We start from the raw sequence: 115,343 nt of genomic DNA, 5'->3' as shown, positions 1-115,343 counted from the left end.
AAGCCAGCTCCTGTTCAACGGTCAACATGCAAAACTGACTGTCCGGGTCCTGAAATACGATGCCTACCGTTTGTGCCGTTAGCCCGGGGTCATTCCAATCAGTCGAGTTTCCGTATATTTTTATGTTTCCTGAAACAACGCTCTCAATCGCATGAGGGTATATCCCGTTCAGACAGAGGGCAAGCGAGCTTTTGCCACAGCCTCCCGGGCCAAGCAGCAGCGTGATCTCTCGCTCATGCAGCGACATGGACACCGAGGAGACCGGCTGTGCAGCATTATCGTCAAGCATGAGGGAGAGATCTGTGGTCTCAAGAACCGGCTTCCGATTTTCGGAAAGCATTATGAAGCCTCCGCTTTCGAACGGATCTGCTTCGCCGAAGCGGTTTTGGCAATCGGGAAACTGCGAAGCACGCCCGTTCTCGCAAGCGAGTCTGCGATCCATTTGCCTAGCAGGCCGGCCAGCAGCGCCGAGCTGATCATGCGTGTAACGAACATGGCCAGCAGCAGTCCGGCAGACAGAGCGGCAAAACCCGAATGAATAAAGCCCCAGGCAAAGCTTAAGATAGCGGAACCCATTCCTGCGGCCATCAATACCGGGGTAGAGTAGCTGCGGTAACGCATTGCCGCAAATACAGCCTCGGCGCCAAGCCCTTGGATGAATGCGGATAATATCAGCACAGGCCCTGTTGTATTGCCGATCAGCAGCTCTACGACGCCCGCGACCGTCTCAGACAGGAGCGCCGCGCCCGGGCGCTGAAGAATGTAGGCAGAGATGATAGATACGATAAACCAGATGCCGAAAATGACCTCATATCCCATTGGACCCATAAATCCGACCAGTACATTTCCCACCTGCAAAAACAAAACATATACGACAGCAAAAACGACGGACAGTGAACTAAGAACGATAATATCCCGTAGCTTCCACGTTTTCATAGAACAGCCCCCTCCTCCGCAGCTTTCGGTTCAGGTTTCGGAGATGGGCTGTTGCAGGATAACGTGGCCGTCATGACCAGATGGGACACTTCTTTCGAAGCATCGGTAAAGGCCTGCTCAAGCGTTCTGAAGACCTCCCCGCTGGTGCCGTCCAGACGGCTGGCATAATGAATGCCGCCCGAGAAGGTGCCCAGCGAATCGGCGGTTTTGACCGCCTCTGCAATCATATCCATGTAACCTGGTGTATTAAGAGGATAAAGAGAAAAATGCGCCGAGGTATCAATGCCGGACTTTACGTCGTTTAAACGGATATCATCTTCAGACATGTATACGTCTCCACTAGAATCCCCAGGACAGCCAATCGAAAACGTTCCGCTGAACACGACATGTTCGCCGGTTGCCGCAGCATGGGCAAAGATGGAATGCACGACATCAAAGACGTGGGAAATTCGTCCGCGCAAACAAGTGCTGACATCATCGGTAAGCATCCATACTTTCGAAGTATCGGTTGCCTTCAGCGCGTGCTCAATAATCGAAATAAAATTATTGCTCATCGGATAAATGGAGAATCTGCAGCCCGCAATGCGGCTGGTGCCGCAGGCTACCGGAGACGGAGCCGCAGATGAGGCGGCATTCAAATGGTTATTCATGATTTGTTGTTCCTCCTTTTCTTTTGAAAAACGAAATACTGCCGGCTGGCATACAAAAAAACCGCACCCGAAAGAGTGCAGTTAGTGAGACGCTCCAAGCCGTTTTCAGGACATAAGCCCAAAGAAAAGAAGAAGCAATCCGTTTCACCGCACTTCCCCACGCTAGTATGATCTAGATCGGGTGTAAAGGGTTAACGTCGCCGCTTTTGCCCGCGGTTTTCGTCTCTCAGCCAGTGAAGGCACCCCTAGTGCATCATCCGTATGCAGTTTTTTGTTGGTTCTCATTATACAGATTCGCAAAAATTTGTAAAGAGCCGAATCCGTTTTTTTGAAGTGGGCAACTTCCATCTTAGAAACGCCGAGGACCAGTCGCTTTAAGTGCAGGTCTATGGTGAATGCACCTATAGTGTGATATACTGAAAATCCTTTCTAAGCAGGCTTACGGGGCTCACGACGAAGCATCAGCTTACCAGGGCAGGGACGACTCGGCAGTGTGATTTATAAGAGCAGTCCCCAAAACTTTTAGGAGGTAACTGAAGTTGGAGCAAACTTTTCAAAGTGCCTATCAAGAGGAAGAACAGAGGCTGAATGCGACAATAGCGGAAATTGACAAACAGCTGGAACGTCTGCGCAGGATCGAGGTCTACACGGGACATGACTTTACGGAGCAGGTTCTGGAGGCCGGACGTGAAGAGAAAAGGCAGTCGCTGGCCAAAAGCCTGCCGGCGCCTTATTTCGGACGGCTTGATTTTCAGGGGGATAAGGAAGATAAGCCCAAACCGCTTTATATCGGGAAAATCGGTGTCGATCACGAGGAGGTCGGGGACCAGCCGATGGTCATCGACTGGCGCGCGCCGATTGCCAGCGTATTTTATTCCTTCACCGGGGGTGATGATCCGGCATCGTACGAAGCACCGGAGGGGACGTTCGAAGGCCTGGTGTATTTGAAACGCAACCTGGTCATCCGGAAACAGATTTTGGAACGGGTATCCGATACATTTGATCGAAGCAGTGATCAGCCGGCCGTATCGGATGAATTTCTGGTGTACCGGCTCGGTGAGAACAAAGACAATAAGCTGCGTGATATTGTATCCACCATTCAGGCGGAACAGGATCAGATCATCCGCGCGGCCAAAAATACAGCACTCATCATCCAGGGGGTAGCGGGCAGCGGTAAGACCACCGTGGCACTGCATCGTCTGGCTTATCTTCTGTATCAGTATAAGGAGCAGGTGACGGCTGAGAAGATGATCATTTTCGCACCGAACCACATGTTCCTCGATTATATTTCCGATGTTCTGCCTGAACTCGGTGTCGGTGATATCCAGCAGAGCACTTTTGCGGACTGGGCGCTCAAGCTGCTCGAAATCGAGCTGCCGTTAGCAGATACATCGGAAACGTTGGCTTATTGGTTCGAGTCAGATGAAGGCATGCCGGAAGTAAACGATGAGGTCCCTGGCCGGTTCAAGGGCTCGATCCGATTTATGAACATGATCCGCAGCTGCCTAGAGACGATGGAGGGCGCATCGGTGCCTGAAGCGGATTTTATGCCATGGGAAGGTGCCGTGCTGAAGCGCAGCACGATTCTCCACTGGTTCAACGAGGAATACAAGCCTTATCCGCTGGCGAAGCGCAAAGAACGGGTTATGGCCAGAATTCACCGCTGGGTCGAAATGGAGCTGAAGAAGTCGCCGTCCGCAGCAGCGCTGAAGGAGCGGAAGAAAAAAGCCTCCCAACGCGAAAAATCCTATGCCTCCAAATGGCCGAAATACGAGCCGCTCGTGCTTTATAAGCAGATGTTTAAGGCATTGAAGCTGCAGGCAGGCTGGTCTGAGGAGCTGCTTGCGGATATTCCGGAGGGCGTCATGAAATCCACGCAAAAGGATTTGAAAAAGGATATCATCCGTGAAGAAGATCTGCCAGCGCTTCTGTATATGCATTATCTGCTGAACGATATTACGGGTGAACAGCGTTTTGACCATATTGTCATTGACGAAGCGCAGGATTTCTCGCCGCTGCAGGTCGCTGTGCTGGATCTGTTCGTTAAAGGCCATTCCTTTACGATACTTGGAGATCTCTCGCAGGGGATTCATGCGTACCGGGGCGTTCATAGCTGGGATGAAATGAGCTCGTTGTTTGAGGCGGAGCAGACAGCATATTTTGCTCTTACCCGAAGCTACCGGTCGACCATGGAAATCATCGAATTCGCGAACCGCATTCTGGAAAAGGGTGTGAACAGCGATCTCCTAGCGGTTCCTGTCTTCCGGAGCGGCAATCCGGTCCGCATGATTCCATACGAGGATCACGGGCACAAGCGGCTTGGAGACCTCCACAAAGCGATGCAGAAGCTGTCCTCAGGCGAATACCGTACGGTTGCGATTTTGACCCGGACACTGAAGGATGCGAAGGAGTTGTACGATCAGCTGCTGCCAGATGTGCCGGAACTTCATTTGATTGATGGCGGGAAAAAGGCGTACGAGGGAGGACTTTCGGTCCTGCCGGTATACCTTTCGAAAGGGCTCGAATTCGACGCGGTGATCGTAGAGGGTGCTGATCCGCAGCATTATGGCACGTCGGCCTGGGATGCCAAGCTGATGTACGTCGGTTGCACCCGTGCGCTGCATGAGCTGTGGCTGATGCATGGTGGTCCTTTGCCGGATTATTTGCAGGATATGCATGAAGATATAGCGGTCACTGGCTGGTAAGCCAGGCCGGAACGTAAGAAAGAACTGTCTTGAAAAAGGCAGTTCTTTTTTTGAATCGTAAAAATAATTTTTTATGAACCATTGACAAAAGGAAAAAAAACGGAATATATTGATTTTAGAAAATGAATGAACAGTTCATTCAAAAAAACGGAGGGGTTAATATGATGAATGTTAACAAAGAAACGGCGGTTTTGCCTTGGACGATTAGAAACAAATATGTGCTTATTACAGGGGCAACGAACGGAATAGGGCTTGCTGCGGCACATGTCCTGGCAAAGGATGGAGCAAGACTCGGGCTCATTGCCCGGAACAAAGACAGAGCGTTGGCAGTCGCCGAGGAGATTCGACGGGAAAGCGGTCTCAGCCATGTGCATATTGATATTTTTATCGCCGATATGGGCTCATTACATTCGGTTAAGAGGGCTGCTGAAGAAATTCTTCATAAGTGCCCGCGTATCGATGTGCTGATCAACAACGCCGGTGCTTTTTATGTCCATAGATGCTTAAGTGAAGACCATTTTGAAATGACCTGGGCTGTGAATCATTTGGGTCCCTTTTTGCTTACAACACTTCTGCTTGATCGGTTAAAGGAAAATGGAGAGTCACGGATTATCTTCACTTCTTCCCATGGCCATAAAATGGTGAGAAACGGTATCGATTATGAGGATTTGGATGGCAGCCGTTTATACAGCCCGTTCAGAAAATTCTTAGGAGGTGCCAATGTCCGTTACGGCGAGACCAAGCTGGCGAATCTTTTAAATACGGTGGAGCTTGCCAAAAGACTGCAGGGTACCGGCGTAAGTGTCAATTGCTTTGATCCGGGACTTGTATCAACAAACTTTAACATGAACAATGGCTTCCTCGCGAAGATAACGATGGCCTGCATGAAACCTTTCTCCCGTACACCGGAAAAAGGGGCTGAAACGCTTGTTTGGCTTGCGGAATCCCCTGAGCTGACGGGCCAAAGCGGCAATTATTACAGAGATATGATCTTGGGGATTACCTCCAAAGCTGCCCAGGATCCGGAAAGTGCGGCGCGGCTTTGGGAAATTAGTGAACATCAGATCAACAGCGTCTTTTCCTAATTACCACACTTGAAGCCTTATGACTGCAGCCATACAATGGAACTAGAGAAGTAAGAGGTTAAGATTTATGAGAAGAATGGAGTTGAAATAGGCTTGTCACCATTAACCGATCACCAGCTTGAACGGATTCAAGAGGAACGCAAATTGCAAATTAAGAAAGCGGCACTGAAGGTGTTTGCACTGCAAGGCATTACCGGAACGAAGATGAGTTCCATTGCCGCGGAAGCTGGCATCAGCCAGGGACTATCTTACAGGTATTTTTCATCCAAGGAAGAGCTTTATACCGAACTTGTGCAGGAAGCGCTCGCAGAATCCGAGTCTGCGCTGGACCGGATCCACGAGCTTCCAGGCTCGCCGTCTGAGCAGATCAGAGCATTTACGAGGGTAATGCTTGATCCTGAGAACCGGTTGTACTTTTTGCTGATCCGCCAGGTTCAGGTATCGGATGATGCGCCGGAAACGGCGAAACAGCTCATCAAGCAGCATTCCCCGGAGAAGACGATCGGGCGTATAGTCCCCATTTTCGTCAAAGGCCAAGAGGAGGGCGAATTTTACGAAGGAGACCCGGGAAGTCTGCTGCTGTGCTACTTTTCTGCCATTACAGGTTTAATGCTGCAGGAGAGCCCGTTCGGCGAAGATTTCTGGTTCAGTCAGGTGGACGTCTTCATGAGGATGATCCGAAAAATGTAGGTAAAGAACGTATATACTTGTTCTTTCGCTTGAAGCGAAGCTCCAAATATGAGTTAATAAAGGTGTCGGACGGCCGACAACTTCCTAAAGAAAGGAGCTGATGCAATTTTGATCACAAATTACGAGGTGGTTTCCGCCTAAAGCGGAAGTCGCAAAGTGCAGGGAGGCCGATTTCGGTCTCCCTAATTACCTTTTTAAAATACACGATACATACTTTGAAAGGAGGGAGCGATAAAATGTTCAACGCTAAACAAGCAGGTCGGAACCAACATCCGTTTAAGGAGGACGTTTATCGTGAATTACAGAAATGGGAGGGATGTTCTGCCCCCTAGATTGCTGAAGGAGCTTCAGAAGCATATCGAGGGTGAGCTGATTTACATTCCCAAGAAAAGCAATGAGCGTGTCGGTTGGGGAGTCAACAGCGGCACCAGACAGATGATCGAGCGCAGAAATGAAGAGATTTATAATCTTCACTGCAGCGGTCATTCGGTGGAATATTTGACGAAAACCTATCATTTATCCGTGGAAAGCATCCGGAAAGTGATTTTAAAAAAACGGACGGAGCATGAGGCTGAGGCACGCAGTCAAAAAGTGTCTGCTCAGCGGTAGCCATTTCATTTTTTATGTGCATTTGAATATTCGATTTCCGTTAAAAGTTAACATATAGCCGCCACAAGCCGTTCATAGGAGAACGGCTATTTTTTTTGCGTAAATCCTTTAGGTTTCAACAACAATACGAACGCATGATCCGCACTGCCTGATATGGTATGATAGGAGGACAGCATATATTAAAAAATAGCTCAAGGACGTGAATTCACATGGACTTATTTTCTTTCCAGCAGGAGTCGGAGCCGAGCGGCAGGCTTCTAGCCGACCGGATGCGTCCGACCAGTCTGGATGAATATATCGGGCAGGAACAAATCGTAGGCCCTGGCAAGCTGCTGCGCCGGGCGATTGAAGCGGATCAGGTATCTTCCATTCTATTGTACGGTCCGCCGGGGTGCGGGAAGACGACGCTGGCGCATATCATTTCGCAAAAGACGCAAGCGGACTTTGTCCGTCTGAATGCGGTGGACGCTTCCGTCAAAGACGTGCGCGAAGTGATCGACCGTGCACAGACCAATAAAGCGATGTACGGCACGAAGACGATTCTGTTTCTGGACGAGGTGCACCGTTTCAACAGCTCTCGTCAGGACGCGCTGCTGCCTGCGGTTGAGAAGGGCACGATCATTTTTATCGGGGCGACGACGGAGAACCCGTTCCATTACGTGAACGGGGCCTTGATGAGCCGCTCGACCTTGTTCCAGCTGCAGCCTTTGACAAAGGAGCATTCGCTGGTTGCGATGAAGCGTGCGCTTACAGATAGGGACAAGGGGCTCGGATTCATGCAGCTTAAGGTCGATGAGGAGGCTCTCCAGCATATTGCTACGATGGCGAACGGAGACATCCGTAGGGCGCTAAACGCGCTGGAGCTTGCGGCGATGACGACGCCGCCGGAACATGACGGCACCGTGCATGTTACGCTTGAGGTCGCGGAGGAATCGATCCGCCGTCCAACCGTGCGAGCAGACGAGTCGACGCAGTACGACGTTCTGTCCGCCTTCCATAAGAGCATCCGCGGCTCCAGTGACGCTGCACTTTTCTGGTTTCTCTACGCGGTTGAGAAGCTCGGGATGGACCCGATGGTGTTCATCCGTCGCCTGATCGCCGCGAGCAGCGAGGATATCGGCCTTGCGAACCCGCAGGCGATGGTTCAGGCCGTGAGTGCGCTTGAGGCTTACCGGAATAACGGCTGGCCGGAAGCGAAGCTCAATATTGCACAAGCGATTTTGTTTGCGGTGGAGAGCCCGAAATCCAACGCGGTCTACACGGCGATCTCACGGGCGATGACGGCAATTGACGACATGAAGTCGGCGGAGGTTCCGCTGCATCTGCGGGACACGCATTACAAAGGCGCCGTGAAGCTTGGTCATGAAGGCTACAAATATCCCCACGACTTTCCGGGGCATTACGTTAAACAGGATTATTTGCCGAAGGAGATTTCGCGGCGGGTATTCTACCAGGCAACGGAGCAGGGAAACGAAGCGAAAATCCGGATCAACCAGGAGCGCCGGCGTAATCAGTTCCTTTCCAGGGAAGAGTGATCGTTTTACGGGGAAATATTCAGATTTGAGCAGGATTCCGCAGGTGTCGTAGAGAATGTGTTGCACAGACAAAAAAGCCACTGCCGCAGGTTCACCGGGCAATGGCTTAACGTCTGTGTTATTTTTTTTGCAGGGCAGGCAGCTTGTAAGGAATTTTCTCCACTTTATCAATGGTGCCGCCGCCAAGGCAAACATCATCCTGATAGAACACAACGGCTTGTCCCGGCGTAATAGCCTTTTGCTGCTCGGCAAACTGGACATGGACGGTTCCGTTTTCGAGCCATTCCAGTGTAACCTGCTGATCCGGCTGACGGTAGCGGAACTTGGCGGTGCAGTTGAAAGGTTCTTTGGGCACATCCCCTTCGCCTGCAATCCAGTTCACACCTGTCGCAATCAGTCCTGTGGAATACAGGCTTGGATGCTTGTCTCCCTGTACAACGTACAGGATATTATTTTCCAGATCCTTATCGGCCACGAACCACGGCTCGCCGTTACCGGATCCACCGATGCCGAGACCCTGGCGCTGACCGAGGGTGTAGTACATCAAGCCGTCATGACGGCCTTTAACTTCACCCGTAGCGATATCCACCATATTACCGGACTTCGCGGGCAGATATTGACTGAGGAATTCCCTGAAGTTGCGTTCGCCGATGAAGCAGACACCGGTGCTGTCTTTCTTTTTGGCCGTGTACAAACCTGCGCCTTCCGCGATGCGGCGCACCTCGGGTTTAGGAAGATGGCCGATTGGAAACATCGCTTTCGACAGCTGCTGCTGATTCAGCGCATTTAGGAAGTACGTCTGGTCTTTATTGCTGTCCACACCGCGGAGAAGCTTGAAGACGCCGTCTTCTTCCACAACGCGGGCGTAATGGCCTGTGGCTACATAATCAGCGCCGAGATCGAGCGCTTTATTCAGAAATTCACCAAATTTGATCTCACGGTTGCACATCACGTCAGGATTAGGTGTACGTCCGGACTTATATTCATCCAGGAAATAGGAAAATACTTTATCGAAATATTCCTTTTCGAAGTTGACCGTGTAATAGGGAATATCTATTTGTTCGCAAACACGGCGTACATCCTCCGCATCCTGCTCGGCGGTGCACACCCCAAACTCATCGGTGTCATCCCAGTTTTTCATGAAAATGCCGATGACATCGTAACCCTGCTCCTTCAGCAGAAGTGCGGTAACCGAGGAATCGACGCCGCCGGACATGCCGACGACAACGCGCGTATTTTGATTGTTGTTTAACAAGAGTAATCACCATTTCTATTTGAAATTGTGCCCATGACCGTATTTTAACACAACCTGTCCTTTGACACATCACAAAAGCTTTGTCCGCAGCAGGAGAACATTTTGAAGTTTTGTCACTGTTTATTTACAAAAAGCTTGACGGATATGTTAACATAAGCAAAGGGTTATGATCGGAATACGCAGAAATGCCTGATAGCACAGGTTTGCCTATAGATCCGTACATATATACCCAGGTTTAAACTAATAACAAGGCTCAATATCAAGAACTAATTTTAATACTGAGCCGAAAACGCACATGAATTTTTGAAAGAGGTGCCACCTTTGAAGATATCAACAAAAGGGCGTTATGGCCTGACTATAATGATGGAGCTTGCGGCAAAATACGGCGAGGGCCCGATCTCCTTGAAAAGTATTGCCGAGAAAAACCAGCTTTCCGAGCACTATCTGGAGCAGCTGATTGCACCGCTCAGGAATGCGGGACTGGTCAAAAGTATCCGCGGCGCGTACGGCGGTTACGTTCTTTCCCGCGATGCAGCTGAGATTACGGCAGGAGATGTCATCCGTGTTCTCGAGGGCCCGATCTCTCCGGTTGATTTTACGGAAGAAGACGATCCGGCCAAGCGCAACCTGTGGCTTCGCATCCGTGACGGTATTGCCAATGTGCTGGACTCGACCACGCTGTTTGATTTGATATCCTATCAGGAGCAGGACGCTGCCGATAACTACATGTTCTATATTTAAAAAGGAGATGCAATAATGAATTCCATTTATTTGGATCATGCGGCATCCACACCCGTACATCCAGAAGTTGCTGAGGAAATGATGAGAGTGATGACCGGTCAGTTCGGTAACGCATCCAGCGTGCATGCTTTCGGCCGTTCTGCCAAGAGAACGATGAGCGGCGCCAGAGACCGGATTGCACAGTCTCTTGGATGCTATCCCGACGAACTAGTCTTTACTGCGGGCGGAACAGAAAGCGACAATCTTGCCTTGTTCGGCGCATTGTCCGCGATGGAAGGCGCCGGGAAGCATATCATAACTTCATCGATCGAACATCATGCGGTACTGCATGCCTGCGAAGAGCTGGAAAAGCAGGGATACCACGTAACCTATCTGCCGGTAGATTCTACGGGACGGGTTCACACAGCAGATGTGGAGAATGCACTTACTGAAGATACGGTGCTGATCAGCATCATGTACGCCAATAATGAGGTGGGTTCCATTCAGCCGATTAAGGAGATTGGCGAGCTCGCTAGAAGCCGCGGCATTCTTTTTCATGTGGATGCGGTTCAGGCTTTAGGGGCTATTCCAATTTCCTGCCATGTGTTGCCCGTAGATCTTATGAGCTTTTCCGCCCATAAAATCAATGGTCCTCAGGGAGTGGGCGCGCTTTATGTCCGCCGCGGGGTTCATCTGACACCCAGACTGCACGGAGGACTGCAGGAGAAAAAACGCCGCGCAGGCACGGAAAATATGGCAGGCATCGCCGGCTTCGCCAAAGCTGTTGAGCTTGCGTCAGCTCATCTGGAGGAACGCAGAGATCATGATCTCATGCTCCGGCATACGTTTATCCGCTTGCTCGGAGAGGAACTTGGACCAAAATCGTTTGTCATCAACGGACATCCCTCTGAATTTTTACCTCACATTCTGAATATCAGCTTCTCGGACACAGACACGGAGACGCTCCTGATGAATCTGGATATGGAAGGCATTGCGGCGGCCAGCGGCTCGGCATGCACCTCGGGTTCCCTTGAAGTGTCACATGTACTCCAAGCTATGAAACTTCCACAAAATGTTTTGCGTTCCGCGATTCGTTTTAGCTTTGGATTGGGTAATACTACTGAAGATATGGAATACACCGCCCAAAAAATTGCAACTATTCTTCGTCGTTTACGTAATAGAAGTTAAGGATTCTCTATGTATGGACAAGGAGGGATGAGTGTTCCGTACCATCCTGAGACGAAAGGACTCGGGTGCCTGTGAGGCATCCGTCCCGCTTTAGCCGGGATTTCCTTGGTTTCAATCTAAATAGGGATAGGTGGGATCCTTGCTATGAAGTTTCAAGAATTGATCGGTCTTGATGTTTTTGATATAGAGGAAGGTAAAGAAATCGGAAAAATCTGCGATGTATTGATCAGCGAATGCTGGGAGATCCAAGCTCTTGTACTTGAGAGCACAGGGTTTTTCTCCGGTTCGGCCAAGTCGGTGTCCTGGAAGGATATTATGGCTTACGGTGAAGACGCTGTGATGATTCGTAATCAACAGGCTGTTCGGAAGACGACGGCCGACGACATAAAATTCACTTATCTTCTGGGTAAAAATAAATTAAAGGACTTGAATGTCTTAACAGAGGATGGCGTCCTGCTTGGGAAAGTAACGGACGTTTATTTTGACCAGGAAATGGGAAATACAATATTAGGTCTGGAAATCAGCGACGGCTTCGTCTCGGATTTGATGGAAGGCCGCAAATGGCTGCTGCTTGTAGAGGGCATGTCCATCGGCAAAAATGCGATAATGGTCCCGCCAATGAGCGAAGAGCGCTTGGAGAGAACCATTCATTCTGACAACGGATAGGTGATATATGAATATGAGATGTCCCAACTGCAATTCCAAAGATATCGGTAAAATCGGTTCCCACCAGTTTTATTGCTGGGGCTGCTTTATCGAACTGACGGTCAACGGAGAAAAAATGTCCGTGTACCAGGTAGAGGAAGATGGAACACTCAGTTCGCTGGATGATCTGTTTTTCGAAGAAGTCCCTCAGGATTTCCCGCAGATTCATGCATCCAACTGAAAGTGAACTTATGAACATACGTGTTTGTTAAAAAAGAAGCCCATCACTAGCGCCCGCTTGCGGCGCACGTTAGTGATGGGTTTCTTTTGGCATGCGGGGCTTGTAACTGGATGAGGTTGAAGGTTAATTTTTTCCTTTCGTACATATAATAACGTGTACAGCAAGTCCAAAAGGAGGACAACCGCTTGGAGAAACTGACCGCAAACAAATGGTTTCATTTATTGATTTGGGTCATCCTCGGCCTTATCGCGCTCTATTTCATATGGCTGCTTCGCCCCATGTTTATGAATATATACCACTTTCTCAAAGCCATTCTGGCACCATTTATCGTGGCGATGATCATTTCGTATGTGCTGAATCCCGTCGTCTGCATGCTGGCAGACCGGAAGATGCCGCGAAGTATAGCGGTGCTGCTGATCTATGCCGTGTTTCTGACCTGCCTGGCTGTCATTCTCATCAATATGATTCCAATGCTAGTGGAGCAGATGGAGGAGCTGAATGACCATCTTCCTGAGATGACCATGCATGCCCAGAGTCTGATGACAAGGCTGGATCAGGAGTATCTTCCGGACGGGGTGATGGCCGGCGTGGACCGATGGTTTTTACAATGGGAAGAGAGGCTGGCGACAGGCATTTCCGAATTTATCGACAATATCGGAACGACCATTAATGTGGTTTTGAATTTATTCATCATCCCGTTTCTCATTTTCTATATTCTCAAGGACTTCGACGTTTTCGAGAGAGCTATCGTATCTTATCTACCCCGTTCCCGGAGAAAAGCTACGGTCAGCCTGCTCAGGGAAATTGATTTTGCGCTCGGAAATTACGTGCGGGGACAGTTTCTGGTCTGCGTAATCATTGGTGTTCTGGCCTACATCGGATATATGCTGATCAACATGCCGTACGCGCTCCTGATGGCCAGCATCGTCGCTGTATTCAATATTGTTCCCTACCTCGGGCCATTTCTGGGGGCAGCTCCGGCTGTGGTAATGGCATCGACCATCTCATGGAAATTGGTACTGCTCGTCGTTGCCGTCAACTGGATCTGCCAGCTGCTCGAAAGCAATGTGATTTCGCCGCAGGTGGTGGGCAAAAAGCTCAATCTTCACCCGATGATGATCATTTTTGCGCTCCTCGTTGGCGGAGAGCTCGCAGGCATCGTGGGCCTAATTCTGGCGGTTCCGTTTTTTGCGGTGCTCAAGGTGCTGATTCAGCATATATTTGCTTATTATGTGAAGAGGAAAACCATATAAGCTGCCTCATTGACATTCAATTGCAGCGCCGATATACTTGATTACATATGAGCAAAATGGACAAAACGACGATGAAATAAAGTACGGCAGAAATGCTCCATGTGACAGAGAACGGATTCCTCACGCGTCCCGCGTGTTGGCTGCAAGAATCCGCATGCGTGCGCTGACCGGAAAGCTGATTTCTGAGTGCGGGCAAACCCCGCCGGCTGGCCCCGTTACAGGCTATTACGAGGAGATCGCTCCAGGGTAGCAGCGGCATACACGAAGGTGCTTTGAATGCTGTGGATACGAAGAGCGATAACCAGGGTGGTACCGCGATATGATCGTCCCTGAAATTATTTCAGGGGCGTTTTTATGTTTCTTTCTAAGGATTTACTGAAAGAAAGACCAATTTAAATCTGGAGGCTGTAAATCATGAAAGCAAGTGAAATCCGTTCCAAATGGCTGGAATTTTTCGCAAGTAAAGGACACAAGATCGAACCGAGCGCTCCGCTCGTTCCGCACAACGACCCATCCCTTCTGTGGATTAATGCGGGAATGGCGCCGCTGAAGCCGTATTTCGACGGACGGATCAGCCCTGAGAATCCGCGTCTGACGAACTCGCAGAAATGTATCCGTACCAACGATATCGAGAATGTGGGCAAAACCCGCCGTCACCACACGTTTTTCGAAATGCTCGGCAACTTCTCGATCGGCGATTATTTTAAAGAAGAAGCCATTACATGGGCTTGGGAGTTTCTAACCGGCAAGGAATGGATCGGCTTTGATCCGGAGCGTTTGTCTGTAACGGTGTATCCGGAAGATGAGGAAGCCTTCAAGTTCTGGAATGAAAAAATCGGCCTGCCGGCTGAGCGCATTGTAAAGCTGGAGGACAACTTCTGGGATATCGGCGAAGGCCCTTGCGGACCTTGTACCGAAATTTTCTATGACCGCGGTGAGGCATACGGAGATCTGTCTGATCCTGAAATGTTCCCGGGCGGAGAAAATGAACGTTTCCTCGAAGTATGGAACCTTGTATTCTCGCAGTTCAACCACAATAAGGACGGCTCCTATACGCCGCTTCCGAACAAAAATATTGATACAGGCGCCGGCCTGGAGCGTTTTGCTTCCATTCTGCAGGATGTGGATTCGAACTTCGACACCGATCTGTTCCAGCCGATCATCCAGCAAACGGCCAAGCTAGCAGGCGTTAAATACAACGATAGCGTAGAGAAAGACGTGGCGCTTAAAGTCATTGCCGACCATATTCGTACGGTTGCTTTTGCCGTAGCTGACGGCGTACTGCCTTCCAATGAAGGACGTGGATATGTCATCCGCCGCTTGCTCCGCCGTGCCGTACGTTACGGAAAAGTGCTGGGTCTGGACCGTCCATTCCTGTATACACTGACGGAAACTGTCGGCGACATTATGGGCGTATACTACCCTGAGGTTGTCGAGAAACGCGAGTTTATCGAGAAAGTTATCCGTACCGAGGAAGAACGTTTCCATGAAACGCTCACTGAAGGTCTTGCCATTCTTGAGGATATAAGCAAAAAGGCTCTGGAGAGCAGCAAAATGATCAGCGGTTCCGATGCCTTCAAGCTGTACGATACCTACGGATTTCCGCTTGATTTGACGGAAGACTATGCGATGGAGCATGGACTTACTGTGGACCGTGAAGGCTTCGATGCTTCCATGCAAGAGCAGCGCGACCGCGCGCGTGCAGCCCGTCAAGATAACGGCGGCATGAAGGTACAGGGCGGCGTGCTTTCCGACTATACGGTTAAAAGCGAGTTTGTTGGATATAATGACACCGTAACCGAATCGAAAATTTTGGCTCTTATTGTGGACGATACCATGGTGGACGTTGCCGGTGAAGGGCAATCGTGCCAGGTTATTCTGGATTCGACGCCTTTCTATGCCGAAAGCGGCGGTCAGGTCAGCGACCAGGGTCTTCTGCGCGGCGGAAGCGTCACCGCAAAAGTCGAAGGCCTGTACAAGGCTCCGCATGGCCAGCATGTGCATGTTGTGACGGTGGAAGCCGGTGAACTGAAGGTTGGCGAAACGGTTAAAGCGGAAGTAGATCAAGCCAAGCGCCGTGATATTGTTAAAAACCATACGGCTACGCACCTGCTGCATAAGGCATTAAAAGAAGTGCTCGGCGAGCATGTCAATCAGGCAGGTTCCTTGGTAGAGCCACAACGTCTGCGTTTCGACTTCTCACATTTCGGCAGCATCACACCTGAAGAGCTGGCAGATATTGAGCGCCGCGTCAACGAACAGATCTGGAACGGTATTAACGTGAATATTGAATACAAGCCGATTGATGAAGCCAAGTCGATGGGTGCCATGGCGCTCTTCGGTGAAAAATACGGTGACGTTGTGCGTGTCGTTCAGGTTGGAGAATTCAGCCTTGAGCTTTGCGGCGGCTGTCATGTCAGCAACACATCGGAGATCGGCATCTTCAAACTGGTAAGCGAAAGCGGCATCGGTTCCGGTGTCCGCCGGATCGAAGCGGTAACCGGCCGTTCCGCTTACCAGTATATTGAAGGTCAGCTCGATCTGCTCAAGCAGTCTGCTGAGCTGCTCAAATCCAATCTGAATGACGTGCCGAAGCGCATCGAATCGGTTCATGCTCAAATGAAAGAGCTCAGCCGGGAAAATGAATCGCTGCAAAGCAAGCTGAGCATGATTGAAGCTGGACAGCTGACAGATCAAGTGAAAACGGTTGGCGGCAAAGAACTGCTCGCGGTCCGTGTCAGCGTTGGCAGCATGGATGGACTTCGTACGCTTGCGGATGAGCTGAAGAACAAGCTTCCATCGGCTGTACTGGTACTCGGTGCGGCGATTGAAGATAAAGTCAACTTCGTCGTTTCTGTACCGCAGGAGCTGATCAAGTCCGGTCTGCATGCAGGCAAACTGGTCAAAGAAATCGCTTCGGTCTGCGGCGGAGGCGGCGGCGGCCGTCCGGACATGGCGCAGGCAGGGGCTAAAGACGCAAGCAAACTGGATGAAGCACTGAAGCTTGCCGAAGAGCTCGTATCCAAGGCGTAAAATATAGGTTTTTGAAAGGCTTTTGCAGTTACCCGAAAATAAGGTTTTGCAAAAGCCTTTGATTAAAAATAAAAGCTATGGCATATAATTCGAATAAATTTCGTTTTATTTGTCCTTGGAGTTTACTTACAGCGGGATGAGTATGTTATATTAGAAGAAGATATGAAGCCTAATGAATCAATTCATCAAAGTATGCCTAGGTATGCTTTTGAAGAAGCGAGGTGTCACAAATGGACTCCATGGATAAGACAATGAAGTTTAGTGTTAAGGGCGATGAGAAGGAAGCATCCTCCAAGGATATCCTTCTGACGGTGTATGACGCGCTGGTTGAAAAGGAGTACAATCCCATTAACCAGATCGTAGGTTACCTTCTCTCTGGAGATCCGGCCTACATTCCGCGCCATAGCAATGCCAGAAGCCTGGTAAGAAAAAAAGAGCGTGATGAGTTGATTGAAGAGCTGGTCCGGTTCTACTTAGCCAATCACCGATAGGAGAGCTTTATGAGAATCATGGGGTTGGACTACGGCGACCGCAAAATTGGTGTTGCCGTCAGTGATCTATTCGGATGGACTGCCCAGGGGCTTGAAGTGGTGGAACGCCGGCGTGATGGTTCTGAGATGCAGCGTATCGCGGACCTGGTCCGTGAGAACGAGGTGGAAGAAATCGTCGTCGGATTGCCCAAAAACATGAATGGTAGCATTGGTCCCCGAGGTGAAATCTGCATTGATTTCGCTGACAAGCTTAAGGAAATGCTGGAATTACCCGTCCACCTGTGGGATGAGCGGCTGACAACCGTGTCTGCCGAGCGGACGCTGATTGAGGCTGATGTCAGCCGGAAGAAGCGAAAGCAAGTTGTAGATAAAATGGCTGCAAGCTTGATTTTGCAAAATTATTTAGACTCAAAGACTAAAGGGTGAGGGTGATAACAGATGGCCAACGAGCGTAACTATTTTGAGGAAGAACCGGATATTATTTATATTCCCGATGACGAAGGCAATGAGGAAGAATTCGAAGTCATCATGAAGTTTGAGGTTGATGGATCGGACTCCAAGTACATGATGGTTGTTCCGCTCGAAGCTGGGGACGAGGATACCGACGAGGTGTACGCATTCCGTTATGAAGAAGACGGAGAAGACCTTAAGCTCTACATGATCGAGGATGATGCAGAGTGGGAGATCGTAGAGGAAACCTTCAACACGTTGGTTGCTGAACTTGATGGAGGTAATGACCATGAATGATTTTTCTGCAGACCAGGTTGTATGGACTTCCGTGCTTAAGGAAGCATTCGGCCCGACTGTAGAGCTGGAGGATGAAGACGGTTCCACCGAAGTCTATGATCTGACAGCGGAATTTGAAGTAAGCGGCCAAACCTATGCGGTGCTGCAAAGCCCGGGGGAGCAGAGTGGCGAATACAACATCTTGAAGGTCGTGAAAGCACCGAGCGGAAATCTGGAGCTGGCGACCATCGATGATGACGATGAATGGGAAAGCATTACCGAGCTCTATGACGAATTGACGTTCCCTGACATCGAGGATTAATTTACGGATGTGCAGCTTCCGAAGAGCAGACAAAATTTCAAAATGAATAAACATAAAGAGGGCGGTGCAAACCGCCCTTTTTGGTTGTGAAGGGTTGGATTTTCTTGAAAGCTGGTAAAGTTGTATTTGTGATTCTGGTCATTCTCCTGCTTGGAGCGGGGGGAGGGGCGTTTTACATTTGGAATGGCATGCAGCCAGTAAAGGCCTCTGACCAGGCTGTGAAATTTACGATTCAATCAGGTATGGGAACCTCCAAAATTGCTGATGTACTTGAGAATAGCGGCTTAATTAAAAATGCAACGATTTTCAAAGGGTATCTGAAATGGAAGCATGAAGGTTCGCATTTTCAAGCAGGTGTATATGAGGCTAAGCCGGGAATCACTTACGATGAGCTCATCGCTAAGATGAACAGCGGGGATGTGGTGAAGGAGGCCATGATCCGGATTACGATTCCGGAAGGCTACACGGTGGAGCAAATCGCCAAGAAGGTCAGTGAGGTCACGGGAACCCCGGCAGACGATTTTATCAAGCTGGCGGATCACCCGGGAAATGAAGCAGTGGAAGCCTTTAAAGGCGTTTCAGACATTCCTAACCTGAAGCATGCGTCAGAAGGATATCTGTTCCCGGATACTTATGAATTTAAAAAAGGAACAAATGTCAGTGACATTTATCATAGAATGATGGAGCAAATGCAAAGTAAAATTGACAGTATTCCTGATTTTCAGCAGAAGCTGAAGGATCGGGGTGTCACGCAGCATGAGCTTTTGACCATTGCATCGCTGATTGAACGTGAGGTTGTAGTGGACAAGGAGCGGCCGATCGTGGCAGGGGTTATTTATAACCGTCTGGATAAAAATATGAAGCTTGAGATTGACGCCACGGTACAGTATGCGCTGCCCGAACCGAAGGAAAGGCTGCTGTATAAAGACTTGAAGGTGGAAAGTCCCTATAACACTTATCTGCATGAAGGACTTCCGCCAGGACCCATTTGCAGTCCAAGTCTCGCGTCGATCGAAGCCGCACTTAACCCAGAACCATCAGAATATTTGTATTATGTCACTAAGAAGGACGGCTCTCATGAGCATTTGTTCGCCAAGACGTATCAGGAGCATTTAGAGAACATTAAAAAGAGTAAAAGCACGACGAAATAAAAGAGGTGCCGTATGACGAAACAACATGAGCTTATGGTTACAGCCGGTTCATTGCAGGAATGCTCAGCATACATGGATGCGGGAGCAACCGAGCTGCTGATCGGTGATGCAGTATTTGGACTTAGGCTGCCGGGATATTTTTCAGAACATGAAATCCGCGAAGCGGTACGCTTGGGACAGGCCCACAATGTCAAAGTCGTCATAAATATGACCAACATGATGACCAATGATATGCTCAAATTGCTGCCGGACTATATTCTGTTTTTGAAGGATGCTGGTGTTTATGCGATTGAGTACAGCGATCCTTCTGTTCTTGCAGCGGTCAAAATGTATGCCCCTTCCATTAAACTGCACTGGAACGCAGAAATGATGTCTACCAATTATGCTACAGCCAATTATTGGGGGCGCAAAGGTGCCTCTCGCATCGCGGCAGCTAAGGAGCTCAACATGGATGAGATTCTGGAGCTTAAGGAGCATCTGGATATTGAAGCTCAGGTTCAGGTCCATGGTATGACGAATATGTATCATGCGAAGCGGAGATTGGTAGAGAGCTACATGGTTCATCAGGGACGGCCGATTAAGGAAGGCATTATAGACAAGGAACGCGGATTATTTCTTGTTGAGGCGGACCGTGCTCAGGAAAGATATCCGATTTTTGAAGATCAAAATGGGACGCATATTATGAGTTCAGACGATATTTGTATTCTAGAGGATCTGCATTTGCTGCTGCAGGCGGGCATCGACAGCTTCAAAATCGAAGGATTCATGAAAACTATATCCTACAATACCGCCGTAGTGAAAGCGTATCGTACTGCGATTGATACGTATAAGTCGAACCCAGCCAGCTACCGTTTCCGTGAGGAATGGCTGGATAGGATCCGTGAGCTTCAGGATCCGGAGCGTGAGCTGACGTTCGGATTCTTTTATAAGGAACAAGTCTACTAGGTTATCAATGGAGGTGTCATCATCGTGGAAAAACTGCTTTCTAAGCCAAAATACCAGGGGAAACGGGTCCGTCTTGAAAAGCCGGAGCTGCTGGCACCTGCAGGAAATCTGGAAAAATTGAAATTTGCCGTTCATTATGGAGCGGATGCAGTATACATCGGCGGTCAAAAATATGGGCTGCGTTCGAACGCGGACAATTTTACCTTCGAGGAAATGCGCGAGGGCGTGGAATTCGCGAAAAAGTATGGCGCAAAAGTATTCGTGGCTACGAATATTTACGCGCATAATGAGGATATTGAGGGCATCGAGGAGTATTTGCGCAATCTCTATGAAGCTGGAATCTCAGCCATCATTGCCGCCGACCCGGCTATAATCGAAGTGGCCCAGCGGACGGTTCCGCTGCTGGAAGTGCATCTCAGCACCCAGCAGTCTACGATTAATTGGCAGGCCGTTAAATTCTGGAAGGATGAAGGGCTTCCCCGTGTTGTGCTCGGCAGGGAAGCGAGCCTGGAAGAGATTGCAGAAATCAAAAATAACGTGGAAATTGAAATCGAAGCCTTTATTCACGGTGCGATGTGCTCATCGATTTCGGGCCGCTGCGTGCTGTCCAACCATTTTACAGACCGTGATTCCAACCGGGGAGGCTGCTGTCAGTCCTGCCGCTGGAAATATGATCTTTTTGAAGATGCCAGAGAGCAGGCTGATAATTCTACCGGGGCAGAGCCGCCAGCTGTCTTGCAGCCCGGGATTACACAGCTACCTCTCTTCGAAGAAGACGATCATGCTTTTACCATGGGTTCCAAGGATTTATGTATGCTAGAGAATATACCAGATTTGATCGAGGTAGGCATCGACAGTTTTAAAATCGAGGGACGGATGAAGTCCATTCATTATGTGGCGACGGTTGTTAATGTATACCGGCAGGCCATCGATGCGTATTTTGAGGATCCGGAGCATTATGAGCTCAAGTCCGAATGGCTGGATGAGCTGAATAAAGCGGCTAACCGTCCTCTGAATACCGGATTCTTTTATGACACGCCGGACCATGAGGATCATATCTATGTGCCTGAAGAAAAGGCTGCGCCATATGATTTTGCCGGACTTGTGCTTGAGTACGACGAGGCAGAGCAAACAGCTGTCATTCAGCAGCGCAATTATTTCAAGCTGGGGCAGGAAATCGAGTTTTTCGGCCCGAAAGGCACTTTCTTCAAGCAGACTGTAACTGAAATGTGGGACGAGGAAGGCCAGCCTCTTGAAGCGGCACGTCATCCTTTGCATCGGATCCGCATGAAGGTGGATCAGCCTGTCGCATATTTCGATATGATGAGAAGAAAGCATTAAAACTCCCTATTTGAATATGACATACTTATCATAAGTCGCTGAACTCCCTGAGTTCAGCGACTTTTTTGCAACCGGGACGAATGGATCATACAAATTAGGAAAAAGGTTATAAAAATTTTTCTAAAAAACCAAAGAATAATAAGGGGAAATGTCGAAGAATAAAGTAGGGATTGCTTACATATTACATGAGACAAGAATTTAATGCGGTAGGTGAGGAAATGGGAGAGGTTCAAAAGAAAGAACATAAAGAAGGCAAGAAAAACCGCTTTGGGAAGCTACTTCGGAAAGAGAAGCAGGGGGAAACATCCGTTTCGGGACAAGCTGGCGTCAAAAAAGAGGTATTCAGTATACGCGATGCGGCTTCCCGGCTGAAAAGGCTTAATCCTACAAAATCAGTGGGTGTCAAACTGTTTTTGATCTTTTTTATCGCCATTGTATCCTTTGTATTAATATTAGGCCTATTGTCTTACAACAAGGCGAAGAGCACGATTAAGGATAATGCTGCAATGGCGAACAAGCAAACCATGATTCAGACATCCGAAAAGCTTGATATCATTCTCAATCAGTATGAGGATATGACGATGCAGATCTTCTTTGACCCGGAAACTCAGAAGATGATCGATCAAATGTCCTCCACAGAGATTAGTGGATACGATATGTTTGTTTTAAATGATAAGATCAGTAAAAAGCTGAGCAATCAGATTAACAGCAACAGTAGCATTAAAGCAATCTACCTGATTCCGCCGAATGCGAATCAAAATCCGATCATGGCTGGTGTTGCGAGCACCGACATGAATGCCATCCGGGATCAGGCGTGGTACGAGCGGGCTCAGAAACAGAACAAAGCTTTCTGGGTTCCTACTGAAAAAGGAAAAGACGGTGAGAGCAATTTCAAAATGGTTCGTCCTATGCAAAGCTTGTCTGGCGGCGGAAAAACCTTTGTCATCGTCATTGAACTGAAAACATCACTGATTGAAGATCAGTTGAAGGCTATCAATTTGGGCGAAGGCAGCAAGCTGCAGTTGATTTCTCCTGATAATAAGGTAGTGGGTTCAAGCCAGGCGAATGAGGCAGGAGAAGTATCAGACTTCGCTTTTATGAAGGATCAGAAAGATGATTCTAACAGTCTCTATACGGAAGATAGTGAAAAGCACAACATTTTGGCTGGATATAATACACTTAAAACGACCGGGTGGAGATTAGTAGGTACAATCCCAACAGAACTGCTCGTAAAGGACGCTCAGGGTATTCTAGTGCTGACTCTGAGTCTGGTACTGGTGGTTGTCATTATCGCCATTCTGATCGGCTTCTGGATGGTTCTTATGATTGCCAAACCGTTAAGCCGTCTTAAGGACTTAATGATCGAAGGCTCCAAAGGGAACCTGAAGGTCCGGATGGAAAATAAATCTTCCGATGAAATCGGCGAGCTGGGAAGAAGCTTCAACTTGATGATGGATCAAATAACGAATCTTGTGCAGCAGACGAATACAACGGCTCTAGCGGTTCTCGAAACAGCGAGCGAGCTGACGGACGCTTCCAAGAAGACGGCTCTTTCCGCCAAAGAAATTGCGGTTGCAACCGAGGAAATCGCGAGCGGAGCGAGCAGTCTGGCTACTGAAGCGGAACGGGGCAATGAGCTGACGGATAATATTTCACGTCAAATGCAGCTTGTCGTAACGGCCAATGATGAGATGAGTAGTAGCGCCCATCACGTCGAGGAGTCGAGTGATCGCGGTACCAAGCATTTGAATAATCTGATGGAAAAAACGCATCGAACGGAAGATATGACTCGTTCCCTCATGCACAAAGTGGATAACCTAAAGCAAACAACGATGTCTGTGAACAAAGTGCTTGAGGTACTGCAAAATATTACGAAGCAAACGAATATTTTGTCGCTCAATGCAACGATTGAAGCTGCACGTGCAGGGGCTGCAGGCAAAGGATTTATGGTTGTTGCCGACGAGATCCGCCAGCTGGCTGAACAATCCAGACAGTCCATTGACATGGTAGGCCAGATCACTGAGAAAATTATGCATGAAATGAATGAAACGGTTGAGGCTTTGCAGGAAGCAAACCCGTTATTCCAGGAGCAAATGAATTCGGTGAAGGAAACGAACGATATCTTTGTTTCCGTGCGGGAGCAGATGTCCGATTTCACGCAGCGTTTGGATACCGTAACGCAATCTATTGAAACGTTAAATCATTCCCAGGAGATTTTGTCAGATGCCATGAGCAACGTCAGTGCGGTAGCTGAAGAATCCTCTGCCACTTCCGAGGAAGTCGCTTCACTTAGCAACGAACAACAAAGCATCAGCAGCCAGCTGGTACAGCTGTCCGGTAAACTCGAAAATGTATCCAATGAGCTCAAGGAGACGTTGTCGCGGTTCACAATTTAATACAGCATTGCTTTTTCAAGAAGCAGCTAAAAGGGTTGTCCCGAAGGTGTGTGGCCTTCAGTGGCAACCCTTTTATTTGCAACTGCGTGCCGCTAAGAACCGGGATAAAAGTCTTATGAATAGGACATAATGGAAAAAAACGTCGAACAAGGGAACGGTGTGTATCATGTTTATTCAGAAGAAGCGGATCTTCTATGGACTCGTTCTATTAACAGGGATTCTGGTTGTTCTGATTATAAGATTAGCTTATATCCAGATGGTATTCCGTACTGCGAAGCTGCCGGACAGCATGTATACGCTTCAGGAGATGTCTGTCCTTCAGCGTGAGCGGGGAGTGGTTTTGGATTCCGGCAGGGGGAATATATATGACCGGAAAGGGGTCCCCATCACGGGAGAGACTGTGTCTGCAGCCATTCTGTTTCCAATAGATGGGAAAACCTTGAGTAATGAAGATGGAAGCATTGACAAGGTTGCAAGCGCTCTGGGTACTGATACGGCCAAACTTATCACGATGTGGAACAATCTCAGCGTTCCTATATTGTGGCAGGGGCCTTATAAAAACATACCGTTAGCTCTGAGTCAAAGACAGGCTGAACATATATCTGGGCTTAATTTTAGTGGTATCGAGGTTCTGCCGTATTCGCAGCGGTATGCGAACAAACCAAACGGCATGCAATGGCTTGGTTTCTTGTCCGAACGGCCGGATCAGAAGCATATGCCGCATACTGGCTATGCATTCCGGGAAGGAGCTGCAGGCCTTGAAAAGATGCTGGAGCCGCTTCTTCGGGGTGCGGGGCAGACAACGGCTTATTATTCTGTTGACGGCATGAATCGTGCCATTCCCGGTACGGGTGTTCAATTAAAGTCGCCAAACAATCCTTATTATCCGCTGCGGGTCCGTACGACCATTGACCTCTCTTTGCAGCAAAAGATCGAAGCCCTGACTCAAAAGGCGGGAATGAAGGAGGGGGCAGTTGTGCTGCTCGATGCCAGCAATGCCGACGTCATTGCAATGGTATCCCGGCCATTTTACAATCCGCTGGATATTCATCTGGAGCAGGGAGCCTGGAATAACAGGGCGGTTCAGGCTGCTGCCCCGGGCTCTATTTTCAAAACCGTAGTAGCCGCGGCAGCTTTGGAAGCGGGAGTCACCTCGGCGGATGAAACGTTCTTCTGCTCCGGCCGGTATGGAAAATACGGATTATCCTGCTGGAAGCCTTCAGGACATGGGGCTCTTACGCTAGGGAAAGCATTCGCCGAGTCCTGCAACGTCGTGTTTGCGGAGCTGTCGGAACGTTTGTCCGGAGAAGATCTGGAGGATGCAGCCAGTAAGCTGGGACTTGGACGAACCGTCGGATGGGAAGCCAAGAATATAGCAGGAATGCCTGTGCTGAAGCCGTTTGATCATGAGGAAGCCGGAAAGATATATTCGAGTGATTCCGCTGCGCTTGATGGGGGCACCAGAGCCCAGACCGGCATCGGTCAAAGGGATGTACGTGTCACGCCGCTTCAGGCGGCCAATATGGTAGTCACGCTTTTACATGGGGGACAGGTTCTGGCGCCGCGTATGGTGGAGAGTATTTCTTACGCGAATGGACAGCTTATGAAAAATCTCAAGCCTCATCTTTCACCTTCTTATGCGGGAAGCATCCGGCCTGAAACGGCTCAGCTGATCAGCGGTTGGATGGAGAAGGTGGTTACGGAGGGGACCGCGAAATCGCTGCTGAAATCGAAGTGGAGGCTGGCTGGGAAATCGGGCACCGCACAGGTTACTGTCCAAGGGCGGCAGCGCAACAACCAGTGGTTCATCGGGTACGGTCCTGTTGACCGGCCGAAATACGCTGCTGCCGTCCTGTTCCAGAATATGCCCACCGATGGAAGCAATCAGGCTACGGCCTTATTCGGTGACATGATGAATCTGCTTGCTTCTCAGAAGTCGTAGCTTGCGGAGCTATGGTGGTTTGTTAAAAATGGAAAAATCATATGTATTTTTGAGCATAACTAAATTTTCAAAAAAAATGCCTATTTCGCGGGTGGCTGTGATAAAATAAAAAATAGCGTCTATAATATTTTTCTATGATGCGCTGAATTTTTATGCAGAAATGAGACGGGTTTCCTGGATTAGTAATAACTTTCCACTCTTAGTCCATTCTATAGAGTAACCTGCCTTTCGGCAAGTCAAAGTCAATCAGAAAAGTGAGGATTATGACATGGATAACTTGCTGCTTTGGTTGTTTTATATTTCAACTTTTTATGCGTTTATTCCAGGAATCATTACCCGTATTTTCGGGTTCCGTGTATTTCGGAGGGGCAGCGGCGAACATGAATATGCGCTGACTTTTGATGATGGGCCTGACGCGCAGTATACGCCCCTGCTGCTCGATTTGCTTAAGCGTTATGATGCCAAGGCGACCTTTTTTGTAGTCGGCTCGCATGCCGAGAAGAATCCGGAGCTGGTCAAACGGATGTATGACGAAGGTCATCTAATCGGCATTCATAATTATGTTCACAAAACGAACTGGCTGATGCGGCCGGCAACCGTGACACAGCAGATTTTGAAGACCGATAAGATTATTTATTCCATTACGGGTGAGCGTTCGTCGTATTACCGTCCACCGTGGGGGATCGTCAATCTCTTCGATTTGAAGAAAAAGAGAGGCAGCAAGTTTAAAATTGTGCTCTGGTCAGCCATGTTTGGCGACTGGAAAGAACGAATCGGTGCCGATCGACTGACAGAACGGATGCTGAACAAGCTGCAGCCAGGAGAGGTGCTGTTGCTTCATGATTGCGGCACGACGGCAGGGGCGAATCCCGATGCACCGCAGCAAATGCTGATTGCACTGGAGCGCGTGCTTGAGGAAGCGAAGCGCCGCGGACTGAAGAGTATCCGGATAGACGAGATGATTATGGCCAAAGAGAAAACGATGGAAAAGAAGATTCCCCGCAGCAAGCTTGTGATCGTTAAACTGTGGCTGATCTGGGAGACGATATTCCACAAAGCGTTTCGGCTAAAAACCGTGAATCCCCATGATCCGTTTCTTCATTACCGCCTGCGAAAATACCGCGGGCAGACCATTGAGCTCAAAAACGGAATCATGCTGCAGAAGGGTGATCAAGTTGTAGAACTGCATTTCGATAACGAAAAGCTGTTCTACTTCGGAGTTCGGTCGCGATCATCGGTCCATATTGCAATTCAGATGATTCGTTCTATGGAGAAGGAGCTTCCGCCATTGGCTCATCTCGTGATGGAGGATTCGGGAGCCAGAAATGCCAAAGCGCTTTATGGCGTATCCATGATAAATCGTGGACCACAGCAGTTCGGTTTCCAGGTCATTGACTTGAAGGATGGGCTTGTTTCAAAATCGACACGGCTCTATTTGAAATTTTTATTAAGCGTCATCCATCCGTCCGGACACTCCCGTCTAAAGGAACATTCCCAACAGCTGGTACCGAAAATGATCCTTATGCCTATCGACGTATTAGTTGAGCGGTATGCAGAAAACGGATCGCATCGCCACCGCCAGGAAATGAAACATTCAAGTGAAGATCACCCGGATCATGCCGACGATAGTGATCTAAGCCTGGCCGCTTCTACGCAAGGATTGGAAGGCTCTACCCCGGCAATATAATTTCATACTCTAGTGCAATAAGAACCCTGATGGCTTGAAATGCCGGCAGGGTTCTTTGCTGTCAGCTGCTTTTGCGCGCCTTTTAACCCAATTTATAGAAATAAATACTTGCATTCCCTTTACTAATGGAATAATATAGGCATATAGGAACGTTTGTTCTGATATGGCGAGGAGGGGATCTTCCGATGTTTAAGAAGCTGGAATGTGTATGTATTCATACGAAGGATATCGATAAATCTTTAGCTTTTTATACGACCATGGGACTGAAAGAGAATTGGAGAATTGAGCGGGTTCTGGACAGCGGGTTTGTATGGACGCTGGTCGGATTGATCTTTCCTGAGCTGAACAGCTCCGAACTCGTACTCAGCAACCACCCTCAAAATCAATCCACCGAAATCGAAATTCTAGTTGATGACGTACAGGAAGCATATCATGAATTAAGCAAGCATGAGGAGATCGAGTGGATCGGTTTACCGTTTGAGACCGAGTCCGGGCATGTGGCTATTATGGAGGCCCCGGACGGCAATGTCTTTGTTCTGGTAGGAAAATAAACTTTCGCTGGGATACGACGTTTGGAGTTCATTCATCTACAGATGAGCCGTAGGCTCAGCATGATATAAAAGGGCGTTTGGAACATGCACACATGAAGAAAGGGCAGCAGCTCCGATGTCTACCGGTGCTTACTGCCCTTTTACTGTATTAAGAAATGATTAGATCTTCATAACACCGCCTTGGCTGGCGTTGGTTACAAGCTTGGAATAACGGGCGAGGTACCCGGTTTTCACTTTTGGTTCAAAGCCTTTCCACTGGGAGCGGCGGGAAGCCATTTCTTCGTCGCTGATGTGAAGCTCGATCTTACGGTTGTTCAAATCCAGTTCGATGATGTCTCCATCCTGAGCGAATGCGATTGGTCCGCCTTCTGCAGCTTCCGGAGAGATATGTCCGATGCTGATGCCGCGGGATGCGCCAGAGAAGCGTCCATCGGTGATCAGGCCGACTTTGGCGCCAAGACCCATGCCGACGATCTGGGAAGTAGGAGCGAGCATCTCTGGCATGCCAGGTCCGCCCTTAGGACCTTCATAACGGATAACCACGACCATGCCTTCTTTGACTTTACCGTTTGCGATGCCTTCAAGAGCTTCCTCTTGGGAATCGAAGCAGATAGCAGGGCCTTTATGATATCCGCCTACTGAAGGGTCTACCGCACCAACCTTGATAATCGATCCCTCTGGTGCCAGGTTGCCGTACAATACGGCCAGACCGCCGCGCTCGGAATATGGCTGATCAATCGGGTGGATAACGTTTTTGTCCAAGATTTCGCAGCCTTCCACGTTTTCGGCGATGGTTTTGCCGGTGACGGTCATGCAGTCGCCGAACAGAGCGCCCGGTTTTTTCAGAAGCTCATGCAGCACGGCACTTACACCACCGGCGGTATGAACGTCCTCAATGAAGTAATCGGAAGCTGGTGCCAGCTTCGAGATATGAGGAACTCGGTTTGCAACTTCATTAATCCGTTCCAGCGGATAATCGATGCCTGCCTCTTGGGCAAGCGCCAGGGTATGAAGGACGGTGTTGGTAGAGCCGCCCATGGCCATATCGAGAGCGAAGGCGTTGTCAATCGATTCACGTGTTACGATATCACGCGGTTTGAGGTCCATTTTAACAAGTTCCATCAGCTGGCGTGCCGATTGCTTGACGAATTCCTTGCGTTCTTCAGCCACAGCCAGGATGGTTCCGTTGCCCGGCATAGCGAGTCCGAGTGCTTCCGCCAGACAGTTCATGGAGTTTGCCGTAAACATACCGGAGCAGGATCCGCAGGTTGGACAGCCGTATTGTTCAAGCTCCATCAGGTCCTCATCAGAGATCTTACCAACCTGGTGGGCGCCAACACCTTCGAATACGGAGGTCAGAGAAAGTCTGCGACCTTTGCTGTCTACGCCGGCTTTCATTGGTCCGCCGCTCACGAAGATGGTCGGAATGTTAACGCGCAGTGCGCCCATTAGCATTCCGGGAGTGATTTTGTCACAGTTCGGAATGCAGACCATGCCGTCGAACCAGTGGGCGGATACAACGGTTTCAAGGGAATCCGCAATAATTTCGCGGCTTGGCAGCGAATAACGCATACCGATATGGCCCATTGCGATGCCATCGTCAACGCCGATGGTGTTGAATTCGAACGGAACGCCGCCGGCTTCACGGATGGCTTCCTTGACGATCTTGCCGAATTCCTGCAAATGCACATGTCCTGGAACGATGTCGATGTAGGAGTTGCATACGGCAATAAACGGTTTGCCGAAATCTTCTTCTTTTACGCCGGCTGCACGCAGCAAACTACGGTGTGGTGCACGGTCGAAGCCTTTTTTGATCATGTCTGAACGCATTTTATTAGCTGCCATGATGTCTCTTCCCCCTATTTAATTAAATGTGAAAACCATCTCGCTTCAACGCGGTTACTCAAAGAAGTGCCCGAATAAACGATTTTAAATGAGTCTATCACAAAATGAGAGGATTTTCTAGCAAGGAAATACACAGCAGGGTGCGGGCAGATCCAGGAAAAAGGTGAAAAAAAAGGCATCCCCAATCCGGAAGAGTTGGATCGAAGATGCTTTTTTAAGCCGACGTTATGCTTTAGAACCTTAAAACTTTTCAGCGAAAAAATGTCGAAGCTTTATTTCTATACCGGTTTACCCATAGCGTGAGCCGAATGATCCAGGTTACCGAAGGCTCAATAACAGGATGGGCGTATTTCTTTACAGCAGGCTGGGCCAATGCAACAGCGAGCAGAACTGCGCCCGCAATGAGCAGTAGAGCTGCTGCTGGGTTCTGAATGTAGCTGTACAGCCCCGAAACGACCGCAAAGCGGATGAAAAAGCCATGGAGCAGGAACACATACAGAGTACGGCGTCCCAGATCTGTCATACGACTTTGCTGAAAAGGTACCCAGGCCAGAAAAGAAGCGCCCGCTATGAACTCTAGGCCGTAAAATGCTGCACGGTACAATCCGGCATACCACTCCTGATGTCCAAGCTGCATATAGGTCATGCTTCCATAGAGCCAGCCTTCGGGTATTCCCAGTCCCCACAAGGCGATGATAGCGAAAAGTACGATCGAAGCGACAGCGTCGATGAGTTTTTTTTGTTTGGTGAAAAATTGCACAAAGGCTTCGAACGAAAAATGATAACCGATAACAAAGAATGGTAGAAAGACAAAGGTTCGGCTAATGCTGAGCCAAGCTCCATCCAACCTGAGATAGCCGACTAGAATGCCTAAGACCAGCGAAAGAATGATTTGAGCAGTAGGTGTTAATTTATGCATCCCCAATGTCAGCAGCCGCCATCCTGCATGGCTGGCAAGAAACCAGAGAAGGAGGTATGGTGCAAAAAACGAATGGTGAATGTTCTGAACATGAAACACGGTAACATCCAGAAACGAGTAGAGGCTTTGGAAGATGGTGTACTGCAGTCCGATCTGCAGCAGCGTTTTACGGCCGACTTCGCCGCCGAGTGCGCCCTTGGCGAAATATCCTGTCACGAATACGAACAGGGGCATATGAAAGCTGAAGATCCACAAATAAAGAGCATGGATACCGTCCATTTGATGGATCAAAGGCTCGATTGCGTTTCCTATTAAGACGGTCAGGATCAATATAAACCGTAAGTTTAAAAAGTAGGTTTCCCCCTGCTGGGCTAAAGTCTTTTCCATGAGACTCCCTCCAATATCTTCATCTATAAATTACTACGCATAGAACAACAACATTGTGATTTATATCACAATAGAAAACGCTAACATTCGTTCTAAGTGTGTCAAAGCGATGAAATTGTTTCGTATTGACAACCCTTCCAACTCCGCAGACAATAGGTACAGATTCAAAAACGGAAAGGGGACTATTATGCAGCAGGACACAGCAAATCTAGCACCTGAACTGGTTACCTTCGGCGAGAGCATGGGATTGTTAACTGCACAAGATTCAAGAGGACTCGAATATGCTTCGACTCTGCATAAGTCGTTTGGCGGGGCTGAAAGTAATGTGGCGATAGGCGTCGCCAGATTAGGACATCGCGCCGGCTGGTTTGGAACGCTTGGCAGCGACCCAATCGGTACGATGATATATAAAGCGATTCGCGGCGAGGGCGTTGATGTTTCGCGTGCGGTACTCAGCAGCGAGGCTCCGACGGGACTCATGATTCGCGAAAATACGGCTGGCAAATCATCGGTATATTACTATCGCAAAGCTTCGGCTGCGAGCCGGATGCAGGCAGATCAGCTCGACGAGTCATACATACAGAGCGCAAAAATTCTTCATGTGACAGGTATTACCGCAGCGATTAGCGCATCTGCCCTGGAATGCGCGGAGAGAGCGATGGATATAGCACGCAGCGCCGGAGTCAAGGTCAGTTTTGATCCGAATTTGCGGCTGAAGCTGTGGACACTGGAAGAAGCGCGTGGTGTATTATTACGACTCGCCGAGAAGGCGGATTATTTCCTGCCCGGTTTAGATGAACTGAAGCTGCTTTATGATGTTAAAGAAGATGAATCTGTTTTCGACAAGCTATCCAAGCTGGACGCAGTGTCGATTATTAAGGGCGGACCGGATCTGACCTATGTTCTGGAGAAAGGTACCCTGACCGAAGTTCCTTATTTTAAAGCGGATCAGGTACTCGATACGGTTGGAGCGGGCGACGGCTTTTGCGCGGGCTTCATTGCCGGACTGCTTAAGGGTCATTCGACCGTAGAAGCGGTGCGCCTCGGTAACCTTATGGGCTCCATGGTCATCCAAGCCGTAGGAGATTGGGAAGCACTGCCAACCTGGGAGCAGGTGGATGCAAAGCTCGGGCACAAGGTACATATTGAGAGGTAGTTTAAGTTTGTGAAGTACAGCGTTTGAAACAAAATTACTTACTTTATTGTCCACTTATGTAATTTATAGACATTATAACAAGATTTCCATATAATGAGTGAAAAGGAGCAGGTTATTGTGAAAAAACTCCAGGTCATACAGAAGATTATCGATAACGGTGTGGTGGCTGTTCTGCGCGGAGATTCCGCGGATCAGGTTTTTGCCATGGCTGAAGCGGCTATCGCCGGAGGGATTAAGGTCATTGAGGTCACTTTGACGGTACCGGGTGCGCTGCAGGCGATTGAGAAGCTGAGCCGCATGTACAGCTGGAAAGCGGAAGATCCTGATAAATTTGCTGTCATCGGCGCTGGTACTGTTCTTGAACCACAGACGGCGCGAGCAGCGATCATGTCGGGCGCCGAATTCGTGGTAGGGCCATCGCTTAATCCGGAAACCGTTAAAATATGCAATTTATACCGTATACCTATTATGCCGGGCGTGATGACCATTGCTGAGGTGCAGCATGCCTTGGAGCTTGGCGTCGATATCGTTAAACTGTTCCCGGGCAACTTATATGAACCGGGCATTATCAAGACGATGAAGGGACCTATGCCGCAGGCAAATTTTATGCCGACAGGCGGAGTGTCCCTGGCGAATCTGAAAGACTGGATCCAGGGCGGGGCCGTTGCCGTCGGCATTGGTTCAGACCTAACCAACGAAGCCGTGAAGACGGGCAACATGGACTTGGTGCGTCAGAAGTCGGAGCAGTACATGCAAGCTTACCGCGACGCCAAAAAATAGGATTGTGCAAAAGCCCCAGTAGGGCTGAAAAACGGCGGTTCAGGAGTACCTGAGCGGCTTGCCCGAGGCAGCCTGCCATCCCAACCGGGAGGCGGGCTGATCACGTATCTAAATCTTTTTCAGATATTCAGAAGCACGAATTTACATGATATATTTATGGGAACAACCCAAACCTATGTGGAGGTGATAAATGGTGCAAAAGATTGAAACATTGGCTTCTTGGATTGAGCAGAGTAAAACAATCGTCTTTTTTGGAGGAGCCGGTACCTCTACAGAGAGCGGTATTCCCGATTTCCGCTCTGCCGCAGGCTTGTATCAGACCGAGCAGCATTCTCCTTATCCGCCTGAAATAATGCTCAGCCGCTCCTTTTTCGTGAAAATGCCCGATATATTTTTTGATTTTTACCGCAGCAAAATGCTTCATCCGGATGCCAAGCCAAATGGCTGTCACCGGCTTCTGGCAAAGCTCGAGGAGCAGGGAAAGCTGAAGGCTGTGGTGACGCAAAATATTGATGGATTGCATCAAAAGGCGGGGAGCAAGGAAGTTCTGGAGCTGCACGGCTCCGTTCATCGCAATTACTGTATGGGCTGCAGACGGTTCTTCGGACTTGAGCAGGTGATGGCGAGCAAGCATCTTGTACCACGCTGTCCTCACTGCCAGGGAATCATTAAACCGGATGTCGTTTTGTACGAGGAGGCGCTTGACCAGCAGGTTCTAATCAGCTCAATGGACGTGATCACGAATGCGGATCTGCTGCTTGTCGGCGGGACATCGCTGACGGTGCATCCGGCGGCAGAGCTCGTATCGTATTTTGAAGGAACCCGCTCGGTGCTGCTCAATATGGATCCGACACCTTATGACCAGAGGGCCAGTCTGATTATCAATGACAAGATCGGGGAAGTCATGGATCAGGTGGGCGCGCTTCTGGGACTTTGAGGATTTGAGGCATAGGAAGATAAACGGCACATCATCGTTTTTTGCCAAACGCATCGCGAAAGAGATATGATACTTATTAAGCAATATTACCTTAACATAGAAAGGCGGATTGCAATGGCATATACACCAAGCGAATCACGTTACGCAGAAATGGTATACAACCGCTGCGGCCGGTCAGGCCTCAAGCTTCCGGCTATATCTCTTGGACTTTGGCATAATTTTGGAGGCGTGAATACGTTAGAGAATGCCCGCAGCATGGTCACACGCGCGTTTGACCTGGGGATTACACATTTTGACTTGGCAAACAATTACGGACCGCCGCCCGGCTCTGCTGAGGAAACCTTCGGCAAGATTCTGGAGCAGGATCTGAAGAGCCACCGTGATGAGCTGATCATCTCCTCCAAGGCAGGATATTACATGTGGCCAGGCCCTTACGGCGAGTGGGGATCCCGAAAATATCTGATCTCAAGTCTGGATCAAAGCTTGAAGCGGATGGGGCTGGATTACGTGGATATTTTCTATTCCCACCGTTTTGATCCGAATACCCCGCTCGAAGAGACGATGATGGCACTGGATCACATCGTGCGTTCAGGCAAAGCGCTCTACATTGGTATTTCCAGCTACTCAGCCGAGCAGACGGCAGAAGCCATTTCCATTCTGAAATCATTAGGTACGCCACTGCTGATTCATCAGCCAAGCTATTCCATGCTGAACCGCTGGATCGAAAACGGACTGCAGGATGTGCTGGAAGAGAATGGCGTGGGCAGCATCGCCTTTACGCCTCTTCAGCAAGGACTGCTTACCAATAAATATTTGAACGGGGTTCCGGAGGATTCCCGGGCAGCGAGCTCATCGATGTCCTTGAATGCCAATGACATTACGCCTGAAGCAATTCGTAAAATCCGTGCGCTGAACCAGCTTGCGGCAGCACGAGGTCAAAGCCTGGCGCAGCTAGCTCTGGCTTGGGTACTTCGCGGCGGCAAAGTCACGTCAGCTTTGATTGGCGCGAGCCGCGTGAGTCAGATTGAAGATAACATCGCTGCGCTGAAGAACCTAGAGTTCAGCAATGAGGAACTGGATCGCATTGAAGCGATTCTGAAAACGGAAAACGAGTCATAAATATCCAGATCATCATTTTGTACTAATAAGCCCGCTCGCTCCTTATGGAGTGCAGCGGGCTTATTTTTTGCAAAAGTAGATTTACAGTTCTAATAGAGGCAGTCATGCAGAGAGGACGGCGTAGAAGCAACAAGCGTGCGGTAATGGCTTGGCGATTGGCCGCACAGCCGCTTGAACTGTCGCGAGAAATACAGCGGATCTGTTAATCCGACGGATGCGGCAACCTGTTCAATGGACAACTCGGGACGTTCCCTGAGCAGCTGGCGCGACTTGTCGATTCGCAGCTTGAGCAGGTAGGTAACGGGAGACATGCCGGTTTCTTTTTTGAAAATACGGGACAGGTAAGCGCGGTTGTAACCCAGACTCTCACACATCTGTTCAATCGAAACGGGATGCGCGTATTGGGCGGACATATAATGAATCATTTGTTTGACGGTCCGCTGAACCTGGGATTCGGTTCCCGTCAGGCGGATTTCACTCGTTAGGATCTCCCGGGCCTCGGAAAAGATAAGATAGAGATAACCAAGTGCCGCCATATCCGCACTTTCCTTTTTACTGTAGAAGGCATCCGCGATCCGGTTGATGGAGGAAGGAATTAGGCTGCCGCTGCTCGTGAAGAGAACGGAGTGCCCGCCGGAGAAGCCGGCTGAGTCCACAAGCGCCTGCGCCTCGCTCCCGGAAAAAGCCGTCCACCGGTAGCGCCAGGGCTCGTTTGCATCCGAAGCATAGCTGACAAGCCGACCCGGATGAATCAGAAAGCAGCTCCCTTTTCCAAGCTCATAGGTATGCTCCTCCGAGCGGAACAGACCCTTACCGCTTTCCACGTAGTGAAGCAGATAGTAGTCATATATTTTCGGCCCGACGATATGAAGAGGCTTGGTCTGGCTTTCGCCGGCAAACAGCACATGGAGCGGGCTTTTGTCATGGTACACGGGATTGGAGGCTACACTGTAGCTTTCTTGAACGGCCATAAAAAGGACTCCTTTTAGGTTCAGCTAGATAAATTGAACTAAAGAATAGGTACCCATCTCTTTGATTTAACAGCAATCAAGAAGATGGAGAATTAAACTTTAGTTCAATTTATATAGATAAAGATAAGTAAATGATAATGCCATTATATTCTCCAAAGTCACATAAATCCATATAGAGCAAACATAATTGCATTAACGAAAGGCAGTTCTGTTTTTATAATGATCTTAGAAAGTAACCATAAGGAAAGGATGGTGCATTGCAAATGAAAATAGAATCGCTAAAAAAACTGTTTATCAAAAAGTATGGCGACAGTGAGCACGACCTGAAGGTATTCCTCGCACCGGGACGTGTAAACCTGATCGGGGAGCATATTGACTATAACGGAGGCTATGTTCTCCCTGCAGCCCTGGAATTTGGAACGACACTGCTGGTCCGCCAGCGTGATGATGACAAGATCCGTCTCGCGACGACCAATTTTCCATATGAAAAGGAGTTCAGCCTGAAGGAGATCGGTGAAGAAAAGACAGGCGAATGGGTGGATTACGCGGTTGGCGTGATGGTTGAAAATAAGAAATCCGGATGTCCGGTCACGAAGGGCTACGATCTACTCTATCATGGCGAGATTCCGAATGGTGCAGGTCTCTCGTCATCGGCGTCCATTGAAGTGGTAACAGCTTTTGCACTACAAACGTTGGAAGGCTGCGAAACGGACACCGTGAAAATCGCGCTGCTTGCGCAGCGGGCTGAGAACCAGTATGTTGGCGTGAACTGCGGCATAATGGACCAGTTTGCCGTGGCGAACGGCAAGCAGGATCATGCGATTCTGCTGATGTGTGATACGCTTGAATATTCGCATGTTCCGTTCCGTACAGGAGCATATAAAATCATCATCGGAAATACCAACAAGCGCAGAGGTTTGGTGGATTCGGCTTACAATGAGCGCAGACAGCAGTGCGAAACGGCTTTGGAAATTCTGAAGAAAGAAACTCCTGATCTGAACTATTTGGCGCAGCTGAAGCCGGACCAGTTCGAGAAGCTTGCAAATCATCTTGTGGATGAAACGGTCAGACGGCGCGCGCTGCATGTCGTTGAGGAGAACCAGCGTGTGCTGGATTCCGTCGAAGGTCTGAAAAATAATGACCTGGAGCAGTTCGGCAAGCTGATGAACGAGTCGCATGAATCTCTGCGGTATCTGTACGAGGTTAGCTGCAACGAGCTTGATGTAATGGTTGAGGAAGCACGGCGCATTCCAGGAACGCTTGGAGCGCGTATGACCGGAGCGGGCTTCGGCGGCTGCACGGTATCCCTGGTTCATGAGGACTCCGTAGAGCAGTTCGTGCAGCAGGTAGGCCAAGCTTATGAAGAGCGTACAGGTCTGAAGGCGGAATTCTATGTTTGTGGTACGGGTGACGGCGTAAAAGAACTGAAGGAGGACGAATAAGATGGCCATTCTGGTAACGGGCGGAGCGGGATATATCGGCTCCCATACGGTAGCGGCTCTTCTTGAGCGCGGCGAAGAGGTTGTAGTACTGGATAATCTGCAGACAGGACACCGCGGAGCGCTGCTCGGAGGCAAGCTTTATGAAGGCGATCTGAGAGACAAGGAGCTGCTGGCGAAGCTGTTTAGCGAAAACAGCATTGATGCGGTTATCCATTTTGCTGCCAATTCTCTTGTCGGTGAAAGTATGCAGAAGCCGGTAAAGTATTACGACAATAACGTGTTCGGCACGCTGTGCCTACTAGAAGCGATGGATGCGGCAAACGTCCGCAGGATTGTATTTTCCTCTACGGCGGCAACCTATGGGGAACCGGAACGCGTGCCAATCATAGAGAGCGACCGTACGCAGCCGACCAACGTCTACGGCGAAACCAAGCTGATGATGGAACGGATGATGTCCTGGTTTGATCAGGTCCTTGGCATCAAATATGTGGCACTTCGTTATTTCAACGCGGCCGGCGCCCATGACAGCGGCAAAATCGGTGAGGACCACCGTCCGGAAAGTCACCTGATTCCGCTTGTGCTGCAAACCGCGCTGAAGCAGCGCGAAAGCATTGCGGTATTCGGCGACGATTATCCGACGGAAGACGGCACCTGCGTCCGTGACTATATCCATGTGAGCGATTTGGCTGACGCCCATCTGCGTTCCGTTGATTACCTGCGCAAGGGTGAGAGCAGCAACGTATTCAACCTTGGCATCGGCGAAGGCTTTTCGGTCAACGAAGTGATTGAAACAGCGAAAAAGGTCACAGGTCTGGATATTCCGGTGGTGATGCAGGCACGCCGTGCTGGCGATCCGGCAGTCTTGGTCGCTTCTTCGCAGAAGGCCAGAGAGGTGCTGGGCTGGAATCCTTCCCGTGATAAGCTAGAGGACATCATTCAGAGCGCTTGGAGCTGGCATCAGAGCCATCCGCATGGCTACGGCGAAGAATAAGGGGGAAGTACACTTGGACGCATCTAATGCAGCGAGAACAGCAGAACAGAATGAAGCTCTTCAAGCGATTGAACGCCTGGTTCGATTTGCGCTAGAGCGCAGGCTGATCGAGCCGCTGGACGAAGATTACAGCCGCAACCTGCTGTTGGAGCTTTTCAGCTTCAGCGAGCCTTATCTAGGTGATGAGGAACTGGAGGCGCTTGATGGGCCACAGCCCGCTCTAGACGTGTTGATTGATTATGGCTTCAGCATCGGTCTGATTCCGGAAAATACAGATACCTACCGTGACCTTTTGGATGCGAAGATTATGGGCAATCTGATGGCCCGCCCTTCAGAAGTGATCCGGGAGTTCAACAGTCTGAAAGAAGATCAGGGCATGGAAGCGGCGACAGACCGGTTCTATCAGCTATCCATCGATACCAATTACATCCGCATGGATCGCGTGAACAAAAACGTATATTGGGAGCATGAATCCGAGTACGGCACCATTGAAATGACGATTAATTTATCCAAGCCGGAAAAAAGCCCGAAGGAGATCGCCATGGCGAAGCTGCTGCCGCCTCCGGTCTATCCGAAGTGCCTGCTGTGCCGGGAAAACGTTGGTTATGCCGGTCGGATAAATCATCCCGCTCGCCAGAACCTTCGCGTCATTCCGCTTGCCTTGAACGGTGAGCCGTGGTTTTTCCAATACTCACCTTACGTGTATTACAATGAGCACTGCATTGTGTTCCATCATGACCATGTGCCGATGAAGTTGACGAAAGACAGCTTGCGGCGCCTGCTAGCTTTCGTGGAGCTTTATCCTCATTATTTTATCGGTTCCAATGCCGATCTTCCGATCGTAGGCGGTTCGATTCTGACGCATGACCATTTTCAAGGAGGACGGCATACCTTTCCGATTCAAAATGCGCCGAAGGAAGCGGTATTCAGCCATCCGGACTTTGCTGGTGCAACCGTCAGTATCGTAAAATGGCCGATGTCCGTGCTCCGTTTAACCGGAAAAGATAGCGATGTGCTGCTGGAACTGGCCGATATGATCTACGAATCATGGAAGCAGTACAGCGATCCAACAGCAGATATTGCGGCATTCAGTGAGGAGAACGGGGAAAAGGTGCCGCATAACACGGTAACGCCGATCGTGCACCGGACGCCGGATGGAAGCTACGAGATGGATCTGGTGCTTCGCAACAACCGTACCAGTGAGGAATATCCCGCAGGTATTTTCCACCCGCATGAAGAGATGCATCACATCAAAAAGGAAAATATCGGTCTGATCGAAGTAATGGGGCTTGCCATTTTACCGGGCAGACTGAAAGAAGAGCTGGATCTGACAGCTGAGATTCTTGCAGGGGATAAAGGTCTTTATGACGGCCTGATGCAGCAGGAGGACCATGTTTTGAAGCAGCATAAACCATGGATTGAGCAGCTGGTAGCCAAGCACGGAACGAACCTCAGCAAAGAGGATGCCTGGAAGCTTGTCCAGACTGAAGTGGGAAGCATTTTTGTTGAGATACTCGGTCATGCCGGTGTTTATAAAAGAACCGAAGCGGGTAAAGAAGCCTTCCGGCGTTTCGTCTCGCATATCGGCTGCATCCCTACTCATGAAATGATTTCACGATAAGGCATTTTGTGAGGCTTTATTCAAGCAAACCGCTTATTTCCCTGTATTCGGGGAAGGGCGGTTTGTTTCTTGTTCAGGCAGAGGGTTATAATATATTGGCAACATCATTTTTTGGAAGACGGAGGCGATTTGGAAGTGAATTCTTTTGAATTTTATAACCCAACCAAGCTGATCTTTGGCAAAGGCAAGCTTGATACATTAAAAACTGAAGTACCGAAGTATGGCAAAAACGTTCTGCTGGTGTACGGCGGCGGCAGCATCAAACGCAGCGGCTTGTACGAGAGTGTAAACAGCCTGCTAAAGGAAATCGGCGCTGAGGTGACCGAGTTGAGCGGCGTTGAGCCGAATCCGCGTTTGTCAACGGTACATAAGGGCGTAGACCTGTGCCGCGAAAAGAACATCGATCTTATTCTCGCCGTTGGCGGCGGTAGCGTCATTGACTGCGCGAAGGCGATTTCCGTAGGCGCCAAATACGACGGGGATATGTGGGATTTTGTAGAGCGCAAAGCGGCTCCGAAGGATGCACTCCCACTTGGTACCGTGCTGACGATCGCTGCAACCGGCTCCGAAATGAACGGCGGCTCGGTTATTACGAACGAGAAGACCCAGGAGAAAATGGGCTGGGGAAGTCCACACGCTTACCCTGCGTTTTCCATTTTGGATCCGGTGAATACATTTACCCTGCCTAAAGACCAAACGGTCTATGGTATGGTGGACATGATGTCCCACGTGCTGGAGCATTATTTCCATACCGAAGAGAACACGCCGGTGCAGGACGGTTTCTGCGAAACGATCCTTCGCACCGTTATTGAGACAGCACCGCGCCTCATTAATGACCTGCAGAATTACGAGGACCGCTCGACTATTATGTACTGCGGTACGATGGCGCTGAACGGTATGTTGAACATGGGTTATGCCGGAGATTGGGCTACCCACAATATCGAGCATGCCGTATCGGCCGTATACGATATCCCACATGGCGGTGGCCTCGCGATCCTGTTCCCGAACTGGATGAAATACAATCTGCATACGGATCCCGAACGGTTCAAAAAGCTTGCCGTGAACGTATTCCATATTGATCCGGCTGGCAAATCCGCTGAGCAGGTGGGCGAAGAAGGGATTCAGGCTCTGCGTGACTTCTGGAGCTCTATCGGCGCACCAAGCCGCCTCGCGGACTATGACATCGACGACAGCCAAATCGACGTTATGGCCGAGAAGACCGTCCGCTTCGGACCATTCGGCAATTTCAGAAAGTTGAATAAAGAAGACGTAGTAGAGATTTATAAAATGTCTTTGTAATCCGTGCGAAAAAAGGGCCTTCCGGTTGGAAGGTCCTTTCTTAATGTTTGTCGGTTACGGCATCTCTTCGCTTCCGGGTTCTTTAACTTTAACCACTATACTGTCAAAAAACTTATTATCCACATAAATCATCAATCTCCAGAGTCCTGATTCAGGCAGCTCCATGAGGCTTGGCAGCGTTTGATGCTCTTGACTACCGGAGAGTTCGGTGTCGAGTATGGTGAGGACTTGAGTGGAATTCTTTTTGACAGCTTTGACGACCAGCCGTCCGGACAATTCCTTTGTATCCCATAGGTGCCATAAAAATTTATTACCGCTCCCTGCTGTAAAACCGCTTGAGACAAAACCGCTCCTGCCCCTGTTTCCAGTTAGTGTGGATGAGTCATATTCAAATTGCGGGCTTGGCTGCCAATCGGAATCGGGAACCTCGAAAACCGTATCTCCAATTTTCATCCCATCGATACAAACATCAAACTTCCAGGTCCCCGGAAAAGGAAGCGCAAAATCGGAAGAAACACGGATGAAATCAGCGTAGATCATACTTTGGTCTATGGGGGTTTCCTGAAGCTCGATTATTGTTGTTCCGCTTTGGCGATGGGTAGCTGTAATCTGAATCGTGGAATTTTGCAGCTGCTCATAAGGCTCGTGAATATTCCACCAGCTTCCAGATCGCTTACCGGCATGGTAATCACCTCCAGGATAAGTCTCGAGGAGGATGGCAGACCCCTGCTTGTAAACGGAATGGGGAAGCCAATCCTGCTCCTTGCTGACAGGAATGCCGACCCAACCCGCGAGCTTACTGGCGGCTGGCAGCATTCCATACATAAACAGCAGTACGAAGGCGAGAGCCACGGAGCATGCTGCGGTGAGCAGTATGAATCGGCTTAAGGTGCTGCTCCTTTGTTTTTTTGAAGCAAGCTGATGACGAACCCGCATCTCCATTTCAGGCGTAAACATGTTCCGGCCAAAAGGAGGATGTTTCAATTCCTCATACCATTCCGGTCTAGTGCTCTTCATGGCCGAGATCTCCTTTCATTGCTTTCTCCATTCGTTTTCTTGCCCGGTGTATCCGGGATTTGACTGTTCCCTCGGCAATCCCGAGAAGGCTGGCAATGTCGCTGTATTCGAGCTCGTAATGCGCCTCGAGCACAAGTACCTCACGGTATTTGGCTGGTAGCCGCAGCACATGGCTCCAGATGCTTTCCGTTTGCAGGCGGTCCAAATATTCGCTTTCGGCCGAGCTTGCACCGCCACGATCCTCAATGCGGTCCAGGAGTACAATCTTTCTTACGGCATGAGATCTCAGCCAATTTCGAGCCAGGTTGCGCGTGATGGCTAGCAGCCAGGTTTTCGGAGAGCTTCGCCCCTCGAACCTCCTCCAGTGCTTGAAGGCTTTCAGGAATACTTCCTGCGAAATATCATCAGCCGCTTCTTTGTTCCTCGTAATTAAAAAGGCAAAGTTCCACACATCCTGCGAATAATCCCGCATCAGGTCCTGCAGTGCGTCATAAGGATCATCAGAGATCATCACACCGCCGATGCTTTCCATACGTATCCCCCTCCTATTGAAGTAGACAATCGAACCGCGATAAAGTTCCATTTTATTACCATCAATCCTTACCAAGATCTTATCAAGAAGGAAATATTTGAAACAAGATTGAACCTTAATACGTATATCCTTATATAGACAGTTAGGAACATATTTAGGAGGATGCTACCATGGAAACGATTTTTTGGAGCTGTCTTGCAGGCGGAATCCTATTTGCGGTGGTTAGCGTGATATTAGGAGACCTGGTCAGCCACGCCCTAGACGGGCTGCTCGACTTTTTATCGGTCGATTTTCTAAAGCCGATGGTCATCGCAAGTGCGGTAACGGTGTTTGGCGGAGCGGGCATTTTATTGACCCATTATACGGGGTGGGGCAGCGCTGTAGTAGTACTGCTGTCGGTGGCAATTGCTATAGCGATATCGGCGCTTGTTTATTTATTTTATGTCAAGCCCATGGACAACAGCGAAAATTCCACCGGGTATTCCGTCCGCGAGCTTTCTGGCCGCATTGGCGAGGTCACCATACCGATTCCCGAAACGGGCTTCGGGGAGGTCATGATCAAGCTAGGCGCCGGAAATACGCTTCATATCGCTTCAAGCCTTGAGCGTCGCCAGCTGTCTGCCGGTACACGGGTCGTCGTCGTTGATGTGCTTGACGGGGTGCTGCGTGTCACCAAATTAGATGAGAGAAGAGGAGATGTTGTTTGATGGATTTGCCTGAATACATGCTCATCCCAATCATTGTCGTAGGGGTTATCATTGTTTTGGGTTTGGCTTTCTGGGCCCGCTACAAGACGGTAGGACCGGATGAAGCTATGATCGTGACAGGTTCCTTTTTGGGGAGCAAGAATATTTCAGAGGATGATTCAGGGCGCAAAATCAAAATTGTCCGTGGGGGCGGCGCATTTATTTTGCCGGTCTTTCAGCAGTCAGAGTTCATCTCGCTGCTCTCTCATAAACTGGACGTCTCGACGCCGGAGGTTTACACCGAGCAGGGAGTACCGGTTATAGCGGACGGCGTAGCGATCATCAAGGTCGGAGGGTCGATTGAAGACGTAGCGACAGCAGCGGAACAGTTTATCGGCAAGCCGATCGAGGCGCTGAAGGGGGAAGCCCAGGAGGTGCTTGAGGGCCATCTGCGTGCAATTCTAGGATCCATGACCGTGGAGGAAGTATACCGGAACCGCGATAAGTTCGCGCAGGAGGTACAAGGCGTTGCGGCACGCGACCTGAAAAAAATGGGTCTGCAGATCGTCTCCTTTACGATCAAGGATGTGCGCGATAAACAAGGATATCTGGATGCGCTCGGTAAACCGCGGATTGCAGCGGTGAAACGCGATGCTGAAATTGCGGAAGCCGAAGCGATGCGCGACGCACGGATTCAGAAGGCGAATGCAGAAGAACAGGGTCAGAAAGCGGAGTTGCTGCGCGATACCAATATCGCCGAAGCATCGAAGGAGAAAGAGCTGAAGGTTGCATCCTTTAAGAAGGATCAGGACACAGCGAAGGCGGAAGCCGACCAAGCTTATCATATCCAGGAAGCACGTGCGAAGCAGACGATGGTTGAAGAGCAGATGAAGGTCGAATTGGTCCGCAAGGAACGCGAAATCGATCTGCAGGAAAAAGAAATCATGGTTCGTCAAAAGCAGTACGACGCGGAAGTGAAGAAGAAAGCGGATGCCGACCGTTATGCCGTCGAACAGGCGGCGGAGGCGGACAAAGCGCGTAAAATGCGCGAGGCTGATGCGCTGCAGTATTCCATTGAGACACAGGCGAAAGCCTCTGCGGAGCAGAAACGTCTGGAAGGCCAGGCGATTGCCGATGCGGAGCGAGCTAAAGGTACGGCGGAAGCGGAAGTCATCCGACTGCGCGGTTTGGCGGAAGCCGAAGCGAAGGAAAAGCTCGCGGAAGCATTCCAGAAATTCGGCGAAGCGGCTGTACTCGATATTATCGTCAAGATGCTGCCTGAGCTTGCAGGGAAAATCGCACAGCCGATCTCCTCGATCGACAAGCTTACGGTCGTGGATACAGGGAAAGGCGAAGGCGCAGCCCGCGTCAGCAACTATGTGACCGAACTGATGTCTACCGCACCTGAAATGCTGAAAAATGTGTCTGGCATTGATCTTGAAGGCCTGATCAAGAACCTGACAGGAAAATCCAAGCCTGCTCCGGCCGTTGCCCAGCATGCGCCACATGAGCTGGTTAGTCTAGAAGCGGGAGCCACGCAGGAATAATTTCCGGCATGGAAACTTGAAGCTGATCAATCAATAGAGAAGGCATGGGAGGGGCCAAAAAGGGGTACCCGTCCCATACCTTTCCTCAGAAACTAAAAGGCTTCTCCAATTTCGTTTTATCAAACGTTATATGAAGTAGAAAAGGGCTTGTCCTCCAAGCGTTCGCTTGGAATGAGACAATCCCCAATGAAGCGAAAGGACCTCAAATCCCACTGCCAAGTGGGAATGAGGTCCTTTTTTTCAACATCGCGTTCTCAACTGCAGGCGCAGTTCAGAACCGGCTTGCGCGCGGCCGTCGTTTCATCAAGGCGGGTGACCGGCGTGTCGTAAGGAGCGTTCAGCAGCAGCTCAGGCTGCTCCTCGGCTTCCTTGGCGATTTGAATCATCGTATCGATAAACGCGTCCAGCGTATCTTTGCTTTCAGTTTCGGTTGGCTCGATCATGATGCACTCTTCCACGTTAAGTGGGAAGTAGATAGTTGGCGGATGGTACCCGAAATCAAGCAGCCGCTTGGCCACGTCCAAGGTACGTACGCCGTATTTTTTGAGTGGCGTGCCAGACATAACAAATTCATGCTTGCAGATGCCAGGATACGGTATATCGAAGTAAGGCTCAAGACGTTTCATCATATAGTTGGCGTTCAGCACGGCGCATTCGGACACGCGGCGCAGACCTTCTGGACCGTAGCTGCGCATATACGTGTACGCGCGCACCAGGATACCGAAATTACCGTAGTAGGCTTTCACGCGGCCGATCGATTGCTCGTTTTCGCCTTCAAGGGTAAATGCCCCATCTTCGGTTTTCGAGACGAATGGGCGTGGAAGGAACGGTACAAGCAGGCTTTTCACGCCAACTGGACCGGCTCCTGGACCGCCGCCGCCATGCGGCGTACTCATCGTTTTATGCAGGTTCAGGTGCACCACGTCAAAACCCATGTCTCCCGGACGGGTGATGCCCATAATTGCGTTGGAATTCGCTCCATCGTAATACAGTAGTCCACCGGCTTCATGGACAATTGCCGCAATCTCCTGGATTTGCTCCTCGAACAGGCCAAGCGTGTTCGGGTTGGTCAGCATTAGAGCCGCCGTGTCGCTGCCGACAGCTGCACGAAGCGCATCCAGATCGACAAGTCCTTTGTCCGTGGACGGAATGGTGATGGTTGTCAGGCCGGCAACAGAAGCACTCGCCGGATTGGTACCATGCGAAGAATCCGGCACGATGACCTTGTCGCGCTGCTCGCCGCGGCTTTCGTGGTAGGCGCGGATCATCATCAGACCGGTCCATTCGCCATGGGCACCGGCGGCAGGCTGCAGCGTAATGGCATCCATGCCCGTGAGCCCGGCAAGATCCAGCTGCAGCTGATATAGCAGCTCCAGGGCGCCTTGAATACTTTCTTCAGGCTGGTAAGGATGGATTTTGGAAAATCCCGCATAGCGGGCCACATCTTCGTTAACCTTCGGATTATACTTCATCGTACAGGATCCAAGCGGATAAAATCCGTTGTCCACTCCAAAATTGCGGCGCGAAAGCTCGGTGTAATGACGGATGACGTCAACTTCATATACCTCAGGCAGAGCCGCAGGCTCGCTGCGCAGCATGGAGGTTGGAATTACGGATTCCGGTTCCAGGGCAGGCACGTCGAGTTCCGGCAATGAATAGGCGATGCGGCCGGGATGGCTCAGCTCAAATATCAATGCTTTTTCCTGTATCATAAACAGCCCTCCAGCAAGGATGCGAATTGATCAATCTGTTCTTTGGTTCTACGCTCCGTCACGGCAACCAGCATATGACCTTCAAGCTCAGGATAAGAACGGCTGAGGTCGTAGCCTCCAAGGAAACCTTCCTTCAGAAGCTTTGAGTTCACGTCGGAAACGGATACGCCATCCGGGAGCTTGATCACAAACTCGTTAAAGTATGGGGAGGTGTACGGCATTGTCACACCAGGGATGTCCGCGAGACGGCTTGCGGCATAAAGGCTTTTTTGCAGATTCAACTGGCCGACTTCGATCATGCCCTGTTTGCCCATCACGGACATATATACTGAAGCACAAAGTGCAAGCAGCGCCTGGTTCGAGCAGATATTGGAGGTCGCTTTCTCGCGGCGGATATGCTGCTCACGGGCCTGCAGTGTCAGTACAAAACCGCGTTTGCCGTTGCGGTCGACCGTCTGGCCGACAATCCGGCCTGGCATTCTGCGCATATGATCCTTGGACACGGCGAAGAATCCGCATGTCGGACCACCGAGGGAAGAGGCGATGCCAAGCGGCTGGGCGTCTCCGACTACGATGTCGGCGCCAAGCTTGCCAGGAGCTTCCAGAAGTCCAAGCGATATAGGATTGGTGCTTACGATCATGAGGCCTTTGTGGCCATGCACCAGTTCACCGATGGAAGCGAGATCTTCAATCGAGCCAAAAAAGTTCGGATTTTGCACCAACACGGCGGCGGTATCGTCGGAGACGGCTTTTGCAAGCTCCTCCATGTCCGTTACACCATTTTTGGTGCTGATCTCGACAATTTTAAGTCCTAGTCCATGCGCGTAGGTGTGAAGCACCTGTCTGGATTCCGGATGAACCGCGGTGGAAATCACAAGTTTATTGCGCTTGGTAGCGGCACTTGCCAGAGAACCGGCTTCAGCGAGGGCTGTGGCGCCGTCATACATACTGGCGTTGGCAACAGCCATACCTGTAAGCTCGCAAATGTAGGACTGGAATTCGAAAATGGCCTGCAGCTCGCCTTGGCTTACTTCAGGCTGGTATGGTGTATAAGCTGTGTAAAATTCCGATCTTGATACCACATGATTGATCACGGACGGTATATGGTGGTCATACAGGCCTGCACCGAGAAAACTCGGGTATTGGTCGGCATTGGCGTTTTTGGCGGCAAGCGCGGACAAATGACTTGTGAGGGCGTATTCGTCCAGAGCTTTGGAGACAGGCAGCTCACCCTTAAAACGGATTTCGTCTGGAATATCCTTAAACAGCTCCTCGATGGAGTTCAGTCCGACGGTGTTCAGCATATCCTGCTGATCCTGCTCGGTCATGGGCAGATAACGGTGCTTCACTGGGAGTCAGCTCCTTTTCGGGCTCGTTTGTAGAATGGTACACTTACAACTTCGGCTTTCAGACGTTTGCCGCGCACATCCACCTCAACCTGCATACCGATGGCGGCATGGCTGCTGTCAATCAAGGCAAGCCCGAGGTTACGCTTAAGTGTTGGGGATTGGGTACCGGTGGTGATTTCACCAATTTGCGTGTCGCCGGCATACACCGGATAATGCGAACGCGGGATGCCGCGGTCGATCATTTCCACGCCGACTAATTTTCGCGGAATACCGCTATTTTTCTGCTGCTGCAAAGCTTCTTTGCCGATAAAATCATCCGCCTGGTTCAGCTTCACGAAAAAGCCGATGCCGCCTTCCAGCGGGGAAATATCCTTGGACAGCTCTTGTCCATAGAGCGGCAGTTTGGCTTCGAAACGTAGTGTGTCACGGGCGCCGAGACCAGCAGGAAGAAGGCCGTGCGCGTCACCGTGCTCAAGCAATCCCTTCCATACGGCGGGAGCATCTGCTGCTGGCAGGTAAATTTCAAAGCCGTCTTCACCAGTGTAACCGGTGCGCGAGATTAGAACGGATGCGCCGAACAAAGATACATTTTGCAGGAAGTGAAACGCTCCGAGCTTGCTCAGATCAGCATCAACGAGGGGAGCGAGAATCTCCTCCGCTTTGGGCCCCTGCAGCGCCAGGAGAGCCATTTCGTCAGATTCGTTGGTCATCTGTACGCCATCCTGCAAATGCTGCTGCAGCCATTCCCAGTCCTTGTCGATGTTCGAAGCGTTGACGACCAGCATATAGGACTGCTCTTCGAGCTTGTAAACTAGCAGATCGTCCACCACGCCGCCGTCTGGATAACACATAGCACTGTACTGCGCCTGCCCAGGGACGAGAGTGGTTACATCGTTTACGGTCACATGCTGGATAAAGCTTTCGGCATTCGGGCCGCTCACCATAAATTCGCCCATATGGGACACATCGAACAGACCGGCCGCTTCGCGGACAGCCTCATGCTCTTTATGGATACCGCTGAACTGAACGGGAAGATCCCAACCGCCAAAATCGATGCAGCGCACGCCTGGAATTTCGGCATACAAAGGGTAAAGCGGGGTTCGTTTAAGCTCGGACACGTTAGTCACCTTCTCTTATATTATTTTCTTCACACAAAAAGGACAGGCAGAAGAACAAGCATACCGTTTTTACGGCATACTGATCTTCATGCTCTGTCCTTGGTACCTGAGAGTTACCTTGCTGATTACCGGGCCAATAAGGGTTAAAAAACGTTCACACCGCTTAGCACCGGTCAACAAATTTCCCCTTGGGTGATTCTTTCGCTTAAGAATTCTCTCCAGAGATGCGTCCGATAATGGTCCTTTTGCCTGAGAGATTCACCCCTTTGGAAGGGCTTACTCCTTCGGCGTCACTAAGAATCAGTAATCTCTCCCATTATCTTCATCCGCTATTGAATTGTCTTACTATCATTAATACTCAAAGGCCTAGAGAATGTCAATAAGATTATCATCAAGGCGTCTTGTTCCGTGGCAAGGAGGAATCTCACATAATGATGTGGATTCGCAACCTTTTTAGTGTACTGATTTTGATTTGGACTCGTTACAATATTTGTAAGGGTATTAATTTCAAGATTTATTTTTTTCCTAGGAGGGGGTCAGGTATGGAAAGAGTGGTCGGCGTCGATATTGGTTGTACGAAAATGTATCTCTACGCGCAGGTGAATGGGGAGCATGTGGAAAAAAAGGTGCCTACCGGGCTCGATTGCCCGCGGGAACAGCTGAAACATGACATCGATGCTTTTATTAAAAGCCTGCCGTTTGTGCCGGAAGGTATAGGCATGGCCGTGCCCGGTCTCGTTGAAGGTGATTATCGGGTGAAGTATTCGGATATCGGCTCGCTGAGCGGTATTACGACCGATTATTTTGGTGGCGGCAGATTTCCGGTTCGGTTCATCAATGATGTGAAGTCCGCAGCGGTTGCTGAAACCGTCAATTATAAGGACAAGGACACCATTGCGGTCATCATGGCCGGCTCGGGCATCGCTCTTGGCGTATATTCGAAGGGACGCATGATTACAGGTGCGCACGGGTTTGCCGGAGAATTGGGCTACTGCATGATGCAAACTGATAATGGGCCCAAAACGCTCGATAGTTTGACAGGCGGGATCGGTATTCTGAGGCAGGCAGGCTGCGGCATTGAGGAATTCCTGGAGCGGATCGCTGAGAACGACCCGGATACGGTGAAGCTGCTGGCACAAGCAGGAGAGCATTTCGGGCTGGCTTTGACGAACGTGATTCACCTGTTCAATCCGGACGTAATTGTGATCGGGGGCAGTACCGCCACTTATCCGGGTTATATGGAGCATGCGCTGGAGACGGCCCGAAAACATACCCTTCCAGATATGTTCAACCAATGCCTGATCGCCCCGGCAAAAGACAAAGAGCGCATCGTATCCCTCGGAGCCATCGAATACATACGTAGCGGCATGCAATTGTAGGTGTGAATTTGCATTTCTTGAACTGATTAATGTACACAACAGAGACAGAGCATGAAGATCCATACGTCTTAAGGACGGTATGTTTGATCTTCTGCCTGTCTCTTTTTGTGCCCAAATCCAGCGCTAAAAAACAGGAGTGTTAACGGGTTCAAGCTACGACATAATCTATCGCAAAAACAAGATCAGAAAAATGATTAAGATCTATTGACAATCAATAAAATATGGTTTATTTTTATAATGAGTGAGTAACTCACTCATTATAAAACATTATTTAAGAAAGTGGGGATATGAAGTGAGTAATAATAACATTTTGATGGATATAATGCTTCGGGGACGCAATAGACGTAAAAACGCCAGAATACTGGAAATGAACTCGACAAATGGAATAGTTGAATCAGATTTTGTCAGCATCGGCGGCATAGACCAATGGATCACGATCCGGGGGGAAGATAGAAACAACCCTATTCTGTTGTTCATTCAATGGTGGCCCAGGCTCGACGTATTCCATCTTCAATCCGTTACTACGATCTTGGGAGAAGTACTTCACGATTGCACAATGGGATCAGCGCGGAGCGGGCAAAACCTTCCACAGAAACGGTAAAGATGGCAGCGGATCAATTACCTTCGGCAGACTCGCACAGGACGGAATCGAGGTGGCCGAATATCTGTGCAGTAAGCTTAACCAGCCCAAGCTAATCCTCATTGGCAGCTCTGTAGGTAGTCTAACCGGCCTTTTAATGGCTTCGCTGCACCCAGAGCTTTTTTATGCTTATGTGGGCACAGACCAGAACGCCCCGGACCCGGAACATATATATTACCAATCGAGGCTGGATGCTTTCAGATCCATTGGTAGCAAGAAGGGGATTCAATTAATGGAGAAGATGGGACCAGACGTGTCAAAATGGAGCATGGACGATTTTAAGCAAAATAATCAGCTGGTCGTCAAAGCCATAAGAGGGGTACCCAATATGATCATGGATTTAATACTGCCTTCCATGATCGCATCGCCAGATCACAAGTTAAGCGATATATTTGATATTTTCAAAGGAATGGATTTCTCCCTCGAGCATTTGTACGATGAGTTGATTCATTTCGACTATAGCAGGTTCAACAACCGCTTTGAGCTTCCCTTCTTTATATTCCATGGAGAATCGGATATTATTACACCAACCGCTGTGGCTAAAATGTACTACGAGGTAATAGAAGCTCCGTATAAGGAATTTGTGACAATAAGGCATGCCGGACATCTTGCTTGCTTCGGCAGACCGGATCAGTTTCTGGATGAATTAATCCATCGGGTACGCCCGCTTGCAACGGTGAAGCGATAAACAACAGAAATGCTTACAAACTGACTGAATTGGCATGGTACAATGAGGAAAACATTTTTGGACAGATTGGAGATCGAGATCATTGTCGCCTTTAAATAAAAAACAGCTGGATCAAATCAAGGATGAACGAAGAGCTCAGATTAAGGAAGCAGGACTTCAGCTTTTTGCTCGGCATGGCTTTGGGGGTACGAAAACGAGCATGATTGCCGCGGAAGCCGGTGTCAGTGAAGGGCTTATTTACCGTTACTTTAAATCCAAAGATGAACTTTTTATAAGCATCGTACAGGAATTGATGGAAGAAGGGAAAAGGGAAACAGAGGAAGTTCCTCGACTACCCGGTTCACCGTATGAGCAAATCAAATCCTTGACTGAAAATATGCTGAGTGAAAACAAGTATGCTTTTATGCTGATTCTTCAAGCTGCGCGCAAGCCGGAAGAAATTCCGGAGGAAGCGGCAAAGATTTTTGAGTCCTACTCTGCTGAGGTCATGATTGAACCACTGGTTCCAGTATTTATCAAAGGGCAGGAGTCCGGGGAATTTATTGCAGGAGATCCACACCAGCTGCTGAATTGGTATATGTACGTCATTAACAGCCTTATCTTGGACGAAGTAGGCGAGAAGGAGTACGGAGCACCCAGCGTCGAATTACTTATGCGAATGTTGAAGAGTTGAGCCTGAAAAAGAGGATGCCGGACAATCTCTCGAAACGGATTTTTTGTTATATTGACACCGCTGCTGCGTCTGCTTTATTCTTAAGGGGATTAGGATTGTAAATGGTTCCAAAATATAAATAATAACCTAAATATATAGCGGATGAAGGCGAACGGGAGAGACTGCCCTGAAAAGGGCGGCACCGAAGGAGCAAGCTGCAGGTACGCACATGCAGGCGGCTAATCTCTCAGGTACAAGGAACCGTCGCCGGACGCAGCTCTGGAGAGAGCGTCAGCCACCCAAGGGGAACGCGGAAATGACCGATTTTCGCTCAAACTCTCAGGTACAAGGGACAGAGAAAAAAGGTGCTGCATACCTTTTTTGCTGTCTTTTTATTTTGGAAATAATAAGTTATATGTTTACAGCAGAGCCAGGTGGTTTTGCTGTTGTTATGCCGTATTTTGACATTTGTACAATTTCCTGACGTGAATATCTATACAGGAGCGTGGAAGTCCTTGAGATTCAAAAATGTATTTTCCATCATCGGTCCGTCCATGGTAGGACCCTCCAGTTCCCACACCGCCGGAGCCGTACGCATTGGCAGAGTTGCGCGCCAGCTGCTTGGCTGCCAGCCAGAGAAGGCGCAAATGACATTGTTCGGATCTTTTGCCGAGACGTATTGGGGCCATGGTACGGATTTGGCATTAACGGCCGGATTGCTTAATTTCGATACGGATGATGAAAGGATTCCTGAAGCGGATATTGAAGCCGAGAAGGTCGGTATGGTTATGGAATGGATCCAGGGAAAGGGCAATGGCCCGCATCCGAACTCTGTGAAAATCATGCTAACGGCGGGGGAACGCAAGGCTGAGATCGTTGCGGCCTCCATCGGAGGGGGGACGATTGCCGTCTATTCCCTGAACGGCTTTGATGTGCAGATTACAGGGGAGTATCCGACAATCGCAGTGACCCATTCCGACAGCCAGGGCGTACTCGCAAATATGACTTCCCTGCTCAGCTGCGAAGGCATTAATATCGGCTACATGGACGTGGACCGCAAAGGACGGAGCGAGGCGGCGATGACGGTATTTGAATTGGATACGGCTCCGACGGGGAGCCTGATCGAAGAGATGCTAAGATTGCCGCATATTTTGGAAGTAACGATGATTGATTTGACCCAAAGGAGCTAGTTGACCTATGAGATTTGAAACGCTGGAACAGCTGGCAGACATCTGTCTGAAAGAGAACAAAACGATTGCCCAAGTGATGCTAGAGGATCAGGCCAAGGAAACGGGCGTCCCTGTGGATGAGGTATTTCGGCAGATGGCGGAATACTACCAGGTCATGAAGGAAGCCGTCCAGAAGGGGCTGACCGGCAACACCAAATCCCGCAGCGGGCTAACAGGGGGAGACGCGAAGAAAGTGGCGGATTACATGCAGCACAGTGAAGCGTCGCTCGGCGGACCGTCTGCCAAGGCGATGGCTTATGCGCTCGCCGTCTCCGAAGTGAACGCCTCTATGGGCAGAATCATTGCCACGCCGACGGCAGGTTCCTGCGGGATTATCCCCGGTGTGTTCGTAAGCAGCCAGGAACGCTTCGGCTGGGAAGATGACAAGCTGGTTAACGGTTTGTTTACCGCAGGCGCGATTGGTTATGTCATAGCCAACAACGCCTCGATCTCCGGGGCGGAGGGCGGCTGCCAGGCCGAAGTCGGATCAGCGATTGGCATGGCAGCCGGCGCTATGGTAGAACTAAGGGGTGGTTCGCCGCAGCAGGCGGTTCACGCTGTCGGCCTTGCCCTGAAAAACTGCCTGGGCCTAATCTGCGATCCGGTCGCCGGGCTGGTGGAAATCCCCTGCATCGTGCGAAACGGTTTAGGGGCTGTCACCGCACTGGCTGCGGCCGATATGGCTCTTGCCGGCGTAGGGAGCGTTATTCCAGCCGACGAGGTTATCGGCGTCATGCTGGAGGTAGGCAGCGCCATGCCCACCAAGCACCGCGAAACTGGCAAAGGCGGCCTGGCAGCGACGCCTACCGGACGCAAGCTGACCAAAGAATTGGTGGAGCAGCGCCGCAGAAAGGCCAAAGAAGCCAAACAGCCTTAGTCAGACACCAATTGATGGCTCATCCAAGGTAAAGCTGGATTATTACATTAATCGAAGGAGAGTTGAAACCAAATGAGCAATGTGAAAGAAAACCGTTGGTACAGCAAGGATCATGAATGGGTTGAAAAGGTAAGCGGCAATGTAGTGCGTATCGGCATCAGCGATTTTGCACAGCATCAGCTGGGCGATATCGTGTTTGTGGAACTGCCGGATGAAGGCACCGAAGTCAAGGCCGAGGAAAGCATCGGCACGATTGAATCCGTCAAAACGGTATCGGACCTGTTCAGCCCTGTTGGTGGTGAGATCACGAAAATCAACTCGCAGCTCAGTGATGAGCCAGAACTCGTAAACAGCGAGCCGTATGAAGGCGGATGGATGGCAGAAATCGAGGTTCAAGGTGATCTAGAGGAGCAGCTGTCGGCACTGCTGAGCGCCGAGCAGTATTCGAAGTTTTTGGAAGAGTAGCATTGCGCGAAGAAAAGACGTGCTAAGATGACGATCGTCATCTGGCACGTCTTTTTTTTTCCGGATAGGCCTTTTGCTCTTCAGCAAGCGATAATTTGGGCGGATACAACGCATATAAACCCTTACAAATGGCAATAAAGACACATAGGATGTGTAGAAAGGGATTTTGCATACATCGAATGTCAATTATGTGGTGGTGTATAAATCATGAATGAATTAACAGATTATTATGACGGCAGAGATTTGGGCTGCAATTATTCAAGAACGGAAAGTATTTTTAAGCTGTGGGCTCCGGATGCGGTGAAGGTGACGCTGGCTCTATATCAGGATGCTGGGAGCTATGACGAGAACGGAGAGGTTACCGTTCATACAGATGGCTTTGAAATTGGCATGAAGAAGTGGAAAGACGGCGTCTGGTTTCTGCGCTTCTTCGGTGATCTCGCCGGTCGATACTATATGTACAAGATCGAAGGGAAGGATGGGAACATCCGTTACGCGGCAGACCCATATTCACACGCAGTCAGTGCCAATGGGTCCAGGTCGGCGATTGTCGATATGAAGGCCTGGAATCCGCCTGGATGGGAGGATGAGAAGCGGCCGCCTCTGGAAGGGCTGGAGGATGTCGTGCTGTATGAGCTGCATGTACGCGATTTTTCGGCAGACCCGGAATCAGGTTTTAAGTATAAAGGCAAATTCAAAGCATTTACGGAAACAGGGCTGCGGGATTCGGAAGAGAACAAGATCGGCATCGATCACCTTCAGGAGCTGGGCGTGACACATGTACACCTGCTGCCGTTGTTTGATTTTAAAACGGTGAATGAACTTCAGGTGGATAATCCGGATTGGACCGGGTTGAAATACAACTGGGGCTACGATCCGCATCATTTCAATGTACCTGAGGGGGCTTATGCGACTGATCCGCAATTGCCGGGTGTTCGGATCCTCGAGTTCAAGGAAATGGTGATGGCGCTGCATCAAAAAGGGATACGGGTCATCATGGACGTCGTATATAACCATACATTCAGTGTGGATGCCGGGCCGTTTGAAGCGGTTGTGCCGGGCTATTATTACCGCAGGGACGCAGATGGAAAGCTCTCGAACGGTTCCGGTGTAGGCAATGAGCTGGACACGGAGCGTCCCATGGTCCGGAAGTATATTCTGGATTCAGTGCGCTATTGGGCCGAGGAATATCATATCGACGGGTTTCGTTTCGACTTGATGGGACTCATCGACACAGACACTGTGGCACAAATTGCTGAGGAGCTTCACCGTGAAGTCGCCCCATCGCTGCTAATCTACGGAGAGCCATGGACAGGAGGGGAAACGACGCTAAAGAAGCAAACGCTGAAAGGCAGTCAGAGGAGCCTTGGGTTTGCCGTATTTAACGACCATTTCCGTGGCGCCATTAAAGGAGACAGTGATGGTAGCGGGAAAGGCTTTGCAACAGGTCAGCCTGAGCAGGAAGCGGCAATATTGGAAGGCGTAAAGGGAGCCGTGTTCGATTTTGCGGATTCGCCGCTGGAAACGATTAATTACGTAACCGTCCATGATAATCTGAATTTATGGGATAAGGTTCTAACCACGCAGGGACTCCGCAGCGAGGCCGGATTTCAGGAGATTCGGGACGGTAAGCTTACCCACGGAGGCGATCTGCGGGAAGCAGTGGAGCGTTCCGATCCGTACCGCAGCGTGAGCAGCGATCATATTTTACAAAGCGAGACCGTAAAGAGAGCCATTTTGGCCAACGGCATTGTGCTGACCTCCCAGGGGATTCCTATGATCCAGGCCGGTGACGAGATGCTCCGGACCAAATACGGGGATCACAACAGCTACCGCAGCGGTGATATTGTGAATGCAATCCGGTGGGAGAATAAGCGGAAATTCAAGCCAGTCTTCGACTATTACCGCGGCCTGATCGAGCTCCGGAGAAACCACCCTGCATTTCGCATGACCTCGAAGGAACAGGTGGAAAAGCATCTGGAGGTGCTCCACTGCCAGGATAATACGGTGGCATTTATGCTTAAAGATTTTGCCAACGGAGATACCTGGAAAAATATCATCGTCATTTATAATGCCAATTCACATGACATCCGGATGGAGCTTCCTTTCTCCCTCTCAGGCTGGAAAGTGGCAGTGAATGCGGAACATGCCGGGAATAAAGCGTTTGATTTCACGGTGGATGAACATGTGGGCGTTAAGGCTTTGTCCATGATGGTGCTGTACGAAGAGGTAGGTGGCGCGCCGCGACCGGCGAAACGGGTCGAAGTCCAGTACGAGCGGTCTGACGGCAAATACGAGGGCTGGAATTTGTGGGTGTGGGCTACCGGCCTGCGCGAACAGCGCGTGGATTTCGAGAGGGTTGAGTATGGCAAAGCCATAGCTTCTTTTACCGTACCGGCGTATGTGAAAAGGATCGGCTATATTGTCCGCCTGAACGATTGGGAAGCGAAGGACGCGGATCAGGATTGTTTCATTGAACTGGGACACGGTCAAAGCGCCATTACTGTACGTATATGCAGCGGTTCGGACGGCTCTAAAAAGATTAGCTGATAGATCGCCGCTCCATTTTGGAGCGGTTTTTTTGTATGCTGTCGAAAATTGGGCTGACCATCATTTAATGATAGAATTAAAGCATCAAAGTTAACGCAGAAAGGATGTCACGAATGGACGATCTCATCATCCGCATACATAGCGGTCAAATACAAGGAATTAGACAAAACGGTGTCAGAGCCTGGAAGGGGATCCCTTTTGCAGAACCACCCATCGGGGAGCGGCGGTTCCGCAGACCAGCCCCAGTTCAGCCATGGACAGGAATAAGGAAAGCGCATGCTCCCGGTCCACTTGCACCCCAGCCGGTGGATCCTTCAGGGGGAGCTTTTAGGCTAAAGCGTGGTGATATTCCGCAGTCAGAAGATTGTTTGTATGTCAACGTATGGGCACCGGATACTCCACCGGCAAGTCCCTTACCCGTTATGGTGTGGATCCATGGCGGGGCTTTCGTAACAGGTGGGGGTGGCCTGCCGATCTATGACGGCGGGATGCTGGCGGGCCGGGGCGGTCTGATCGTCGTCTCTTTGAGCTACCGGCTTGGGCCGCTAGGCTTTACGCCACTAGGGCATTATTCAGATAACGAGGATGACGGATATGTCAGCAACGCTGGTCTCTTGGATCAAATCGCCGCACTTGAATGGGTTCAAGGCAATATAGCCGCATTCGGGGGAGATCCAAACGAAGTGACGGTATTCGGTGAATCAGCCGGTAGCATGAGCATTGCCGCGCTGATGGCTATGCCGAAAGCGAAAGGCCTGTTCAAACGGGCCATTATGCAGAGCGGTGCATCTCAGGCCATCCCGGAACGGCATGGACGGATATTGACAAAATCTTTGCTTGATGAGCTGGGCGTCCATGAGGACGAGCTGAAAAAGCTGGCAGAGGTGCCGACAGAAGAAATTCTTCGGGCAGGGGACAAGCTGAAGCGGGCCGCCGGCGCGGCAGCGGTGATGTTCTTTCAACCCGTGATTGACGGGAAAGAGCTGCCCGTTTCACCTCTTGAGGCAATCTCACAGGGGGTAGCGGAGGGGATTGAGATCATCATCGGAACCAACCGCGACGAAGGAGCTTTGTTTATCAAGGAGGGCGCACCGTTATTGCCCGCGGAAGCGAATGCCAAAGCGTATATCGCAGTCACAGGGGCGCCGGAGGCTGCATCCTGGATTGAAGCGTATCCGCTAACAGTCGAAGGTCAGCGTCAGGCAATGACCGATCTGTACTTCTGGAGATCTGCTCTGCAATTTGCAGATGTCCAGCGTGAGCATGCACCTGTATGGATGTACCGTTATGATTTCAGCATGATTCCGGATCATCCTTTGCTGGGCAAGGCCTTTCATTCGGCAGAAATTCCGTTTGTGCTCAATAATCTGGACCTGCTTCAAGCTACGGGCCTTCCGGTCGATGCGAGGATGCGGGACATGGCCGAACAGATGCAGGATGCCTGGGTCGCTTTTGCCAAGAGCGGAAATCCGTCCACAGAGAAATTAAACTGGCCGGCATATGAGGAAGACAAGCGGTGGACGATGCTGTTTGCAGAAAAAAGCGGAGCCGTCCAGAATCCAGAAGCTGAGAAACGACGAATGTTGACGGGAGAATAACTAGCCCGTGGTAAGACGACTGGATTATTGATACAATAGCTTATCATACCAAAGTACGATGTCCATTTCGTTTGATAGAGATTTTTGTAAGACAAATGGCATGCCCAAGGAGGCACGGATGAGGAATTCGATTTATGAATTTGTGGAGACAAACGGAGCGCTGCCCTTCGACGTTTCCCTGCACAGCGTCAACTATGTGCCCAGCCATTGGCACAACAGCCTGGAAATCATCTTCGTGCTCCGCGGCACGCTGGAAGTAACCGTGGACAGCCGGCAGCATACCCTGGCGGAAGGCGATCTGTTCGTCATCAACTCAAGCCATGTTCATGAGGTCATCGGACTGGACATGAACATCATTGCGACCTTTCTAATTCCGGATACCTATATTAAAACGAACCTGAAAGGCTTCGACTCCGTATATTTTGACTGCGATTCCCGTTCGGCAGGCAAGGAGCAGAGACAGGGAATCGACCGAATCCGCCAGCTGCTGGCTGAGATGGTCCAGCTTCGGTATAAGCAAGGAGAAGTGTACGAGCTTGAAATGCAAATCCGGATGCTGGGTGTTTTATCGACGCTGGCCCAGCAGTTCCGGACTGAAGCTAAGAGCGAAGCCATGAATGAGAAATACAAAGAGCGGATGATGCGCATCATCACCTATATTGATGGGCATTATGAAGAACCTCTATCGCTTCAGGACATCGCCGACCGCGAATTTTTATCCGTACCGTACCTGTCCAAATTTTTCAGTGACAATATCGGTCTGAACTTTCAGTCCTACCTGACGAGCATCCGGCTGAAAAATGCGGTGGAAGAGCTGCTGAGCTGTGAAGAGGAGCGGATATCCGATCTTGCGCTGAAGCATGGTTTTCCGAATACGAAATCCTTTTACTCGGCATTCAAAAATCGGTATCACATGACGCCGAACGAATACCGGAAGCAGTACCGGCCGGGGATGGGGGAACGGCAGCAGAAACCTTCAGCCACCAATTATCTGGCTTTCAACCAGTCGAGCGCACTGGGGATTATTAGCCAATATTTACAGCGGAGCAAGTCCTACGAGGAACCGCAGGTTCAGGCGCTGGCAACAACGGTGGGAGAACTGAATTTCTCTGCGAGCGGCAGCCTGATCCGGCATACATGGAAAAACGTGATCACCATCGGAAAAGCAAAGGAAGGTCTGCACGCGGATGTACAGAATCATCTCCGGTATGTCCAAAAGCACTGTCCTTTCCGCAGCATCCGGTTTCACGGCATTTTTGATGACGAGATGATGGTGTACCGTGAGGATGACGTAGGGGATCCCCATTATAATTTCCGTTTCGTAGACCAGCTCTTTGATTTCCTGCTGTCTATCGGTCTGAAGCCCTTTGTAGAGCTTGGATTTATGCCGTCCCATCTGGCAGCGAGTCCTGAGGAAAAAGTATTTTACAAGTCCAGCTATGTCAGTGGTCCGAAATCCGCAGAGCGCTGGAGCGAGTTGGTCGGCCGGTTTTTGCGCCACTGCATGCATCGATATGGAACGGCTGAAGTAGAAAGCTGGAAGCTGGAGTTCTGGAATGAACCGGAGTTTGATGTGTTCTGGCCAGGCTCACCGCAGGAGTATATGGAGTTTTATCTGCAAACCTACCGTACGGTCAAACAAGTCTCACAGCGGCTGCAGATTGGGGCGCCTGGGCGGATTATTACGCTTCGTTCCGAAACATTCAACCGTGATTTTTTTGCCTTTTGCTGGGAAAATGACTGTCTGCCGGACTTCATCCCCGTTCACTTTTATCCGCATGAACAGCTGGATGAGATGGTGAATACGGAGGAAATCACCCGGCTGTACAAGCTTGCACCCTATCGGGCGCTGCTGGAGGAGTTTGGCGGCATATCGCCTAATCCCGACTATCTCCAAGAGATGCTGGAGAACGAAAAGTCCATGCTTGCAGAGCTTGGGCTGTCTCATTTTCCGCTCTATCTAACAGAATGGAATTCAACGGCATATCATCGCGAGCTGACGAATGACACACTGTACAAGGCTGCCTATATCGTTAAAAACGTCGTCGAAAACCTGGACCGGATCGAGGGCTTCGGTTATTGGGTGCTCAGCGACAACATCGAGGAGACTCCAGCCTCCGAGCTGTTGTTTCACGGGGGGCTGGGGCTCATCGCTCAGTATGGTATTCCTAAGCCGGCGATGCTGGGGTACGAATTTTTGGCCAAGCTCGGAGACCGTCTGGTGGCCCGCGGAGAGTGTTATGTTGCCACGGAGGGAAGAGGGGGATATCAGCTGCTGAGCTACAATTACTGTCACTTCGATAATCTGTATGCTCTTGGCGATATCTCGTTTATTGACGAGAAAAACAGGTACAACGGATTTAAAGAGGAAAAAACGGTAAAACTCGAGCTGGACCTGCACCATATTCCCAAAGGGCGCTACCGGATGGTCACCTATATGTTGTCCAGGAAGTTTGGCAGCAGCTATGACGAGTGGGTTCGCATGGGGGCGCCGGAATATGTGAACGCAGAGGAGATCGATTATTTAAAAGCTTTTGCAAGACCACGGATGAAGGTTAGCCAGATCGATATTGAAGACAATATCACCTACACTGTCGTACTCGAGCCGCATGCCATTGAGCTGATGGAGCTGATCCCACTGAAATAAGGGGAAATCTGTCACTGAATCCTCTGGGCTATGTCATTTTTTAATGTCTCAGAGATCGGTTATTCAAACGGGTTTCACAAAAATGATTAAAAAATGCAGCTAAACATGATAAGCCGCCGCCTGTCTTGAGAGGGGCGGTTTCTTTTATAATATTACTGTAATCGCTTTCAGATACTTTATTCAACACTAGGACTGTAATGTGCGGTTTGAAGGGAGTTGTACACACATGAATAACAACAATAACAAGACAAACGGAAAACTGGATGATATTGCATACGTTCATAACCAGGGAGGACCCACTCTTGGGTACTCCCGATCTTCTGGTATCCGCATACTAGAGCAGGACGGATATTTCTTTAAGGATCTTGGCAAGAACGGAAAGCTGGATCCTTATGAGGACTGGCGGCTGCCTGCAAAGGAGCGGGCAAAGGACCTTGCTTCCAAAATGACGGTCGAACAGATCGCTGGATTAATGTTGTACAGCAGACATCAAGCTGTGCCCGCTGCAAGCAACGGTTGGTTTGCTGCAACTTATAACGGCAAGACATATGAAGAGAGCGGAGCAGAGCCGTGGGAGCTTACCGATGAGCAAAAGGCGTTTTTGGAACAGGATCATCTGCGCCATATTCTGATCACGACAGTTCAAAGCCCAGAAGTTGCAGCTCATTGGAATAATAAAGTGCAGGCTTTTGCGGAGGGTAACGGGCTCGGCATTCCTGCCAATAACAGCTCGGATCCTCGTCACGGTTCGGACTCCAGTGCAGAATTCAACGTCGGCTCTGGCGGCGTCGTCTCCATGTGGCCGGAATCGCTCGGACTGGCAGCGACCTTCGATCCTGAGGTTACCCGCAAGTTCGGTGAAATCGCTTCGAAGGAATACAGAGCTTTGGGCATAACGACAGCCCTTTCACCGCAGGTGGACATAGCCACCGACCCGCGCTGGTTCCGGTTTAACGGGACCTTTGGCGAAGATCCAAAGCTGTCAACGGATATGGCCCGCGCTTATGTGGACGGATTCCAAAATTCCGAAGGAGAACGTGAGCTTGCGGAAGGTTGGGGACTGGACAGCGTGAACGCCATGGTGAAGCATTGGCCTGGTGGCGGTTCCGGCGAAGGCGGCCGCGACGCCCATTTTGGAAGCGGCAAATATGCCGTATATCCAGGGGGCCGCTTTAACGATCATTTGAAGCCTTTTATTGACGGAGCCTTCAAGCTGGACGGGAAGACGGGCAAAGCTTCGGCTGTTATGCCGTATTACACGATTTCGTTCGGACAGGATCAGGTGAACGGCGAAAATGTTGGCAACTCCTATAATAAATACCTGATCCGAGACCTGTTGCGGGATGAATATGGCTATGACGGCGTTGTCTGCACGGATTGGTTGATCACCGCTGATGAAACGGTCAGCAAAGACTCCTTCCTGTCAGGCAAATCATGGGGTGTTGAGCACCTGAGCGTCGCAGAGCGGCACTATAAGCTGCTGATGGCGGGTGTGGATCAATTTGGCGGCAACAATGAAATCGGACCTGTGCTGGAGGCATACCAAATGGGAGTCTTGGAGCATGGCGAAGCCTTTATGCGCCAGCGTTTTGAGGCATCGGCCGTACGGCTCCTGCTGAATATATTCCGTCTCGGTTTGTTCGAAAACCCTTATCTAATTCCTGAGCAAAGTAAGGAAATTGTAGGATGTCCCGAATTTGCCAAGGCGGGTTATGAAGCTCAATTAAAATCGGTTGTCCTGCTCAAAAATAAAAATAACGTGCTTCCTCTTGCAAAGAAAACCAAGCTGTTCATTCCGAAGCGCTATACACCAGCGGGCAAGGACTGGTTCGGTAACCCGACCCCTGAGAAGCTGGAGTATCCCGTGAGTCTGGATATCGTGTCCAAATACTTTACGTTAACCGAGAATCCGGAAGAGGCGGATGCGGGCCTCGTATTCATTACCAATCCGCAATCGGGCATCGGGTACAGTCAGGAAGATGCCGACCGCGGAGGTAGCGGCTACGTGCCGATCAGTCTGCAGTTTAAACCCTATACGGCTGAACTTGCGCGCACGGTCTCTCTTGCCGGAGATCCGCGTGAAAATGATGTATTGAACCGTTCCTACAAGGGTAAAACCGTAGCGACGCATAATGAAGCGGATCTGGATATGATCCTGAAAACGGCCGAAGCGATGAAGGGCAAGCCGGTTATTGTCAGCATGCTGCTCTCTAATCCGGCGGTGGTGGGTGAATTCGAGCCTTACGTGGACACGATCATTGCCAACTTTGGCATGCAGGATCAGGCCTTGATGGATATGTTGTCAGGCGAAGCCGAGCCCTCCGGACTCCTTCCGATGCAAATGCCTGCCGACATGAACACAGTTGAGCTTCAGCTGGAAGATGTGCCTCTTGACATGGAGTGCTATAAGGATTCGGAAAATCATATGTATGATTTCGCGTATGGCTTAAACTGGCAGGGCGTTATTGAAGATGAACGAACCAAAACTTACCGCCAGTAGAGAGGCACAGATATCTGCCGAATTTGGAGGCAAATCGGGGAATGATGTAGAAAAGGCATCAGAGCCTTCTGCACACGGAATCTAATCATTTACAAGCTTGGACCGGATTTGATAAAGTAAATGGCAGATTCCCTTAGGACAAGTTTACTTACATGAGGATTCTATCTAAGTCCCGACACAGAAAGAAGGCCGAAAAACATGAATCAAACGTTATTGTCCCCATTGGTCAAAACCTTGGATCTGCAGCCTCATCCTGAAGGCGGTTGGTACAAAAGGCTTTGGGAAGCTCCATTCGAAATTCCCAAGGAAGTGCTGGGTCCGAAATACTCCGGTCCGCGTCCGTCAGCGACATCGATTTATTTCTTGCTTCATCCTGGTGAATTTTCCAAGTGGCATCGCGTATTCTCCGATGAATTATGGCTGTGGCACTCAGGAAGCCCGCTGATGCTCGCGCTTGGTGGCGATGCTGAAAATCCGGGTGAGTGCACTGAGATTATTCTAGGAATGGACTTGGAAAATGGTCAGGTTCCTCAAGCCCTCGTTCCAGGCAATATATGGCAGGAAGCGCGTCCACTAGGCGATGAGCCGGTTCTTGTTTCCTGCATTGTATCGCCGGGATTCCATTTTGACGATTTTACGATGATTGATTAAACGGAATTCATAGTATAAGAGATTTGGATATGGAGTGAAAATTATAAGTAAAGAACCTGCTGCGAAGCGTCGCGGCAGGTTCTTTTGCGTAAAATTGAGCCTTATGCGGAATACTTTATCCGAAAAACGTTTGATTTGTCTCCGTAATGGGTAATACATAGATATGCCGTCACTTTCGGCCCAATAGGCAGCAACTATCAAAGGAGGCTATACAAGATGTCATCTCATTCACTTACAGCAGAACGCAGAAGCGACAACAAACATTCAAGCTTGCGCAGCCTTAGAGAAAGCGGTCGTATTCCCGCCGTTGTATACGGGTCTCAAACAGGAAACATTCCAATCAGCGTTGATGCCAAGGAGCTCGCGAAGGTTGCCAGAACGGGACGTACTGAAATGTTCAAACTTAAAGTGGAGGGCTCCCCCGATCTTAATGTCATTATTAAGGATTTTCAGAAAAAAGCCGGGGTATGGAGCCACGTTGACTTTCTGCAGATTTCCGCCAACAAGCCGCTGAGGGTTCGCGTTCCTATTGAATTCCATGGAACCGCCGAAGGAACCAAAGCGGGCGGCGTGCTTCAGCATCAGGAAACACAGCTTGAAGTCGAAGGGCTTCCTGCCAAACTCCCTGCGTCCATCGAAGTAGATGTTTCCCATTTGAACATGGGGGACAAGCTGGTGGCTGCAGACATTAAGCTGCCTGAAGGCGTTACGCTGATCGCTTCACCAGAAGAGCTAATTGCATCCGTCACTGCATCACGCGCGGTGCTAGAGGCGGAAGACGAGGAAACTTCCGAAGAAGGAGCTGCTCCGGAAGCTTCGCCTGAAGAAAAGCAGGAATAAGCGTTTACCGTTAGCCCAGTCGCATCAAAGCCCGGCCAAATGGCCGGGCTATTTGTATTGAACATAGATTGTGAAATATGCTGCGAATGGCATTTACTCCGCGGCGTCCATCCAGCACTTATACAGCTGCTGCAGCTTCTCCTTCAGACGTTCGCTTTTGTCATAGAGCTCTGCAAGCTGGTTTGCATCACAGGCTATCGAAGAGTCTAACATTTGCTCATTAAGGACTAGAAGCTGCTGCTCGGTCTCCTGAATATCTTTTTCCCAGGAAACGGGTACCGCTTTTGGACTTGACGCGTGCTGTTTTCCGGTAGAGGAAGCGGGAACAGGCTCAGTCTTGGCCTCTTTACCTTCCAGCAGTTTTTCTTGGATCAAGCGGGACTGGTATTCGTCAAATCCACCCGGGATCACCTGCAGCTTCCCTTGCTCAAGACTCCAGATGTTATCCGCAAGGCGGTTGATGAAGTAGCGATCATGGGATACCGAAAGGATGGTCCCCGGAAATTCCTCGAGCGCTTCTTCAAGCACCTCTCGTGAGTCAATGTCCAGATGGTTGGTCGGTTCATCGAGAATCAGCAAATTCGGTCTCAGCTCTATCAAAACGGCAAAGCGCAGACGCGTCCATTCCCCACCGGAGAGGCTGGAGACGCTTTTGAACACATCGGGTCCATAGAACAGAAAGCGTGCAAGCTTGCCGCGGGCTTCTCCTTCCTCGATGGCCGCTTGATCACGATAGAACTGCAGCACCGTTTGCCGCGTATTTTCCGGATGCTCCTGCTGCGCCAAATAACCGATCGAGACGCGGGAGCCGAGCACAATGGACCCCTCCGTAACCTCCTCGCTCCCTAAAATCATCTGTAGCAAGGTACTCTTTCCACAGCCGTTCGGCCCAAGGAGCATGACGGTTTCACCGTACCGGAGCAGTCCGTTCACACCGTTGAAGAGACTGCGTTCTCCGAAGGTCTTGCCGACTTGGTCGAAGAACAGAACCTGCTTGCCGGAGCGATCATCCTGCTGCAGCTGCAGATCCATTTTCTTCCGTTCCAGCACGGGGCGCTTTAGTTTGACCATGCGGTCCAGCGCTTTCTGCATGGAGGCTGCGCGGCGGTGGAAGCCCGCATTCGGTGGATTGGCCTCGTTGCCCCATTGAATCAGCTGCTTGATGCTCTCCTGCATTTGTTTGATCTTCTTCTGCTGTTCCTGATAATGAGCAAACTGCAGGAGCAGACGCTCTTCTTTCTCTTTTTGGTAGCCGCTGTAGTTGGTATGGTAAATGAATGCTTCGCCATCCTCGATCTCAATTACTTTCGTAACAAGACGGTCCAGAAAATAGCGGTCATGGGATATGGCTAGCACGGTCCCACCGTATTCAGCAAGAAACTGCTCCAGCCACTGAATAGCTCCCATGTCCAGATGGTTCGTCGGTTCATCCAGCAGCAGGACGTCGGGTTTTTCAAGCAGCAGAACCGCAAGTCCTACTTTCGTTTTCTCTCCGCCGGATAGGGAAGAGAAGGGCCGGGAAAACTGCCGTGTCGGAATGCCAAGGCCACCTGCGACTCGGGCGATGGAAGATTCGACTTCATAACCGTCCGCTCTTTCGAACCTCTCCTGCAGCTTGCCGTATTCCTCCAGCCAGCCCGCGAGAGTATTCGGATCTCCGCTTCCGTCCGGATCTGACATGAGTACTTCCAGGGTGCGCATCCGCTCCTGCCATTCAAGCACGTCGGCAAAAGGCCGCAGAAGCACGTCGTACACCGTTTCTTCTGCGGATGCTTCCGGGATCTGCGCGAGCAAGCCGATCCGGGCGCCTTTTTGGATGGCAATGTTCCCTTGGTCCGGAGCTTCTACTCCTTTGAGCAGATGGAATAGGGTTGTTTTACCGCTGCCGTTGCGGCCGATGAGGGCGGCTTTTTCCCCGTGTCTGATCTCGAAGCTGATATCTGACAGCACCAGTTGGGCACCGTGGTATTTTTGTATGTTTTTGCATTGAATCATCATCATTATTTCCTCCATAGATGCCGGACCTATAGAAAAAAGCCGCGGGGAAATGTCCCCGCGGCTGAACGTTCAACGCTTAAGTTCCGTTGAAGTTAAGGTAGGAGCGGCATTTCACATTTTTTGAGAACAATCGGATATTTAAAAATGGACAGACGAATCCCGTTAAAGCTGCTTTATAAAAAATTCCGGATAATGCCATTGGAAGCTGATCAATCCGGCTGTTCGAAAAATGTTGTGCCACTGCTACCTCACCTCCTGCTTAAAAAAGTTATGTTCATTCTATCCATTTTTCCGTTAGATAGCAAGAGGCACCGGCGGTACTTATATAAAATCCAGCTGTATAATACAATAGCAACAGGATGCCATAGCAGGAGGTATTTATGAAGAAGGTTATGTTTACCGGCGGCGGGTCCGCTGGCCATGTGACTGTGAATATGGCGCTGATGCCGCTATTTTTGAATGAGGGCTGGTCCGTGGAGTATGTTGGTTCCGCGCAGGGGATCGAGAGAGAGTTGGTGGGCTCCCTTGACGAAGTGAACTATTTTCCGATATCGACAGGCAAACTGCGGAGGTACTTGGATATTCAGAACATGAAGGATCCTTTCAAGATTGCCAAGGGGGTGTACCAGGCCTACCGGTTGATCCGAAAACAGAAGCCGCAGGTGTTATTTTCAAAAGGGGGATTCGTTTCCGTACCGGTGGTTATTGGCGCATGGCTGAACAAAGTGCCCGTGATCATTCACGAATCGGATATTACGCCGGGTCTTGCGAACCGGATATCCATTCCGATGGCATCAGCCGTATGCACAACTTTCCCGGAGACGGCCGAACAGATAAGCAAGGATAAAACCCATTATGTAGGAGCCGTCATCCGCCAGGAGCTTAAGCAGGGGAATAGGGATCGGGGCAGGAACTACTGCGGTTTCCATAAAAATAAGCCCGTACTGCTGATCATGGGAGGAAGCCTTGGAGCACGGAAAATCAATGAAGCCGTTAGGGCGGCGCTTCCCGCACTTACAGAGAACTTCCAGATTGTCCATCTTTGTGGAAAAGGCCAGCTGGACCCAAGTATCGGCGTACCCGGTTACAAGCAGTACGAATACATAAACGAAGAGCTGCCGGACGTATTGGCCATGTCGGATATGGTGATTTCACGCGCCGGGTCCAACTCCATCTTCGAGTTTTTGTCGCTGCAGAAACCGATGCTGCTTATTCCGCTAACCAAACAGCAGAGCAGGGGCGATCAGATCCTCAATGCCCGTTCGTTCGAGAAGGCCGGGTACTGTCGGGTTCTTGAGGAGGATGGATTGAATGACGCTTCCCTGGTTTCCGGCGTGATGGAAGTATATAACAAACGTGATGAATTCATTGGCCGTATGAGAAATAATAAGCATTCGGATGCCCTTTCCGCTGTATTTCGCCTCATCAAAGAGACAGCGAAGCACCCCTAAACAGAGAACGCCAGTTCTCTGTTTTTCGCATTTTTCGTTCTTTTTATGGTATATTGAAAAGATGAAAATATGGTTTTTCGGAAAGGATTAATTCAATTATGCTGGCTTTTACCCCAGAGCGAATCAGGACCCTGTGCGGCGTCACAGGCTTTAAACGCGGAGAGACGATGGTGGAGCAGGGACAGGTGATGGTGGTGGAGCGAGATGACGAGGACCGCTGCCAGAGGGCTGTCGTGCAGGACCATGAAGTCTTTTACGTGCATATCGATATTGATGGATCGGACTTCAGCGCGGAATGCGAATGTGCAGCTTACGGTGGATATTATCCGTACTGCAAGCATATCGCGGCTGTGCTGATCTACATGCTGGAGGAGGAAAAAAACGGCGTGGAAGCGGTGGACCGGCGCAGAGGCGAGGTGGTGCCCCTGCCAACGCCCGGAGTTACATCCCGCGATATCCGGCTGACAGGCGGTTTGATCGAGCTGTTCGACAAGGCTGCCGACCAGGGCCGTGTAAGAGCGGGACAGCGGCTTGCCAATGCGCTAAAGGAAACGCTCAGCGTCGAATTCGTATGCAAAATTACAGATGAATTCCAACCGGACCCGAAATTTCGGATTGAAATGAAGGTCGGACTGAAGCGGTTGTATGTCGTGCAGAACATCCGGCAGCTGCTGCTTCATATCGAAGAAGGAAAGCCGCTGCCTTTTACCAAGCTGTTTACTTACGATCCAAGCCTGCATACCTTCCGGGATGAGGACTGGGCGGTCATCGAGCACCTGCTGCGCATAGCAGGCAGTGAGTTTGCTTATGACGAAACAGGGAGATTCTATGCCGGCTTCTCCACTTCAGGAAATCAACGTCTGTTGACCGTACCTCCCCTGGCCTGGGATTCGCTCCTGCCCCGATTGACTGCCGCGGGAGCGCTGCTGGAGAAGGATTTCGGCGAATCGGCTCTTATGGAAGCATCGGAGGACAGGCTGCCTGTCTCGTTTGATATTAGCAGCGGGAGCGGCAACGCTTACGGCTTGGAAATTCGGGGATTGAAAAGGGTCATGGTGATGAATGCCTACGGCTGCGCCGTTTTGGAAGGTAAAATATATCTTCTGCCGGAAGCTGAGCTGTATCTGCTGTCCGAGATGAAGTCGCTGCTGTACCGTCATGATCATATGAAGATCCAGGTGTCTCCGCATCAAATGGATGCGCTGATAGAAAGGGTCGTTCCCGGGCTCCGCAAAATCGGCAGCGTATCGGTGGATTCCGCCATTCGTGATCGGATCGTTCAGCCCAAGCTGTCTGCGAAGCTCTATCTTGACCGGGATGAAACGGCTCTCTATGCCCGGGTTGAATTTGTATACGGAGGCATTGTCATAGATGCCCTTGCCGACGATTGGGAAGCACGCAAGGATAGCGACCTGATCCTGGTCAGAGATACGGAGAAGGAGAAGAAGCTGCTGGATGTACTGAACTTGGGCGATTTTATCCGGCTCGATAAGGAATGGTCCCTATATCTGTCGGAGGAGGACAGCGTATATGACGTGCTGTTCCATCTGCTGCCGCGTCTTGATTCCTGGGTGGAGGTCTACGCTACGGATGGAGTCAAGCAGATGATGCATACGGGGCGCAAAGCACCCAAAATCAAGGCGGATACCGACCAAACGACTAATTGGCTGGAAATCAGCTTTGAGCTGGACGGGATCAGCGATAAGGAAATCCGCAAGATTCTGCTGAGCATCGTTGAGAAAAAGAAATATTACCGGCTGCCCGAAGGCTCATATCTTTCGCTTGAGGGAGATGCTTTTCAGCTGTTCGGCGAGCTGTATGATGAGCTGGGCATGAAAAAGGTAGACGTCACGGGAAGCCGCATGCAGCTTCCGGTATTCAGAGGGCTCCAGCTTAGGGGCCGGGACGGCGGCAGCCTTCAGCTCGGCAGATCTCTGCGCGGTTTACTGGATCATATGCTGCGTCCGGGGCATGGGGAATTTGCGGTTCCAGCCGAGCTTTCCCATGTACTGCGGGATTATCAGAAGGAAGGCTTCCAGTGGCTGAAAACGCTTGGGTCTTACCGCTTTGGTGGCATTCTGGCCGATGATATGGGGCTCGGCAAAACGCTGCAGAGCATCGCTTTTATTCTGTCTGAAGTCCGTGAGCAGACGGTTCGTCAGCCTGTACTGATCGTCGCCCCGGCTTCGCTTGTCTATAACTGGGAAAATGAATTCCATCGGTTTGCTCCATCGCTCAAGGTCCAAGTGGCTCTGGGAGGGAGGAAGGAACGGAGCGATATGCTTCTGCGCATGGCGGAGGCCGAGAACGGGTCTGAAGCAGCAGAGGAAGACAATGTTCCTGATCTTGATGCGGACGTCATTATTACGTCTTATCCTTCGCTGCGCAAGGATATCCGGATCTACAGGGAGATGGCGTTTAGCACCTTAATCTTGGACGAGGCCCAAGCCATTAAGAACTCTTCGACCCAGACCGCACAGGCAGTGCGGGAAATTACGACAGGGCGTAGATTCGCGCTGACTGGAACACCAATCGAAAATTCGGTTGACGAGCTATGGTCGATTTTTGACGCCGTCTTCCCGGGGCTTTTTGACGGGCTGAAAAATTTCCGCGGACTCTCCCGCGATCGCATTGCGCGGATTGTGCAGCCCTTTATCCTGCGCAGGCTGCGCGCGGATGTGCTGGAAGAGCTGCCTGAGCGGATCGAAACCGTGCAGCAGTCCGAGCTAAGCCGGGAACAGAAGAAGCTGTATGCCGCTTATCTCGAGGAATTCAAGGAAGAAACGATCCGTGATCTTGAATTCGAAGGCTTCCAGCGGAGCCGGATGAAAATATTGGCTGGGATCACCCGGCTGCGCCAGTTGTGCTGCCATCCCGCCTTGTTTGTGGACGGCTATGAGGGCGAATCGGGGAAGCTGCAGCAGCTGCTTGAAGTGGCTCAGGATTGCTTGGATAGCGGAAGACGGATTCTGATTTTCTCCCAGTTTACCAGCATGCTGCGCATGATTCGCAGCGAGCTCGGGAAGCTGGGGATTCCGGTCTTTTATCTGGATGGACAGACGCCGGCTAAAGAAAGGGTGGACATCTGTGCGCGCTTTAACGGCGGGGAGCATGACGTATTCCTCATCTCGCTGAAAGCCGGAGGTACGGGGCTTAATCTGACCGGAGCGGACACGGTGATCTTATATGATCTATGGTGGAATCCGGCGGTAGAGGAACAGGCCGCGGGACGTGCCCACCGGATGGGGCAGAAGAATGTCGTTCAGGTCATCCGCCTGGTCACCAAAGGAACCGTTGAGGAGAAGATGCTGGATCTTCAGCAGCGGAAAAAAGATTTGATCCGTGAAGTGATGGAGCCTGGCGAGGAGGTGCAGACCGCACTTACGGAACAGGAAATCCGCGAACTTCTTACACTGTAAAGGAGAATAGGGAATACACTGGAATACGGAATATAACAGAAGGGGGAAAATCCTTGTAAAAACATAGGATTTTTCCTCTTTTTGGCTATTGGCCCATGATTTCTTTATCCTTTTAAGGATTTATGAAGGATTTTCGGAGGGGATGGCGAAATGTAGCTACATAACTCTAGTCTATTTGACCTATGATCTGTGATCAATTCATGGATTTTGATATGAGGAGAAGAGTGATATGGGATATAGATCCAATGATGGCTTGAAATCATACATATGGCCAAGGCTGAGCAGCCATGGCAATGGTGGAGGTTCCATTGAAAGTGATGAAGGACAGCAGTTGTCCGCAGCTCCACCGGTTTTTACGGGGCAGGCTGTCACGGGAGTAGTAGCAGGGTTTACGTTCATGCAGCCTTTTCTTTCGCGGAAAATCCATAGCGATGCTTGCCTGAAACGGCAGGAGCTGATCGCGAAAAAGAACTCGAGACAGAAGCTGCAGGCCGACTGGAGCGATACGGACAAATCGGCCTTTGAGATCGAATGGTACAAGAACCAATTGGAATGGATCGAAACCATTCATCAGATATGCGGAGAGTCGGTTGACTGGGAGCGACTTGCTGCTTCAGCGCCGCCTTTCCGGAGGGGAGAGAGCGGGCCGCATGAAAAGCTGGCTGAAGCAGGCCTCGCGGATTATAAGCCGACCCGGATGCAGAAGCTGCTAAAGCAGGATGCTGCGGTGAAGCAGGAACTTCAGGACCAGATTGCTTTGGCAAGGGAGAAGGACCAGCAGGAATACTTGGAGTGGAAAAGCCTCACGGATTTTGCTATGAACATCCTAGAAGGGAACCGGACAGTATATCTTCGGGTTCTGGAGGAAATTGCGCCTCTTGAGGATCTGCTGGCCTTGGGTAGCGGACTGGAATATACTGTTCTCAGCGCAGAGGCTGTGGAAGTCGAGCTGGATGTAAATTCCGGCGAGATTATTCCACATGAGTCCAGGGCATTAACGGAGGATGGCGTTCTGTCGCGAAGCCGCTTAAGCAAAGAGGAATATCATGAACTTGAGCGGAAATACGTGTGCGGCTCTGTGCTGCGGATTGCCCGTGAACTGTTCGCACTGCTGCCGCTTACGACCGTTCTCATCCATGCCAGAGATACGAAGGCTAACCTGGAAACCGGGCAGGAGGAGTATGTAACGGTATTGTCCATTCGTTTCGAACGGAATGCACTGTCCAAAGTTAATTTGGATCAGGAGGCAGGTCCACAGCTTTTGACGCATTTTGAGCATCATATCCAGTTCGATGCGTCCACCGGCTTTGATCCGGTTGAGAAGCTGAGCCGGCCATAAAATACGATAGCCGCTATCACCGATCATTTTACCTGATGGATTCATCGGATGCAAAATGCCGCGGGAGAGCGGCTTTTTGATTTTTCGAAAGTAGATTATTAAAGGAATTGCCTCTACCTGTGGCAAAGAGATATAGCAGAGATTTTTGCAGAGGGAACGATCACTTCACAAACCGAAAGAAGGAGTTTTTGTGATGACGAATACGGTTCCAAGACCCGAATATCCGCGGCCGCAGTGGCAGCGGAAAGAATGGATGAATTTGAATGGAGCGTGGAGCTTTGCTTTTGACGATGAACGCAGGGGCGATGCCGGTCAGTGGTATAAGAGTGACAAGCATTTTGAACGGAGCATCATGGTGCCGTACACGTTTCAGAGCAAGCTGAGCGGCATTGGGGACCCTGGCTTTCATGATCTGGTCTGGTACAGTAGACACGTCCAGCTCCCGGCGGCCTGGGGCGGAAAACGAGTGATTCTCCATTTCGGCTCCGTCGATTATTCCGCGAAGGTGTGGGTGAACGGTCAGGTTGCCGCAATGCATGAAGGAGGACATACGCCGTTCTCGGCGGACATTACCGATCTGCTCGCAGTTCAGGACAATATCATTACAGTACGCGCAGAGGACTACAGCCGGGACGTGACGCTACCACGCGGCAAGCAGTTCTGGGAAGAAAACTCTGCCGGCATTTTCTATACCCGTACAACGGGGATCTGGCAGACGGTTTGGCTGGAGGCGGTGGATGCCGTCCATATCCGCAAGGTCAAATTCACGCCGGATCTGGACCGTGATGAAATCCGGATGCAGATGTTCTTCTCGTCCGTTCCTGCTGACAGTAGCGTTCAAGTCCAAGTGAACATTAGCTATGGCGGCAGTCTGGTGAAGGAAGATACGTTCAAGGTGACAGGAAGGGAAGAGACGAGGAGCATAGCGCTGAACACCTTCAACCAACATGGGGCGGACCGCTGGTGGTCGCCGGAGCGCCCGAACTTGTATGATGTTTCCTTTAAAGTGACTAAAGACGGCCGTGTGACCGATGAAGTCATGAGTTACTTCGGCATGCGCAAGGTATCCATCGAAAGCGGCAAGCTATGCCTGAACAACAGGCCGTATGAGCTGCGGCTTGTGCTCGATCAGGGCTACTGGCCTGAAAGTCTGTTGACGGCCCCTGCAGACGAATTGCTGATCCGCGATATTGATCTCACCAAAGAGATGGGCTTTAATGGTGTACGCAAGCATCAGAAGATGGAGGATCCCCGCTTTCTCTATTGGGCGGACCGGAAGGGACTTCTGGTATGGGGAGAATCGGCCAACGCCTGTGATTACTCAGAAGCTTATGTGCAGCGCTTCACCCGCGAGTGGCAGGAAGTCATCGAGCGGGATTATAACCATCCCTCCATTATCGCCTGGGTACCACTTAATGAAAGCTGGGGCGTTCCCAACATTCAGCATGATACGTTCCAGCAGCATCACGGTCTGGCGATGTATCATATGGTCAAGTCCCTTGACCAGACGCGTCCTGTTATTTTTAATGACGGCTGGGAGATGATCACAACCGATATCGTAGCGATTCATGATTATGAATGGCAGGAACAGATCCTGTCCGAGCGGTACCGTGATCTCAGCAGCACGCTTGCGGCGATGCCGGCAAACCGCCATGTTTTCGTCGGTGGAGGCCAATATGAAGGGCAGCCCGTCCTGATCACGGAATTTGGAGGCATCGCCTACAAAAAGAGCGAATGGGACGGCTGGGGGTATTCCGGTGCCGAAAACGAGGAGGATTACCTGAAGCGATTGCAGGCTGTCATCGGTCCGCTTCACCGTTCGCCGGTTATCCAAGGCTTCTGCTACACACAGCTGACCGATGTGGAGCAGGAGATTAACGGACTGCTCACCTATGACCGAGTGCCTAAAGTTCCGCTGGAACAGATCCGTCGTATCGTCATGAATCAATCCGTAGAATAAGCGTGAGACCGCGCCCCTTCACCGTGCATTGGAATGTATGCCGTGTGTTGGGGCTTCTATTTTTACGAAGATACTGAAGGCCGGATACTTCCCGCATTTTGGTTCCATATCCTCTTGCTCCGCTATAGGCAACTTTTGTTAATATAAAAAGAAAACACCCGGTAAGCAGAGAAAAAAGCAACAGTACCGGGATAGGAGTGAGTGGATGAAGAAATGGATGCTTACGACCGTAATTCTTGTTTTTGTATTGCTCATGACAGGCTGTGGCGACAAAAAGAGCTTCTCCATGGATCAAGTGGATACGAGAGCTTACGTCATGCCCGATGGGGATCTATATGTAGAGGAGCTATTCACGTACACGTTCAAAGGCAGCTTTGAAGGGACGACCAGATACATCGATCAGGGCGAACATAAGGGAATCGAGTTTTTCGAGGCCTATAATCCGCCCCAAGGAAAGAAGCTGGGCGAGTTCTCTTATGAAAATCTGGAGCGCTTGAACGTGGAATGGGATGAAGATAATGGTACGTATTATACATACAGCGGCGGTAAGGATGAAGTGAAGCAGGTTTATTACCGCTACCGCATCGATCAGGCTGCCGTCAGATACAGCGATGTGGGCAAGCTGGACTACAGCTTCTTTGAGAATAGCAACCAGGATATTCACCATGTGAATGTGGATGTGTTTCTGCCTTCAAGCTATAACAAAGCTGATGTACATGCCTTCCTGCATGACCGTACCGGAGGAACGATTGCGACCAGCGGCGAACCCGCGGTTCATTATGAGAACGAAAAGCTGTCCGAATTCGGAGACGCCGAGATGCTGCTGCTTTTCCCGCAGGACCAGCTGTCCCAGATGAAAGTCAGCCAGAAGGATGACTCTCTCAAACAGATGCTGACGGCTGAACAGAAGCGGGAAGACCAGCTGAAGCTACGCGAAGGAAGAATGCAGGCTGTCGATAAGATCATTAACGTCCTGCTGGTTGTTTTCCTTCTAGGAGCCGTTTTGTATTTGCTTTCCTGGAAAAGAATATCGGCATGGGTAAGCCGCGGCCAGGTTTCCAAGGAAGAGCTGGAGCAGCTGGACCCGCTGATGAAAACGTATATTTTCCGGAAAAGCAAGCTGACGCAAAAGGAATTGATTGCAGGGCTTTTGTCCCTGCGCAGCCGAGGATTTGTTACGGTCAAGGAGGTGCAGGCATCCTCACGTTTTCTGGAAGAGCCGACTGCTCCGGATACAACACTTCTGTTCACTTTTCAAGGCAACGTAGAGCAGCTGAACGCGGCTGACCGCCAGCTGATCGACTGGTTGTTCGAAGAGAAAAACGGAGTGAAGGTATTCCTGATGGACTCGCTCGCGGGACCTACGTTTAAAGAAAAGGAGAATGACCAGCTGATTGCGAAATACCGCAAAAATTCGCTAAAGCATGCGGAACAATTCAAGGAATGGAGAAATATTCTTGGCGTTACGGAGCCGTATGCGGATGAGGTCAGAGCGAATACACTGCTCAAATGGTTGGTTCCATTTATGGTCATCATCCATTATATTTTATTGCTGTATCTGTACTATGCGGATGCCGCATCCCGTTTAAGTATCGTTCTGATTGCGATTTTACTGGGAGCCGGAGGGCTGCTGACTTGTATCAAATACAAATCCAAGCTGTGGATTCTTCTCTACCATGCGGCCTGTTTTGTAATCGGAAGCCAGATCGTTCATGAAGAAAGCTCGGGAGGCTATTTGGTGCTCGTGATTTGTTCTGCACTGTTCGCCGCTGTGCTTCCGAGATACCGTCTATCCTGGAAAACGCAGCAGTACCGTTATGCGCTTAAAAATTGGAGAAAAGAGCTCCGTAAAGACCCGGGCACATCCGATGCGGATGCGGCTCAAATGGAGCGGGATGCGGAGCATGCGGTCCTGCTTGGTGTCATTCCGAAATATGTTCAACGTCTGAACTCTCAAAAGCAGAACGGTACGGCGACCAACGCTGCGGCCATACCGCTTCTGTTTAGCACCGATATATTAACGTCCATGCAGTACACGCAAAATCATCTCAGCTTCACTCCTTCGAGTTCTTCAGGAAGCTCGGACAGCAGCTACAGTGGTGGAGGAGGCGATGGTGGCGTAGAAGGAGGTACAGGGGCTTTTTAGTCCCTGTATTTTTATACAGAAAGTTTGTGCTTTTCCTCACATCGGATGACATGTATCCTTAAATCTGTTTATAATAGAGAACAGTAAGAATGAGAAAAATGACACTATATTGGTGGTTTTGGGAGGACTTTATGAAACAAATTACGGTTGGTATTGTGGGCTACGGAAATTTGGGAAGAGGCGTAGAAAAAGCGATCCGGCAAAACCCGGACCTGCAGCTTGAAGCGATCTTTACCCGTCGTGAGCCGAAGGGCGTAGAGGCTGGCGTACCGGTTGTACATATTTCGGAAGCGGAAAAATACATCGGTAAAATCGATGTAATGATTTTGTGCGGCGGTTCCGCAACGGATTTGCCTGAACAAGGCCCTGCTTTGGCTAAAATGTTCAACACGGTTGACAGCTTTGATACGCATGCGCGTATTCCTGAATATTTTGCGACGGTGGATGCCGAAGCGGCGGCTGCCGGACATGTCAGCGTCATCTCTACGGGCTGGGATCCAGGTCTCTTCTCGCTGAACCGGATGCTTGCTGAAGCCATTTTGCCTGAAGGCAAAGAATACACTTTCTGGGGCCGCGGCGTGAGCCAAGGACACTCTGATGCGATCCGCCGTGTCGAAGGCGTAAAAAATGGCGTGCAGTACACCATCCCGGTGGAAGATGCGGTTGCCAAAGTACGTGCCGGAGAAAATCCGGAGCTGACTACCCGTCAAAAGCATCTGCGTGAATGCTTCGTTGTTGCCGAAGAAGGCGCGGATCAAGCCCGCATCGAAAAAGAAATCAAAGAAATGCCGAACTACTTCTCTGACTATGACACAACCGTGAACTTCATCAGCGAAGAAGAGCTGAAAGCCAATCATTCAGCTATGCCTCACGGCGGTACCGTGCTGCGCAGCGGACGTACTGGCGAGAACAGCACTCAAATCATCGAATTCGGTCTGAAGCTGGACAGCAATCCCGAGTTTACTGCCAGCGTGCTGGTAGCATATGCACGTGCGGCTGCGAAGTTGTCTGCAAAAGGAGACAAAGGCGCCAAAACGGTATTCGATATTCCGTTCGGCATGCTGTCGCCTAAATCGGCAGAACAGCTGCGTAAGGAATTGCTGTAATTTTTAACCGGACAAGTTGTAATAAGGGTATCATTCCATCCATAATGGGTAGGATGATGCCTTTTTATTTAGGGTATACAAGGCTCGAAATGAAAGGAGCTGATCTACTCTTGTTGGACGCGCGTTCTTTGTATTTGCGTAGTATGATGCTGAAAAGGGAGGAGGTTCCTTCCTTCCGAACCTATCCCTTTAGCCTGCCGGCAGTCCATGATTTCTATAGTCTGTCCTTTCAAAAACCGGTTACGTTTATTGTCGGCGAGAACGGTTCGGGAAAGTCGACGCTGCTGGAAGCGATGGCGATCGCTTGGGGATTTAATCCCGAGGGCGGAACGATGAACTTTTCCTTCGAGACACAGGCTTCCCATTCAGAACTGCATCAATATCTACGGCTGGCCCGGGGCGTGATGAGGCCGAAGGACGGCTTTTTCTTCCGTGCGGAAAGCTACTATAACGTAGCGACGAATATCGATGAATTAGATGCACAAGAATGGAGCCTCGGTCCTCCCATCAAAGATGCATACGGCGGTAAGTCACTTCATGAACAGTCTCACGGCGAATCCTTCTTTGCAACATTTATGCACCGATTCGGAGGTCGGGGACTGTATCTGATGGACGAACCGGAAGCCGCCCTATCTCCGCTGAAACAGCTGTCCATGCTGACGCGCATGCATCAGCTGGTCACTAAGCAATCGCAATTTATAATCGCGACGCATTCACCGATCCTGATGTCCTACCCGTATGCCGAGATCTGGCTGCTGGACGAAAACGGCATGCGCCAGGTGGAGCTAGAGGACACGGAGCATTACATTATTACCCGGAAAATGATGAACAACCGCGAGCAGATGCTGGACATTTTGCTGGAAGAAGAGACATCGGAGTAATACCCAAAAAAGCTGTCCCAAGTGAGTTGCGCCTCCAAGTGTTAGTAGTATCTAACCGTTGGGGTGCAATCACTTTTGATACAGCCTTTTTTAGTGCTATGTGCTATGTAGATGTAGTTATGAACTAGCGGGAAAGGGCGACAGGGACATTCCTTCAGACGTGAAGAGTTTAGTATGAATATGCTTGCACCAGGAAGAAACGGGAGACTCTGAAAAGTTGGAAGTGAAAGAGAAAATGTTAAATTGTCAGATGTAATGAACCATCTTCGAACAGAGGGGAGATAATCCTTTTTGTTTAAATTGATGAATCAGCAGAAAACCAGCGGAGAGGGCAGACGAATGCGTACAAGCGCCAGCGGTCGCCTTTGTCTCCGGATTTTCACCTATAAAAATTAGTTCATGAAAATCTGGAGACAACAGCGATGGGAGCATCGTCTGATCTCGCAGCGTCTCCAGTGCGCCACAGCTTTTTTTCCGATCAACACAAAAAACAGGCGGCTGCACCATAGGACTCATACGCTCCTAAAGTACAGCCGCCTGCTCTTTTAAAGCAAACTTCTCATATTTACGCCTTCACAGCCATAACAGCTTCTCTGCACTCGTCAGAGCAGAAGGATTGATGTTCTTCTTCGCAATCGGTGCAGCAAACATGCTGCTTGTTGCATACAGGGTTCGCGCAGTTGATGTAGCGGTCTTCCGTTTTGCCGCAGTGATGGCATTTAGCGATGACCACATCTTCTTCGGTACGGTTGATCGGCACGGAGATTCGCTCGTCGAACACATAACATTTGCCATCCCACAAATGGCCTTTTACTTCCGGATCTTTACCGTAAGTGACGATGCCGCCCTCTAGCTGGGATACGTCCTGAAAGCCTTCCTTAATCAGGAAGCCGGTCAATTTCTCGCAGCGGACGCCTCCGGTGCAGTAAGTAAGGACCGTTTTGTCCTTGTACTGTTCCAGGTTATTACGGATCCATTCCGGAAACTCGCGGGACGATTTCACGTCCGGACGGATGGCACCACGGAAATGGCCGATTTCGTACTCGTAATCGTTGCGGCCGTCGATGACCACAACGTCGTTCCGCTGCAGCATTTCATGCCATTCTACCGGAGACAAATGCTTACCGCCAATGACATTCGGGTCGATCTCCTCTTCGAAACGGAATGTAACCAGTTCCTGCTTATGACGCACGAAAATTTTCTTGAACGCATGTCCTTCGGACTCGTCGATCTTAAACACCGTGTCGGCAAACAACGGGTTGGCCTTCAGGTCGTTCATGTATTTTTCGGTTTGCTCAACCGTTCCGGACAGCGTACCGTTAATGCCTTCCGATGCTATCAAAATGCGTCCTTTGACGCCGAGATCCTTGCAATATTGAAGGTGTTCTGCAGTAAACTGCTCTGGATCAGGAATGTTAACGAATTTATAATATAACAAAATACGGTAATCTTTAGTTGCTGTCATTATTTCTTCACCTATCTTGTAAATTTATCTTTTTATTGTAGATGAACCTGCCATCCATAGTCAACTTAAAAAGTATGTAATGCTCCCTATTATCACCAGCTCGGAACTGAATTAATCACCCTGTTATAACGTCATTTGCTCGGATTCTGAACTGTGAACTTGCTCCAGTTTGTTGTTTTCCCGTCCGGACAGCTTCTGAAAGACAGGGATAGCAAACAGGCAGCGCGTAAATACGAGGATGCATTCCCTCCGGTACGTTTGGTTCTGTCCGCCGCTGAAACGTTCCAAGCTTCAGCGGGCCCGGAACAGTAAAAGCCTAAGAACTTCCGGGCGGGAAGTTCTTAGGCTCGAAACGAATTAATGCGACGCTTTATCCGCCAGATATGCGATATCCGCCAGAAGCAGGTCCGCGAACGGCTGAACGATCTTTCTGCCGGCCTGGGCTGTCACTTCGTTCGCAAGCGCGTTCAGCAATTCGGCAGCTTCTTTTCCGTTAAGCTGCTGCTTCTGCATTTGCTTCACTTTGGCCTGCAGGCTGTTCAGCACGCCTTCGTTCGTAATCCAGCCTTTGCCGCCGGCAAGCGTCAGCACCTTGTCCAGATGATCGATATCCAGAGTCACGCTTAACGTAAACTCGCTTTCGGTTCGGTTGCCCGCTTTATCCGTCGCCAAGACTTGAATGACATGATCGCCAGGAGCAAGGGTGAGCGGCTCGATCACAAGCGGATTGCCGGCGAGCGCTCCGTCCAGCTTGACTTCCGAGGATTGCACGCCGCTGCCCGCGTCCGAAATTGTAAAGCCGATTTGTAGCGGCTCCGTCTGATAAACGGACATCGTCACCGTAGACGACGTAATGACAGGAGGCGCATTGTCAACAACGACTTGAGCCGTTGTTTTATAGGCTGCATCCCATGTTGAAGCCGTAATCTTCGCCTTTCCTTCGCCGACGGCCGTTACGACGCCGTTCTTGTCAACGGTCGCCACACTCGGGTTGCTTGTGAACCAAACGACGTCCTTCCGGACATCTCCCGCGTCGGGAAGAGACGATACAGTCGCGGTAAGGGGCGCCGATTTGTTCGAGCCAAGATTCAAGTCGAGCTCGGTTTTGTCGAGCGTTATGCCGGTAAGCTTGTTCGGCGCTTCGCGCAGCGTCCATACAGGAACCGCCGGCTTCGGTAAATTCATGGCAAGCACCTTTTGCTTCGCCGCATCCGTATATTTCAGCGCCCATTTATCGAAAAACTCCAGCAAATTGTTGCCGCTGATTTCGCTCGCTTTAATGACGAACAAATCGACCTTCTCCTGATCGCTCGCATCCATCAGCGTCTTGCCTTCCGGGATTTCGCGATAAAGCTTGTGCATCTTGGTATAGAACTCCCAACCGTAGGCGAGCTGAAGCTGTTTGAACATGACCAGCCGGTTCCAGACATCGTTCGTTTTGGTGCCATCGTATTTGTCTTTGTTGAAATCTTTGTTCGGATCGGTGCTGTTTATAAAGTCGAAGGCCAGATCGTAAATCGATTTGCCGTTCGAATTGAGCAGGTTAAGCCGCGAGCCGCTGCCGAACATTTCCTGCGCGTACAACGAGTAAATATTGACGGTCGCTTCGACGACCGCTCCCCATGTCCATGCCAGCTGTTGATATTCATGACCCGTTTCGTGCCACCAGCCCCAGCCCTGCAGGCCTTCCATCCCGTAAACGGTTACGGCGTCGATGGCGCTCCCGTTCACATGGAACATAATCGGGTAGCCCGCGTGCAACCAGCCCCCGCTGATCTCAGCGTCTCCGACATAGCGGAACGAAAGATTCGGGCTGCGGTGCGGCTCGTCTTGATCCGGCGACAGACCAGCCAAACGATCCATGCCGTCGATCATTTCATTCCATTTCTTGAGCACTTCGTCCGGATTGTCCAGGCTGCGGACGTATTCGGTCGGTACCGTAATGATCGCTCTGCCCGAATTTAGCTCTGCCCATGGAGCCGGATAGTTCCGGATCGTGTTTTTCCAGTCGTCCAGGTTCGTTTGTCCCATTATGTAGTAGGGGGCATTCACAGCTCCGCTTATTTTGGCCTGAATTTTGACGCCCGGATCCGGCTTTGTCGGAATGATATAGACTAGCCCGCCGTACGGATTTGCAATTTTATTGGTTCCCGGCTTCAGCTGCATTTTGCGGGTGATGAGTGGCGCGCGAACCCACTGCTGCAAAGGAAGGTTCGACAGGCTGTCCGTATGGGCGCCGATTTGCACCTCGAGGTTGGCCGTTCCGGCCGGAACTTCGACAGTGATTTCTTTGCCTGCAGGCGCGTATAGCCCGGTGCTGATCCAATTTTGCGGAGGATAACCCATACGCAAATAATCGAATGTGGAATAATTGTAGTCCACCTCGATCGTTTTGCCGTTAACGACCGGGGCATCGTCCGGCACCTTGCCAGGGAACGCATCCGCGAACGGAGACTTCGTTCCGCTTGGGTCTCTATAAATACGATCAAGGACGACAGGGAGTAAAGCGCCGCTGTACGGCTTGACGATCGGATTGATCGGCAGCGTATCCTGCTGGATGGCAGCCGAATCGGTATGCACCGTCTCATAGATCGAGCTGACGGGTGTAAGCGCCGTGAACGTGCCGCTTAGCGTCGCACTCAGCACCTTCAGCTTCATGGCGGTGTCCGCTCCGGGGAAGCCGATTTGCACGTCATCGATTGAGCGGGTGCCCGCTTCGACGGCTTTCGCCTCCGTCATGACCTTGACGGTATGGTAATGGTTCGAGAGCTCGGCCGTGAGAATCGGCGTCGTTCCGCCTTGGGACGAGGCGACGCTGTTCATCAAGCTCAAGCCGAACGTATTCAGTAATCTTTGGATCGGATAATCGCTATTCAACGAGGCCGTTTCTCTGCCGTCAGGCAATGAAACATAAGCGAATTGCTCCAGCACCCAGCCCTTGATCGTCACGATCAGTCTTCCGCCGTTCCGGACGTACGCCTCAAGAAGAGGGCGTTCTTCCTCACTGACATATTGGTAATCGATGTATGCGACGGGGTTTTTCGCCGGATCGAGGAGCGGGCTTCCGCTGGCATCTTTGTCTGCCCAGGAGGCGACTTTTACGACATTGACAGGGACGCCGACCGGAACTTCAAAGTCTTCGGTTTTCGTGATGAGGGATATGCTCCCGTTTCCGTTCAGCGCATCGGCATATGTTTTGCTCAGGCCTTCGGTCATCCAGTGCATGATGTTACGCGCAAGAATGCCCTTTTTATCGGCCTGATCTGTCGTCAGCTTGAAGTAAGCTTCGTCGCCCGCGACCAGAACGCGGCCGGTGCCATAATAGGAGGCCCCGATAAAGGGCGTCGTATCCGGGTGGGCAGCCACTGCAAAAGCCGTCTCCCCGATCGCGGCCACGCCGCCAACCCAGGAGCCTTCCGACGTCGGGATGCCGTCCAAATCACGGTACAGTACGTCGAAGTCCCTCTGGGATACGGGAGAGCTGGTAACCGGGGCGCTTTCAAGTACGACATTATACGGAACCGGCTGAGCCGCCGTATCTGCCGCATAGGCTGCCGATTGTAATAATGTCGTTGTCACTGTCAATGCACAAACTGTCGAAAGTAATGTTCGTTTTTTCATGAACGATTCACACTCCGTTACCAAATTTGTACTGCGTATTCAGAGCCTGAAGATTCCCTCCTCCATAAGACAGCGTTTTCACGCCCGGATTTTTATGTAAACAGGCGAGACCGGTATGATCTCTCCCAGATACACCATAATTTCAAGGAATAATGTTCATGATGCTCGAAAGACGAAACCGAAAATTGGGCATAGTCATCCAAAAGAGCTGTATTTCTTTGGAGACAATCGTACGAAAATGAAAGCAGAACATGTAATATTCTGAGGTGGAGGCATATCCTTGAAGGTTTTTGAACGGATAATGGGGTGAAAGTAACGAACTTATTCTGTAGTTTTCGATAGCCAAAACATTTTCATAATTTGGGCCAAATGTTTTTATGGAAATAAGTGTATCAATAACCTTCATTTACTGTCAATGAAACTTATTGTCAAATAATTGGGGACTTTTGGGGTGTTTTCGGGGCGAAGAGCAAGGAATGAATTCTCATATCCAAACTTTTGTCTTTTTTTTGTCCATTTTCATAATAAGATAGTGGTGATATTTGGATATTAAAGACAGGGGGAGTGTGGAGACGTGGAACAAACCTTTTTTGTAAACAACCGTCGTTTCTTCCATGCGGCCGTGACGAACTATGACTACAAGAGCGTTTCTTTCGACCTCGAACGCCGAGGGTTTCATGAGTTTCCGAGCCGGGCGGAGCTGTTTGCGCGCAAGGTGCGGGAGCAATACCCGGTACTCGAGGTGCATAATCTGTACCGGCTGGTCAGCCGCCTGCGCATGTTCAAATCACAAGAGGAGATTGCGAAAATGAAGCGCGCCATCGAGATTACGAAGGACGGCATCGAGCGCATTGCGTCTCATATGCGTCCGGGTATCAACGAAGCGGAGCTAGAAGCGCACTTCTCGTTCAACCTGCGCGTGTCGGGCTCGAAACATTATGCTTTTGACCCAATCGTGGCTGGCGGCGCCCGCGCGACCGTGCTGCATTATGAAGATAACGAACAAGTTGTGCAAGACGGCGAGCTTGTGCTGATCGACATCGGTGCGGAATTCGACCATTACAACGCGGACATTACACGCACGTTACCGGTGAGCGGCACGTTCAGCGAGCGCCAGAAGTCGATTTACAATCTGGTACTAAAGGCGGAGCTGGAAGTCATTAAGGCGATCAAGCCGGGTATTCCGTTCGCCAATTTGAACGAAATCACCAAACAAGTGTTGGCCGAAGGGTGCAAGGATCTCGGCTTGATCGGGAACGATCAGGAGTTGGCTAACTTCTATTATCACGGGGTCAGCCACGGCCTTGGACTTGATACGCATGACGTCGGCGATTACAACATAGAGCTGCAGCCGGGTATGGTGCTAACCGTGGAGCCGGGAATCTACATCACTGAAGAAGGCATTGGAATCCGCATCGAGGACGACGTGCTTGTCACGGCAGACGGCTGCGAAGTGCTCTCGGAAGGCATTTTGAAGACGGTTGATGAGATCGAAGCGTTCATGGCGAAAGCCAATGCGGCAAGATAAAGGCATGTAATTACCGAGGGCATAATGGCAGCAGCAAAGGCGAGCAAAAGAACGGGTAGGGGGAAGAAGCGGAGCGGCCGTAACACCCCCCTACCCGTTTCTCTCTCCAAAAACAAACGTAATTCGCAACTCTAATGGCGCCGCAAGGCGGGATGGCAAGGAGCACTCTTATTGAGTATTTACTGATGAGCCTGGATGCGAGAGCCAATGCGAGACCCCAGCATATGTACATGTTGTATTGATAAGAAAGCTTTATTTGATGGCGCCCGCTGTTATACCGCTGGCAATTTGGCGCTGGAAGAACATGTAGATAATGAGAACCGGAACAATGGTAATGAGCAGCCCTGCGAAAAGAGGACCCCATTCTGTACGGTATTGCATTTGCGCCTGCATCATGGCGATCCCGACAGGCAGGGTGTAGTGCACCGGATCGTTGACCAGAATAGTACCGATAATGTATTCGTTCCAAATGTTCAGCACGTTGACGATTCCTACCGTGATCAGACCAGGCTGAGACAGAGGGAGCATCACTCTGAAGAAAATGCCGAAATAGGATGCACCATCGATGGCGGCGGCTTCCTCCAATTCTGTAGGCAGGCTTTTGAAAAAACCGACCAGAACGAAGATGCCGAAGGCAATCAAAGTGGAGGCATACACAAGAATCAGACCAAAGGAAGAGTTGGTCAGGTGCATGGAGTTGAGCAGGAAAAACAGTGGAATTAGCGCAAGGCTGAAAGGAATCATCATGGATGCGATGTAGATCAGATACAGCACATTGCTGCCTTTGAACGGGTATCTTGCCAGTATGTAGGCAGTGGTTGCTGCCAGAAACAGTCCCAGCAAAGTCGATCCAATCGTGACCACAACGGAGTTCATAAAGTATTTATCGAAGCTGAATTCGCTCCAAACATACGTGAAGTTGCTCCACAGCAGCGGAAAGTCCGGCAGAGACCAAGGCATTTTCCGGAAAAACTGATCATTGTTTTTGAGAGCGTCGAGCAGTGTCCACAGCAGCGGATAAAGCACCGACAGACTCCAGATGATCAGAATAGCGTAGAATATGATTTTATATATTGGATTTAAACCGCCTGTTTTCATAGTTTGTTCCTCCTGGGCTTTCTAAATCAGCTGATTTCAATCGTTTCCTGGTGCATTAAACGCTGCAGTACGATGGTTGTAATAAGTGAAACGATCAAAATCAGTACGCCGATGGCTGCGCCGTAACCGAAGTGGTATTGGGTAAAGGCCATTTGGTACAAGTAGGAACCCATTACCTGGGTCGAGTTGTCAGGACCGCCGCTTGTCATGAGCATGACGATGACAAAGGAACCGTTCAGTGTCGTCATCATAATATTCAGGATGGACACCTTCATCTGCTCCCAGATGAGAGGCAGAGTAATGTAGCGGAACTGCGTCCATTGTCCGGCGCCTTCAAGACCGGAGGCCTCGTAATAAGATTCCGGGATGCTTTGAATGGCTGCGATCATGAGAATCATGTAGAAGCCGATACCCGCCCAGATGGCCGGAGGCAGAAGCATCCAGATCGTATGGCTAGTAAAGCCGAGCCATGTAATGTCTACCTTGTCTTTGGTGAACAAAGATAGAAAAGAGTTCAAAAAGCCGATTTGGGGATTATAAATGAAATTCCATAGTACGCCGATAACGACAACAGAGATCACATTCGGAATGAAGAAGATCGAGCGGAAAAAGCTGGACAATTTGAATCGGAAACGGGTTAAGGCGATGGCAAAAAAGGTTGCCAAAATCATAATGCCGATAATTTTGCCGACGACGAGAAAGTAGTCATTGCCCATGGAGTTCCAGATAATCGGGTCATGAATCATTTCTTTAAAGTTGTCCAGACCGATAAACTTTTTATGATCCGACGAGCCTGACCAGTCGAACAAGGAATAATACATTGCCTGTACAACAGGATAAATCGTAAACAGACAGAAGAACAGAAACGTGGGTAGAATGAAGGTTGCTATAAACAGGTTACGCTGCCACTTGGTTGTTCCCAATTTCATCCGGTTATCCTGCCTTTCCAAAATAATTTAAGGAGGATGACCGAAGAGTATATCCTCGCCATCCTCCGCCTTAATTCTCTGCAGATATATTATTTAGATACTTTTTTTGCTGCTTCTACGACACGTTCAACCCATTGTTCAGGAGTGATTTTACTGATGGTCAGAGCGTCTGTAGCGTCCTCCATAACCTTTACAACGTCGGCGTTGAAGGTAATGGCAGGAACGACGACAGTGTTTGGATCGGTCAGGAATTTAGCTGCGTCCTTAACATGGCCTGGCGCGTTGGAAGCGCTGATATCGCCCTTGATATTGGAAGGAGCGCCGCTGAGCTCTGCCCATTGGGAAGCTTGAGCTTTGGAGAATATGAATTCCAGGAATGCTTTTGCAGCTTCTTTGTTCTTTGCATTTTTCGCGATGGCTACGTTAGCTGTGGATGTGTTCGCAACGACTTTACCGCCGGCATCTTGCGTAACCGAAGGAATAAATCCGAAAGTGAACCCGCCTGGAATGTCTTTAGCCATTTCGTTAGGCAGCCAGAGACCGTTCGGAATAAAGGCATCCTTATGCTGCAGGAAGAGCATTTGGGAATCCGTATGGTTGATTTGGATGGAAGCTTTGTCGATGAACCCTTTATCGCGAAGCTCCACGATTTTGTTCAGGGCAGTCAGAACAGCAGGATTCTGGAAAGCTTCAACCTTGGAAGCAGCCATGTCTTGAAGGATCGAAATGTCGTTGTTATTCGCAGAAACGATGGCAGGATAGAGGATGGAAGCGTTAATGTAGTACGGATATTTACCTGTGTGGATGAAAGGTGTTATTCCGGCGGCTTTGATCTTGTCGCTCACGGACATGAAGGACTGCCAGTCGGTTGGCTCATCCCATCCTTTTTCTTTAAAGAGGGCTTTATCCCAGAATACACCCCATGAGTTTAGAACGAGAGGGATGTCATATACTTTTCCGTCAAACTGCTGTGGAGGCTGTGCCAAAATATCTGAGATCTTCTCGCCGTCGATGTTTTTGGCATCCTTTATCCAGTCGGTCAGATCTTCGAGTTGTCCGTCATCGACCATTTGGCGGTCATTCAGGTTAGGTCCGTCGATGTATACGAAATCCGGTGGATTGCCTCCAACCCAGCGGGGTTTCATTTGATCATTGATCTTAGGTCCGGCGTTTTCTTTAATTTTCAGATCAGGGTTTGCAGCTTGGAAGTCAGCGATGACTTTCTTCCACCATTTATCGCCGTATCCGCCTACAAAGTACTGGATTTCAAAATCACCTGTGAGTTTCTTAGCTCCATTGTCGGTGTTTTCGGTCTTGGTTCCGTTATCCGTTTGGGTTTTTGGTGCTTCTGTTTTTGGTGTTTCTGTCTTTGGTGCCTCCGGTTGTTTGGCCTCATCTTTGGAGCTGCCGCAGCCTGTAAGTGGGGCTATAGCGAGTAAAGCAGCAATACCGAGTGCAGCCCATTTTGTTTTTGGGATCATCAAAGCTAACCCTCCTTAATTATGTGTTCGATGCGATAAAAATTTCCCGTATAACCCTATCCATAGCTTATTCAGTCTCGTACGAAATAGAAGAGGGTTACTTACAAAGCTTGTCAGAAAGAGAAAAACCGGAGGGTTGTATTCGATTTTGACAGGATATCGACACTATGATTTAATATGTGAATATATGAACGTTTTTAAAATTTAAGCAGCAGGAGGAGGTGAGAGGATGGCAACGATTAAGGATGTAGCAAAACATGCGAACGTTTCAACAACGGTAGTTTCCAAGGCATTGAACGGGTATACCGATGTAAGTGAAGAGACAAGGAAAAAGGTTTTGAAAGCAGTTGAAGACTTGAATTATTCTCCGAATATGCTTGCCAAAAACCTGAAGCAGAAAGTAACCAAATCCATCGCCCTTATTTTCTCGAATTTTGAGTATTCCAACGGCAAAGACGGCGTTTTGTTCAAAATGATGACAGGTATTTTTGAGGCGGCATCACATTATAATTATGAGGTGCTGCTCTATACCCGCAGCTTGTCGGAGCAGCAGGACAAATCGTATTGGCAGTTCTGCAAGGAGCATAAGGTTTCCGGAGCCGTTATTACCGGTCTGAAAACGACCGACCCGTATTTTCTGGAAATTGTGGACAGCAACTTTCCCTGTGTCGTTATTGACGCGGATATTACAGGGACCAACACCGGCTCGATTATGACCGATAACGTGGAGGCTGCAAAATGCGCCGTACAGCATTTGGTGAACCATGGGCACCGCCGGATCGGCATGGTGAACGGGCACAACTATGCGGTTGTCAGTAAAGAACGGCAGGAGGGATATCGTCAGGCGCTGGAACAGAACGACATTGACTATGACCCGTCGATTGTCGTTAATGGCGATTATACCGAAGAGTATGCTTATGAATTGGCAGACTCTTATCTGCAAGCTCATCCGGAGATGACGGCCATATTTTTTGCCAGCGATTTGATGGCGATCGGGTTTATGAGCCGGTGCCGGGAGCTGAATATTCATGTGCCTAAAAGGTTATCCATTATCGGCTTCGACGATATTGTACTTTCGAGCTATACGACGCCAAGGCTGACCACGGTGCATCAGGATTTTCAGCACATGGCTTTTATGGCCTTTGAGCAGGTCATCGGTATTCTGGAGAAGAGGGAAGCAGGGCAGCATCAAAAAATTTCATTTCATTTGGTTGACAGGGAATCTGTAGCGATGCTATAATCACGTCGGAAGCGCTTTCAGGTAAAGTAATATTTTTTTGAGGAGTTCGAAATCGATTTCGTTTCAATGAAATCAAGGCTTTTAGAGACAGACAGGAGTTGAAACGTATGCTAAGTTATGACGCTATACAGAGACCTGAATTGGATCAGTGGAGCTTTACGGAGACGGAATTTAATCCGCTAGCTCAAGGCAAGTGCGAATCGGTGATGTCCCTTGGCAATGGATATATGGGACTTCGTTCTGCAACTGAGGAAGCCTATATTGGGGCAACACGGAATTTGTTTGTGAATGGGACGTTTAACCGATTTGATGATTTCGAGGTAACGGAGCTGCCGAATGCGGCGGACGTGACGCAGGTGGAGCTGCTGATTGATGGGAAACGCTTCACTCTGGAGACCGGGAGTGTGACCGACTACGCTCGTACGCTCAACCTGCGTGATGCCGAGCTGACTCGTTCCTTCGTTTGGGAGAGTGATCAAGGGAAGAGGATCCGATTGGAGTTCAGACGTTTTGTATCCATGCATGATCGGCATCTGATTGGCATGAAGCTGCAAATCACACCGCTGGATGAGGGTATCTCTCTCCGATTGGCTTCTGGCATTAATGCGCAGATGAGTAATTCCGGCAGCCAGCATTTTCACGAAGGCGAGAAGCGGATCTTTGACAAGAAATACCTTCAGCTGATTCAGACAACGACCGAGACTAAGGTTGATTTTGTCTTAAGCGCTCAGCATCAGTTTTGGATCGACGGAACTGCTGTCGAACTGGCACCGCAGATGGAGATTGAACGCCGCAAGATGGAAATGGCTTACAGCGTGGAGCTGAAGGCAGGGCAGACACTGGAAATGCAGAAGCTGATCCAGGTACATACCAGCCGGGACTCGGATGTACATGATGCAGGAAATCTGGAAAGTCTTCGTACACGTTCGCTGGAAACGCTTAAAAAGTCCGGGGCAACGGGTTACGACAGGCTGTTCGAGCAGAATCAGCAGGCATGGGCGTCGCTATGGGACAGATACCATTTTGAGATTGAATCCGCTAACCGCTTTGATCTGCTGGCCCTCCGGTTTGCAATCTATCACATGATGGTGATGACGCCGGTTCATGACCGCCGTATGGGCATCGGGGCCAAAGGCCTTAGCGGAGAAGGCTATAAGGGGCATTCCTTCTGGGATACCGAGATCTTTATCCTCCCGTTCTTTATTTACAGTGAGCCTGAGGTTGCCAGAACGCTGCTGGAATACAGATATCTTGGGCTTGAGGGTGCAAGAAGGAAGGCGAAAGAAAACGGATACGAAGGAGCGATGTATCCTTGGGAGGTCGCCTGGCCAAGTGATGGGGAAGTGACTCCAGTATGGGGAGCCGTTGACATCGTAACAGGCAAACAGACCAAGATCTGGTCAGGTTTCATCGAGCAGCATATCACATCCGATATTGCTTATGCGGTATGGCATTACTATCAGGCAACAGGAGATCAGAAGTTCATGGATGATTACGGATATGAGATGATCTTCGATACCGCTACTTTCTGGGCTAGCCGTCTGGAGTGGGATGAAGAAGCTTCCAGGTACGAGATCAACGAGGTCATCGGTCCGGACGAATACAAGGAGCATGTGGACAACAATGCGTTTACAAATTATATGGCGCATTTTAATCTCCAGCTTGCTCTCCAGTATTATGATGAACTGAAGACCCGGAATCCGCAGCTGCTGAGCCACCTTGATTCCGCGCTGAGTCTTCAGCATTACGCTCAGGAATGGCAGGAGAAAGCGGCAGGAATCTATCTTCCTAAGCCGGATGAACGGGGTATTATCGCGCAGGATGACACGTATCTGGAGAAGCGAATTCTGGATCTGACACCTTACAAATCGCAGACTAAAGTAGGCACTCTGTTCCAAGATTACAGTCTGGATCAGGTCAATGAGATGCAGGTATCCAAGCAGGCGGACATCTTAATGTTGTTCTATCTGCTGGAGAACCGGTTTGCACCTGAGCTGAAGCGGGCGAATTACGATTATTACGAGCCCAAAACGCTGCATGATTCTTCATTATCCTTTTCGACACACAGCATTCTGGCAAGTGATTTTGATGATAAAAAATTGGCTTACGAGCTTTTCCGCCGGGCAACCGAAATCGATTTGGGACCGCATGAACACTCGTCTGACGCAGGAATTCATTCCGCTTCTCTAGGCGGAATTTGGCAATGCGTTGTTATGGGATTTGCCGGAGTACGGATGCTGGACGGCGAGCTTCACCTTCATCCGAAAATTCCTGGAAAGTGGCAGCGTTTATCCTTTCCGCTGTACTGGAAGGGCTCGCTGCTGAAGTTGAACATCACGAAGGATCAGCTTCAGATCACAACCGATTCCAAGGATGAAATCCATCTGGTTATCGAAGGCAAAAAAGTAAGCTTTACCGGGCAGCTGCAATTTGAAATGATACACATTTAATGATCATTCAGGGAGGTCAATTTTTATGAAAAAATGGTCTGCAGGTCTCGCGTTAATGTTGATGTTCAGCATGGTGCTGAGCGCATGTTCATCCGGTTCCAAAGATGCCGGTTCCAGCAAGGAAGATAACGGTGCTGCTGCTTCAGATAAGGTTGTAGAATTGAAATTCACGACCTGGGGCGAGCTTTCAGCCGATTCCGTAGAGAAAAAGCTGGCCGACCAGTTCAATGAGTCACATCCGAATATCAAGGTTACTTTCGAACCGGTACCAGGCGACGGGTACGCGACGAAGCTGACGACTTCGCTTGCGGCAGGCCAGGCGCCTGACGTATTCCTGATCGGTGAAGGCGATTATTTCAAATATGTCGACAAGGGCGTTGTTGAGCCGCTGGATGATTACATCAAATCCGACAGCTCATTCAAGACGGATATCTTTCAGCCTGACCTGCTGAACATGGGTAAAATCAATGACAAGCTGTACTATCTGCCAAAAGATTTCAATCCGCTGGCCCTGTGGTATAACAAGCGGATGTTCGACGAAGCGAAAATCCCTTATCCGGATGAGAAATGGACTTGGGACGACATGATCAGTGCAGCCAAAAAGCTGACAAAGAAAGACGACAAAGGCAAAGTTACAGAGTTTGGCTTCAATGCAACCAAGTGGGAATATCCGATTTATATCTACCTCTGGCTGAACGGCACCGATATTGGCAATGAGGATGGAACGAAAGCCGAAGGCTACATGAACAGTGACAAGACAGTAGCTGCGATGGAGAAATATGTAGCTCTGACAAAGGGTGATGACCGCGTATCTCCAACTCCGCAGGATACCGAAACGCTTGGCGGAGACTCCTCCATGTTCATGACGGATAAGCTGGCTATGATGATTACAGGACGCTGGGTAAAAAGCGATCTGGACAAATCGGATGTACAATACGGATCGGCTCTGATCCCTACCGGTGAGGGCGGCGACCGCGCCAGCATTATCGCAGCAGCCGGCTGGGCAATGAATGCTAATAGCCAGCATAAAAAAGAAGCTTTCGAGCTAATGAAATGGCTATCCGGTACTGAAGCACAAAAAGCACGCTCTGAAAAAGGCCAAGTGCTGCCGGCAACGGTGGCCGAGCTGGATCAAGTGAAATCAACGGAAGTCGTTGACAAGCCGGTGATCGAAATGATGGATTACGCGAAAAAGCCGATCTCCATGCGTTCTGCCAATGCTCCAATCTTCACGGAGGAATTTAACAAGGCGATTGAGAAGGTATTGCTTGATAAATCCACTGTTAAGGAAGCGCTGGACGAAGCAGCTAAAACCGTAGACAGCAAGATCCAGAAATAGGGCGTTAAGGGTGAGGCGGATGTAAAGCCGCGTCACCCTTTAAGCCACTCCGGATGAGGCGGCCCGGTTCCGGGCCGGCCTGCATCTATACAGTCAAGGAGGTCTCCATGCGAAATTCACGATCAGAGAGAGCTGGCTACTTATTCATTCTTCCTTGGTTTTTGGGATTATTGATATTTACTTTGGGGCCGATGCTGTTTTCCTTTGTGCTGTCCTTCAGCAAGTGGGACATTATTACCGGAATCGGTTCGATTGAGTTTGTAGGGCTGGATAATTTCAAAGCAATTTTCCATGATGAACTGTTTTATCAGTCTCTGAAAGTCACATTTATATTCGCACTCGTATCAGTACCGCTGTACCAGATTGTATCGATTTTGATCGCGCTGCTGCTTAACATGCGCACTCGGGGCATGAAGCTGTTCCGACTGATTTATTTTATGCCTTCCGTTATTCCGGCCGTTGCCGTTTCTATGATGTGGATTATGATTTTCAATCCGGAATACGGGATCTTGAACCGTGCTCTCGCATGGTTTGGCATCGAAGGCCCGGCTTGGCTGCAGGATCCGAGCTATGCGCTTGGAGCGCTGATTGTCATGGGCATGTGGGGCGTGGGCAATACCATTATCATTTACCTCTCCGGTCTGCAGGGCGTTCCGGAAGAGCTATACGAGGCTGCTCAGCTGGACGGCGCGGGTTCGTTCCGCCGGTTTATGAGCGTAACGGTGCCAATGATTTCGCCGACGATCTTTTTTAACCTGATTATGGGGATTATCGGCGGGTTTCAATACTTTACGCAGGCCTTTGTCATGACGAACGGGGGGCCGCTGAACTCAACACTCTTTTATAATCTGTATCTGTACAACAAGGCGTTCGTCAGCTTCGAAATGGGTTATGCTTCGGCGTTATCCTGGATACTGTTTGCCATCATCCTGATCTTCACCCTCATTGTCATCCGCAGCTCTTCCATGTGGGTTTACTACAATGGCGATGATGAACGGGATTAAGGAGGGAAAAAAACTATGATTATGAACCATCATAAATGGAGTCTGGGACGGCTGCTCACCTTTCTTTTATTGATTGTAGGGGCCGCGATCGTCCTTGTTCCTCTGCTGTGGACGGTGTCCACGTCGCTGAAATCCCCGGCAGAGGTATTCCAGGATTCGTTTTTTCCGAAGGAATGGCACTGGGATAACTATAAAAATGCTGTAACGGCCATCCCGTTCTTTTTATTCCTGAAAAATACACTGATCATTCTCATACCGGTCATGATCGGTACGGTATTCTCTTCAGCATTATGTGCATACGGCTTTGCCCGTTTCAGCTTCAAGGGGAAGCGGTTTTTGTTCCTAGTGCTGCTGGCAACGATGATGCTGCCGGGTCAGGTGACGATGATCCCGATGTTTATCATATTTAAGGAAGCCGGCTGGATTGATACCTTCCTGCCTCTGATTATCCCGTCATTTTTCGGGGGAGGAGCTTTTAACATCTTTCTGATCCGCCAGTTCATGCGCGGCATTCCTAAAGACCTGGATGAAGCGGCATTTATGGACGGGGCATCCCGCTGGAGCATTTTTACACGGATTATGCTCCCGCTCAGCAAGCCGCCGCTGATTGCGGTATCCATCTTTACCTTTATGGGCGTATGGAATGATTTCCAAGGACCGCTGATTTACCTGAACTCGACGACAAAATATACGCTCGCACTCGGCTTGTCCATGTTCAAGGGGATGTACAATGTGGAATGGAATATGCTGATGGCTGCAACGGTGCTGATTATGCTGCCGGCTATTATCGTATTCTTCTTCCTTCAGAAGTACTTTATCGAAGGTATTTCATTGTCGTCAGCCATGAAGGGCTGACCTGACAAATGACCGGGTATGACTACGGAAAGAAGAGGAGAATTTGATGAAGAACGTAAGCAGCAGACATCCGTTTCCGATTTATTTGACGGCAGGAGAATATATGAAGGTGACCGGTACGCAGGATGGATATTTTCCAGACTTCGGTCATCATCTTGCAGGCGAAATGGGTGGCATTTGGCTTCATCCCATTAAGCTTTTGGACGGCTTCTGGCTCCGTATAAAGGATCTAAAGCGGAACATCTCGGTCTGGGCCAAAGCCGACGAATTCATTAACCATCCATGGGGAAGCGAATTCCGTTATGACCATGGACTTGGACATATTCCTGTGTCCATTAAGCGCACCCAGTTTGCCCCGGAGCTTGAAAAAGGGATGATCGTGCGATATGAGCTGCATAATTATTCCGACCTGCCTACAGAGCTCGAGCTTGAGCTGCTGTGCCGGACCGATCTGCGGCCGGTGTGGTTCTCTGAGGAAATTGGAATCGTGGACGGTCAGGAGGACCGCTTCGAGGAGATTTCCGATTGGACGGGGCTTGCAAAAGACAGCGGGAATGACTGGTATGCGATGTTTGGGGCGGATATGCCCGGCGTGACGGGACAGCAGCTGCGTACAGGAGCCGGACTGATCGGGCCGGAATGGACGGCGGGTAACGGCACAGGTCTGTCCATTCAAGCCGAAAAAACACTTGCGCCTGGCGAAATCTATACCTTTTATGTTTACATCGCCGGCTCTTATACTTCAAAGGATGATTGCCAATCGACTTACAGCCGTCTGCAGCAGCATGATCAGCTTCTTGAGGAAAAGAAGCGAAAATACGAGCAGATCGACGGCATGTCGCATTTAGAGGTTGAAGGCGAAGAGCGCCTGAATGATATTTTCAGCTGGGTCAAATGGAATACACAGTGGCTGGTGCAGCGGGTGGATTTTATCGGCCGGGGATTGACAGCGGGCTCACCGCATTATCCATGGTGGTTTGGCTGCGACAATTCCTATTCGGTTCAAGGGCTAATGGCCATCGGCGATTTCGAGCTTGCTAAGGATACGGTGGATATTTTGCGGAGATTGTCCTTAGAATCCAATGGCAACGGACGGATCGTGCATGAAATTACGACGATGGGGGCGATTGCGAATCCCGGAAACACCCAGGAGACGGCTCATTTCATTACGATGATTTGGGATATGTTCTGCTGGACGGGTGACATGGCCTTTTTACAGGAGAATGTTGACACTTGCGTCAAAGGGCTCAATTGGCTGCTTCAGGAAATGGATCCCGACAAAGATTTATTCCCTTCGGGCTACGGCATCATCGAAATTTCAGGCCTCAACATGGAGTTGATTGATTCCGCCGTATACACCGCACAGGCTGCATGGGCCTTGTCGCAGATGAGCAGAGTTCTGGGTGATTTCGGAAACGGAGATGCATACGAAGCGCTTGCCGACCGGATGAAGAAGGCCATCAACGAAACCTATTGGTGTGAAAGCGAAAGCCTATTCGCTGATGCGGTCGCTCCGAAGAAGGACATTATCCCTAAGGTGGATCACCTGGTCCGCATTGCCGAGAAACACGGCATCCAAGGATACCGTGAGTATTTGGAAGGCCTTTTGAGTGGAGATGAAGATGAGAATGCCGACCGCGGCTGGCTGCTCAATAAAAACTGGGTCATTGTCACGCCGATGGAAACCAAGATTGCCGATCAGGAAAAAGGCAGACGCGCGTTGGAACGCATGCGTTCCAGCGAGTTTATCGGCGATTACGGCACGTACCTTTCTGGACTGTACCAAAGTGAAATGATGACCATCTCGACAGGAGTCCACGCGTCTGCAGAAGCTGCTTACGGCAATGCGGATGCGGCGCTGGATTTGCTGCAGCGGATGATGAGTACCTTCTCGATGGCTTTGCCGGGATCCATGAACGAAATGTCGCCTGACTATGGCTGTGATGTACAGGCCTGGACGGTCTATGCGATGGCGGTTCCTCTTATTCGTCATTTCGTAGGGATCAAGCCGATGGCCCATCTGCGGACGGTACATGTTGAGCCGCTCATACCGGCAGCATGGGAGGGCAAGAAAATTGCGCTCAAACAGCTGAGGATCGGGGATGCAGTTCTTGATGTCATGCTGAGATCCGAGCAGGGGACTCTGCAGGCGGAAATCAATAACCCATCGGCCTTCAAGATTGTTCTGGAATGGAGAGGACAGACTTATATATCCGAGGAATCCAATATTTCAATTACAATGTAAGCGATATAGGGTAAGACGATTTATGGCAACTTAAGGGAGGCATAACGATGAAACTGCAGGCCGTATTATTCGATCTGGACGGGGTGATCACGGACACCGCAAAATATCACTTTATCGCTTGGAAGCAGATGGCGGAGCGAATCGGAATCGAGATCGACAGCGAATTTAACGAGTCACTCAAAGGCATTGAGCGAATGCAGTCGCTGGAGCGCATCCTGATTCACGGTCATCAGGAGCAGAAATACTCTCAGGCTGAGAAGGAACGCCTTGCCCAGGAGAAAAATGAGGAATATGTTGCGCTGCTGGCCAACCTTACGCCAGAAGACACCTATCCGGGGATTAATGAGCTTCTTCAGGAGCTTCGTGAAAACAACATTCCGACCGTCATCGCTTCAGCCAGCAAAAATGCACCACTTATTCTGGAAGCTTTGCAGCTGAAATCCTATTTTCACGGCATAGTAGATCCAGGCGGAATACCCGGTAAGCCCGAACCGGACATTTTCCTGAAGGCGGCAGAGCAGGTTGGGGCGGACCCGATGTGCTGCATCGGCATCGAGGATTCACAGGCGGGTATCGAGGCGATCAAAGCGGCCGGCATGTATGCGGTGGGTATCGGAGAAGAGAACATTCTCGGGCCTTCGGGAGCGGATATAGTTTATCCATCCACACGGGAGCTCGCTTTGCAGAGGCTGCTGGTGGCGGCCCATCTGGAGTAACGCGTCAAGTAAAGGGGGTGTCCCAAAAGATCTGAGATCTTGAGGGATGCCCCCTCTTTCTGTTATCAGGGGACACCCTCTTGTTCTTGTTACGGGGGAATTCCTACCGTGCGTTATTTCGAATGAACCCATGACCTCTCACGGTATTCCATCGGGGAGATGCCTTCCAGTTCGCGGAATACCCGGTTGAACTGCTTCACGTTTTCGAATCCGACCTGCTCCGCGATTTCATATACTTTCCGGTTGGTTTCCTCCAGCAGGATTTTTGCTTTTTCAATCCGCACCTTTTTCAGATAAGGGACAAAGCTCATGCCTGTATAATGCTTGAAGCTTTCGCTGAAGTAGGAATAGTTCAGCGAAACATAATTGGATACGGTGGCCATGTTAAGCTGCTTATCATAGTGCTGCCCGATATAATCCACGGCGGCTTTCATTTCCGCATGCCCGATATGCGCGTCCTTAATATCCTTGATATATTCATCCAGCCGCAGCAGCAGGTCCTCCGCATCATGGATGTAGCCGCTGATCGTCTCACTGTGGTACAGGTATCCGATTTTTTTATAACTCTTCAGGATTTCCACCGAGGCCTCCCCGTAGCTAGTAAACACCTGGTCGAACACCAGCTCATTCACCAGCCGGCTGAGATGTTCCAGATACGAGATGTCGTAGCGTCTAATCTCCTGCACATTAAAAATCCCATGCCAGAGATCCTGTATTTCCTGTTTTCTGCCGGTTCCCAGCAAATTGGCGAGCCTGCGCATTTCTTCCTCAGGTAACTCCCGCGAGAGGGGAAGCCTGCAGATGTCCGAGTAATAATACACGGCTGTATCCGGTTTCGTATTCAATATTCTGTATTTCAGTGCCTGCCTTGCCTGCATGTAGCTTTGTTTAACCCTTTCCGGTCCCACGGTTTCATCACTTACGCCTACGCAGACCCGAAGGTATTTGTCACGTACATATTCGGTAAAAGCAGCATGTGACTCCCCAGAAGCGATAACCACCAGACGATGGTCCGTATCTTCAAATATCTGGAAATCGCTGCTCGTCAGCACCTCCATCCAATGCTTTTTCAAAGCGGATATTTGCAGATGACCACCCAGGATTACACCGGTAACGTAAGGAGTGTTCAAAAGCTGGATCTCAGCCTTTACACAGCGATGCTTGATTTCTGGCTCCGGAATATCCGGGTGAAGAAAAATATAATTCAGCTGGTCGGCAGCGTGTTCTTCCCGGTATTCGCTCAACTTTTCCAGTTCACGGCTTACCTCCTGCACCTGCTCCAGATCATCCCGAATCAGGTCCAGAGCCTGGTACAATTCCTCGCGCACGATGGGCTTCAGCAAGTATTCCCTGACCTTATATGTGATCGCTTCTTTGGCATATTGAAAATCATCATAGCCGCTCAGAATAATGACGGCCGGAGGAAGGGGATCCCGGTTCAGTTCACGGATCAGCTCCAGGCCGTCCATGACAGGCATGCGTATATCGGTTATGATCATGTCCGCTTTCTCCTCACGGTACAGCTCAAGAGCTTCCTGCCCTCCGGCAGCCAGCCGAATGCTATACATAGAAGGATATTCTCTCTCGATCATGGCCTTCAGGCCGATGCGAATATTTCGTTCATCATCAACGATTAAAAGTCCATACATCTCAGGATTCGCCTCCATTCAGGTTGAAGTAAGGGACTTTCATCATCACCCGGGTGTATTTTCCTTCTTCACTTTCGACTGATAGGCCGTATTCATGGCCGTAAAACAGCTGCAGGCGCTGGTGAACATTGCGCAGTCCGATGCCGCTGCCGCTCTGACCGCTGCGCGGGGAAACAGGGGAGGAGACCGTAACATTAGCCGATGTAGTCTCTTCCGTTTCCGACGAGCGGATTTTGTGATTCAACAGCCGGGTCTTTTCGGCAGACATGCCCGCCCCGTCATCTTCGATTATAATAATTTGCGTCCGGATTTCGGTGAAGGTTTTCAGCGAGATGTGCAAATCGGAATCGCCTGTATCGCTGCTGCGCATGCCATGCTTGACGGCATTTTCGATAATCGGCTGCAGGGACATTTTCAGAACCTCGAGCTCATGCTCCGGTTCCTGCAGTTGCGTATGAAAATGAATCCTTTGGTCGAAACGTAGATTCATCAAGGCAATGTAATGACGTATATGATTCAGTTCCTCGCGCAAACGAACATACTCGCTGCTCCACCTCAGGTTGTATCGCATCATGCTTCCGAGTGAAGTCAAGGCATCGGAGATCGGCTGCTGGTTTTCCACTTCGGCCAGCATTTTGATATTTTCCAGCGTATTGTAGAGGAAATGGGAATCGATCTGGTTCTTAAGCGTTTTCAGCTCGGCTTCCTTTGAAGCAGCCTGCTTGTTGACCGCATCGGCGATCAACTCGTTGATTTTGTTGATCATCTTGCGAAAATGATGGGTAAGCTCACTGACCTCGCTGCCACCCCCCATGGGGAGCTGGATGTTGAAATCGCCGAGGCGGATTTTCTTCATGGAAAGCGTCAGCTGCCGCAGCTTTTTCAAAATCAGTGAATTGAGAAAGTAGGTGGAGACGGACAAAATGGCGATCAGCACCACATTCACCAGCAGAATGGTATTCCGCGTTTTATTCAGCTCAGCCAGTACGGCCTGCATGGACGTTATTTGCATCACGTACGACTGGATGCTGTCTAAGTAGGCATATACGACAAGATAAGGCTTGCCGGACAAGCTCAAGTTAAAATGAAGGAATGAATTTTCGTCCGTACGATGAAGCTTATCCCGCAGCCTCGCATCACCCAACTGATCGGAAGTGAGCAAGGGAGCTGCATCGGGATAATACAGGCGTCCGTTTCCATTCATAATAAGCATTTGCGATTGTCCGTTGTCGTGCGGTTTGTAGATGCTCGGAAAAAAGCTGGTCAGCAGCATATCGATTTGGATCAGGCCGACATGCCGTCCTTTCGGATACTCGATTTCACGCAGGAGCGACATTTTCTGGCGGAATTCCTTCTCATCCTGAATTTGATTGTGAATCGGCTCCTTATCCCGTTCCGATATCTGCCATAGGCCAGCTCCGTTCATTCGGTTCAGATTCTCGTACCAAGGCTCGCTTTTCACCCTGTTTTCCCTCAGGAAAACGGGCCATATCTCGCTGATGAACTTATTATCGGAGAATATGCGGATATGCTCAATATCCGGATTGTTGAATTGAAGCCGCAAAATGTTATTCACGGTGCTGTTGCTGAATTCGATCAGCTCGGATGTGTCGGGTTCGCTCGAACGATCAAGATAATACATCACCTCACGGTCTGAGAGGGCCAGCTGTACTGCCCGCTCCATCGTCTCCATATTGTTCCTGATGTTTGTTTTTTCGATTTCGATCGAGCTCTCGCTTTTGCGCACGACATTCTTCGTGACGTTTTCATTCAGCTGCCTGAAAATAATCAGCGAAAACACGATACTTGGGATCAAAATGATGATGATATAGGAGAAAAACAGGCGCTGCTGCAGGGAATAATGCTCAAGCCTGTGTATGAGATGCCGTATTGTCGAGCTTAAGCGTCTGTACAAAGAGATCACATCCGGTTTGTTTATTGGATTGCATGAAAGAAGAAAATCCAAAAAGCCCACGCAAAAATGGGGCTTTTTGGATATTTTTACGACTATTTATTTCAGAAACTCCTGAAGCTTTTTCACGTTATCTTCAAACTTGGCCTGCTTGAAGGTTTCCACCTTGTCAAAGCCCGCTTTGTCTCGCTTCTCGAGGAATTCGGCCCAGAGCTTGTCGAATTCTTCATCCGATTTGCTGAGCAGGAGCTTCGGCAGCGTTTTGCCCCAGGTTTGGGCGATTTTGGTGCCGGCGACGCCTTCCTCGGAATTGCCGGTCGGACTGATGTTGTCATATTGCGAGAAGCTCTTCGTTTTGCCTTTGGTCCAGTCCTCCATCTGCTTGAACGGTTCGACGCTTGCCGGCACCCACTGTAGGATCATGTTCGTGTCCTGCATCATCCAGAAGGTGAGAGAGGATCCGTATTTCTTATCGAACGCGGAACGGTCCTTGTTCAAGAGGTCAAGCACCTCCGGCTTGAATTGGTCTTTGCCGTCAATCGTGTCATAACTCACGCCTTTTTCGCCAAGGAACAGGTCCTTTTGGCCTTCTTCGCTGATGAGGTATTCAAGGAACCTTATGGCTCTGGCTTTGTCTTTCACTTTCTTCGAGATCAGGGTTACCGTCCAGCCGGAGATGCCTGGGCCGGACAACGTCGGCGGATCCAGCTTCGAGTTGGCAGGACCGTCAACTGCGATATAAACGGAATTCGGATCTTTGGCATACAGCGCATTCTCTTGGGCTGCAAAGTCGCTGCGCTGATACATCATGGAAAAATAGCGGCCTTGCGCGATCTTCTCTTCCATCTGCGGACGTTTGTCGATGAAGACATCTTTGGCCAGCAAGCCTTGTTCGTTGGCTTGGCGGAACGTTTTCAGCCAGCGGATATATTCGGGATCGGTCTGGCGGTCGTACAGCTTACCGTCTTTCTCATACGGAATAGCGAGGAAGTTCTGCAGGTAGCCTTCAAGACTGCCGTTACCGGCATCATGAAATTCGGTTAGTCCGAACGGAATTAGCGGTTGACCATCCACTTGAGGGAACTTCTCCTTCGCCAATTTGAGCGCGTTCAGGAAGCCTTCCGGTGTGCGCATGTCCGGCTTGCCCAACGCTTCATACATATCCTTGCGGACGAGGAATGTCTGATTGGAGAGATATTCTCTCGAATACTTCTCGAAATCCTTCGGAGAAGAGGAAGAGTTCGGATATACGTAGGTGTTGCCGTCATCCTGTTTGTACCAGGACAGTTTGGCCGGATCTGCCACCTTCATAAAATAAGGATCGTATTCATCCGCAAGCTTGTTCAGCGGGAGCACCAGATCGCCTTCGATCATGGATTTCACGCCGTCTTCCCACCAGCCCAGCGTAATGAAATCCGGGAGACTTCCGGATGCGATCATCGTGTTCAGCTTTTCGTTCTCGTTGCCGGCAGGAACGATAAAATTGAGTTTGACCCCGGTCTTTTTCGTGACGTATTGGGAAGTGGGATCGACGCCCCATTTGTTGGCGAACCAGGAGAAATTCAGGTACCAGTCGAACGTGATTGGCGAAGTGTCGATTTTCCAGCCCGGCTCATCGGCGGATACCGTTTTTGTTTCTGCGGCCGGCTCGGTTTTGTTCTCGGGCTGATCTGCCGATTTGGATTCATCTCCGGATGAGCCGCCGCATGCGGCTAGCGACAGCATCAGGGTGAAAGCCAGGAGCAGCAGGCTGCTCTTGCGAAATGCGTTTTTTCTCATCGATGTTTACCCCTCTAGATATATTTTGGTGAATCATGTGTTGCCGTCTAGGAAAAAAACTCCTAATTGTCCTAACCTTTGATGGAACCGATCATGAGACCCTTGACGAAATACCGCTGCAGGAACGGGTAGGCGAGCACAATCGGCGCCGTCGTCACCACCATGGTGGCCAGCTTGATGGATTGGGAGGTGACATTTTTGGAAATGCCGCCTGGCATGGCCGATGCCATCTGGTTCGAGCTGGATTGGGCGACAATCCGGTAGAGATAGGTTTGGATCGGCTGCAGATCCATGTTGTTGATGTAGATCATACCTGTGAAATAATCATTCCATTGATAAACCCCGTGGAAAAGGGCAATGGTGGCGATGACAGGCATGGAAACCGGAATAATGACGCGCACGAAAATGGAGAGATCATTGGCACCGTCGATTTTCGCCGCTTCTTCCAGGCCGTCCGGGATCTCCCGGAAGAAGGTCATGAAGATAATCAGATCAAAAAAGCTGAACATCGCCGGAATAATATACACAAGAAAGTTATCCAGCAGATGAAGGTCGCGAATCAGCAAATAGTAGGGAATGAGACCGCTGTTAAAAAACAGGGTGACGGTACCGATCAGGATGTACAGCTTCTGTCCGACCAGTTCCCTGCGGGAGAAGGCGTAGGCCACCATTGCGGTAAAAAAGACATGGACCGCCGTGCCGAGCAGCGTCTTCGCCACTGTCACGCCCATCGCCGTCATGATGCCGCTGCTGCGGAAGACAGCTTCATAGCTTTCGAGGCTGAATACCCGCGGCCACCAGTAGATGCCTCCGCGCATGGCGTCCTGCCCTTCGTTGAAGGAATTCACGAGCACGTACCAGATCGGATAGAGCGTGACAAAGCAGACGGCAAGCATAATCAGTGTGTTGAAGGCGTCAAACGTCACATCCCCGGCGGTTCTTCGATTCAGTTTGAACATGGGACTTTAACCACCTTTTCGTCAGAATAGGGATGTATCATTGATTTTTTTGGATACCGAATTGGCGATCAGCAGCAGTGCAAGTGCGATCAGCGATTTGATCAGACCCACGGCCGTAGAATAGGAGAAACGGTTATTCACGAGGCCTGTCTGATACACATACACGTCGATGACATTGCTGGCGCTTTCATTGAGCGAGTTGCGCAGCACCAGGATTTGATCGAAGTTCGAGTTCAGGATGCCGCTGACAGCCAGGATAAAGAGAATCGTGATGGTGCTTTTGATCCCCGGCAGTGTGACGTACCACATTCTTTGAAAGCGTCCGGCGCCGTCGATTGTAGCCGCCTCATGCAGATCCGGCGATACGCCGGCAATCGCGGCCAGATAGATGATGGCGGACCAGCCGAGCTCCTTCCAAATATCCGAAGTGACGACGATACCCCAGAAATACTTGGGCTCCGCCAGGTAGCTGATCGGCTCCTTAATGATGTGGAGCGCCATCAGGATATGGTTAATGATCCCGACGTCCGCAAGCCAGGTGGCCAGGATGCCGCCGAGAATGACCCAAGACAGGAAGTGGGGCAGGTATGAAATCGTCTGCACCGCTTTTTTCAGCCGAATGGACCTTATCTCGTTCAGGAAAAGAGCGAACAGGATCGGTAGCGGAAAGCCGATGGACAGTTTGATCAAGCTGATTCCGATGGTATTCCAGATGACCCGCGGCAGGTCCTCATCCTCGAAAAAAGCTTTGAAATTGTCCAGTCCGACCCATGGGGCTTCGGAAATGGAGTGCGTGATGACATACTGTTTGAATGCGATAATAATGCCGTACATCGGTATGTAATTGAAAATAATCATCCAGGCGACTCCAAGCAGCGCCATCACCTGCAGGTATTTCTGGCTGAGCAGCTTGCGCAGCAGCGGTCTCCGCCGGCCCGTTGAGGGAACGGGATTCGATTGTATAAGCTCTGTGCCGAGTTTGGCACTCATGTGATCCGACCTCCTGTGTCTATCATTGTAAGTGCTTCCAATTCTACTCTTTTTATTGTAGTGGGGGATGTACGGAAGAAACAGGTAGAAAATTTCGGTTTTAGGGTTACGTTTTTCGGGTCTTGCAAAAAAATTATGAAATGACGTTATTGTAGAAGGAACGTATGTTTGTTACGATCATGGCATCAGGTTGAACATTGGAGTTCTTAAACAGGTAAGGAGTGAAAAATATATGTTTCAATACATAGATAGACAATACGAAAGAGTGGATTTTAGCCAACAGGATTTGAAAAACGGGGAATTGAAGGGATGTTCCTTTATTCGCTGCATTTTCCGGGGGACGGCGCTGGACGAGATCTGGACCAGCGGCTGCCAGTTCATCGAATGCGATTTTGGCGGCGCGACTTTGAATGCCTCCCTGCACAAGCGCTCGGCTTTTACGAACTGCCGGTTTGCGGGGGCGAATCTGTTCGTGGCTAAATTCGAAGACTGCAAGATGATGGGTAGCGATTTCGCTGGGGCGCTTCTGGACGGAATTGCGATCGAGGGAGGCGACTGGTCGTACACGAACCTTCGCCAGGTGAATTTGTCCAAGCAGACGATGAAGGGGATCCGTTTGATGGAGGCGGATCTCAGCGAAAGCAATCTGCAGAAGGCGGACCTGCGGGAAGCCGATCTGACGGGAGCAAAGCTCTTCAAGGCGGTGCTCAAAGGGGCGGATCTGAGGGGAGCGAAAATGGACCGGATCGACTACCGGTCTTTCGATCTTACAGGCGTACGGATTGATCTGGAGCAGGCCGTCAATGTGGCCCGCTCCTATGGAGCCAAGGTGGATTAATTGTATTTTTTGTACATGCCGACGGATGCCGGAGCACCGTATACAAAGCCGAACTGCTGATACAGCCGGTCTGCTGGAACATCGGCCATTAAGCTGACGTATGACCCTTTGGGGACATTTCGGTCCAGATAGGCGTTAACCTCGGACATTACCTTTTTGCCGAGTCCTTTGCCTTGATGCTCAGGTGATACAGCGATGTCCACAACGTGAAACATACAGCCGCCGTCACCGATGACCCGGCCCATGCCGATTAATTCTCCATCAATTCTAAGCGTAACGGCAAATAAGGAATTCCGCAGTCCTCTGCGGGAAGCTTCAATGTCTTTGCCGCTTAAGCCGGCCTTCAGGCGCAGGCTGACATACTCCTCCGCTTCAGGAGGATCATAACTGATCTTGATCTGTTCATTCATGATGTATCATCCTTTCTTCAGCGACCTATTTACCCACCAATAATAAAACTCACATATGGCAAACGCGCCAACTACGAGCGCCACAAGAACAACAATCCATATTCCCAGAAATGTCATCGTAAACCATGTTCCATTTTCTGCAATTAGAAAAATACTTCCAATAACCCATAGAAAGTCCACCACAGAAAAGATCAACACATACAGCGGCCGAATAAATTTCATTTTTACCGTCCCAAAAACAAAAGCTATGAAAATCAACAGGAAAATTCCCGTTCCGACTAGATAAGACGAACGATCAAGACCTGTCAAGCTCGCTACAAAATGCGGAAATAATATAATAATTATTCCAAGTATCCCTGTAGAGAGTCCATTCGTCAACAAAACATAACGAATAAATCTGTCGCCACTCACGTTTTTCTTCTCATATTGATTTTGATTCATGGATAAACACCTCGATTTTCATAAGGATCAATTATCTGATACTGATTGCGCCACCGTTTTTGATCTGGTGTTTTTTGATTAGAACAAGCGAAAGGGGAAGAAGAAATGAGGTATATGCAGCAAGCAGGTATAGACAGAGGCTGAAAGTATCGATATAATTTTGCGCGTTTGGATGCCGGATGCCTATTATATTTGCATGGTAACTAAGCCCGTTCAACCATACGATGCCGATCAAACTAATCCCAATCGCATAAGCAATCTGGAAACCCGTAACGAATATCCCTGACGCGGAACCAACATCACTCTTAGGTATTTTTGCAAGGACGATATTCGTTAGAGGAGCGGCAATAAAACCTTGACCGAAACCAAGGGCGAGTAAGGAAGGAATCCACAGGGCAATGGCCGGCGAGGTTCCTGTCGTAGAAACAGAAAGAGCGAGAAATAGATAACCGCTTGCCGTCAGGATGGAACCTATCGTTAGTACATGATTACCAACCTTGCCTATTGATTTGGACGAAAGCAGAGAAGCCAGAAAATATCCTATCCCCATCGGCAAAATAACGCCGCCTGCTTTCAATGCTGAAAAACTTAGCCCGATTTGAAGCAGGTAAGCAGTAATGAGAAAAAAAGCAGCTTGAGAGGACATCAGCACAAATGCGACGAGCATTCCGACAGTGAATAAACGATTTCGGAAAAGATCCATTTGCATGAAGGGAGCACGATTGTTTCGTTGAACTCGTTTTTCAAACCACACGAATGTTGCCAGGAGAGGGATAGAAAAGATAAGGCTGAAAATGAGCGCAAGCGGCCAACCTTCCTTCTGCCCTTGTACGAGCGGATACACAAGTAACAATAGACTTACGGATAGAAGTGCAGCTCCTGCCCAATCGAATTTAGTCTTATTTGATGTGTTGGACTCAGGTATAAACGGTGTCAAGCACAAGATGAACAAACCGATTGGTACGTTAAAGAAGAAAATTGTTCTCCAATCCAAGTCCCAGGGGTTTACCAGCAGCAGAAGACCGCCAATGATTTGTCCTGTTGATGCGGCTAGCCCTTGTATGGCACCATACAATCCGAAAATCGCACCTCGCCTTTCTAGAGGATAGGTAATTTGAATCAGCGATAATACTTGCGGTGATATCAATGCAGCGCTTAACCCTTGGAGGATTCTAGCCACAGTCAGAATTAAGATATTGGCCGACAATCCACAAAATAAAGAAGAGAGCGTAAAGCCGGCTACTCCTAACAACAGAATTCTTTTCTGCCCGAATCTGTCACCTAAGCGCCCACCAATTATTAGGGCAACAGCAAAAGCCAAAGTGTAACTTGTGATGATAAACTGAACGTTTGAAAAGTTTGCTTTTAGACCGAGCTGAATCGAGGGTGCCGCGACGTTGACAATAAAATTGTTCGCTACTGTCATAAATGTGGAGAGAAGCAAGACGGTGAGCGTCAAATACGGCTTAACTCGGCTCTTACTACTTTTTGGCTGTCTAGAAAGTGGAAATTTTGAAAACACGGAACACGGTTCACATCCTTTCCTTGCTCCTGAACTGTTTGACAACAGCCAGCAAGTTTTCTAAAATGAGAGAGACAGATCTGTATCTTTTGTAATAATGATACAGACAGATCTGTATCATGTCAAATAAAATATTTCCAAATTTTAGATCGGGTGATTTGGATGAAAAAGTCGGCAAGAGAAAGAATTTTGCAAAAAGCCTCTGATTTGTTTTACCAAGAAGGAGTGCGGGCTGTCGGAATCGATCGAATCATCGATGAATCCGGAGTAGCCAAAGCTAGTTTTTACCGTAATTTCGCCAGTAAAGATGAACTGATCGTAAATTACTTGGAATATCGAGGAGATATTACCTTGGAACGGTTGGAAGAAGCGGAGCGACTCCACCCCGAAGCACCCAAAATGCAAATTTTTGCGATGCTTGACGGACTTGTCGAAAGGATTAAGCAATCCGATTATCGTGGATGCCCATTCATGAATACGGTTGTGGAGTTTCCGGATGAGAATCATCCCGCCCATCAAAAAGCGGTTGAAAACCGCAGAAATTTATGGGGAAAAGTGGAGGGAATCATGCGAAAAGGTGGCGCCCGAAATCCCGAAGAGTTGGCAGCTCAGTTGAGGATGCTTTGCAGTGGTGCAATTATGGTCTCTTATGTGGACAAGTCGGCTTTTAACCAGGAGTATTTCATTAGTGCCGCACGTCTTCTCATTGAGAGGCAAATGTAGAGGGATAAGCAGTTGCTCTTTTCGGATCGTTCCTGCAGTTGACATCTCTTAGCAAGGGGAGCTATTAAAAAATAAAGACGGCCTTGTTCGCATCGTTTGCGAGCAGGCCGTTCTTCGTTTAATATGATTGCTTACATTTTTATTTTTGGCATGCGTTTATCCGACATAATCGGCTATAATTCTGTGGATCACCCATTTGACGGAGCTCCGAAAACTCTAATGCCCGTCGGATTTATCCGACGAAGCCGGAATGGCCTCCGTCGTAACATAGCTGTCCTTCAAAATATAGAGAAGCGGTTTTTCGGCTTGATTATTAGCATCGTAGGCCGATACGAAGGCATATTGGCTGCCTTGCAGGTTTATATCCATCTCCGTGACCCGACCAGCCTCGAGACTGATTTCCTGCGTCAGCTGCTGCTTATCTCCGTTCAGCACCCTGATCTTCATCGACGAAGGAGAGTACAGGATCAGATGTAATGTATTGTATTTTTTGCCAAAGTCTAATTTCAAGTAGGGCGATCCCTCATACCAGCCTAACCCCACGTTTTCCGCCGTAAAGGCGTAGGCTCCCTCATACTGATGATTTCCGAAAACAAGCTGCTTTTTGTCGATCACATCGTAAAATTTCTCGCTCCAATTATCCACTTTCACCTCTTTGGAATACAACGTGAGGTTGCTGCTCTCTCGAAGTCCGATGGTTTGCGTGGAGCCTTCCCATGTAATCGGAACGTCAAAGGCGTTGGCAATTACCCGAAGAGGCAAGTACGTCGTTCCGTTATACGTGATCGGAAGCACTTCCTTGCCTTTGTCGTCGAGCGGGCGCCAAGACTTGCCGTCCAGACGGAATTTGACTCCCGCGTTGAGGTACGCTTTGATCTCTGTAAGATTGCTGGCTGCAAACGCTCCGGTCGCAAGCGAGAACATGGCGGTGATGACGAGCAACAGAATAACGCGTGTCTTCTTCATCAATAATTTTCCTCCCAGGTTCATGTTCGATTCAACAAGAAAGAGCATAACAGAACAAGCGCTTCAAAAGCGTTTCAAAAATGGGCAACGGGCGGGGAAACGCTTTTGAAGCGCTCGCTGTTTTAGAATCGTTCAGAAAGGAGGAATTGTAATGTCTTCTTCCAAACAAAAATTCGGGATCGTCCTTATATCGGCCCTGATTTCAGTTTCGGTGCTTTTCCCCTTCCCAGCCGCGGCGGCCGAAGCGCCCAAATTCACGATTGATCCGAACCTCAAAAGCAACGATCTCTTGATCAAAGATACACCTCTCTTACTCGGCAATCCGAAAGGACAGGTCAGGTGGGAGTACCCAATGGAGAAACCTTCTACTTCCCCGGTGCTCGGCAAAGATGGCACCATCTATTTGGGTGGAGGCAACAAGGTTTATGCGATTCTTCCGGACGGGACTAAAAAATGGGACGCGGATCTGGGGGGGTTCGCGAGCGGCACTCCCACCCTGGGCGCTGACGGAATGCTCTATGTGGGCGTCATCAAGCTAGATGCGAACGCTTTAAAAGCGTATGTGTACGTTTGTGCCATCGATCCGGCCGGAAAAAAGAAGTGGGAATTCGCCATGGGAGGTTTAAAAAAGCTTTCGATCCCGGATCTCAGTCCGGCAATCGGGGCTGACGGCACGATCTACGCGGGGGGCTCAGACAGCCGGAATCTGTATGCCCTCTACCCGGACGGATCGCTTAAGTGGGCATCTCCCGCCGAAGGTGCCGTAAGTCCCCCTTCTATCGGAGAGGACGGGACGATTTACGCCGGAACGATGGATGGGGTTCTTTATGCGTTCAAGCCGAACGGTATTGTGAAATGGACATTCCCGACACCCAGCCCCATCTATGAACATCCCGTTATTGGAGCCGACGGGACGATTTACGTAGAGTCTTATTGGAATGATTCGGGAGCCGTACTTTATGCCATTCATCCAGACGGTTCGAAGAAGTGGAGCCGCGACCGCCATACGTATTCCTCCCCGTCCATAGCAATTGACGGCACGATTTATATCGGAAGTAAGGACGGAGTACTCGCCTTCGATCCCGATGGAACCGAAAAATGGAAGTTCAATCCTGGGAACAAGGTGCATCAGACGCCGGCGATCGGACGGGATGGCACCATTTACGCCGGAAGCGACAACAGCGTTTTCTACGCGGTCAATCCGGATCGAACTGTAAAGTGGGAATATGCCGCCAGAGACATTGGAACATTCGCTCCTGTCATCGGGAGCGACGGCACTGTCTATAAGTCATCATCGACATCCTTGCTCGCTCTCGGAACCATCGGGGTAAGCACCGTTAGTTTGAATAAGAAAACGACCAGCCTTCAGGCGGGAACGAGCGAAACGTTGACGGCAACGATTGTCCCGGAGGAAGCAGTAGACAAACGGATCCGATGGAGCAGCAGTAACAGCGCAGTGGCGGAGGTGGACGCCATGGGCAAAGTGACGGGCATCGCGCCGGGCACGGCGAATATAACGGCCACGACCATAGACGGAGGTTTTATCGCCACTTGCGCCGTGACCGTAACCGACAATCCTCCAGCTCCGCAAGCGGATGCAGCGAACCTGAAGGACATTGCGGGGCACAAGTTGGGCGCGGAGATCGCCAAAGCCTTAGCGCTCGGCATCGTATTTGGTTATCCGGACGGCACGTTCCGGCCCAACGGGAACGTTACCCGGGCCGAATTTGCCAGCATGCTCGTCAGAGGGCTGCACCCTGGGGAAGAAGGAGCGCCGCTAACATTCAAGGATAAGGATAAAATCGGAGCATGGGCGGTGAAGGCAGTGCGCCAGGCGGTGAAGCTCGGCATCATCCACGGGTATGAGGACGGTACGTTCCGACCCAATGCGAACATTACCCATGCGGAAATGATCTCGATGGTCATTCGCGCCTCTGGCCTCTCAATGGACAATGCACTGCAGACTGGACTCTCCGACGATGCGGACATTCCAGAATGGGCGAAGTCCGCCGTTTCCAAAGCTGAGAAGACCGGCATCATCAAAACGGGAGATTTCCCGGACGGCAAATTAGCGCCGCAAGCGATGTCTACCCGCGCGGAAGCCGCGTCGGCCATCGTCCGCATGTTGGAGGTTCGAGAATAATGCAGATGATGGTCGCCTCCCGGAACATTGCCGTGAGTCTCGCAAGTCTTCTGCTTCTGCTCCTGTTGACCAATCCTGTTCTTGCGGCGAGCGATCGATCGTTTGAGATTACGAGTGTCGACATTCAGGCTCGAATCGATGCGGAAGGCAACATGCAGGTGACCGAACAGGATACGTATCGGTTCCATGGAGCCTTTAACGGCGTAATCGTGCAGCTCGATTCGTCCAGTTCGGACGGCATTAGGGACTTCCAAGCCTACGAAATCAAGGAGCAGCAGGAAATACCGCTCACCTTCGATAAATCCGGCAAAGGCAGTCGAGTGCAGTACAAAGTATTCGATCAGGCCAATGAGGAAACGAAAATTTTTAAATTTATTTACGAATATAAAAATGTCGTGCAAGTTTACGAGGATACCGCCGAGCTGTACTGGAAATTTTTCGATCATACGAATCCGAGTGACTTGGGCATGGTGCGCATTCGTGTCGACCTGCCAGGCGG

The 115,343-nt window shown here is 50.0% G+C and carries 95 protein-coding genes and 4 riboswitches (2 of these 99 cut by a window edge); of the genes, 67 read left to right on the top strand and 28 right to left on the bottom strand.

What is annotated here, in order from left to right; translation table 11 throughout:
* The 3 genes in view from MUG84_RS07975 to MUG84_RS07965 are tightly spaced (each overlapping or abutting the next) and all read right to left on the bottom strand, a layout consistent with a single transcriptional unit that may run on beyond the window.
* A protein-coding gene (locus tag MUG84_RS07975; protein WP_244723083.1) for an ABC transporter ATP-binding protein crosses the window boundary here: on the bottom strand, positions 1 to 340 show its 5' portion. It extends 1,454 nt beyond the left edge of the window; 340 of the gene's 1,794 nt are visible here — the first part of the coding sequence; it begins with the start codon at positions 338 to 340; the stop codon falls past the left edge of the window.
* Positions 340 to 936, bottom strand: a complete 597-nt coding sequence (locus MUG84_RS07970) for an ECF transporter S component (RefSeq protein ID WP_244723081.1) — start codon at positions 934 to 936, stop codon at positions 340 to 342. Before MUG84_RS07970 ends, MUG84_RS07975 begins: the two co-directional genes overlap by 1 nt.
* Positions 933 to 1,586, bottom strand: a complete 654-nt coding sequence (locus tag MUG84_RS07965) for a YkoF family thiamine/hydroxymethylpyrimidine-binding protein (protein WP_244723078.1) — start codon at positions 1,584 to 1,586, stop codon at positions 933 to 935. The genes MUG84_RS07970 and MUG84_RS07965 overlap by 4 nt, the downstream gene beginning before the upstream one ends.
* A gap of 137 nt (positions 1,587 to 1,723) precedes the next feature.
* Positions 1,724 to 1,843, bottom strand: a riboswitch (TPP riboswitch).
* Positions 1,844 to 2,125: 282 nt separating this feature from the next.
* Here MUG84_RS07965 and MUG84_RS07960 point away from each other — a divergent pair.
* The 5 genes from MUG84_RS07960 to MUG84_RS07940 all read left to right on the top strand — a co-directional run bounded on the left by MUG84_RS07960 (position 2,126) and on the right by MUG84_RS07940 (position 8,210).
* Entirely contained in the window at positions 2,126 to 4,291 is a 2,166-nt protein-coding gene (locus MUG84_RS07960; protein WP_244723075.1) for a HelD family protein, read from the top strand.
* A gap of 164 nt (positions 4,292 to 4,455) precedes the next feature.
* Entirely contained in the window at positions 4,456 to 5,376 is a 921-nt protein-coding gene (locus MUG84_RS07955; RefSeq protein WP_244723395.1) for an SDR family NAD(P)-dependent oxidoreductase, read from the top strand.
* A 93-nt stretch (positions 5,377 to 5,469) separates the two neighbouring features.
* Positions 5,470 to 6,066, top strand: coding sequence for a TetR/AcrR family transcriptional regulator (locus MUG84_RS07950; protein WP_244723072.1), 597 nt, complete (start codon positions 5,470 to 5,472; stop codon positions 6,064 to 6,066).
* Between the two features lie 294 nt (positions 6,067 to 6,360).
* Entirely contained in the window at positions 6,361 to 6,675 is a 315-nt protein-coding gene (locus MUG84_RS07945) for a CD3324 family protein (protein WP_244723069.1), read from the top strand.
* Positions 6,676 to 6,884: 209 nt separating this feature from the next.
* Positions 6,885 to 8,210: a replication-associated recombination protein A gene (locus tag MUG84_RS07940; protein ID WP_244723066.1), complete on the top strand. Its 1,326-nt coding sequence runs from the start codon at positions 6,885 to 6,887 to the stop codon at positions 8,208 to 8,210.
* Between the two features lie 118 nt (positions 8,211 to 8,328).
* On the opposite strand, the gene mnmA is transcribed toward MUG84_RS07940, so the two are convergent.
* Complete coding sequence (gene mnmA / locus MUG84_RS07935) at positions 8,329 to 9,465, bottom strand: tRNA 2-thiouridine(34) synthase MnmA (protein ID WP_342346099.1); 1,137 nt, start codon at positions 9,463 to 9,465, stop codon at positions 8,329 to 8,331.
* 321 nt (positions 9,466 to 9,786) lie between these two features.
* On the opposite strand from mnmA, the gene cymR reads away from it, so the two are divergent.
* The 18 genes from cymR (at position 9,787) to MUG84_RS07845 (ending at position 28,097) form a co-directional block, all read left to right on the top strand.
* A complete protein-coding gene (cymR, locus tag MUG84_RS07930; RefSeq protein ID WP_244723063.1) occupies positions 9,787 to 10,206 on the top strand; it encodes a cysteine metabolism transcriptional regulator CymR in 420 nt (139 codons plus the stop codon).
* A 15-nt stretch (positions 10,207 to 10,221) separates the two neighbouring features.
* The gene (locus MUG84_RS07925; protein WP_244723060.1) at positions 10,222 to 11,373 is read left to right on the top strand and encodes a cysteine desulfurase family protein; all 1,152 of its coding nucleotides are present in this window, start codon (positions 10,222 to 10,224) and stop codon (positions 11,371 to 11,373) included.
* A 144-nt stretch (positions 11,374 to 11,517) separates the two neighbouring features.
* The gene (locus MUG84_RS07920) at positions 11,518 to 12,039 is read left to right on the top strand and encodes a PRC-barrel domain-containing protein (protein ID WP_244723057.1); all 522 of its coding nucleotides are present in this window, start codon (positions 11,518 to 11,520) and stop codon (positions 12,037 to 12,039) included.
* Positions 12,040 to 12,052: 13 nt separating this feature from the next.
* Positions 12,053 to 12,259 (top strand): hypothetical protein, encoded by a 207-nt coding sequence (locus tag MUG84_RS07915; protein WP_244723053.1) that lies wholly within the window; start codon positions 12,053 to 12,055, stop codon positions 12,257 to 12,259.
* Between the two features lie 185 nt (positions 12,260 to 12,444).
* On the top strand, positions 12,445 to 13,512 hold the full coding sequence (locus MUG84_RS07910; RefSeq protein ID WP_244723050.1) for an AI-2E family transporter: 1,068 nt from the start codon (positions 12,445 to 12,447) through the stop codon (positions 13,510 to 13,512).
* A 37-nt stretch (positions 13,513 to 13,549) separates the two neighbouring features.
* Entirely contained in the window at positions 13,550 to 13,762 is a 213-nt protein-coding gene (locus MUG84_RS07905) for a hypothetical protein (RefSeq protein WP_244723046.1), read from the top strand.
* 164 nt (positions 13,763 to 13,926) lie between these two features.
* Positions 13,927 to 16,545, top strand: coding sequence for an alanine--tRNA ligase (alaS, locus tag MUG84_RS07900; protein WP_244723043.1), 2,619 nt, complete (start codon positions 13,927 to 13,929; stop codon positions 16,543 to 16,545).
* A gap of 230 nt (positions 16,546 to 16,775) precedes the next feature.
* Positions 16,776 to 17,036, top strand: coding sequence for an IreB family regulatory phosphoprotein (locus MUG84_RS07895; RefSeq protein ID WP_244723041.1), 261 nt, complete (start codon positions 16,776 to 16,778; stop codon positions 17,034 to 17,036).
* A 9-nt stretch (positions 17,037 to 17,045) separates the two neighbouring features.
* On the top strand, positions 17,046 to 17,462 hold the full coding sequence (gene ruvX / locus MUG84_RS07890; protein WP_244723039.1) for a Holliday junction resolvase RuvX: 417 nt from the start codon (positions 17,046 to 17,048) through the stop codon (positions 17,460 to 17,462).
* A gap of 12 nt (positions 17,463 to 17,474) precedes the next feature.
* Positions 17,475 to 17,783: a DUF1292 domain-containing protein gene (locus MUG84_RS07885; RefSeq protein WP_244723037.1), complete on the top strand. Its 309-nt coding sequence runs from the start codon at positions 17,475 to 17,477 to the stop codon at positions 17,781 to 17,783.
* Entirely contained in the window at positions 17,776 to 18,084 is a 309-nt protein-coding gene (locus MUG84_RS07880; RefSeq protein WP_244723034.1) for a DUF1292 domain-containing protein, read from the top strand. The genes MUG84_RS07885 and MUG84_RS07880 overlap by 8 nt, the downstream gene beginning before the upstream one ends.
* Positions 18,085 to 18,188: 104 nt before the next feature.
* On the top strand, positions 18,189 to 19,235 hold the full coding sequence (mltG, locus tag MUG84_RS07875; protein WP_244723032.1) for an endolytic transglycosylase MltG: 1,047 nt from the start codon (positions 18,189 to 18,191) through the stop codon (positions 19,233 to 19,235).
* Between the two features lie 12 nt (positions 19,236 to 19,247).
* The gene (locus MUG84_RS07870; RefSeq protein WP_244723028.1) at positions 19,248 to 20,180 is read left to right on the top strand and encodes a peptidase U32 family protein; all 933 of its coding nucleotides are present in this window, start codon (positions 19,248 to 19,250) and stop codon (positions 20,178 to 20,180) included.
* Between the two features lie 24 nt (positions 20,181 to 20,204).
* On the top strand, positions 20,205 to 21,521 hold the full coding sequence (locus MUG84_RS07865) for a peptidase U32 family protein (RefSeq protein ID WP_244723027.1): 1,317 nt from the start codon (positions 20,205 to 20,207) through the stop codon (positions 21,519 to 21,521).
* 185 nt (positions 21,522 to 21,706) lie between these two features.
* A complete protein-coding gene (locus tag MUG84_RS07860) occupies positions 21,707 to 23,917 on the top strand; it encodes a methyl-accepting chemotaxis protein (protein WP_244723026.1) in 2,211 nt (736 codons plus the stop codon).
* Positions 23,918 to 24,083: 166 nt separating this feature from the next.
* Complete coding sequence (locus MUG84_RS07855) at positions 24,084 to 25,859, top strand: peptidoglycan D,D-transpeptidase FtsI family protein (RefSeq protein ID WP_244723025.1); 1,776 nt, start codon at positions 24,084 to 24,086, stop codon at positions 25,857 to 25,859.
* Positions 25,860 to 26,127: 268 nt separating this feature from the next.
* Entirely contained in the window at positions 26,128 to 27,546 is a 1,419-nt protein-coding gene (locus tag MUG84_RS07850; RefSeq protein WP_244723007.1) for a polysaccharide deacetylase family protein, read from the top strand.
* Positions 27,547 to 27,731: 185 nt separating this feature from the next.
* The gene (locus MUG84_RS07845; RefSeq protein WP_244723003.1) at positions 27,732 to 28,097 is read left to right on the top strand and encodes a VOC family protein; all 366 of its coding nucleotides are present in this window, start codon (positions 27,732 to 27,734) and stop codon (positions 28,095 to 28,097) included.
* A 159-nt stretch (positions 28,098 to 28,256) separates the two neighbouring features.
* Here MUG84_RS07845 and ilvD read toward each other — a convergent pair whose 3' ends face one another.
* Positions 28,257 to 29,942 carry a dihydroxy-acid dehydratase gene (gene ilvD, locus MUG84_RS07840; RefSeq protein ID WP_244723000.1) on the bottom strand — a complete coding sequence of 562 codons (1,686 nt, stop codon included), beginning with the start codon at positions 29,940 to 29,942 and terminating at the stop codon, positions 28,257 to 28,259.
* Between the two features lie 250 nt (positions 29,943 to 30,192).
* Entirely contained in the window at positions 30,193 to 31,248 is a 1,056-nt protein-coding gene (locus MUG84_RS07835) for an acyltransferase family protein (protein ID WP_244722997.1), read from the bottom strand.
* 187 nt (positions 31,249 to 31,435) lie between these two features.
* On the opposite strand from MUG84_RS07835, the gene MUG84_RS07830 reads away from it, so the two are divergent.
* From MUG84_RS07830 to mgrA, 4 genes are all read left to right on the top strand, one after another.
* Positions 31,436 to 32,404: a sugar kinase gene (locus MUG84_RS07830; RefSeq protein ID WP_244722994.1), complete on the top strand. Its 969-nt coding sequence runs from the start codon at positions 31,436 to 31,438 to the stop codon at positions 32,402 to 32,404.
* A 117-nt stretch (positions 32,405 to 32,521) separates the two neighbouring features.
* On the top strand, positions 32,522 to 33,184 hold the full coding sequence (locus MUG84_RS07825; RefSeq protein ID WP_244722991.1) for a bifunctional 2-keto-4-hydroxyglutarate aldolase/2-keto-3-deoxy-6-phosphogluconate aldolase: 663 nt from the start codon (positions 32,522 to 32,524) through the stop codon (positions 33,182 to 33,184).
* A 190-nt stretch (positions 33,185 to 33,374) separates the two neighbouring features.
* Positions 33,375 to 34,121, top strand: a complete 747-nt coding sequence (locus MUG84_RS07820) for an NAD-dependent protein deacylase (RefSeq protein WP_244722988.1) — start codon at positions 33,375 to 33,377, stop codon at positions 34,119 to 34,121.
* Positions 34,122 to 34,235: 114 nt separating this feature from the next.
* Positions 34,236 to 35,240, top strand: a complete 1,005-nt coding sequence (gene mgrA / locus MUG84_RS07815) for an L-glyceraldehyde 3-phosphate reductase (RefSeq protein WP_244722983.1) — start codon at positions 34,236 to 34,238, stop codon at positions 35,238 to 35,240.
* An 89-nt stretch (positions 35,241 to 35,329) separates the two neighbouring features.
* On the opposite strand, the gene MUG84_RS07810 is transcribed toward mgrA, so the two are convergent.
* Positions 35,330 to 36,211, bottom strand: a complete 882-nt coding sequence (locus tag MUG84_RS07810; protein WP_244722980.1) for an AraC family transcriptional regulator — start codon at positions 36,209 to 36,211, stop codon at positions 35,330 to 35,332.
* 263 nt (positions 36,212 to 36,474) lie between these two features.
* Between MUG84_RS07810 and MUG84_RS07805 the strand changes: the two genes are divergently transcribed.
* The 4 genes from MUG84_RS07805 to MUG84_RS07790 all read left to right on the top strand — a co-directional run bounded on the left by MUG84_RS07805 (position 36,475) and on the right by MUG84_RS07790 (position 41,564).
* Positions 36,475 to 37,653, top strand: a complete 1,179-nt coding sequence (locus MUG84_RS07805; protein WP_244722977.1) for a galactokinase — start codon at positions 36,475 to 36,477, stop codon at positions 37,651 to 37,653.
* Position 37,654: 1 nt separating this feature from the next.
* Positions 37,655 to 38,644, top strand: a complete 990-nt coding sequence (gene galE / locus MUG84_RS07800; protein WP_244722974.1) for a UDP-glucose 4-epimerase GalE — start codon at positions 37,655 to 37,657, stop codon at positions 38,642 to 38,644.
* Complete coding sequence (locus MUG84_RS07795) at positions 38,625 to 40,265, top strand: UDP-glucose--hexose-1-phosphate uridylyltransferase (protein WP_425313173.1); 1,641 nt, start codon at positions 38,625 to 38,627, stop codon at positions 40,263 to 40,265. Before galE ends, MUG84_RS07795 begins: the two co-directional genes overlap by 20 nt.
* A gap of 135 nt (positions 40,266 to 40,400) precedes the next feature.
* Positions 40,401 to 41,564 (top strand): iron-containing alcohol dehydrogenase, encoded by a 1,164-nt coding sequence (locus MUG84_RS07790; RefSeq protein ID WP_244722968.1) that lies wholly within the window; start codon positions 40,401 to 40,403, stop codon positions 41,562 to 41,564.
* A gap of 54 nt (positions 41,565 to 41,618) precedes the next feature.
* Here MUG84_RS07790 and MUG84_RS07785 read toward each other — a convergent pair whose 3' ends face one another.
* Entirely contained in the window at positions 41,619 to 42,581 is a 963-nt protein-coding gene (locus MUG84_RS07785; RefSeq protein ID WP_244722965.1) for a DUF4871 domain-containing protein, read from the bottom strand.
* Positions 42,568 to 43,113, bottom strand: coding sequence for an RNA polymerase sigma factor (locus MUG84_RS07780; RefSeq protein ID WP_244722962.1), 546 nt, complete (start codon positions 43,111 to 43,113; stop codon positions 42,568 to 42,570). Before MUG84_RS07780 ends, MUG84_RS07785 begins: the two co-directional genes overlap by 14 nt.
* 170 nt (positions 43,114 to 43,283) lie before the next feature.
* On the opposite strand from MUG84_RS07780, the gene MUG84_RS07775 reads away from it, so the two are divergent.
* Together MUG84_RS07775 and MUG84_RS07770 are read left to right on the top strand one after the other, a co-directional pair.
* Entirely contained in the window at positions 43,284 to 43,820 is a 537-nt protein-coding gene (locus MUG84_RS07775; protein WP_244722959.1) for an NfeD family membrane protein, read from the top strand.
* Positions 43,820 to 45,346: a flotillin lipid rafts scaffold protein FloT gene (locus MUG84_RS07770; RefSeq protein ID WP_425313172.1), complete on the top strand. Its 1,527-nt coding sequence runs from the start codon at positions 43,820 to 43,822 to the stop codon at positions 45,344 to 45,346. The genes MUG84_RS07775 and MUG84_RS07770 overlap by 1 nt, the downstream gene beginning before the upstream one ends.
* Positions 45,347 to 45,600: 254 nt before the next feature.
* On the opposite strand, the gene gcvPB is transcribed toward MUG84_RS07770, so the two are convergent.
* Genes gcvPB through gcvT form a run of 3 tightly spaced genes read right to left on the bottom strand, consistent with a single transcriptional unit; the run spans position 45,601 to position 49,525 of the window.
* Positions 45,601 to 47,058, bottom strand: coding sequence for an aminomethyl-transferring glycine dehydrogenase subunit GcvPB (gcvPB, locus tag MUG84_RS07765; RefSeq protein ID WP_244722958.1), 1,458 nt, complete (start codon positions 47,056 to 47,058; stop codon positions 45,601 to 45,603).
* Entirely contained in the window at positions 47,055 to 48,407 is a 1,353-nt protein-coding gene (gene gcvPA / locus MUG84_RS07760; protein WP_244722957.1) for an aminomethyl-transferring glycine dehydrogenase subunit GcvPA, read from the bottom strand. Before gcvPA ends, gcvPB begins: the two co-directional genes overlap by 4 nt.
* On the bottom strand, positions 48,404 to 49,525 hold the full coding sequence (gcvT, locus tag MUG84_RS07755) for a glycine cleavage system aminomethyltransferase GcvT (RefSeq protein ID WP_244722956.1): 1,122 nt from the start codon (positions 49,523 to 49,525) through the stop codon (positions 48,404 to 48,406). Before gcvT ends, gcvPA begins: the two co-directional genes overlap by 4 nt.
* Before the next feature lie 91 nt (positions 49,526 to 49,616).
* A riboswitch (glycine riboswitch) is annotated at positions 49,617 to 49,749 on the bottom strand.
* 3 nt (positions 49,750 to 49,752) lie between these two features.
* A riboswitch (glycine riboswitch) is annotated at positions 49,753 to 49,851 on the bottom strand.
* A 216-nt stretch (positions 49,852 to 50,067) separates the two neighbouring features.
* On the opposite strand from gcvT, the gene MUG84_RS07750 reads away from it, so the two are divergent.
* From MUG84_RS07750 to MUG84_RS07685, 14 genes are all read left to right on the top strand, one after another.
* Entirely contained in the window at positions 50,068 to 50,904 is an 837-nt protein-coding gene (locus tag MUG84_RS07750; RefSeq protein WP_244722955.1) for an ROK family protein, read from the top strand.
* Between the two features lie 292 nt (positions 50,905 to 51,196).
* Positions 51,197 to 51,505 (top strand): hypothetical protein, encoded by a 309-nt coding sequence (locus tag MUG84_RS07745; protein WP_244722954.1) that lies wholly within the window; start codon positions 51,197 to 51,199, stop codon positions 51,503 to 51,505.
* The gene (locus MUG84_RS07740) at positions 51,411 to 52,232 is read left to right on the top strand and encodes an alpha/beta fold hydrolase (protein WP_244723373.1); all 822 of its coding nucleotides are present in this window, start codon (positions 51,411 to 51,413) and stop codon (positions 52,230 to 52,232) included. Before MUG84_RS07745 ends, MUG84_RS07740 begins: the two co-directional genes overlap by 95 nt.
* 82 nt (positions 52,233 to 52,314) lie before the next feature.
* Entirely contained in the window at positions 52,315 to 52,905 is a 591-nt protein-coding gene (locus tag MUG84_RS07735; RefSeq protein WP_244722953.1) for a TetR/AcrR family transcriptional regulator, read from the top strand.
* Between the two features lie 142 nt (positions 52,906 to 53,047).
* Positions 53,048 to 53,157: riboswitch (glycine riboswitch) on the top strand.
* 43 nt (positions 53,158 to 53,200) lie between these two features.
* On the top strand, positions 53,201 to 53,368 hold the full coding sequence (locus MUG84_RS07730; protein WP_244722950.1) for a hypothetical protein: 168 nt from the start codon (positions 53,201 to 53,203) through the stop codon (positions 53,366 to 53,368).
* A 31-nt stretch (positions 53,369 to 53,399) separates the two neighbouring features.
* Positions 53,400 to 54,074, top strand: a complete 675-nt coding sequence (sdaAB, locus tag MUG84_RS07725) for an L-serine ammonia-lyase, iron-sulfur-dependent subunit beta (RefSeq protein ID WP_244722947.1) — start codon at positions 53,400 to 53,402, stop codon at positions 54,072 to 54,074.
* A 7-nt stretch (positions 54,075 to 54,081) separates the two neighbouring features.
* Positions 54,082 to 54,990 carry an L-serine ammonia-lyase, iron-sulfur-dependent, subunit alpha gene (gene sdaAA / locus MUG84_RS07720; protein ID WP_244722943.1) on the top strand — a complete coding sequence of 303 codons (909 nt, stop codon included), beginning with the start codon at positions 54,082 to 54,084 and terminating at the stop codon, positions 54,988 to 54,990.
* 72 nt (positions 54,991 to 55,062) lie between these two features.
* Complete coding sequence (gcvH, locus tag MUG84_RS07715; RefSeq protein ID WP_244722931.1) at positions 55,063 to 55,455, top strand: glycine cleavage system protein GcvH; 393 nt, start codon at positions 55,063 to 55,065, stop codon at positions 55,453 to 55,455.
* Between the two features lie 207 nt (positions 55,456 to 55,662).
* A complete protein-coding gene (pulA, locus tag MUG84_RS07710; protein ID WP_244722927.1) occupies positions 55,663 to 58,005 on the top strand; it encodes a type I pullulanase in 2,343 nt (780 codons plus the stop codon).
* A 113-nt stretch (positions 58,006 to 58,118) separates the two neighbouring features.
* The gene (locus tag MUG84_RS07705; RefSeq protein WP_244722924.1) at positions 58,119 to 59,603 is read left to right on the top strand and encodes a carboxylesterase/lipase family protein; all 1,485 of its coding nucleotides are present in this window, start codon (positions 58,119 to 58,121) and stop codon (positions 59,601 to 59,603) included.
* A gap of 118 nt (positions 59,604 to 59,721) precedes the next feature.
* Positions 59,722 to 62,250: a GH39 family glycosyl hydrolase gene (locus MUG84_RS07700; RefSeq protein ID WP_244722919.1), complete on the top strand. Its 2,529-nt coding sequence runs from the start codon at positions 59,722 to 59,724 to the stop codon at positions 62,248 to 62,250.
* Positions 62,251 to 62,476: 226 nt separating this feature from the next.
* Positions 62,477 to 64,750, top strand: a complete 2,274-nt coding sequence (locus MUG84_RS07695) for a glycoside hydrolase family 3 protein (RefSeq protein WP_244722893.1) — start codon at positions 62,477 to 62,479, stop codon at positions 64,748 to 64,750.
* 198 nt (positions 64,751 to 64,948) lie between these two features.
* Entirely contained in the window at positions 64,949 to 65,401 is a 453-nt protein-coding gene (locus MUG84_RS07690; protein WP_244722890.1) for a cupin domain-containing protein, read from the top strand.
* A gap of 216 nt (positions 65,402 to 65,617) precedes the next feature.
* On the top strand, positions 65,618 to 66,241 hold the full coding sequence (locus MUG84_RS07685) for a 50S ribosomal protein L25 (RefSeq protein WP_244722887.1): 624 nt from the start codon (positions 65,618 to 65,620) through the stop codon (positions 66,239 to 66,241).
* A gap of 93 nt (positions 66,242 to 66,334) precedes the next feature.
* Here MUG84_RS07685 and abc-f read toward each other — a convergent pair whose 3' ends face one another.
* A complete protein-coding gene (abc-f, locus tag MUG84_RS07680; RefSeq protein WP_342346098.1) occupies positions 66,335 to 68,242 on the bottom strand; it encodes a ribosomal protection-like ABC-F family protein in 1,908 nt (635 codons plus the stop codon).
* A gap of 377 nt (positions 68,243 to 68,619) precedes the next feature.
* Here abc-f and MUG84_RS07675 point away from each other — a divergent pair, with 377 nt between their 5' ends.
* The 7 genes from MUG84_RS07675 (at position 68,620) to MUG84_RS07645 (ending at position 80,541) form a co-directional block, all read left to right on the top strand.
* Complete coding sequence (locus tag MUG84_RS07675) at positions 68,620 to 69,690, top strand: undecaprenyldiphospho-muramoylpentapeptide beta-N-acetylglucosaminyltransferase (protein ID WP_244722884.1); 1,071 nt, start codon at positions 68,620 to 68,622, stop codon at positions 69,688 to 69,690.
* A gap of 98 nt (positions 69,691 to 69,788) precedes the next feature.
* Complete coding sequence (locus tag MUG84_RS07670; protein WP_244722880.1) at positions 69,789 to 73,109, top strand: DEAD/DEAH box helicase; 3,321 nt, start codon at positions 69,789 to 69,791, stop codon at positions 73,107 to 73,109.
* Between the two features lie 229 nt (positions 73,110 to 73,338).
* Positions 73,339 to 74,448 (top strand): hypothetical protein, encoded by a 1,110-nt coding sequence (locus MUG84_RS07665; RefSeq protein WP_244722878.1) that lies wholly within the window; start codon positions 73,339 to 73,341, stop codon positions 74,446 to 74,448.
* Positions 74,449 to 74,641: 193 nt separating this feature from the next.
* Complete coding sequence (locus tag MUG84_RS07660) at positions 74,642 to 76,408, top strand: glycoside hydrolase family 2 protein (RefSeq protein WP_244722876.1); 1,767 nt, start codon at positions 74,642 to 74,644, stop codon at positions 76,406 to 76,408.
* A 205-nt stretch (positions 76,409 to 76,613) separates the two neighbouring features.
* Positions 76,614 to 78,554 (top strand): DUF2207 domain-containing protein, encoded by a 1,941-nt coding sequence (locus MUG84_RS07655; RefSeq protein ID WP_244722875.1) that lies wholly within the window; start codon positions 76,614 to 76,616, stop codon positions 78,552 to 78,554.
* A gap of 131 nt (positions 78,555 to 78,685) precedes the next feature.
* Positions 78,686 to 79,660: a diaminopimelate dehydrogenase gene (locus MUG84_RS07650; protein ID WP_244722874.1), complete on the top strand. Its 975-nt coding sequence runs from the start codon at positions 78,686 to 78,688 to the stop codon at positions 79,658 to 79,660.
* 143 nt (positions 79,661 to 79,803) lie between these two features.
* Complete coding sequence (locus tag MUG84_RS07645) at positions 79,804 to 80,541, top strand: AAA family ATPase (RefSeq protein ID WP_425313180.1); 738 nt, start codon at positions 79,804 to 79,806, stop codon at positions 80,539 to 80,541.
* A 246-nt stretch (positions 80,542 to 80,787) separates the two neighbouring features.
* On the opposite strand, the gene MUG84_RS07640 is transcribed toward MUG84_RS07645, so the two are convergent.
* Positions 80,788 to 81,048 carry a hypothetical protein gene (locus tag MUG84_RS07640; protein WP_244722872.1) on the bottom strand — a complete coding sequence of 87 codons (261 nt, stop codon included), beginning with the start codon at positions 81,046 to 81,048 and terminating at the stop codon, positions 80,788 to 80,790.
* A gap of 58 nt (positions 81,049 to 81,106) precedes the next feature.
* Positions 81,107 to 82,006: an oxygen-dependent tRNA uridine(34) hydroxylase TrhO gene (gene trhO, locus MUG84_RS07635; RefSeq protein WP_244722870.1), complete on the bottom strand. Its 900-nt coding sequence runs from the start codon at positions 82,004 to 82,006 to the stop codon at positions 81,107 to 81,109.
* Positions 82,007 to 82,159: 153 nt separating this feature from the next.
* On the opposite strand from trhO, the gene MUG84_RS07630 reads away from it, so the two are divergent.
* Complete coding sequence (locus MUG84_RS07630) at positions 82,160 to 82,318, top strand: hypothetical protein (protein ID WP_244722868.1); 159 nt, start codon at positions 82,160 to 82,162, stop codon at positions 82,316 to 82,318.
* Between the two features lie 45 nt (positions 82,319 to 82,363).
* Here the strand turns inward: MUG84_RS07630 and MUG84_RS07625 are convergent, their stop codons facing one another.
* Positions 82,364 to 85,627 carry a M60 family metallopeptidase gene (locus tag MUG84_RS07625; protein WP_244722866.1) on the bottom strand — a complete coding sequence of 1,088 codons (3,264 nt, stop codon included), beginning with the start codon at positions 85,625 to 85,627 and terminating at the stop codon, positions 82,364 to 82,366.
* 715 nt (positions 85,628 to 86,342) lie between these two features.
* Here MUG84_RS07625 and MUG84_RS07620 point away from each other — a divergent pair.
* Positions 86,343 to 87,155 carry a M24B family metallopeptidase gene (locus MUG84_RS07620; protein WP_244722844.1) on the top strand — a complete coding sequence of 271 codons (813 nt, stop codon included), beginning with the start codon at positions 86,343 to 86,345 and terminating at the stop codon, positions 87,153 to 87,155.
* A 252-nt stretch (positions 87,156 to 87,407) separates the two neighbouring features.
* On the opposite strand, the gene MUG84_RS07615 is transcribed toward MUG84_RS07620, so the two are convergent.
* From MUG84_RS07615 to MUG84_RS07605, 3 genes are all read right to left on the bottom strand, one after another.
* Positions 87,408 to 88,253 carry a carbohydrate ABC transporter permease gene (locus tag MUG84_RS07615; RefSeq protein WP_244722841.1) on the bottom strand — a complete coding sequence of 282 codons (846 nt, stop codon included), beginning with the start codon at positions 88,251 to 88,253 and terminating at the stop codon, positions 87,408 to 87,410.
* 26 nt (positions 88,254 to 88,279) lie between these two features.
* Positions 88,280 to 89,182 (bottom strand): carbohydrate ABC transporter permease, encoded by a 903-nt coding sequence (locus MUG84_RS07610; protein WP_244722837.1) that lies wholly within the window; start codon positions 89,180 to 89,182, stop codon positions 88,280 to 88,282.
* 89 nt (positions 89,183 to 89,271) lie between these two features.
* Entirely contained in the window at positions 89,272 to 90,663 is a 1,392-nt protein-coding gene (locus tag MUG84_RS07605; protein ID WP_244722821.1) for an ABC transporter substrate-binding protein, read from the bottom strand.
* Between the two features lie 229 nt (positions 90,664 to 90,892).
* Here MUG84_RS07605 and MUG84_RS07600 point away from each other — a divergent pair, with 229 nt between their 5' ends.
* From MUG84_RS07600 to pgmB, 7 genes are all read left to right on the top strand, one after another.
* On the top strand, positions 90,893 to 91,903 hold the full coding sequence (locus MUG84_RS07600; RefSeq protein ID WP_244722818.1) for a LacI family DNA-binding transcriptional regulator: 1,011 nt from the start codon (positions 90,893 to 90,895) through the stop codon (positions 91,901 to 91,903).
* 107 nt (positions 91,904 to 92,010) lie between these two features.
* Positions 92,011 to 94,353 carry a glycoside hydrolase family 65 protein gene (locus MUG84_RS07595; protein ID WP_244722816.1) on the top strand — a complete coding sequence of 781 codons (2,343 nt, stop codon included), beginning with the start codon at positions 92,011 to 92,013 and terminating at the stop codon, positions 94,351 to 94,353.
* A 25-nt stretch (positions 94,354 to 94,378) separates the two neighbouring features.
* Complete coding sequence (locus MUG84_RS07590) at positions 94,379 to 95,692, top strand: ABC transporter substrate-binding protein (RefSeq protein WP_244722812.1); 1,314 nt, start codon at positions 94,379 to 94,381, stop codon at positions 95,690 to 95,692.
* Between the two features lie 107 nt (positions 95,693 to 95,799).
* Positions 95,800 to 96,696, top strand: a complete 897-nt coding sequence (locus MUG84_RS07585) for a carbohydrate ABC transporter permease (protein ID WP_244722808.1) — start codon at positions 95,800 to 95,802, stop codon at positions 96,694 to 96,696.
* A gap of 15 nt (positions 96,697 to 96,711) precedes the next feature.
* Entirely contained in the window at positions 96,712 to 97,551 is an 840-nt protein-coding gene (locus MUG84_RS07580; RefSeq protein WP_244722805.1) for a carbohydrate ABC transporter permease, read from the top strand.
* Positions 97,552 to 97,597: 46 nt separating this feature from the next.
* The gene (locus MUG84_RS07575) at positions 97,598 to 99,796 is read left to right on the top strand and encodes a glucosidase family protein (RefSeq protein WP_244722801.1); all 2,199 of its coding nucleotides are present in this window, start codon (positions 97,598 to 97,600) and stop codon (positions 99,794 to 99,796) included.
* Positions 99,797 to 99,843: 47 nt separating this feature from the next.
* The gene (pgmB, locus tag MUG84_RS07570; protein ID WP_244722798.1) at positions 99,844 to 100,512 is read left to right on the top strand and encodes a beta-phosphoglucomutase; all 669 of its coding nucleotides are present in this window, start codon (positions 99,844 to 99,846) and stop codon (positions 100,510 to 100,512) included.
* A gap of 113 nt (positions 100,513 to 100,625) precedes the next feature.
* On the opposite strand, the gene MUG84_RS07565 is transcribed toward pgmB, so the two are convergent.
* The 5 genes from MUG84_RS07565 to MUG84_RS07545 all read right to left on the bottom strand — a co-directional run bounded on the left by MUG84_RS07565 (position 100,626) and on the right by MUG84_RS07545 (position 107,801).
* Positions 100,626 to 102,161: a response regulator gene (locus MUG84_RS07565; protein WP_244722793.1), complete on the bottom strand. Its 1,536-nt coding sequence runs from the start codon at positions 102,159 to 102,161 to the stop codon at positions 100,626 to 100,628.
* Between the two features lies 1 nt (position 102,162).
* Positions 102,163 to 104,076: a sensor histidine kinase gene (locus tag MUG84_RS07560; protein WP_244722790.1), complete on the bottom strand. Its 1,914-nt coding sequence runs from the start codon at positions 104,074 to 104,076 to the stop codon at positions 102,163 to 102,165.
* Positions 104,077 to 104,172: 96 nt separating this feature from the next.
* Positions 104,173 to 105,852: a type 2 periplasmic-binding domain-containing protein gene (locus MUG84_RS07555; RefSeq protein WP_244722787.1), complete on the bottom strand. Its 1,680-nt coding sequence runs from the start codon at positions 105,850 to 105,852 to the stop codon at positions 104,173 to 104,175.
* Positions 105,853 to 105,923: 71 nt separating this feature from the next.
* The gene (locus MUG84_RS07550) at positions 105,924 to 106,811 is read right to left on the bottom strand and encodes a carbohydrate ABC transporter permease (RefSeq protein ID WP_244722784.1); all 888 of its coding nucleotides are present in this window, start codon (positions 106,809 to 106,811) and stop codon (positions 105,924 to 105,926) included.
* Between the two features lie 21 nt (positions 106,812 to 106,832).
* Positions 106,833 to 107,801 (bottom strand): ABC transporter permease, encoded by a 969-nt coding sequence (locus MUG84_RS07545; RefSeq protein WP_244722782.1) that lies wholly within the window; start codon positions 107,799 to 107,801, stop codon positions 106,833 to 106,835.
* A gap of 232 nt (positions 107,802 to 108,033) precedes the next feature.
* On the opposite strand from MUG84_RS07545, the gene MUG84_RS07540 reads away from it, so the two are divergent.
* Entirely contained in the window at positions 108,034 to 108,639 is a 606-nt protein-coding gene (locus MUG84_RS07540) for a pentapeptide repeat-containing protein (RefSeq protein WP_244722780.1), read from the top strand.
* On the opposite strand, the gene MUG84_RS07535 is transcribed toward MUG84_RS07540, so the two are convergent.
* From MUG84_RS07535 to MUG84_RS07525, 3 genes are read right to left on the bottom strand one after another with little or no spacing between them, the layout of a single operon-like run.
* A complete protein-coding gene (locus MUG84_RS07535; RefSeq protein ID WP_244722768.1) occupies positions 108,636 to 109,049 on the bottom strand; it encodes a GNAT family N-acetyltransferase in 414 nt (137 codons plus the stop codon). The genes MUG84_RS07540 and MUG84_RS07535 overlap by 4 nt on opposite strands.
* Before the next feature lie 6 nt (positions 109,050 to 109,055).
* Positions 109,056 to 109,490 (bottom strand): hypothetical protein, encoded by a 435-nt coding sequence (locus tag MUG84_RS07530; RefSeq protein ID WP_244722765.1) that lies wholly within the window; start codon positions 109,488 to 109,490, stop codon positions 109,056 to 109,058.
* A 31-nt stretch (positions 109,491 to 109,521) separates the two neighbouring features.
* A complete protein-coding gene (locus MUG84_RS07525; protein ID WP_244722760.1) occupies positions 109,522 to 111,012 on the bottom strand; it encodes an MFS transporter in 1,491 nt (496 codons plus the stop codon).
* Positions 111,013 to 111,201: 189 nt separating this feature from the next.
* Here MUG84_RS07525 and MUG84_RS07520 point away from each other — a divergent pair, with 189 nt between their 5' ends.
* A complete protein-coding gene (locus MUG84_RS07520; protein ID WP_244722757.1) occupies positions 111,202 to 111,735 on the top strand; it encodes a TetR/AcrR family transcriptional regulator in 534 nt (177 codons plus the stop codon).
* Positions 111,736 to 111,951: 216 nt separating this feature from the next.
* Here MUG84_RS07520 and MUG84_RS07515 read toward each other — a convergent pair whose 3' ends face one another.
* Positions 111,952 to 112,701 (bottom strand): stalk domain-containing protein, encoded by a 750-nt coding sequence (locus MUG84_RS07515; RefSeq protein ID WP_244722752.1) that lies wholly within the window; start codon positions 112,699 to 112,701, stop codon positions 111,952 to 111,954.
* Positions 112,702 to 112,852: 151 nt separating this feature from the next.
* On the opposite strand from MUG84_RS07515, the gene MUG84_RS07510 reads away from it, so the two are divergent.
* Positions 112,853 to 114,844: an S-layer homology domain-containing protein gene (locus tag MUG84_RS07510; RefSeq protein WP_244722749.1), complete on the top strand. Its 1,992-nt coding sequence runs from the start codon at positions 112,853 to 112,855 to the stop codon at positions 114,842 to 114,844.
* On the top strand, positions 114,844 to 115,343 hold the beginning of the coding sequence (locus MUG84_RS07505) for a DUF2207 domain-containing protein (RefSeq protein WP_244722744.1). Its footprint extends 1,288 nt past the window's final position; only the first 500 of its 1,788 coding nucleotides appear in the window; the start codon lies at positions 114,844 to 114,846; its stop codon lies off the right edge, out of view. Before MUG84_RS07510 ends, MUG84_RS07505 begins: the two co-directional genes overlap by 1 nt.

It is taken from the genome of Paenibacillus mangrovi (assembly GCF_022898935.1).
In the GTDB taxonomy this organism is placed as follows: domain Bacteria; phylum Bacillota; class Bacilli; order Paenibacillales; family Paenibacillaceae; genus Paenibacillus_AQ; species Paenibacillus_AQ mangrovi.
This window is presented reverse-complemented; position numbering and strand designations above follow the sequence as displayed.

Coding starts and splice junctions, on each gene's coding strand:
- MUG84_RS07970 (WP_244723081.1), bottom strand. CDS start 936: ATGAAAACGTGGAAGCTACGGGATATTATCGTTCTTAGTTCACTGTCC.
- MUG84_RS07965 (WP_244723078.1), bottom strand. CDS start 1,586: ATGAATAACCATTTGAATGCCGCCTCATCTGCGGCTCCGTCTCCGGTA.
- MUG84_RS07955 (WP_244723395.1), top strand. CDS start 4,456: ATGAATGTTAACAAAGAAACGGCGGTTTTGCCTTGGACGATTAGAAAC.
- MUG84_RS07940 (WP_244723066.1), top strand. CDS start 6,885: ATGGACTTATTTTCTTTCCAGCAGGAGTCGGAGCCGAGCGGCAGGCTT.
- MUG84_RS07925 (WP_244723060.1), top strand. CDS start 10,222: ATGAATTCCATTTATTTGGATCATGCGGCATCCACACCCGTACATCCA.
- MUG84_RS07920 (WP_244723057.1), top strand. CDS start 11,518: ATGAAGTTTCAAGAATTGATCGGTCTTGATGTTTTTGATATAGAGGAA.
- MUG84_RS07915 (WP_244723053.1), top strand. CDS start 12,053: ATGAGATGTCCCAACTGCAATTCCAAAGATATCGGTAAAATCGGTTCC.
- alaS (WP_244723043.1), top strand. CDS start 13,927: ATGAAAGCAAGTGAAATCCGTTCCAAATGGCTGGAATTTTTCGCAAGT.
- MUG84_RS07895 (WP_244723041.1), top strand. CDS start 16,776: ATGGACTCCATGGATAAGACAATGAAGTTTAGTGTTAAGGGCGATGAG.
- ruvX (WP_244723039.1), top strand. CDS start 17,046: ATGAGAATCATGGGGTTGGACTACGGCGACCGCAAAATTGGTGTTGCC.
- MUG84_RS07885 (WP_244723037.1), top strand. CDS start 17,475: ATGGCCAACGAGCGTAACTATTTTGAGGAAGAACCGGATATTATTTAT.
- MUG84_RS07880 (WP_244723034.1), top strand. CDS start 17,776: ATGAATGATTTTTCTGCAGACCAGGTTGTATGGACTTCCGTGCTTAAG.
- MUG84_RS07870 (WP_244723028.1), top strand. CDS start 19,248: ATGACGAAACAACATGAGCTTATGGTTACAGCCGGTTCATTGCAGGAA.
- MUG84_RS07860 (WP_244723026.1), top strand. CDS start 21,707: ATGAGACAAGAATTTAATGCGGTAGGTGAGGAAATGGGAGAGGTTCAA.
- MUG84_RS07855 (WP_244723025.1), top strand. CDS start 24,084: ATGTTTATTCAGAAGAAGCGGATCTTCTATGGACTCGTTCTATTAACA.
- MUG84_RS07850 (WP_244723007.1), top strand. CDS start 26,128: ATGGATAACTTGCTGCTTTGGTTGTTTTATATTTCAACTTTTTATGCG.
- MUG84_RS07845 (WP_244723003.1), top strand. CDS start 27,732: ATGTTTAAGAAGCTGGAATGTGTATGTATTCATACGAAGGATATCGAT.
- ilvD (WP_244723000.1), bottom strand. CDS start 29,942: ATGGCAGCTAATAAAATGCGTTCAGACATGATCAAAAAAGGCTTCGAC.
- MUG84_RS07835 (WP_244722997.1), bottom strand. CDS start 31,248: ATGGAAAAGACTTTAGCCCAGCAGGGGGAAACCTACTTTTTAAACTTA.
- MUG84_RS07830 (WP_244722994.1), top strand. CDS start 31,436: ATGCAGCAGGACACAGCAAATCTAGCACCTGAACTGGTTACCTTCGGC.
- MUG84_RS07820 (WP_244722988.1), top strand. CDS start 33,375: ATGGTGCAAAAGATTGAAACATTGGCTTCTTGGATTGAGCAGAGTAAA.
- mgrA (WP_244722983.1), top strand. CDS start 34,236: ATGGCATATACACCAAGCGAATCACGTTACGCAGAAATGGTATACAAC.
- MUG84_RS07810 (WP_244722980.1), bottom strand. CDS start 36,211: ATGGCCGTTCAAGAAAGCTACAGTGTAGCCTCCAATCCCGTGTACCAT.
- MUG84_RS07805 (WP_244722977.1), top strand. CDS start 36,475: ATGAAAATAGAATCGCTAAAAAAACTGTTTATCAAAAAGTATGGCGAC.
- galE (WP_244722974.1), top strand. CDS start 37,655: ATGGCCATTCTGGTAACGGGCGGAGCGGGATATATCGGCTCCCATACG.
- MUG84_RS07795 (WP_425313173.1), top strand. CDS start 38,625: ATGGCTACGGCGAAGAATAAGGGGGAAGTACACTTGGACGCATCTAAT.
- MUG84_RS07785 (WP_244722965.1), bottom strand. CDS start 42,581: ATGAAGAGCACTAGACCGGAATGGTATGAGGAATTGAAACATCCTCCT.
- MUG84_RS07780 (WP_244722962.1), bottom strand. CDS start 43,113: ATGGAAAGCATCGGCGGTGTGATGATCTCTGATGATCCTTATGACGCA.
- MUG84_RS07775 (WP_244722959.1), top strand. CDS start 43,284: ATGGAAACGATTTTTTGGAGCTGTCTTGCAGGCGGAATCCTATTTGCG.
- MUG84_RS07770 (WP_425313172.1), top strand. CDS start 43,820: ATGGATTTGCCTGAATACATGCTCATCCCAATCATTGTCGTAGGGGTT.
- gcvPB (WP_244722958.1), bottom strand. CDS start 47,058: ATGATACAGGAAAAAGCATTGATATTTGAGCTGAGCCATCCCGGCCGC.
- MUG84_RS07750 (WP_244722955.1), top strand. CDS start 50,068: ATGGAAAGAGTGGTCGGCGTCGATATTGGTTGTACGAAAATGTATCTC.
- MUG84_RS07730 (WP_244722950.1), top strand. CDS start 53,201: ATGACCGATTTTCGCTCAAACTCTCAGGTACAAGGGACAGAGAAAAAA.
- sdaAA (WP_244722943.1), top strand. CDS start 54,082: ATGAGATTTGAAACGCTGGAACAGCTGGCAGACATCTGTCTGAAAGAG.
- gcvH (WP_244722931.1), top strand. CDS start 55,063: ATGAGCAATGTGAAAGAAAACCGTTGGTACAGCAAGGATCATGAATGG.
- pulA (WP_244722927.1), top strand. CDS start 55,663: ATGAATGAATTAACAGATTATTATGACGGCAGAGATTTGGGCTGCAAT.
- MUG84_RS07705 (WP_244722924.1), top strand. CDS start 58,119: ATGGACGATCTCATCATCCGCATACATAGCGGTCAAATACAAGGAATT.
- MUG84_RS07700 (WP_244722919.1), top strand. CDS start 59,722: ATGAGGAATTCGATTTATGAATTTGTGGAGACAAACGGAGCGCTGCCC.
- MUG84_RS07695 (WP_244722893.1), top strand. CDS start 62,477: ATGAATAACAACAATAACAAGACAAACGGAAAACTGGATGATATTGCA.
- MUG84_RS07690 (WP_244722890.1), top strand. CDS start 64,949: ATGAATCAAACGTTATTGTCCCCATTGGTCAAAACCTTGGATCTGCAG.
- MUG84_RS07685 (WP_244722887.1), top strand. CDS start 65,618: ATGTCATCTCATTCACTTACAGCAGAACGCAGAAGCGACAACAAACAT.
- abc-f (WP_342346098.1), bottom strand. CDS start 68,242: ATGATGATGATTCAATGCAAAAACATACAAAAATACCACGGTGCCCAA.
- MUG84_RS07675 (WP_244722884.1), top strand. CDS start 68,620: ATGAAGAAGGTTATGTTTACCGGCGGCGGGTCCGCTGGCCATGTGACT.
- MUG84_RS07670 (WP_244722880.1), top strand. CDS start 69,789: ATGCTGGCTTTTACCCCAGAGCGAATCAGGACCCTGTGCGGCGTCACA.
- MUG84_RS07665 (WP_244722878.1), top strand. CDS start 73,339: ATGGGATATAGATCCAATGATGGCTTGAAATCATACATATGGCCAAGG.
- MUG84_RS07660 (WP_244722876.1), top strand. CDS start 74,642: ATGACGAATACGGTTCCAAGACCCGAATATCCGCGGCCGCAGTGGCAG.
- MUG84_RS07655 (WP_244722875.1), top strand. CDS start 76,614: ATGAAGAAATGGATGCTTACGACCGTAATTCTTGTTTTTGTATTGCTC.
- MUG84_RS07650 (WP_244722874.1), top strand. CDS start 78,686: ATGAAACAAATTACGGTTGGTATTGTGGGCTACGGAAATTTGGGAAGA.
- MUG84_RS07645 (WP_425313180.1), top strand. CDS start 79,804: ATGATGCTGAAAAGGGAGGAGGTTCCTTCCTTCCGAACCTATCCCTTT.
- MUG84_RS07640 (WP_244722872.1), bottom strand. CDS start 81,048: ATGGTGCAGCCGCCTGTTTTTTGTGTTGATCGGAAAAAAAGCTGTGGC.
- trhO (WP_244722870.1), bottom strand. CDS start 82,006: ATGACAGCAACTAAAGATTACCGTATTTTGTTATATTATAAATTCGTT.
- MUG84_RS07625 (WP_244722866.1), bottom strand. CDS start 85,627: ATGAAAAAACGAACATTACTTTCGACAGTTTGTGCATTGACAGTGACA.
- MUG84_RS07615 (WP_244722841.1), bottom strand. CDS start 88,253: ATGAAAACAGGCGGTTTAAATCCAATATATAAAATCATATTCTACGCT.
- MUG84_RS07610 (WP_244722837.1), bottom strand. CDS start 89,182: ATGAAATTGGGAACAACCAAGTGGCAGCGTAACCTGTTTATAGCAACC.
- MUG84_RS07605 (WP_244722821.1), bottom strand. CDS start 90,663: ATGATCCCAAAAACAAAATGGGCTGCACTCGGTATTGCTGCTTTACTC.
- MUG84_RS07600 (WP_244722818.1), top strand. CDS start 90,893: ATGGCAACGATTAAGGATGTAGCAAAACATGCGAACGTTTCAACAACG.
- MUG84_RS07595 (WP_244722816.1), top strand. CDS start 92,011: ATGCTAAGTTATGACGCTATACAGAGACCTGAATTGGATCAGTGGAGC.
- MUG84_RS07590 (WP_244722812.1), top strand. CDS start 94,379: ATGAAAAAATGGTCTGCAGGTCTCGCGTTAATGTTGATGTTCAGCATG.
- MUG84_RS07585 (WP_244722808.1), top strand. CDS start 95,800: ATGCGAAATTCACGATCAGAGAGAGCTGGCTACTTATTCATTCTTCCT.
- MUG84_RS07580 (WP_244722805.1), top strand. CDS start 96,712: ATGATTATGAACCATCATAAATGGAGTCTGGGACGGCTGCTCACCTTT.
- MUG84_RS07575 (WP_244722801.1), top strand. CDS start 97,598: ATGAAGAACGTAAGCAGCAGACATCCGTTTCCGATTTATTTGACGGCA.
- pgmB (WP_244722798.1), top strand. CDS start 99,844: ATGAAACTGCAGGCCGTATTATTCGATCTGGACGGGGTGATCACGGAC.
- MUG84_RS07565 (WP_244722793.1), bottom strand. CDS start 102,161: ATGTATGGACTTTTAATCGTTGATGATGAACGAAATATTCGCATCGGC.
- MUG84_RS07555 (WP_244722787.1), bottom strand. CDS start 105,852: ATGAGAAAAAACGCATTTCGCAAGAGCAGCCTGCTGCTCCTGGCTTTC.
- MUG84_RS07550 (WP_244722784.1), bottom strand. CDS start 106,811: ATGTTCAAACTGAATCGAAGAACCGCCGGGGATGTGACGTTTGACGCC.
- MUG84_RS07545 (WP_244722782.1), bottom strand. CDS start 107,801: ATGAGTGCCAAACTCGGCACAGAGCTTATACAATCGAATCCCGTTCCC.
- MUG84_RS07540 (WP_244722780.1), top strand. CDS start 108,034: ATGTTTCAATACATAGATAGACAATACGAAAGAGTGGATTTTAGCCAA.
- MUG84_RS07535 (WP_244722768.1), bottom strand. CDS start 109,049: ATGAATGAACAGATCAAGATCAGTTATGATCCTCCTGAAGCGGAGGAG.
- MUG84_RS07530 (WP_244722765.1), bottom strand. CDS start 109,490: ATGAATCAAAATCAATATGAGAAGAAAAACGTGAGTGGCGACAGATTT.
- MUG84_RS07515 (WP_244722752.1), bottom strand. CDS start 112,701: ATGAAGAAGACACGCGTTATTCTGTTGCTCGTCATCACCGCCATGTTC.
- MUG84_RS07510 (WP_244722749.1), top strand. CDS start 112,853: ATGTCTTCTTCCAAACAAAAATTCGGGATCGTCCTTATATCGGCCCTG.